The sequence below is a fragment of the Companilactobacillus paralimentarius DSM 13238 = JCM 10415 genome (assembly GCF_001434985.1).
In the GTDB taxonomy this organism is placed as follows: Bacteria; Bacillota; Bacilli; order Lactobacillales; family Lactobacillaceae; genus Companilactobacillus; species Companilactobacillus paralimentarius.
Window position 1 is genome coordinate 1 of the sequence record NZ_AZES01000029.1, and the last position, 111,962, is coordinate 111,962.

Sequence of the window (111,962 nt, forward strand, 5' to 3'; positions counted from 1 at the left end):
AGAATCTCATTCATCAGCTTTTATTTTTTGAGACTTATGTCACAGCCTCTTTTTATGTACTCAATCTCATTCGTTCCTTTCTTTTACTATGTCATTTAGAGTACATAATAAACTACGTAAATAAGGTCATCGATTCGCATACGAATTGATGGCCTTATTTTTTAATCATTTTCAACTTTTAAAACTTTACCACTCTGGGCATTGATTTTTACTTCTTTTTCGTGAGAACCATTTTTAACCTTAACTTCCCAATAGGTAGTTCCTAAATCCTTTTCCAAATTAAACTCAGTACTGTCACCTTTAGCTGCATTTTCAGCTATAGTCGCAGCCTTTTTAACACTAATCAACTTGTTCAAATCTAAGCTCTCATTTTTACGAGTTGTTTCATTCTGATCTTCCTCATCTAATTCCTCTTCAGAATTTTGAATTATCTTCTTATTTTTGGCATTAATTGTAACCTGGTATTCCCTCAGTTCATCAATTCCTTCTACTTTATATACAGGACCTCTAAATGATTTTTCCAATTCCAGAGAAGTGATATCTGTCTTAGGATATTTCTTTTGATAAATGTTTATAGCATCATTGGCGCTAACTTTAATGGTATTTTTCAGTACCTTCTCAGATTTAGTTTTGTTTGATGCGCTATCGGCACCATTCGTAGAACAACCTACAAGTAAAACAAACATGAATATGGCGACAGTAATTGTTAAAAAACGTTTCTTCATCATCGTATCCTCACTTTTTTGATTACTTTGTAAATTAAGTATACTGAATTCATTTCTCTGAGAACAATAAAAAGGAACAAAATTTTTTTATCATTTTGTTCCTTTTTTACTCAATACATTTTAAAAGCCATTTTGTGCTGTCATTTGTTTGAACCATAAGCCGCTCTTTTTAACAGTTCTCTTAAAGTCATTATCCAAATCAACACTATAGAAACCATAGCGATTTCGATAGCCATTTAACCATGACCAACAATCAACAAAGGTCCACATATGGTAACCAAAACAATTACTGCCTGCTTCCATCCCTTTATGCAACTGTTCCAAATGTTCTTTAATGAAATCGATCCGATAATCATCTTCAATCATACCCTGATTATTCTTAAATCTGCTCTCATCCGCGACCCCCATACCATTCTCGCTGACATACCAAGGTATATTCTTATATTGATCACGCATCATGATGGCAATATCATAAAGTGCTTGTGGGTAAATTTCCCAGCCACGATAAGGATTGATTTTCTTATCAGGCCAATCATATGGTGCATATAAATCATCTGGCATTTGGGCTGGATGACTTGGATTAGTTGGTGCTTGAACTCGAGTCGGCTGATAATAATTAATACCGATAAAATCAACTGTGTTTTCATGAATTAGTTTTTTATCACCAGATTCAACAACTGGTAACAATTGGTTATCTTTTAATAAAGCGACTAAATCGTCAGGAACCTTTCCCCAAACTGCTGGATCTAAAAAGCTTCGAGTATTCAATAAATCAGAATTCTTTTTAGCTTGCAAATCCTCAGGATTATCACTACGACTATAAGCCGGCAAAACATTTAAAATAATCCCAATTTTTCCCTTAACTTGACTCTTTCTAAATTCTTGTACAGCCAAAACATGTGCCATCAACGTATGGTATCCCACTTGAATTGCTTTTTTCATGTCAACTATAGCTGGATAATGAAAGCCCAATAGATATCCACACTCTATGTGGACAATTGGTTCATTAAAAGTGGTCCACTTATGAATTAAATCGCCAAATTGTTCAAAAGCAGTTTTAGCATAATAAGCAAAATCAGTGACTGATTCACGATTCTCCCAACCACCTTTTTCCATTAACCACCAAGGCATATCAAAGTGAAATAAATTGATAATTGGTTCAATGCCGTGATCCAACATATCTTGAAAATAATTTCGATAAAATGTCACTGCTTCAGGATTCAATGTCTTGCCATCTGGTAAAAGTCTGGCCCAGGAAATCGATGTACGATATGAATTCATCCCAATTCTCTTCATATTTTTAACATCTTCGGGATACATTTCATAAGTATTAGAAGTATCTTTAGGTCCTTGGTCCTGATTAAATTTTTCAGGGTTCATTTCAAACCACTTATCCCAAGTAGTTGCTGATTTACCATTCAGTAAACTGTGGCCTTCTGTTTGTGGTGCTGAAGCGGCTGCACCCCACAAAAAATCATCTGGAAATTTTATCATTTGCTTTCTCCTAAACATATTTTTTTCGATACTCTTTTGGTGAAATTCCACAAATTGCTTTGAAATTACGATAGAAATAAGCTGTAGTTGTATAGCCAACTCCTTCCGATATATCCGCGATACTCTGTTCTGTTCCCTTTAGAAGTGATTGAGCGCGCTTAATTCGGTAATCATTCAAATACCTAGAAAAACTAATCTTCGTTTCCTTCTTAAATAGCTGCCCCAAATAATCAGGATTCAAATGAAGACAATCTGATACGTAACGTAAGTTCAGATCCTCTTGATAATTTCTTTTCACCAATCCCATAACTTGACGAACATTTTCAGAGTAATCGCGTGACTCCTGTTTATTATCCGACAAATTACTAGTGATTTCTTTCAATAATCTAATGATGTCTTTCAAATTTTCAGAGTTATTGATTCTTGTTACATAATCCTGATAAGTCTTTTCATCAAAACCAACTTGGACATTAACTTCTGAATAGATTAAAAAGGCTATTTGGCGGACATATGAAGGGCTTACACTTTGAGTGGATAATTCATTAAAAATATTAGAAAGCTCCTCTTTCAGCTTTTCATGATCTCCTAAAGCAATTGCCTGTTTCACTTTAATCAAGGATAATTTAAGCAAAGTGGCCTGTTCGAGCCAATCGACACGTAATTTGTTGCTACTAAAATTATTACTCTTTTCATAAAATTTATATATGACCGACAATCTAAGCGCTTGTTCATAACTTTGATTCACGTCGGACAAATCGTAAACCGTTTCACCAACGGTTATAAAAGATTGTCCCGTAATTATCTGACGATCTTCCAACTCTCTAGTAAACTTCAGTAACTTACCACGACCACCGATAAAGCCAATATCAACAATACGATTTTGACTAAATTTTAGATTCTGACCATACTCTTCACAAAGCTGATTGACCTTTTTCTTATCATCAACACGGTTACAGGCAATAACCGTGATACCTTTGGCAATCTCTGTCGGACTAAGTCGTAATTGTTGAATCAAATCTGTGACTTGATTGGAATCAAAGTCATTTTCAAATAACTCTTTTACTTGTAAATTCAAAGATGCTTTCGACGCTTGTTTCAATTCATTTTCGGATTTCAATTTCTGTTTTACCTTTTTCAAAGCTTCGACCAAAGCATCAGGATCGACTGGTTTTAAAATATAATCGATAGCGCCCAATTTTAAACCAGTTCTGACATAATCAAATTCTTGATAACCCGACAAAATCATAAATTCAAAATTATGTCCCTGCTCCTTAGCCATCTTCACGAAATCTAAGCCACTGATTTTAGGCATATTAACATCCGTTATAATCAGATCGACCTCATTAGTTTCCAAATATTCTAACGCCTGCTTAGAATTTCTAGCTGATTTGACTACTTGAAAACCGTATTCGTTCCAATCAATTATTTTTTCCAGTCCTTTTAAAATCATATATTCATCGTCAATAATCATAACTGAGTACATATATTATTCCCCCAAAAAGATTTGCATTTTAACTGTTACACCTTTAAATTGATTATTCATGACAAACATCTTGAAGTTAGTTCCGAATGCCCCTGTCATTCGAGCTTTTACATTCATTAAACCAATCGAACGATCTCCACTAATAGGTTTAACTTCTTGTGAGACCAATTTATCGTTGATAACTTTCAATTGTTCCTCTGTCAAAGGAGTTCCATTATCAGCCACCGATATTTCAACTCGTTCACCATCCTTATCGGCTCGAATATGTACAGCATTGTCAAATCGTTCTAAATCGATTCCGTGCTTAAAATAATTTTCAATTAATGGCTGAATAATAAACTTAGGAACTTTCATACTTTTTAATTCGTCATCCAAATTCAACTGATAACCAATTTGATCCGGAAAACGCATTTGATACAAGTAGATGTACTTTTCAGCAAATTCGAACTCTTTATCCAAAGTTACTGTCGATTCTTGACTAATATTATTTCTCAAGAGACTGGCAAAACTGAATACGACATTGGCTAGCTCTTTTTCGCCTTCATTCAGGGCGTACATACGGATGTACTCCAAGGTGTTGTACAAGAAATGTGGGTTAATTTGTGACTGCAGAGCCTTCATATTGGCATCTTTTTGTTCTAGCTGCAATTGATATATTTGCAAAACATATTGATCAATGGCATTTAACATATCGTTAATTCCTGTTGCTAAAGTATTTAATTCTCCTTCCTCTTCAGGAACCGGCACTCTAGTCTTCAAATTACCATTAGAAATGGCATTTAAAGCATTTGTCATTGATTTCAGATGAATCGTATAGTTGTGAAAAATATATTTTAGACTCCACCATAAAAATGCGTCAATTAGAATAGCTCCCATTAAAAATAGCAATATATTGAAGGCTATCTTTTGATAAACGATTATTTTAGGTACTACTGAAATAATTAAGTCACCATTGCCATTCTTTTGACTTTTAACAAAGTATTTCTTTTCTAAAACACTTAGTAAAATATTATTCTGATTAGGATCTTGAGTTAAAGTTTTAAACGCATCCTCTGACAAATTTGAATTATAAGTATATCTAATCCTACCTACATCTGAAATAACAAAAACTTGCATATCTTGACTATTCGGTGAGTAATTCAACGAATTATTCAATACTCTAGGAGAATAATTAACAATTATTGATCCAAAGGATTGAAAAGTAGCGTCATTTATCAAAGGAATCCCATAATACAATCCCTTAGAAACCAACTTTTTTGAATCAATTATTTTCCCACCAGGGTTTTTTAATGTAACTTCAATTGCCTTGTTCTCTTGATTCAAATTTAGCGTAATTTTATTTGAATCATTATTTTGCATAAATTCTGACAATTGATTAGGCAAATAGTAGAAATCATTTTCATTAGAGTGCTGCTGACTGTATGCCAAGTAATCAGCTGAATCTAATTGAAAAAATTTTTGTAAATTTTTCACTTTAGATGGAGTTTGAATTAAATTTCTTGCTAATTGATTAGCCGCTAATTGTTCAACTCCAACTATATAAGACGTACGATTTACACCTGATTCAATTGTTTGATTGGTATCTTGAAAAATATCTCTAATTTTAAAAATAGACATTATAACCGCAAATAAGGTAATGGTGATCACCATTACCTTAATGTAAAACGTCATTAACTTTTGTAAATTATAGCGATTGCTTAACATTATGCATGACCCCAATTAATTTAATTCTTCAACGTGGCTCTGCCAATTTTTACCCACAAATTGAGTATAAACTACCGTTAAACTAAAAGTTGCAAACAGAATTAGTCCTGAAAATTTATAAGTTATGCCTATAATTACTGCTATTCCAAGAATTTCTTTCATATTATCAAAAAAGTTATAAAAGAAATGTGCACAAGCTAGTTTAAAACTATTGATAAGATTGATCTCAAAACTAACTTTAATATTAAGTACATAAGCATAGATACAAATTGTTGCTAACAAAACAATCGCAATTATAAAATCAGTCACAATGAAAGTCAGACCATGTAATTGAACTGATAGAAACAGACTATAACCCAAAAGAAAAATCACAATTGCAAAACTATAAAATAACTTATTACTCTCGGTAAAGTTTTCTTTAAATAATTTCCATGCTACTTTCCAAGACATCTGTCCGTAATGGAAATCATAATCGTAATATAATTCATTAATTACTAAGAGCGCTGGCCCCACTCCTAAAACTAATCCGCCACACAAACTTAGCCCCCAGAAAAACAAATTCAATTTAATAATCGTATATGCTTTGATAAATATTTGTTGTACTGCACGGGAAATCATATCTCTACCTCTTTCTTTGTAAGAATTGATTAACCCCTAGTACTCAAAGCAGGGTCAAAAAATTGAGTTTAGCACAAAAGGAGGTTAGAGCTGCCTCTCCCTCCTATATGCTGTGGATAAACTGTAAGGAATAATTAAATCGATTTACTAATTCTTACCGTCTTTCAAAAATTCATCATATTGTTTTTGCATTTCCTTTTGTACCTTGTCATATCCAGCTTTCTTAAGTTCCTTGTTCATCTTAGGAATTGTTGTATCTGGATCCGACGTACCGGTTTGTAAACCAGCCATGTATTTATTCATGACATTAGAAATGTTAGTCATTTCTGTCTTAACATTCTTCGTATTGAATTGGAAACCAAGAATAGGTGAATCAATTGATTTATCGATATTATCTTTACGTTCTTGAATCATTTGATCAGTAACATCTGTTGTAGGTGTGATCTTGTTGTTATCACCCGTTTGCCATGGTGCTGAATGGTAATTTTCTTTGTAACCTTTAAGCAATTTGACACGTTTATCATTGTCAACATACTTCCATGCCTTACCTTTTTCACCATAAACCAAACCGTTCAATAGTTCTGGATCACTGTTGATTACACCAAGAACTTTAACTGCTTTAACTTTGTTCTTTGAGTTGTTACTTACAACATAGTTGTACATACCTGCTTGAGCAGTAGTTTTAACAGCAGGACTCATTGGACGTGAAACAATTTGTTGACCTGCAGTTTGTGATAGTTGATGATCACCATAATCGAAAGGTCCTTGTGTTTCTTGACGTGCGAACCATGTGTCACCGCTCAATGGACGATCAGTATTATCTGTAGCCGCATCTTTAGCGATATAACCCTTTTGGTAATAATCATGCATTGTTCTTAATGTTTCTTTATACTTAGCATCATTATATGGGTTAATAATTTTTTTACCTTTATTTACAGCATTTACAGCAAATGGGTAATCTTGGTCAATAACAAAATCTAAGTCTGATCCAATATGGAAAGTAGGACCTGTTGAGAATGTCAAAACCTTCTTATCTGCTGAATGGAACTTAGCAAATGTATCTTCCAAATCTTTATATGAATTTATCTTGCTAACATCTATATTGTATTTATCTAGATATTTCTTATTAAAGGAAACTACTTGTTGTGCATAAACATTTCCGTTAATAGGCATTGTATAAAGCTTTCCATCAACCTTGTTACCTTTAATATAAGCCGGATCCAAATCTTTATATGCAGTTGGAGCGTATTTTGGAAGCAGCTTAGTTAAATCTGTATAGGCTCCTTTTTGAGCATTAACTGCATAGTTATCAGCTTTGGCAATGTCATATTTTTCACCTGATGAAACGATAACCGACATCTTTTGTGTATAATCACCCCAGCCAATATATTGAATCTTGATTTTAGCTTTAGCTTTCTTTTCAAGGATCTTATTAGTCTTAGCAATCAAAGTATCGTAATTCTTTGGTTTGTCACCAATTTGATACATTAATAATGTTGGAACATCACTATTGCTTGCTGATTTTGATCCACAAGCTGTTAATCCAACGGCTGTTACAGCTAACAAAGCTGCACCGATTGAACGTTTAACCCACTTTTTCATAAATGGAACCCCCTATAATAAAATGATAATTCCTAGATTTTTATTCCTTTACACCACCGATAGTTAAACCACGTACGAAGTACTTTTGGAAGAATGGATAGCTACATGCAATTGGTAATGTTGCAATAACAACCATAGCCATTCTGGTTGCTTCCTTTGGAATTGCCATCAAACTACCACCGAATTGGGTACCGGATGAGGCATTCTGTGAAAGCATTTCAATATTGGACTGAATTTTCATTAGTAAGTATTGCAATGGAACTAGATTATCACTTTGGATATATAGCAAAGCGTTAAACCAATCATTCCAGTAACCTAAAGCAGCAAACAAACTAATTGTTGCAATACCGGGAACAGCCAATGGGATGACGATCTGTGTAAAGATTCTCATTTCACTAGCACCATCAATACGAGCTGATTCAATAATTGATTCAGAAACCTGTCGTTTGAAGAACGTTCTCATGACAATAATATTGAAAGGGCTTACAGCCATAGGTAAAATCAATGCCCATAGAGTGTCTTTCAAATGCAACATATTTGTTACAACAATATAATTAGCAACCATACCAGGTGAAAATAGCATTGTTACCAAACAGAAAACTGTAAAAAATCTTCTATATTTGAAACTGCTTCTGGAAATCGCATAGGCATAAGTTGAAGTAAAAGTTGAATTAATTACAGTACCAACAACTGTTACTAAAACTGAAATCCATAATGATCTTAAGAGTTCTCCTCCCATTGTTGCCAAATACTTATAACCGGCAAAACTCCAAACTTTAGGCCAGAGACGATAACCATAAGTTGCTAAGGCATTTTCATCAGTTAAAGAAATAACAATAACGAAGAATAATGGTAGTAAGCAAGATAAAGCAAAGATTCCTACTATTATATTGAAGAACAAGTCCGTTCCTCTACTAAAGGAGTGAACTGTGACACTATCAATTTTTTTCTTCTTTTTCAAAGTTCAATTCTCCTCTCTAGAATAGTGCTGAATCACTGTCTAATCTTCTTACAATTGCGTTTGTGATTAGAAGCAAAATGCAACCAACAACTGATTGATAAAGACTGGCAGCACTTGACATACCAATATCACCAGTTGAAGTTAAACCATTGTAAATATATGTATCTAGAACTGATGTTACGTTATATAGAGCACCTGAATTTTGTGGTACTGTGTAGAACAATCCGAAGTCGGCACGGAAGATATTACCAACAGCCAAAATTGACATTAAAGTCATTAATGGTACTAATTGTGGAATCGTAATATTCTTAATCTGTTGCCATTTATTGGCACCATCAACAGTTGCAGCTTCATAATATGTTGGATCAATACCCATTACAGTAGCGAAGTACAAGATACTGTTATATCCGATTCCCTTCCAAGTACCTATGAATAGCAAGATAAATGGCCAATATTTTGGTTCTGCATACCAATTAATATTGGTATGTAACATTGTATTTAAAAGTCCTTTGTCAGGATTTAAGAATGCCATTACGAAATATCCGATGATAACCCATGATAGGAAATATGGTAAAAGCATTGATGTTTGATAAACTTTAACCAATCTCTTATGACGCAATTCACTCATAACAATCGCGAAGAAAACAGAGATAATCAGGTTCAAAGTAATAAATCCTAAATTGTATAGAAGCGTATTCTTAGTAATCAGCCAAGCAGCATCTGAAGTAAATAGGAACTTGAAGTTTTGAAAACCAACCCACTTACTTTGTGCCAAACTAGCTAAGAATCCATCAGGTGAAAATTGGAATTCCTTAAATGCTACAACGTTAGCAAATACAGGAATATAGAAGAAGAAGATCATCCAAATGGCACCTGGTAATGCGAATAGAAGGAACGGACCATTGTGAACAATGTTATACCAAAGGCCCTCTTTTTTCTTAGCCGCAGCAGCAATTGCTTCAGGACTTTGAGCTACATTATTTTCTTCCATTATTTTCCTCCTCCCTTACATATATTGTTTAATCAACTTACAAGAAGAATTATAGCGCTTACATTATTGCTCAAATAAGTTACAAACTAGAGGTTTTATATACAAATTCTAGTTTTTATACAAAAAGGTCCTTCAAATGATATAACATTTGAAGGACCTTTTAATTAATCATGATAAACTTCTGTATTTATCTTAAAATCATTTTACAACTGTCAACATTTCTTTCAAAAATGGTGCAATACTTTGTGATCCAAATTCAGCTTGCTTAATCTCCTGTAAGTAAGCAAAAGTATGAGTCCGCGATTCTTGATAAGTCTCCTTGGCACTGCTTAAGAATTCTTCTTTCCCCGTATTTAAATAATCACAGATGAATTCTAGTGATTGCATTTGATCAATAGCATTGTCCAACCAAGGTAACATTTCATCACGCAAATTCTTTTGACCATTAACTTTAAAGTACAATGCATCTTGTTTAATCTTAGTAAACTCATGTTTTAAATTATTAATTTCTTTGGGAGATGTTGTTTTTTCATCCATCTCTTCAATAAATTGACGCAATTTTGTATCTAAATTAGGCGACTCCAAATTAAGCTCAGGCATAGCCCCATTGAATTGCATATGTTGTGCTAAATTTTCCAAAGCTTTGGAGCCCTTAGATGATTTAAAGGTCTGATTTTCAACATAATTAAAGGCATTATGCTCAATTTGACTCTCGGTTTTACTATCAGTCCAAATATTCCAAGAATAAGCCGCATTGATAAAGATTGCTGGCTTAGAGGCCTCTGATTGCATCATTGGATTTAACATAATACCATAGATTTTTTTACTATCTGCTTGAGTCTGTAAGTAATGCTTAGCTCCACCCATTATCAAATTATTTCTAGAACCATCATTTACTGGCCAATTGATCCACAGTTGTACCGGACGATATTCTGCACCCTTGACCGTCAAATTATCTTTCAAAACATTCAAAAATTCATCCGAAACGACCCCAAAAGTTTTACCGCCTGTGACTACCATATGAATATTCTTAGGTAAACCGGCATTCAAATCACGTAAATCATAATGTCCGTTATCCTTAGCTCCATCTGAGTAATAGTAATACGGTACAAAAATCATATCAGTTACTAAATCAGGGTAATTTTTTTTACGTTTCTTTAGAAAATTTGACATATCCTTCATCAATTTAATATAGTCATCATCCCCGTGCTTAGGCCAAGGAGCATCATCTGCTAAAATACCAAACTCTCTGACACCAACTAACATTAATTGATCAAATTTTTTCTCAATAATTCTTAAATCACTAATATAATTCCGATCAAATCGGATTGGATCATGCATAAATGGATGAATTGTCCAAACAAATTTGGTTTTAGTCTCATTACCGACTTGAGCCAATTTTTTAATTTCATTTAACCGCTTTTGGGGATAAAGTTCGCGCCATTTTTCATTATGATAAGGATCATCCTTTGGTGCAAAAACATACTGTGTTAACTTCAAATTACTGCCAAATCGCATTAAATTGATTCGATCAGCATCTGACCAAGGATTACCGTAATATCCTTCAATAAAACCACGATTTTTTACGTCTGCATAATCTCGAATTGCCAATTGTTGTACCTTGAGTCCTTGAGATTGTTTTAGAATCTGTCTCAAAGTGGCCAATCCATAGAAAACACCATCGGTATTGTCACCAAATAATTGAACTTTAGATTCAGTGATCATCAATCTATAACCATCATAGTGATGAGATGGATGTTTAGAAATTCGGATAATTATATTGATCATCTCAGCACTAATTTGAGTATTTAATTCAAATCCTATTTGAAATTCTTTAAGTATTCCCAGTACCCTATCTTTAGTATATCGATCCAAATTTTGATCCATTATTAGATTAACTTTAGGCAATAGTGAAACAGTACCTTCGTCGTAGACTATATCCTGTGGAATTGGAAACAATTTATACTTCATATTATTTCTCCCTCAAAAAAAGGTTGACCAAAACATTATGTTTTGCCCAACCTTTGCTTTTTTACTTCAGTAACAAAAAGCATAAAACTAAATCATCACGGTCTTTTAAATCAAAACCGGTCTGTTCATGAAATTTTTCCATTCGATATAATAATGTATTTCGATGTAAAAAGAGCATCTTTGAAGTCTTAGCTAAATTAGAATCACACTTGTATAAAGTATTGATCATCTGCGTAGTTTTGGAGTCAATATCAATTTTGTTTTTCAATGATTTAAACATATCCGTATTTTTCAAATTTTGTTCAATCAGAAAATCCAAAATAACGGTAGATAAATTATTAACTCTTTCTTTCATTTCTAGCGATTTATGAAATAACTGTCGTTCCATGTCAAAAATATTAGGGAGTTTATCATTGACTGGCCAAAATTGACCAACATAAACGTGACTTTTAGTATAGAAATCAGAATCCACTAACTCTATCATTCTTTGGACTTCGAGCTTGTCCATATTTGTATTAGTCTCTTTTTCAATCAATATACCAGTATATTTGTTGATCCAAAAACTATCTACAACGTCATCAAACGTATCTTCAAATACGCTCAACCATTCATTGGCTCGATCATCGGATTCCAACTTCTGTACTTCAAATTGGAGTACTCGAACATTGATTTTTTCGGCAGGAATTTTATCAGTTTCGTGAACTAAGAAGTTCCACCATTGGTTATTAATGGATTTATTATTATTATCTTGACTGACTAGTGATAGGAGGAACTTCTCTCTATTACTTAAATGATCTTTTTTAATTGTTACCCACTGTCCAGATATCAAAAAATTGTAATTATGGGGATCAGAACTAGGTTCTATAACCACTTTGGCATCTGGATACAATTCCAATAATTTAGCAATACTTCCTAGCATACATTTTAACCACCTATTTTAACGGATTGCGTCTGTGGTCTTTTCATCAAAGAAATGTGCTTTGTTCAAATCGAATGTCAAACGAACTTTATCACCTGGTTTGTGATAATCACGGGCATCAACAATAGCAACAAATTCTGTACCATCAACTCTTGAGTAAAGCATTGATGTAGCACCGAGCAATTCAGAAACCACAACTTCACTTTCAACTGTAGCTTCTGGGAATGTCTCTTCCATGGCACCTTCAGCATGAATATCCTCTGGACGAATACCTAAAGTAACATCCTTATCATCATATCCAGCTTCATCAAGAACCTTTGAACGACCTTCTGGAAGCTTCAATGTCAAGCCTTCGCTATCTGTAACAATACCATCTTTGTAATGAACATCAAAGAAGTTCATTGAAGGTGAACCAATAAATCCGGCAACAAACTTGTTCTTAGGTGATTCATAAACTTCTTTAGGAGTACCAATTTGTTGAACTTCACCCATTGACATGACAACAATTCTATCAGCCATTGTCATAGCTTCGGTTTGATCATGAGTAACATAAATTGTTGTTGTATGTAATTCTTGATGCAATCTAGCAATTTCAGCACGCATGCTGACACGAAGTTTAGCATCCAAGTTTGATAGAGGTTCATCCATTAAGAAGATAGGGGCATCACGAACGATAGCTCTTCCCAAAGCAACACGTTGTCTTTGACCACCAGACAAAGCAGCAGGTTTTCTATCTAGATATTCTGTTAGTCCTAGAACCTTAGCAGCGTAGTCAACCTTCTCTTTAATTTTATCTTTGTCATACTTACGTAGTTTCAAACCAAAAGCCATGTTATCAAATACGGTCATATGTGGATACAAAGCATAGTTTTGGAAAACCATCGCAATATTACGATCCTTAGGAGCTGTATCATTTTCATATTTACCATCAATGATTAATTCACCTTTAGTAATATCTTCCAGTCCAGCAATCATACGCAAAGTTGTTGACTTACCACAACCTGAAGGTCCAACAAAAACGATGAATTCCTTATCTTTAATGTGTAAGTCAAAGTCTGAAACAGCGTAATTATTTTCTTCAGCGTTGGCATATCTTTTATAAATGTGATTTAAATCAATCTCTACCATAATTAAAACCTCTCAACCATTAGTTATTAGTTTATCTCTAATTGATATGTCTATTGTATTTTAAAAGCGCTTTCATTAATATTACAAATCAACTAAAATCAATCAGTATTTTTGTACACTTTTACTAAAAACTAAATTTATATGTTCTGATTTCTGCCGGATTCAAGATATTAAGCTTAGCTACTGGGTAATCCTCTTCCAAAAAGTTAACGGTTTTAGCTTGTTTTAGAATACTACTGTCAATTTTCGTTTCATTATTGGTTAAATTATATCCTCTTAAAATATTGCCATCACTCGTTTCGGCTTGTTTCAAACTAGTTACGGCAAAACTATCAGCTTTAAGAGTTAAAAAAGTAGTATCGCATTTCTTAATTCCATTATGAATATCGGTTTGGACACTTTGTACAGAAACTTGATTCGTCTTAGCTTGTTGGTAAGTATGAGTTCGGCTAGCAATTGTATTGTCATGGAAAGCCAAACTATATTCAAATGAGAATTGCCCTAAACATTGAGCATCAGGCGTACCAAAGTAACCCCAATCCCCCATTTCACCCACACAGCGAAGTAAAGTTACGGCAATCGTATTATCTTCAGGCAAAATTTCATACTCATTTAAGCCAAAATTACCAACTGTCATTCCACCATTATCATCGCAAACATTAACAAAGGTCTGTTGATGCTGGGGATTAGTAGGATTCTTCCAAGTATCACTGACATGATTAGGACGTTTAACTGTTTCAAAAATAGAATCAGCTAAATTATAGTTACTCTTCAAGTTGGTCTTAAACAAAACTCTGACACGATGGTCTTTCATTTGATTATTAAAGCTTGTCTTAAATTTCAATTGATCGGCATTCTTAGACAACGTAATCACAGTTGTGAGCGTCAATGGTACCAGTTTTTCAGAACGATTGGCTTTACGGTTCGTTATATCAATTACAGCCTGACGTTCGTATTCAAGACGTTCATCAGCTGATTCTGGAACCATCATTGTCTGTTGCAACTGTACTTTAGCACCCAAAAAGTTGTTTTGTAGAACTTTAACCTCTGCAGTACTATCAGTTGAAAAAATTGTCTTTTTATCCGCTGATTGACGATAAATGTATTCATTACCAATATCGCCGGTATCTTCAAAAACTAATTGATTATCAAATTCACGACCCGTCTTCTTATCAAGAATATTCAAACTTCCGTTACTGTTAATAGAAGCTTTAAGCCAATTATTCTCTAATATTTGTGAATCTTCGTCATAAATTTTGGTTGAATCAACCTTCTCTGACTCTTCGGAACTGGCAAGTGCCAAAGTCTTCCATGAGAAAGCTGACATAGCAGTTAAATCTAATTGGATGGTGACATACAAAGCCATGTATGGAATTCTGAATTTGTTCTTAGGTAAATCGTAACCAAAGCGAACATCTGAACTGACCATCTCAAATGGAATCTTGTTACCTTTAATATCAATAACTTTAAACTTAGGAAGTTCTCTTTGAGCTTTCTTCATTGCTTCATATTGTACGTCAGGTTTGCCATCAGCAAATAAAGCACGTTGCCACTCAATTTCAACCGTCTTCATCTCTGTTTTTTCGTAACCATTAGTATTCACTAAAATAAATGGTTTACTACCTTCTGGAAAGGCCGATGTATTGATTTGATTAGCTAAAGTCTCAATAGCATCTTTAGCTACAAATTCACCAACTTCTCTAGATTTGGCAAAACGAGTCATCATTTCCCGATGTACATCGTCAACTGAACAACCACAAATACTGTCATGAGGGTTATTCTGTAACAACATCTTCCAAGCATATCTCAATTGATCATGTGGATAATCCTTTGTACCATTGTAGGCCATAGTTGCCAACGGTTCGGCAATATTCTCTAGCTCCCTTTCAACTTTAGTATTGTCTTGTTTTAGATAAACACGTGAAGAAGCGGTATTAGCCAAAGTATACCAACCATCTGTTTCCTGACTAGTCAATTCGCCGTCAACTTTGCCAAGATCCTTAGGAATACTTTTAGAAACAGCTTTAAGATAATCATCAAAGTTAGAATGAATAAATTCATAATCAGGATAGAGTTCTTGTGCAACTTTCAAAGCTTCAATTACATTCTTTTGAACCGGCTGGTGATCAACCCCATTCATCATCAAAAGATTGTCAGTTGAAGCATATTTTTCAGCATCAGCTAATTTTTGATCCCAGAATTTTTTAGCTTCTATTTTATCAACGGGAATTTCATTACCATTACTGTACCAATTGGCGAATAGCACGCTTAATACTTTAGAATTATCAGGACCTTGCCACCACATTTCTGAATATTGAGAACTATATTTTTCATTATCAAAGACTTGATTATTTAAACCAGTTGGCTTGACCCCACGACCAAAGGCAGCGTATTTCAAATCAGCTAACTTCAACATTTGTGGAGTTTGTCCCATATTACCAAAAGTATCCGGGAAATATCCTAAATTAACCTGATTCCCCCACTTCTTTGACTCTTGATGACCTATCAACATATCACGTGTATTAGCCTCTGGACTAATTAAAAAATCATCCTGCAAGATATAGAAGGGACCAACACGTAATTTACCTTCGGCCACACGCCTTTCTACTTCGGCACGTCTCTCTGGTCTGACCTTCAAATAATCATCAAGAATAATTGTTTGTCCATCTAAATGAAAACTGTTGAATTCCGGTTCCTTATTAAAAAGATCTAACAGGTCATCCATTAATTTTATTAAACGCATATGGTGTTGTTCATAAGCCATATACCATTCACGATCCCAATGACTATGTGATATTACAAAAACTTTTTTCCTACTCATAATAATTTTCCTATCTATTCTTTAATTTTATAATCAAAATAATCTAAGAATAATTCACAATACATCATGTTTGCCCAAGAGAACCATTCACGTGTAAATTTACTTGGATCATCAACATTAAATCCTTCATGCATCATATTAGTACCGGCTGTTGTGGCAACCATATTATCTAATAAGGTTGCTTTTTTATTCTTATTTGGTTGTGTTAAACCTTGAATTGCTAAGGCAATATGCCAAATATAATGTGCCGGTGTATGTGGACTACCTAAACCTCTGCCATATTTACCTTTAAAGTAATAAGGATTTTCTGGACTTAAAACTGTCTTACGAGTATTCAAGTAAGTTGGATCATCCATAGCTGTGTAATGTAAATATGGTGTACTCAATAGATTAGGTACATTTCCATCATCCATGATCAAGTAGTGACCCAAACCATCAGTTTCATAGGCATAAATGCGCTCACCAGTTTTATTAGTTGTTGTCCCGTATTTTTCAATTCCTGCCTTAACTTCAGACTGAATCTTTTCAGCCTTAGCAACAATCTCTGGATCATTCAAAATACCATTGAATAATTCTTGAATGTAATCAAGAATCAAAACCGCAAACATATTAGCTGGAACCAAATAACCATAAACACAGGCATCATCACTAGGTCTAAAGCCAGACCAAATCATCCCCGTTTCCGCCACCGGTGAACCCAAGCCATTATTAGTTAATGTATCTTCGGGTCTATCTTCATCTCTTTGGAAACAATATTTAGAAGCTGTCGTGTGATGTTGTTCAGTTTCAAAGACTTGCAATAACTTTTTGATGGCACTGACAAAATCATCATCGAATTGGTCAATACGACCCGTATTCTTATACAACAAGTAGGCCAATTGAACTGGGAAACAAAGTGAATCGATCTCAAATTTTCTTTCCCATATCCAAGGTGTCATTTCTGTATGATCCTTATGATGTCCCGCATTATTGGGTTCACTATTAAAAGCATTAGCATACGGATCATGGTTCATATTGAAGAATTGACGTTTAACGACTCCACGGATAAAATCTGATACTTCAGGAATCTTTTGCGCCATAACTAGATATGGTCGAACTTGACAAGTCGAATCCCTCTGCCACATTGCTGGAATATCTCCTGTCAAAATAAAAATGTCATCGTCAGCAATTCTTTTAACTGTTGTCTCTAAAGTATTGGCATAAGTTACATTAAATACCTTGGCCCAATCAGCGTGATCAATGCTGGCTTTTTTAGTAACTTCATCCATAAACTGTTTTATTTCAGGTGAAATTGTTTGTTTAGTCAAAATCAAGTCCTCCAATTGATATATCATTTGCTCCATCAGCATAATGCAAACGTTTACAAAAAACTAGTGTCTTTTTTTAAAAATGTGCTATATTATTAGTCATAGAAAGGAATATTAATATTATGGAACCAAAATACAAATTGATATACCAAACATTAAAAAATGATATTCTAACAGAAAAAATTGCTATTGGTGACAAGTTACCCAGTGAGAACCAATTAGCTCAAGACTACAAAGTTAGTCGCATTACCTCTAAACGTGCATTAACTGAACTGGAAAACGATGGCCTAGTAACTAGAAAAGCCGGTATCGGTACAATTGTTAAAAAGAATAATATCGAAAAAAACGCTAAGTCAGAAATCATTTTCGTAATTCCTTTTGCCAACAATAATGAATTTGGCGATTACACTAGTGGACTATTACAAAAATTAGACGATACAAGTGATTTTCAATTGACGACTATTAACAATAAAATTTTTCGTAATTTACCTATGTCACGTATTAAAGCAGCTAAAGGTATTATCTATTACGTTGAATCTCTTCATCTTGAATTACCAGTAATCACCAAACTTTATCTGAACGACATTCCTATTGTTCTATTAGATAAATCCTTTGAAGATCTCCCAATCTCTTCTGTTACCTCTGACAATTTCTCAGGTGGTTATTTGGCTACAAATGAACTTATTAAAAATGGCCATCACAACATTACCTTTTTGACTAATGAGGCTAATTTGAATGAGGCTTCCGTTCGCTCACGCTACTTTGGGTACCTATCAGCTTTAAAGAAACATCAAATCACACCAGAAATTCTTCACGCTGATTTAGATCAAAATGAGGCCATTGAATATTTAGTACATAATGTTGAAGATAAAAAAATCACTGGCATTGTAGCCGAAAACGATGTTGTTGCAATTAGAGCCATGAATGAACTACGAAATCACAATATTCAAATTCCACAACAATTGTCTCTAGTTGGTTTCGACAATATTCAGGCTTCCAAATTAAGTTATCCAGCTCTTTCGACTATTGACCAAAACTTCGTTGCTTTAGGTGAAAACGCTGCTAGTTTACTGTTAAATTTGATCAATGATCCTGATAAATCAATCATTCAACGGACCACCATTCCTGTAAAAATAATTGAGAGACAATCTATTAATACCTTAGGAGATAAATAAATATGCTAATTAATCAGATTGATACCAGACAAGGAACTGATAGTACTTCTGAATTCTCGCATGGTAATACACTTCCTTACACTGGCGTTCCTTTTGGAATGAATTATTTAATCCCACAAACAACTTTTGATGATACTTCTTGGTCCTTTTCACCTACATCGCACCAATTAGCTGGTATTAAAATTACTCATCAACCAAGTCCTTGGATTGGCGATTTTTCTAGCTTTATTTTGTCAGCTCTGACTGGTGACGTTGAAATCAATAGCAAAACTTTTGATCGAGTCGGATCATACCGTCCTAATGAAGCAACTTTCAATCCTCATTATTTATCTATCTATGACCAAAGATACGAAGTCCAAACCGAAATTACGCCAACAACATATGGTGCTATTTTCAAATACCAATTTAACCGTAATATTCCTAAAATTATTGTGCATATTCCTAAGAATGGTGAATTCATACTTGATGATAATCAAAATGAATTAAAGCTTTTAGTTAGGAATTATGATTCACATTTCAATAGCGACTTTAAGCTTTACGCCGCATTAAAATGTGATAAGGCCATCAAATCTACCTTGACCTTGCATCAAGATGAACCCGAATACGATTCAATGATTCTCTCATTTGCAGATACCAATGAAATCAATGTTAAATTAACAACTTCTTTTATCAGCTTCAATCAGGCTCAAATTACTTTAAACCGACTTTCCAACTTAACTTTTGAGAATGCAAAAAAAACTGCTCAAGAAACATGGCAGTCTTATCTTGATTTAATAATGGTAACTGATCGCGATAAAAAACGTCTTTCAACTTTTTATCATTGCATGTATCGTACTTTTCTCTTTCCACAAAGATGCTATGAATTAGATTCTGACAATCATCCGATTCATTATGATCTATACCATGATACTGTTAAATCTGGGTATCTTTATATGAATAATGGTTTCTGGGATACTAGTAAAACAGTTTATCCCCTATTCGCTATTTTGATTCCTAAGACATACCATCAAATGATGCTTGGTTTTTACAACAGTTACCTAGAAAGTGGTTACTTGCCAAAATGGTTAGCCCCTGATGAACGTGGTATGATGCCTGGAACATTGATTGATGCTGTTATTGCTGATGCTTCCGTCAAAGGTATTTTAAATGAAGATGAAATGAAACAATTTCTCGATGCCATGTTAAAGAGTGCTACTCAAAAAAGTAATGATGAACGTCTAGGTAGATTGGGCATGGATGATTTCAACAAGTATGGTTATCTGCCAGCTGATAAATATCCTGAATCTGTTAACCAAACTCTCGACTACACTTACAGTGATTTTTGTATTTCACAAGTCGCCAGTTTACTACATAAAGATAAACTAGCTAAAAAATATGCCAAATCAGCTTTAAACTATAAAAACATCTTCGATTCTGAAACTGGTTTGATGCGCCCTAAGAATAGTAATGGACAATTCAAAAGTGATTTCGATTCAATTCGTTGGGGTACCGACTATACTGAAGGCAGTTCTTGGCAAAACAGTTTTGCAGTTTATCACGATATTGCTGGTCTTAAAAAACTTTATAGTAAGAAACACACTTTTTTACAAATACTTTTGAATCTCAGTAATCAAAAACCAGCTTTTAATGTTGGGGGGTATGGCTTTCAAATTCATGAAATGACCGAAATGGCAGCTATTGATTTCGGACAAATTGCTATCTCTAATCAGCCCAGTTTTCATTTACCATACCTATTCGAATACACTGACCATCCCGAATATACAGAATTGCTGATCAAACAATTAGCTAATCAATTCAATGATTCAATCGATGGTTTCCCCGGTGATGAAGACAACGGTTCAATGGCGGCCTGGTTTATCTTTGCCTGTCTTGGTTTCTATCCACTTTGTCCTGGTAGTGATGAGTACGTTTTCGGTATTCCTTTATTCGACAAAGTCCAAATCAATCTACCTAATGACAAAAAATTTACCATTAAAACAAATCGTAATTACCCTCAAAATCAATTTGTACAAAACCGTTCACTTAACGGTCAAGAATTAAAACAAAGATTCTTAAAATACAGTCAGATCATTAAGGGAGACAATCTTGAAATCAATCTTTGCCTATTACCGGAAACCAAATATGATGAACAATTACCTTTCTCATTAAGTAAAAAATAACTCAAAAAGACGTTCATATTATCTATCAATATACTTGATAAATATGAACGCCTTTTTATTTGGATTATGTTTATATGCTATCGTTAATTTCCCAGCTAAGAGTTGTCTTGTACGTTCCGGCTTTATTCATTTGAGAATTCATATATAACAAAATCCCTTCGTCTCGGCTCCAACCTTGTGAATTCAAAGTCTCATCATTTTCAGTTTGATAAATCGAAGTCGGATTATTCAACAGGTCATAGAAATTTTTACCATTATAAAATCTTAAATGACCCGACAATACATCAGAATTTTCATTAGTAAATTCGCCTACTTGCTCGACACTCAAAGTTACTGGCTGCTTATTTCTTCTTGTATCCTCAATATCAACGATATTATTAGGTAAATTTAGTTCGTCTTGACGATTCAAAGTTCCTTCAGACATAACAGAATTTAATGTTCCATAGTCAATATCGTTTGCCTTCTTTATTGCTACGGTATCTAAAGTATAGTTGATCACATTTTGATTACCTATCTTCCGATAGGAAACCCCATCATCATCTTTACCACTAACATACGGAATTGAACTGAAACTGTCCTTTTTATCTATGCCTACTACTTCGGTTTCAACGTCAACCGTATGACTTTCATTAATGTCAAAATTCAAATTCGAAACGATCAAATCAGTTGCATCGGTCGTTGAATTTTTCGATAATTCATAATTGTCAGTTTCTACACCATCGATTTTTACTGATTTAACAGTTGTCCCATTTCTCAAAGGCAAAGTGTAAGTAGCATCATTTAAACGTCCACCTGAAGTTTTATTTTCTAAGGTGTCATGATAGATTATCTGATCGCCATTGTTTACACCAAATAACATATTTTCCGTATTTGTACCATCATTATATGTATTATTTTCCATGGTATTGGTAATAGACATGTTAGGTCCGCCTTCTGGTTTAACATGTAAAAAAGCATCATTCGTTGTGTATGAATAAGTTTTACCATTATATTTCACTTGTACAATGGCCAAGAACAAAGTTCCATCATCATTCAACGTCGTCTTAGGAGTTGTATAGGAAAGTGCTTGCGGGTTATCCTTTTGGATTTGTTCACGAGCATGAGTGATTGGATCTTCTTTATACCATTTGATTGTATAATTACTTTCACCCTCTGTATCATCACCTTCGTCTAAATCACCAACATTTCCCTGCAAATCAAAGGTTGCCGTTTGACCAGCCTTAACTGTTTGATCTTCCAAACCACCACCGATGGTAATATCTTTATAGTTGGAAACAGTTGATCCGCTCGGATTATGTAATGTTGCTGTAACTCTAACTACACCAGACAAACGAGAAGTATTAGCATCAATTTCACCTGTTTCACTGTCAATAGTGGCTAAATTATCATTATCAATACTCCAACTAACTGTACCTGTAAAATTAGCAGGATCAGGATGCGCATGTGCTATAGTTTCGGTATTGACGATATCGTTTGAAGAATTATATAAATAGTCGTCATCTGTCGTCACTTTAACACTAGTTGCATCCACTGGTTCAGGGACAGCATTGACAGTCGCTAAATCAGAATATAAATGTGTCGTTGTTCGACCAAGTATTCCCAGAGCCTGCCAATAAACCTCCAATTGATAATACGTTTTACCTTCTTTATCTGGAGTTATGCTCAAAGTTTTCTTATTAGCTGAACTAGACGTATCCTTGCTCCAATTCTTTCCATCAGTAGATTTATACCATTGATATTTCTTAATCGTATAGCCTAGGGCTAGAGTCAAAGTTAATGTTCCTAAAGAACGTGACGCATTACCCGAAATAGTCTTAGTCTGTCCAACCTCTAAATAGGTTTCTTTTGCCGGTTGCAAGCTATAACCATTGGTTAGTCTAATGCCCAAGAACTTACTAGAATTACCACTTGGTTCCTTATAAGGATTTACCTCAGTAGTTTCCTCATCTTGAGCACTAACTTTCTTATAATGTCTATTAAATGACGAGGCCGACAATATGGAAATAAAAACTAATACTAGTAACCAACGTTTTTTTAATTTCCTCATCATGAAACCCCTTTCTATTAATTAGCAATATAATATTATCATATAATTTTTGTATATTAAATCATTTTTGACTATTTTATTTTTGATAATATGGTCTAGATTGGCATTACTTAAAAAGCTTAAAAAAATCTTAAATATCCTTAAGATACCTATATAAAGGAAAATTACCTATTTTTTTAATGTTAGAATTACACTAATTCATGTTAGAAGGGAATTATTATGGGAAAAAAGCAAACAAATCAACACTTTTCCCATAACGGGGAAAGAACTATGGAAAATGACGTACTCTCACCAAAAGTAAAAAAAATAGCTCGCGATGATGTTGAAATTAAGGTTCACTACGTTGATTCCTTAGGTAAAGAAATCTCTAAGCCAGTTACCATAAAGGGACATTATCTAGATAAGTTAGATATTCCTTGGCAAGAAATACCTGGGTATGTTTTGTCATCTGTTACTAACTTCCAACAGACATTTATTCCTAATTCCGATGGAATCTACTTAGTTTATGCTAGTCAACTATCAGCTCCTGTTATTGTTTATCATCGCAATACTGATGGTAATCTAATTGCTGATCCACAATACCTTGAAGGTGAATTGAATCGTCAATTTGATTCACATCCACTTCAAGAAGCTGATCACTTTTTAGTACATTCGCCTAAAGAACCACACGGTCAATTTACTAACAAAGTTCAAGAACAAGAATATGTTTATAATGTTTTGCCAGTTAGAGAATTCAAAATCAAAAAAAATCTCTACATTCGAACTAAAGACAATGTCAATGTCTTCAGTGAGCCAACTAGTAAAGTACCTTTAGACAAACCTTTACCTTTTGGAACAGATTGGAAAGTCTATCGTGCTGTTCAAGAAACATATAATAGTACAATCTGGTACAACTTGGGTGGTAACACTTGGATTCCAAATTCTGAAAGAATCATGACTAGAATTATCCAACAACCAACATCTCAACAAGAAATGTTAAGAAGCCCTCTAAGTGAAACTGCTAGTAACATCAGCTATACTTATTCAGTTATCGACAGTATGAATATTAATCGTTCAGTTAAAATACTCTATTATTCTGATCAGTTTGTCACTGCTTGGAAAACACCCTATGGTGATATGGATAATCAACGTTATCAAGGTGGCCAATTTGTTTTTGTCAAAACGCTTGTCCAATTAGACAATTACAGTGTTTGGGCTCAATTAGACGATGGTTATTATATTGAAAGTAAATATTTAAATCTATAAAACCAAAGAGACAGTTAATTCAAAATTGAATTAGCTGTCTCTTTTATATTCCCAGTTGTTTAATAATTAGGATCATTTAATATTTGATAGTATCTTTGAGCCTCACTCATTAATTCACTATCACTTATACGGAAAACTCCATCAACAATGAATGGTTTAAGAACTTTCATTCTTGTATATTTTGCCGTACGCGTCATAGGAAATAAATATTCATTTATAGTATGGCCCTGTTTTCCACCAACTCGATACTCTTCTTCACTGGCCCCCACTGTTACCGCCAGCATTAATTCCTTACCATCTAAGGCATGACCCTCATGACCGTATGCCCAACCGTGTTCCAAAACCAAATCTTGCCATTTCTTTAACAAAGATGGGCCACTGAACCAGTACATTGGAAATTGCCACACAATTCTATCAGTCTTAGTCAATGCATTCTGTTCAGCTTTAACATCGATATTACCATCAGGATAAAGTGTATAAATATCTCGTACTTCAATATCTGTATCTTTTATTAAAGCTGCATTGGCTCGTGACTCTTTCAAGTTAGGATGAAATAAAAAAATTGTTGTTTTCATATTAATTTGCCTTTTCTATTATTTGATACTGTAAAATTCCGTGGGAAGAAGCCCCTTTATCTTCTAGATAAAATGAAGTATTGAATTGCCATAAATTAGGAACTGTTTTTATATGATTTGTTTTTGCATAATTATGCATACTCACTAATCCTGTCATAATACCTGCATTATTATTTTTCACCTTAATCACAAGATATCTTCCTGATGGTTTTACAAGCTGTGGAAGTGCATACCCATCATCATTGAAACTAGTTTGAATGAAACGGAAACTAGCATTTCTATATTCTTGATGTGAAGATAGATCCAAATTTGTTAAAAAACCACCATTCCCAGAAATCAGTAATTTATTATCCGTCAGTTCTTTACTAAAATTTGTATAATTAATCGCCATTTCTTTTGGAGCACACGCTTCTAACATATCTGAACAAAAAAAGCGTTCCGCATTGCATGCTAATATTTGAGGATGATTAAATGTCAAAAATACCCTTGATTCTTGTAAATCATTAATTCTATTTTGAATTGCGGCAAATGCATTTTGTAGATTTCCTATTTCATCTTTCAATTTACTAGCCGATTCATTTAAGATACCCACAAGTTTTTCTTTATCTTTATCATTCAATAGACTATTTATCTGATTAAGAGAAAGTCCTGATTTTCTTAAAGATGTTATTAGTTCAAACAGATATACTTGATTGTATTCATAATAGCGATAACCATTGGACGCGGTGATTGCAGGCTTAAAAAGGCCTTTTTCATCATAAAAGATTAATGTTCTTCTAGTCGTATGCACCAATTGAGCAAATTCCATTGTTTTTAACATTTGATCTCCTCTCTTTCTATAACACATAGGTTAAACCTTAACGTTACGTTAAGGTCAATAAAATATTTTTTTTATACAAAAAGGTCAGTGTAGAAACCATATTTAAATGGTTATTACACTGACCTTCCTTACTTCTCAAACGTACTAACTTAAATTAATTCTTCAGTTTTATGTTGATTAATAGTTCTTTTCTTCATTTGAATATAAACAAAATTTGTTACCAATCCGACTAAAGCTACCGCAATAGCTACATAGAAAGCTTTAGTAAAATCCCCCTCCATTGTTAGCTACCATATTAACAGCTACTTTAGGTGCAAAGAAAGCAGCCGCAGAATCCCCGACGAACACAATGCTTACCTACCTTTTACAGTATTTTAAGATTCCATATCTTTCAAAGCATTATTTGCAGCAATACGTCCAAATGTAAAAATGTCACTCAATGAATTACCACCAAGACGGTTACCAGCATGAATTCCCCCAGCAACTTCACCAGCGGCATACAAACCGGGAATAATCTTTTCATCTTGGTTAATAACATGAGCATCTGTATCAATCTTCAAACCACCCATTGTGTGGTGAACAGCTGGTTTTCTAGGTGTAGCGTAGAATGGTGCTTTTTCAACTTTCAAATCAAAGGCACTCTTATGGAATTCTGGATCTTCTCCAGCATCAACATAAGAATTGTAATCATTAATAGTCTTAACAAAAGTAGCTGGATCCATGCCCACTTGTTTAGCCAAACCCTCCAAGGTATCATCACGATACAAAGTGCCTTGTTCAACTTGCTTGTCAATTTGAGCTTGGCTTGTATTATAGGCCGTTTCTTTAATTGCGTCGTCAGCAATCAAATAGAACAAACTACCATTATCAATCGCAGCCTTAGTCAATTCATCACGACTACCATATTCGTTAACAAAACGTTTACCTTTTTGATTTACCATCACAAAATTCTGTGGTGGTACTTGTAAACCACTGAAGAGTTCTCCAGTTTCTGGATCAGATACCGGCATCATTTGAGAGAAACCCATGCCAACTAATTCAGCGCCGGCGCTTTGGCCTAAACGAATTCCATCACCAGTAATAGCCGGAGAATTAGTTGTTTTAATATTGTCATCAATATTAGACCAGTAAGTATTGTACTTCTTCAACATCTTCGTATTAGCACCAAAACCACCTGAAGCTAAAACTACTGCCTTTGCATGTACAATAATCTTTTTACCATCAGAACTACGAGCAATGATACCTTTAACTTGACCATCTTCGATAATCAATTCTTTAGCTGCAGTATCTGTCATGATTTGTCCGTCATTACTCTCAAGATACTTCTTCAAAGCTTCAATAAAAGCAAATCCTTGACTACCAAGTGGCTTATGTCCACGTCTCCATAGAGCTCCAACTGGCATTGTCACTTGAGTCTTATCAAATTTAACCCCAATATCTTCAAGCCATTTAACTGACTCTAGGGCATGATCTGTTAATTCTTTTACTAAATCATATTGACCATAAATCTTGTTACCCTGTAGATCAGTTCTCTTTCCACCAAGATAAGTTTGAATACGGTGTAAAAGTTTAGAATCAAAAAGATAAGCTTTCTTATCTTCATTTTCCTTAAGATATTCATTAATTTGTTTCTTCAAGGCTTTAAAATCAGCTAGATATTCGACATCAATCGTTTTTTCATCAATTTCAGAGATTTCTTTTAGCGTGTGACGTTCACCAGTAATCTCTTCAAATTTATTTTGCCATTCTGGATCGGCAGCATTCATTGGTCCACCAGCACGAACAGTGTTTCCACCAATAGCTGGGAATTTTTCAAGGACAATTGCTTTTTTACCTTGCTGAATCGTTCTAGCAGCAGCCGTTAATCCGGCACCACCAGCACCGACGACGACAACATCAGTTTGATATTCAACGACATTTTGTTTATTAGGACCATTTGATTTCTTACGTTTTTTCAAAATATCAGGATTTGCTCCGGCCATTTTGACAGCTTTGGCAACACCATCAACCACTCCACGACTAGTGATAGATGCACCAGAAACAACGTCGACATTTAAAGTCTGTCCATCAATAATTTGTTGAGGGATACGTTTGAAAGCAACATCAGCGATACCTTGAGTTTCACTAGAAGTATCGATATCAATCTTTTCAATACGGTCATCTGACAAAGTAACTTCCATTGGTAAGTCACCATTATGACCAACTGCAGTAACCTTGAAAGTTCCCGGTTCATAAGTAATATCTTCCGGAATATTCATTTGAGCGATAATATCGGAAAATTTCATAAACTTAGCAAAACAACTATCTAAGAAATCAATTGTACGTTGAGATTTCAAATCACCTTTATTGTCAAAAGCATCTTGAGCTTTACCCAACAAAAATTCGGAACCTGGCATGACACTGGCATTAACCCCCGGAGCATCCAGAACTTGACGCAAGTGTAATTGAGCTCTAGACGAACCTTGAATATTGTATGAAGCACCAACAATCATTACTGCTTTACCATCTAGAGGATGTAAATTAAATGATAGCCATTCAATAATGCTTTTCAAAGCGGCCGGAATAGAGTGATTGTGTTCTGGTGTGGCAATAATAACTCCATCACTAGCTTCAATTTTTCGATTGAATTCTTGAATAATCGGACTATCAGATTGATCCTTAGATTCATTGAACATGGGAACATCTTTTAATTCGAGAATTTCAATTTCTGCCTTACTAGCAAAATGCTTCTGCATGAATTGTAAAAGCATTCTGTTATATGACTTTTTGGCATTAGTACCAACAATTCCAATAAATTTCATTTACATATCCTCCCCATTTGCAACTTGTTTCCAAGAAAATTGCTTACTGATCTCAAAGAATTTACTATTAGCCGTCAATTTTTCAGTTAACTTAACGAAAGAAAGAAATTCTGTAAAATCATTATCCAGTTCTTTAGCTTTATCTTCGTAGACCATATTTCCATTATCATCAAAAGCTTCCAAAGCTCTTCCTAACAAATATTCCACATTAGGCATGATTAAAGCTTTAAGTTCCGGTGCTTCAAGGATCTGACGTAAATGAGCTTGAGCACGTGATGTTCCAAGAGCCCCTAACGAAGCTCCGATAATCATAACCGGTTTATTGATCAATGGACGAGTTGTGTAAGATAACCACTCGATGGCATTTTTCAGAACAGCTGGGATAGAATGATCATATTCAGGTGTAGCAAAAATTACACCATCACTAGCTGCAATTTTATCTGACAGCACTTGAACAGCTTGAGGTGCAGTCTTATCCTCCGGTTCATCAAAAACAGGAATCTCATCAATTTCACAAATTTCAATTTCTGCTTGTTCACTATAATGTTGCTTCATATACTGTAATAAACGACGATTGGTTGACTCTGAAGAATTAGTTCCTACGATTCCAACTAATTTCATAACAAATCTCCTCACAATTGTGTAAGGGTACACAATTAACTTTTTTAAATTAAATTATTTAGTAAGTAGTCAGAATGGTACTATTTAATAGTAAAAACTACCCACTAATTTTAGGTTAAATATCTTTTCCTATAAGGTTAGTCTAAGGTATACTTGTGAATTTGTGAAATATTTATTTAATTATTAAGCTATAAGTAAATAGCTATAAGTTAGGAATGACAGTCTATGCCAAAAACTGATTCTCTAAATATGCTCCGTTTTTTGGACACTTTGTTAAAACATGGTAATTATACAAAGGCAGCCAAAGATCTTTATATTTCTCAACCTTACTTAACGCAAACAATTCAAAATGCTGAAAAAGAATTGGGAATTGAAATTATTAATCGTAAATCCTCCCCTTTGCAATTAACCGATGCTGGAAGAATTTACTATCAATATTTGAATTCCCTTGAGACCGAAAAAAGTAACTTTCAAAAACAAATTCTTAAATATTCTTCTCCCAATAAAACAGTCATTCATTTAGGAGTCCTGTCTAGTTTGGGGACTTATTTGTTACCGCTTTTTATGAGAAAATACTTATCCACTCACCCTGAAGTCAAGATTGAACTCCATGAAGATATTCCTGAAACTAATGAGAAAAAACTTTTAAACGGTGAAATTGATTTTCTTCTGGGACAAAACCCAGAAACTATCTCGCCCAGATTAACTGTATACAATCGTGGAACTCACGGTTATTTTGTTATTATTCCTAAGACTTCTCAATTTTTTCAACAAGGAAAGAAATCTTTGGAACCAAATTCAATTTCAATCAAGAACTTATTAAAGGAGAAGCTTGTTTTAACCACCCATGGTTCTGCAATCCGACGCCAAGTTGATTACTTACTGGAAAAATACAAAGTAAATTCAAATATCATTTTGGAAAGTAGCAACATCTTTACCACCGCTAAACTCGCCACCAGCGGTTTGGGAGTGACTCTATTGCCCGAAAGTATTTATATCACTCCTAATAGCGATGAATATAATATCTACCCTCTACCACAAAGTATCATTTCACTTGATTATTTTATTGCCTATCAAGCGGATCGAACTTTGAATCAGGATGAACAAGATTTAGTCGACTCTTTCCTTAATAATATTCAAGAAAGTATCGATCAAGATCCTACATTATTGTAAATAAAAAGATAAAACTCCTTTTTACAGGTTCTTGCTCAAAGTCGGTTAATATTCCCATCTTTTTTAAATTTAAAATATAAAAATAACAGCGTCCATTTAGAATAAGCGTATATTACGTTTCTAAATGGACGCTGTTTTAAATTTTGGAATCATTTGAAATAAACAATAAAGATATTGTTTAATATTTTATCCTCTGACAAATTTTTTCAACAAATTCATCGGCCATACCCTTTAGAAAAACACTATTATAGCTTTCAAAGTATTTGCCAAATTCACTTTTATCTACCGAATATCCTCGATAGTCATTAGCAAGTGTTATTAAAATTGTCTTTTTGGAGTCGGCTTCACGTATCTTTCCACCTAATGCATAAACTAATTCTCCAGGATAAGTAACAATGCGCAATTCAGGAAAGTCATATATATAAGCACTTGTCGTAAAATGCGTATGACCATAATACCTTATATGCTTGTATGTATCTAAAATTCCCTTTTTACTCTTATCTTTTTCGTAATCGTTCTTTATTCTAAGCCATAACTCGTTAGCGGTGGGAGATGTTATTGGATCATAATAACAATTATAATTAACCTCTGTAACATTCATATCAGTCAATTCTTCACTTGTAAAGTCGGTTGTATTCAATGAATTTGTAACTAAGCTAGCAATTCTTTTAACTTCTTCAAAAGTACTTTCTTTTCTTGTAAATCTGGTACTAGTATCACCACAATCTGCTAAGAAAATTATTGGAGTTACCCCCGTTTTTCTCTTATAGTTTTGACGTATTTGTCCAATCAAATCTGAGGTTAAAGCTTTATTGTTAACATTCATAACCGTCGGATGTGTTGCAATTGATAATAACGAATTAACCATTTGTCCATTATTCCAAAATTTCAATTCAATCATTTCATCGTTAAAGGGAGCGCCAGAAACATTACGGTTGCCATAGGCTAAATGATTCACCCTTGAACTGGACATAGTAACAGAAACTTCTTTAATATCATTTATTGCCTTAGCCACTGATTTTACAATTCTATTTGTAATTAACTGCCAATAATTACTATTTATTTCAGGATTATCTATCAACAAATCCGTTACCGTTGGTCCTGAATGAGTATGTATAGCAGCAATAATTATTTGAGAACTATCAATACCGTACATTTCAGTAATCAAACGTTTTATCCTATCAACTCTAAAACCTGGCAACGCGACAATGTCCAAAGAGATAAGTAATAATTTGTATTTATTCTCTATATAAAGAACCGATTCAAATAGATCATCATGAATTGAATCAGAATAACGTGGAGTATATCCTTCCATTTGGACCCCGACGTTCGGTGTTATTTTATTTGTATCATATCCAATATACATAACACGCCTCCTAATATCATTACCCACAGAATAGCACTTTTAAACCACTTTTGATATATTTATCTAAAATTATTTAATTATTGATTTTTATATCAAACAGTATATACTTGGAATCGTAAAGGCTTTCATATTTGCTTAGGAGGAAAAATAATGAAAACGTCTAATGCTTTTTTTGATAACTTTCAAAAAGTAATGAATGACAAAATCGTTCCTGTTGCCAATAAAATTTCTAACCAAAGACATTTAGCAGCATTACGTGATGGTTTGACCAATTTGGTTCCATTCACTGTTATTGGTGGTCTTGCTTTAATGATTGCCAATCCACCTGTAAATACCCAATTAGTTAAACCAACAAATTGGTTCAATGACTTTCTTTTAATGTGGATGCACTGGGCTAAAGCAAATTATGATTTATTAGCTACACCATATAATTTATCTATCGGCATTATTTCTATTTACGTTGTTCTTGGTGTTTCCTATCGTTTAGCACAACACTATAATATGACTGCATTTCCTAATTCCTTAGTCGCACTGATGACTTTCTTTGCAGTTGCTGCTCCACCAACAAGTGTCAAAGGAAAATTAATGATCGATACCACGCAACTAGGTTCAAATACCATGTTTGCGGCTATCATTATTGGCTTGCTTGTTATCGAGATTAACAGAGTATTGATCAAACATAATATAGCAATCAGAATGCCTAAAAGTGTTCCACCAGCTGTAGCAGCACCATTTCAAGTTTTACTACCTTTATTAATCAATTTAATTCTTTTCCTAGGACTTAATAATATAATGAAAGCTACACTGCATACAGGATTAGCCGATGCCATTTTCGTAGTCTTTCAACCATTGATGAAGGCTGGAGCATCACTTATTTCAATGACTATTCTGGTTGAAATAGCTTTGATATTCTGGTTCTTTGGTATTCATGGTGACAATATGATTAGCGCTGTTACAACACCTATTTGGACAGCCGGACTAGTTCAAAACTTACAAGAATATGCGGCTCACAAACCACTAACTAACATTTATGTTGGTAACTTCACCTTTATTTTCGGAGAAGCAATTGTTTACTTTGCCATTATGGTCAGTATGTTAGTCTTTGCTAAATCTCCACAATTAAAATCACTTTCTCATGTTGCTTGGCCAGCCACTCTATTTAATATTAATGAACCTCAGGTTTTCGGTATTCCTACAGTTATGAATCTATTCACATTTATTCCAAGTTTTATCTGTTTATTGATCGATATGCCAATTGCTTATTATGCAACTACTTTGGGCTTAATGAGTAAAACAGCTATGAGTGTCCCTTGGACATTACCAGCTCCACTTTATGCCATCATCTCTACACTTGACTGGAGAGCTGGAGTTGTTTGGTTAGTAATCTTCGCCATTGACTTCGCAATAATTGCTCCATTCATGATTGCTTATGATCGTCAATTAATCAAAGATAATTCACACGAAACTACAACTGGAAAATAACAAAATAATCCTAGTATAAAGCATATCTGCTCATACTAGGATTATTTTGTTAGAATTAAAGAAAAAGAATAGAAGAGAATACTATGAATTTAGAAGAAAGAATTGGAATATATTACACTTCACTAACCAAAAGCGAAAAAAACGTTTATCAAGCAGTTCTTGCCAATCCCAAGGGAATTATTAACAAATCAATTCAAGAAGCCGCCAAAACTTACAATGTATCCTCGGCCTCAATTCAAAGATTCGTAAAAAAAGTCGGCTACCGTGGCTATACTGAATTTCGTTTAGCAGTCGAAGATATTACCAGTTCATCTAAAAGTGATAAGTCATCTGATAAGACCAATCTTTGGAAAATTATGAATGCCTATATTTCAACTTTTCAAACTCTCAAAGATGTCAAAATGGATAAAATTCTCTTTCAATTGGTCAAAGATATTAAAGATTATTCAATCGTTAAGGCTCTGGGGATCGGTAATACTGCTTTATCGGCAGAACAATTGGTTTACTCAATGTACTCTGAAGATAAATTTATTGAAGCCGTTCAAGATAAAATTAAAATTGATTATTTGGAGTCATCTATGGATTCGAATTATTTACTGATTATTTTTTCAGTTACTGGTTCAACTGAAACTTATAAAAAGATAATGACAACTGCCAAAAAGAAAGGCATCAAAACTTACCTAATAACTATGAACCAAGAATCTTCGTTATTGAAGTTAACTAAAAATAAAATTATTTTGCCATCCACCAATATTCAAAATAATGATAATACTCTTTATCGTGTTGATAATCGAACAATTCTTTATAGTTTTGCCGAAGTTATCTCTTATTACTATGCCGTCGCCTTAAATCGATAATTCTCATAGATACTAAATGCTTACAACCTTCAATCTATAAAATATTGCCCAAAGCAAAGATCAATGGAATTGTAACTAAAGATAAAATGGTCGACAAACTCATAGCTGAAATAGCCGGTGCAGTATCATCATGAACCTGCAAAGTAAAGAGCACTACTAGTCCTGCTACTGGACAAGCGGCCATTACGATGGTTGTATAAAAAGCAATACCAGTGACACCAACTAAACGTAAAATAATGATTGCCAAAATTGGGAACAATAAATTTCGGAAAAGAATTGTCAGTCCAATTTCTTTGTTTAACATATCCTTGGTGAACTTAATATTGGCCAAACTATTTCCAATCACAATCATCGACAATGGCGTATTCACTGAGCCGATATCTTTAATGATTTGATTAGGAATACTTGGAATTTGTACTGAAAAAACAAAGAAGATTGCGCCAACGATAATAGCAATAATATTAGGATTTAATAAAACTTGTTTCCAATTAGTTCTTTCAGATGTACCACTGTCATTATTTTTGAATAATGATACTCCTTGCGTCCAACTAAAAATATTAAAAGCCGCCAATGAAACTACCGCAAAAAAAACACCTTTAGAACCAAATAAGGAACTGATCAAGGGAATTCCCATAAATCCGGCATTAGAATAAATACTACCGTATTGAGCAATTCTGCTTAAATTACGATTCTTTAAATGTCCAAAAACCAATTTAGCGATAACGATTTCAACCAAATACAGTAGAATGACTCCCCCAGCTGCCAGCAAAAATTGTTTAATTCGATCATTTGAGTAAGGCTGTTCAAATGCATTAATAATTAAACATGGTGAAACAATATATAATAAAACATTTGTTAAATCATTTGATGTTTGTGCATGCATAAATTTTAATTTATTAATTAAAACCCCTACTAACATTAAACAAAATATCAAAATGATTTGATTAATTAGTTGTCCGATATTCATTATTTTTCCCTCTAGTAATACTTTAACCAAAGTTTCATGCCAAAACAACACAGCAAAGAAGCATCTATTCAAGATACGAATAGATGCTTCTTTATTTTGAATTATTTTCTTCGACGACCAGTGGCTGGATATCCTAATTCTTCACGATACTTTGCTACAGTTCTACGGGCAATCTTTAGGTTGTCCTCTATTAATAAGTTAGAAATTTTTTGATCGCTCAAAGGTTTCTTCTTGTCTTCATTATCTAAAATGTCTTTAATTTTTGCCTTAACTTGATCGACGGATTTATCATCTTCACCTACATTTACTTTGCTTCTACGTGAGAAGAATTTCTTCAATTCGAAAATCCCAAAATCGGTTTGAATATATTTTCCGTTGATAGTTCTACTTACAGTTGATTCACTCAATTGTAATTTTTGAGCAACATCCCTTATCAAAAGTGGCTCTAGCGCATTAGTCTCTTGCATAAAGAACTTATACTGTGCTTTCACAATACATTTACCAATAATGGAAATTGTCTCAATTCGGCGTTGCAAATTATAACTCAATGACTTGTATTGATTATATTTTTCATAAATATATTTTTTAACATCTTCATCAGTAGATTGTGCCAGACGATCATAAGTCTCCTCAGCAAAAACAATCTGTGGTTGACCATATTTAGTCACTGATAAAGTTAATTTATCTTTATTTTTCTTAATTCTCAACTCAGGAACAACATATTGTTCATTTTGAGAAGTATATCTTTGACCCGGATTAGCCGTCAATGATTGAATAAAATCAACGTTTCTTTGTAATTCTTCATTTGACAACTTTAATTTACGTTTTAATTGTTTCCACTCATGTTTAGCCAACATTTCAAAATTATCACTCAACATCGACATGACAGCAGGATTAGCATTATCCGCCTCAGCTTGCAAATACAAACATTCCTGCAAATTTCTAGCACCAATCCCAGGAGGATCAAGTTGATGCAGAAGTGTTTTAGCATCTAGCAACATAATCGGCGTAATATCTTTAAGTTCAGCCATAATTTCCTTATCTGACATTGTTAAATAACCATTAGGATCCAATTGTTCAATTAAATAAACAACTAAATCACGTAATGGTGTCTTACGCATTGTTAGTTGGACTTGATCCAAAAGATACTCAAATAACGACTGTTGATCATCTTTTATTTGATAAGAAGCTTGATTATTATTTTCAACAAAAGGCATATCCAAATCAACATGTACGTCAAAAAGTGGATTTTCCAAACTCTGCTCGTTTAAATATTCAGCTAATTCGATAGCGTCTGATTGTAATACTAAAATTGACTGTCTCATTCCCTGAGTTAGAGACAAACCTTGAACCTGCTTTTGGTTCAAATTCTGCTTTAGTTCCATTAAGTTCACGCTCCTTCCGTTATTTTATTCAAAAATTATTAGAATACTTTTTTAGTCAAATATAATAACTAATATAATGATAGCGCTTTTTTAGATATTTGTATTTACTCAAATCAACTTTATTTTTCCGATTGGCGATTTAAATCAATAAATGAACTTAAACCACTAGTATTCAAACGAATCAACCGATTTCTAAACTCATTTCTATCCAACTGTACCAACCCACTATTGTATAAACGAAATATCATCAAAGTATTACGAATAAAAAAACTAGCACAAATATAAGAGTCTAATTGAGAAGTCCCATATTGTTCTTGAATTGCTTGAGCAAACCCTTCAGCAACTTTAGCCTCAACCTTCCTAGACAAAAAACTATAATCCATTGACGTCATCATAAAAGTATAGAATTCACGCGATTGTTGAAAAAAATCAAATACTCTATCAAAGATATAACCAGGTTTAGCAAGGCTTTCCTTTAATGGTTGCCCAGTAATTAATGTTAGTAATTTATCCGCAATTTCGTCTACAACAGTATTAGAAAAATCGTCAATGGAATCGTAATGTAGATAAAATGTCTTACGATTGATCCCGGCAGTTTCTGTTAATTTTTTAACTGTGATATTGCGATAACTAGTATTCCTGGCGATTTCCCTAAAAGCAGTCTGTAAAACCTGATTAGTTTTCTGTACTCTACGATCAATTTTAACCATTTAATTTCTCCTTTTTAAGATAATACACACATTGTGTATTTATGTTGTGGAAATGATATATGTATATGTTTATTATTTAAGCCACAGTTGAGTATTAATTCATGCCAACTATAACATATTTTCTAAAAGAGGTAAGTCAAATGATTAAAGAGGAATGGAAATATCTGCTAAAACACAAGTTAATGATTATCGTCTTTGCGGTTATGATCTTTATCCCATCCATCTACTCCGTTACTTTTCTTAAGTCCATGTGGGACCCATATGGACAATTAAAAAATTTACCAGTTGCTGTCGTCAACAACGATAAATCTGTAAATTATCAAGGTACAGAACTAAAAGTTGGAAAAGACCTTACTAAAAAGCTCAAAAATTCTAAAAATATGGATTTTCATATACTTGATTCAAAACAACAAGCACAGAAAGGCTTAAGTGATGGCAAATACTACATGGTCATTACCATCCCTAAAAATTTTTCTCAAAACGCTACTACATTATTAAATAAAAAACCTAAAAAAATGGTATTACACTATGAAACTAGTGCCGGACACAATTTCACAGCTTCCAAAATGACCACTTCGGCCGCCCAACAAGCTGCTCAAGGTGTCTCTGAACAAGTGACTAAAACCTATTCAAAGACAATGTTTCAAGCTCTCAAGCAGGTTTCTCAGGGTATGGATAAAGCCGCCAAAGGAAGCCAGAAGTTATCAACCGGTGGACAAAAATTAGAGAATGCCAACTCTGAACTCACAAATGGTCTTAATACTTTAGCTACTAGTTCTTTAACATTCAGTGATGGATCCAACGCTCTCAAACAAGGCTTAAATCAATATATTTCTGGAGTTAATCAAGTCGCATCAGGGAGTCAGACCTTATCTAATGGTATACATCAGTTGAACGATAAATCCTCAACTTTAACCAATGGTGTTAATCGGTTAGCAACTGGTAGCAGTGCTTTAACATCAGGCTTGCAGAATTATACCAACGGCGTAACTAGTTTGAATACTGCTAGCAATAGTTTGCATTCTGGTTCACAGGCCCTAAATAGCGGAACAAATACTTTGACTACAAGCTCTCAAACTTTGAATTCAGGATTAAACCAATTACACTCAGCCAGCCAAGAGTTAACAGATAACTTACAAAAAGTCAGCGACAATCTGGATAGCACTACTCAAGTTGAAGGCTCAATTAAAAATCTCAAAGCCCAACTGGCCAACAATAATAGTCAACAGGCCAGTGCTATTAAGAACGATCTAACTTCTTTACAAGAAGCCATCAAAACTCAAACTGACTCAAATAATCAGACAAGCCAAAAAATTTCTCAAATAGCCGATCAACAGGGACTTTCTGCCACACAAAAATCCGCTATTCTTGATGCAGTAAATTCTTCAAATAATAGTAACTTAAATCAAATTGCTGATACTCTATCCAAAGATTTAACCACCCTTATGACTAGTCAAGAGGATGCCCTATCACAATTAGATAATCTTTCAAATAGCAGTAGTGATTTATCAACCATCATCGCCCAATTAACAGCTGGTTCTCAACAACTTACAACACAGTTGCAAAATGCCTCATCTGGAATGACTCAGTTAAGCAATGGTATCAGCGAATTAAATACTAACACCGCTCAATTAACACATGGTACTGAACAATTGAATGCCGGTATCAGTCAACTAGCAGACAATAGTTCTACTTTAAATACTGGTGCTTCCAGCCTTAATAACGGTATTGATGAACTAAATGGGCAAATGCCAACTTTGAAATCAGGTGTTAACCAATTAGCAACCGGAGCCGACTCCCTCAATTCTGGAATCAATCAATTAGTTACTAATGGTTCAACTCTAACTAACGGTGCTACTCAACTAGCTTCAGGTGCACAGCAAATAAATAATGGTTCTGAAAAATTAGCTGACGGCTCCAGTCAAATGGGCAGTGGCTTACGACAAGTAACTTCGGGTAATAATACTTTAAACAAGGGATTAATCGCCGGAGCTAAAAAATCCAATATCAAGGCAACTAATTTAACTTATGATCAAGTCGCTAAACCAACTACAACTAAACATAAAGAAAGAGATACCGCTCCAAACAACGGTACTGGAATGGCTCCTTATATGTTATCTGTTTCTCTATTCGTTGGTGCTTTAGCTTTCAATTTAATGTTTGATATCTATACACCTAGAAAGTTTCCACGTACAGGTGTTAGTTGGTGGGCAAGCAAAGCTACTATAACTGGTGCTTTCGTTCTTCTAGAAGCAATTGCGGTCTTCTTGTTGCTCAGTGCTATCGACGGCTTAGCTCCAGTTCGTCCTTTTACTACGCTAGTAATGCTTGTTCTAACGGGACTAACTTTTATGTCCATTGTTCATTGGCTCAATCTAGTTCTTGGTAAAGTTGGTTCATTCCTCAGCATGATTCTCCTAGTCTTCCAACTTGGTGGATCTGCCGGAACTTACCCAATTCAATTATCTAATAAATTCTTCGAGTCAATTCATCCTTGGTTGCCAATGTCTTACAGCGTTGATGGCTTAAGACAAACATTAATGATTGGTGATTCCGCCACATCCGATATGCTGACACTTTTGGCAATCACCTTACTATTTTCACTTCTCAGCATTCTTTTCTTTGTCAGAAGAAGAACTCACATCTCCGAAATTGACTACACTAAAGAAGCTGCTGAACATTCAATTGTTTAACTAATTAATAATAAAGTCTTTAAATCAATAGATAAAATGTCTAAAGATTTGAAGACTTTTTTCTTTTTTTTAATAATTGGTATATATAAAATATGCTATTTTATCAGTATAAAATAATAAATGGTCTTATTTTTTTACTATTCTAAAAGTACGATTTATACTCTAGGCGTAAAAAAAGAATGTATCTTAATAATTCAATACAATGGGTTAAATAAAACCGAAAGGAAGTTGACCTATTGCCCTTTTTTACAATAGTTTAAATGAGTTTGTACAGATCAATAATCTAACATACTCTTTCACTGGAGATGTCTAAAATGAAAAAATCACTTCTTTATATAACTTTAATTGGATTGGTTTTAACATTTTTGCTTATCTTTATGCCTAGTGGACAAACAGTAAAAGCTGCAACAACCTCACAAATCGGTTCAACCTCCACCATAACAACTACGAATCCCTCTACTAGCCAATCTAGTGAGACCTCTTCTGATCCACTCATTACTCCCAGATTTATTGAAGGTATCAGTGGATTAAATGGTGAAGATGCTAAAGTGACCGATATGAATGGCAATCTTATTGGACCTAACGATGATTTATATACATGGTTAAACTTCAATGTACACTACGATTGGAGTATTCCTGACGACGTAAAGATCAACGCTGGCGATACAGCTGATTTTGAACTTCCAAACGGAATAGTAGCTTCTGGAAATCTATCATTCCCTATCTACGACTCCAATGGTGTAGAAATCGGTACTGGTCCCATCAAAAATGGTGAAAGTACTGGTACTATCACATTCAACGACGCATTATCTAATACTACTATCAACCGCAAAGGTACATTAAACCTCATTGCTAAGGGTACTGAAACTGGTAATAGTAACGACGGCGAGAATTGGATGTTTAATAAAGTTGGTTGGGTTGCTGGCTATGATCCAAATAACGTTCCTGATGAATTAACCTGGAACATTGCTTTTAATCCCAACGAACATAACCTAAAGAATGTTGTCATCAAAGATACTCTCGGTCCTAACCAAGAGTACATTCCTGGTTCCTTAACTGCTATTGGTGGTTCTTACCAAAATGGCGGTTTCGTCGGCAATGGTCAACAACTATATCCTAATGTAGTCGTTAACGGAAATGTCGTTGAAATTAGCTTCCCTGGTAATGTTACAACAGCTGTTGATATTTACTACAGAGTCAAAGTTAAACCTAATGCTGATGGCACCAACACTTGGACTAATCACGCTACGATGGGATCAAGTGAAGGCGACTACTCTATTGACTCCAATACATCTTGGGGTGGTAGTGGTACTGGTAACGGCGAAGAAGTGGGAACAATTAAACTTACTAAAACTGATGCTATCTCTGGAAAAGTTTTGGCCGGTGCTGAATATGAATTAAAGGATAGCAATGGCAAAGTTCTCATGTCCAACGTTGCAACTGACGAAAATGGTGTTATCTACATTAAAAATTTGAATCTTGGTACATATACCTTAACCGAAATAAAAGCTCCTGATGGCTATGAATTAAATCCAACTCCTATCACAATTACCTTACCTTCTGATGGTTCATTGGATCTAAACATTTCTGAAACTGACGAACCATTCACTGGTAATGTTACATTGACAAAAGTTGATTCAGTCGTTAACAAACTTTTACCAGGCGCCGTATATAATCTATTAGACGCTAACAAAAACGTTATTAACATTGATTTGACAACTAATGAAAGTGGTCAAATCAATGTTACCGGCTTACCAGTCGGAACATACTACTTTGTCGAAACAAAGGCCCCAGAAGGCTATGAATTAAATGAAGAACCAATCGAATTTACTATCACAAAAAATGAAACAACAGATCTTGAAGCTAAGGACGTTGAGACTCCAACAGAACCCGAGAATCCTATTAAGCCTCCAATCATTGTCCCTCCCGTTGAACCCGAAGAACCTGAAAATCCTGAAGAACCTGGCACCACTGTTCCTCCTGTTAAACCTGAAGAGCCTGAAGAACCTGGTACTACTGTTCCTCCCGTTAAACCCGAAGAACCTGAAGAACCCGGTACTACTGTTCCTCCTGTTAAACCCGAAGAACCTGAAGAACCTGGTACTACTGTTCCTCCTGTTAAACCCGAAGAGCCCGGTACTACCGTTCCTCCTGTTAAACCCGAAGAACCCGAAATCCCTGGTGTTACTGTTCCTCCCGTTAAACCTGAAATTCCAGGAACCTCCGAACCATCAACAAAACCAGAAAATCCAGGAGCTATCACTCCTACACCCAATCCTGATGAAGCTCTTCCACCAATCAACACTGACAACGGTGGCAATACTAGTGGAAACACATCTAATGTAACTTCTAACGAATCAGATTCAGCAGCCAGTCAGAAGAAATTCCCTCAAACTGGTAATGCTAGTGGTTTGTTTATGGCAGTTATCGGATCATTCTTAGCTTTGTTCTTAATCTTTAAACACTTAATCAAAAATCTATAACATTTTACACTAAAAAGCATGACTCCAATCATCTGTTGGCGTCATGCTTTTTATTACATACAAAACCCCTTAGATACACAGGTTTTTCAATTAAACCTGCACACCTAAGGGGTCATTTATTCCATATACATTAAATTAAAAATAAAAATATGGTAACTATCAGAAGATCTGCACTTCCACCAAGACTAAGATTGTACTTGTTACAATACTTATTCATCTCATCTAAAATTTTCGTACCTTCAGAATTACTACAGCCATCAACATTTAGAATATTCTGAGCATATTTCTGAATTTCTTTTAATGAATTAAGATCACCACGTTTTACTACATTAGAATCATACGACTTAGAAACAATGACCATCAAAGTATTCAACAACATACTATTAAGATCACGGTCGGCTTGAGATTTTAGATACGGTAAAGAGTTATTAAAAACGGTTGGATAACCATTCTCAGCTTCTCCACGAATACCAGTAACTCCATACTTAAGAAACATCTTTTCCCCATTACTTAAGTTTTTCTTACTATCCAAAGCTTTGAAATCATTTTCAACTAAACCCTGTAGCATCTTTTTTATAGTTAGTTGGATATTATCATAATCGTAACCACACGCTGCCAACATTATACCCAAAGAGAAGATTGCTCCCTTATGAGTATTAATATTGTCTGTAGCCTTAAACATTGCTTCCTCAGCCCTAACGCCAATAGGACGAATCGATTTAAATAGATCACGTAAATCATTACCACGAAAATCAATTCCAGCTTGGGCAAATTCTTCAAAATATGAATGTAACGACACAGCACTATCAATAAAGGTAAAAACATCCATATCCAAATGTGTTGAGTTATCAGTTGGATCCACTAAACCTGGTTTAGGATGAACATTTACCTCATACAATAAAGCTTTCATTGCAGCATCTGCTAAGTATTTACTTGATTTCATAGAAGCTCCATATTTTTATTTATTAACTCATTAATATAATTTTGCATTTCCTTAACACTGTGTTTCCGACTACGAGCACATACCTTGGCAGGTTGATTACACATGATACATTCACGACCTGCTTGATGGAAATCATTTCTACTCAAAGGATGAGGAACTCCCTCATTTTCCGTTAATACATCAATATCAAACAATCTACCTAAATTATCATTGTCCTCAAATTCAATAGCAGTCTGCTTTGAAGTTTCAGCTGATTCATTAAGAATTAGAAAGGCCTCTGGACCAGTTGCAACATCCCATATTAATTGATAATCAACTTTTGATTCTTGTAGAAATCGTTTTAAACCATCACAAAAGACTTGTATTAAGTAAGTATTATTTTTAATTGGACCAGGTATATTTAATTTAGCATTAATTAATGATTGATTACTCTTCAATTTTTTTAAAAGAACGAGCTGCTCTTTTACGCGCATATCTCTACTCTTTAATATTTGGGTTATATCTTGCGATATTCCTTTAGAAAAAATATCAATCATCTTTTTTACTCCTAATCTTTAACTTGATAAACAGTGTCGATCAAACTACCATCTCGATATTCAATCAAAGCAACTGGACGATCAGTGAATTCTAGTTTTTCTGGTTTACCAACAATAGCTTCGGCACGTTTTTGTAACTCTTCGATTGTGTAAACTGGAACACCAGGAACATCCTTTAGAGCCTCGATTAAATCTTTTCTTCTAGGATTAATAGCAATACCTACTTCAGTTACTAATACATCAATACTATCACCAGGTGTAACGACAGTAGTTACGTCTGGCACAACTGTTGCAATTCTACCACGAACTAATGGTGCTGAAATAATAGTTAATTTAGCATTAGCAGCATCTTGATGTCCACCAATAGCACCACGCAATACGCCGTCTGATCCAGTCATAACATTAACATTGAACTTTGTATCAATTTCTAGGGCTGATAGGATACAAACACCCAATTGATTTACAGCAGCGCCCTTATTGTAAGGATCAGCATACCATGAAGAATCAATTTCTTGTTGATTTTCATTATTAGCCATACTTGCAGCGGCACCCTTATCAAAGTCTTGAACATCAAGAATCTTATTAACTAAACCTTCCTCTAGTAAATCAACTGTTGGCTTAGTAATACCACCTAATGCAAATGATGCCTTAATATTCTTATCGATCATTGATTCTCTAAGATAACGGCTAACAGCTAGAGCTGCACCACCAGAACCTGTTTGGAAACTAAATCCATTTTTGAAATATGGAGAATGTGTAATTACTTGATTAACAGTCTTAGCAATCTTCAATTCTTTAGGATCTTTAGTAAATCTTGTAGCACCGGAACCAATCTTTTCAGGATCTCCGACTTTAGATACCTTAACAACGTAATCAACTTGTGTTTGTTTGACACTTGCAGGGGTATTTGGATAAGGCATGATTGTATCAGTTAATAACACTACTTTATCAGCATATTTGGCATCCATGAGTGAATAACCCATTGAACCAAACACAGCATCACCTTTAATAGCATTGGCATTTCCAACTGCATCAGAATTAGGAACACCCAAGAAAGCAACATCTATTTTAATATCACCATTTTCAATTGAACGAGCACGGTTACCATGTGAACGAAGAACAACTGGATCTTTCAAACCACCATGTGAAATGAAATCTCCTAAACTACCACGCATACCTGATGAAGTTATATGTGTAACAGTTCCGGCTTTAATTGCCTTAATTACCATGTCATTCATAACGTTTGTCAATGAACTAGGTGCTAGTGTTAAGTCCTTAAAACCTTCATCAATGATTTCTTGCATAACCATGTTAAAGACAAAGTCACCTTCACGGAAATGATGGTGGAAAGAAATTGTCATTCCATCCTTCAATCCAACTTTGGCGATAACATCTGGAATAGAATCAACTAACTTATCATTTCCCTGCGAAACCTTAACTTTATGTGCCACATAAGTAGTTTCTGGATCACCAATTTCAGTTGTTTCAAATGGTTTATAATTTTTATCTTTTAAAATTTCATCGGGAATTTCACGATTTACTTTATTCAACATAAATATTGCCTTCCTTATCAACTAAGTGTGAAGCCTTGGCTAAGGCCATAGTTCTTTCTGCACGAGCGACAACAGGTTTATCAACCATCTTACCGTGTAATGAAATTACACCTGAGCCCTTCTTATGAGCCTCTTCGATAGCATTTAGAACAGCTTTAGCGTTTCTAATTTCCTTTTCACTTGGAGCATAAATAGCATTTACTAATGGTATCTGTCTTGGGTTAATAACTGATTTACCATCAAATCCTAATTCATGAATAATTTCTACTTCATGATTAAATCCTTCAGTATTATCAACATCAGAATAAACTGTATCAAAGGCTGCAATTCCTGCAGCACGTGCACCGTGAAGAATCATATTACGAGCAAATGATAATTCTGCTCCATCTGGATATCTATGTGTCTTCATATTTGTGACATAATCTTCCGCACCAAGGGCAATACCAATCAAACGATCAGAAGCTTTAGCAATTGCAGGTGCATTCAAAACTCCTTCAGCACTTTCAATAGCAGCCATCATATGTGTACGACCATTTTCAATGCCAAAGAATTTTTCTGCTTCAGCAATAATTTTTTCAGTTTCAACTACATCATCAGGTGTTTCAGTCTTAGGTAAACGAATAACTTCAACTCCAGCTTTTACCATTGCATAGATATCAGCTTTTCCCATGTCTGTATCTAAACCATTAATTCTAACAACAAGTTCAGAATTACCATAATCTACATTCTTTAAGGCTTCAAAAACCAACATTCTAGCAGCATCTTTTTCTGCCAAAGAAACTGAATCTTCCAAATCAAACATTATTGAATCTGCTCCGTAAATACCGGCATCTTTAATCATAGCTGGATTATTGCCAGGAACAAACATCATAGTTCTTCTCAAACGTTCCATTATCCGAGTACCCCCCAATTTTGTTCGTTTTGAGTATCAGTTGCACGTTGAATTGCGGCAATTAATCGAGCTTTAATAGTACAATCCAAAGCACCCTTGTCTACAACATGTACCTTTACATCACTGATATCGTATTTAGCTAATAAATCTGTAACTACCTTTTTAATCTGTTTTCCAAATTGTTTTTCAACTTGTGAATCAAGATCAATACTAATTCCTTTACCCTCAGAAAGAGTAATTTGAACATCACTAGATTCAAGTGTACCTGCTAGTGCCGTATGTTTAATTTCCATTATTAATCCTCCTTAATAAATCCTTTAAATTCATTTTTATAAAATCAAAAGTTGTCTTTGGAACATATTTTCCAATTGTTTCTAAATCAGCTTCCGCAATGGCCTGACGAACCTTTGTGGCACTAATAATGTCATCATCAATTTCTTTACGCTTCAACACTTCTAGTACAATTTCAGGTGCCAAGATTTTTTTCAACGATTGATTATATATTTCAGTTGTAGGTGAATATGGTTCTTCTCCTACAAAACGTTTAGTAATATTTAAAGACTTTGCAATTCTTTTAAAAACTTGAGCATCTAATTCTGTCTGATAGGTGACCACATCACTGCGACTCTTTATAAAATATGATGGGAAAGTTACAAAACTAACCATATAATCACCACCAGTTATGACTACAACATTTTTTAAATCTTTAGTACCTGCTTTAACTAATTCAACACGCTCTGAGGTCTTGAACAAAGAAGCATTTTGGCTAACTACAAAGACATAAACCATATCGCTTTGCTTTGCTGCTTCCTCTACTAAGTACCGATGTCCTAGAGTAAAGGGATTAGCGTTCATAACAATCGCAGAAATATTATTTCCCGATACCTTAGGTAACTCAGAAATGTACTGATCAATTGAGTAGTCTCCAGTTTCTAAAAGTGTTGAAAATCTACTTTTGGCTACCATTTTAAATCCTAAATATTCAAAACTACTTTGATACTGTGTCTTGGTGAAGACAAAAACATGAAATATATTTTGACTAGCCAAGTTACTAATTAAATATGAAACTAATTTATTAAAAACATTACCGCCCTGGTATTCCTGATCAATTGCTAAATACTTCAGAACATTATTAAAATAAGATCCTGTTGCAATCAGCTTATCTTCATCATAAATACCAATTGTCTCTGTAATATCATCTAAGTTCTCAATATACAGTCCCTCATTTTCAATCAACTTTTTCCATTGTTGATAATAATAAGGGTCACTTAAATCCATTTTTATTGTATCCAACATAATCTCCTAAGCGAAAAATCTCATAAGAAAAATTGAAAGTGTTACGGTAATTGCTCCACCCAAACGAACTGCAACTTGAGCGAATGGCATTAAGTTCATACGATCACCAGCCGCTAAGATTGCTAAGGCACCTGTACCACCTTGACCAGAACAACATGATACGGCAATCGCTGTGTCAACTGGATACATACCTAATAATTTAGCACTAAAGAATGCGGCAAGAATAATAGCTGTAACTGTAACAAAAATTGTAAGTAACATTGGTACATTTGTGAATACAGTTACCAATGACTTCCAAGGAGTCATAGCAACACCCACCCCGAATAGTAACAATGGAGAAATACCTTTAACTGTCAAACTGTATAAGGATTTTCCACCTTCTTGTACGGAGTCTGGAATCCAACCTAACATTTTAGCAACCATTACTACGATCAATAATACGATAGGTGCTGGTAAATGAATCACACTGTTGACCCATACACCAAGCATATACAAAGTAATAGCCAAGATACCTGATATCAACATCTTAGTAATATTAGCAGTATCAGATTTTGAAGAAAGACTGCCTAACTCATCAGCACTATCGTCACTTTCAACCAGTCGACCATTTCCGGTCAAACTAGGCTTTTTAACACCAATCTGTCTTAAAATACCGGCTTCGATAACTGCAACAAGACTACCTAACATAACACATGGCAAAATTTGAGCAAAGATATCTTGTTGACCCATTGAAATAATAGCAGCATAACCTAATGACAATGGCAAGGCTCCTTCACCAACACCACCAGCCATAATAGGTGCAACTATGAAGAAATATGATTTATAGGCTGAAAGCCCTAAAAGCATCCCGAAGCCCATACCAACTAGTGGTCCTACAACTTCACAAATCAATAGAACTACGATAATACGCATACTAGCTTGAATCAAAGTCTTTCGATTCATAGCTGAAATACTTCCGACAATTAATAATGCAATAAAGACTGCTAGAAAATTATTGTTATTCATAAAATCAGTTACAATTTTGGTCGTACTATTTGGTAACCAATCCATGTAAACAAGATAAGAAGGTAGAAAAGTAACAACCAATACCTTACCACCCAATGAATTCAAAATCGGAATGTGCTTTCCTATTTCCTCAAGAATAAAAGAGAATAACGTCATAATACCAATGGCACCAATCATGTCATTAGGCATTTGCTTAGTAATTGTTAATAACAAATATGTGACTAATAGCAATAAATACAAAGGCATTGGTACAATTCCAATATTTAATCCCATAAACTTCTGAAAGATATTTTTATGTTGTGCATCATTAGGAATAGAGTTCGTTTCCATCATTATTCACCTTTTTTCACAAAATTTGTTATCGCATCAGATACTGTTTTTACTACGTCATCATCAAAAACACCAGGAATGATTTTTTCAGCCTTAGGTGATTCAATCATTGAAGCTAAACCTTCTGCCACACTAGTTTCTACGTCAGAGCTGAAATGTTTTACATGATTTTCAAGTAAGCCCTTAAATAATCCTGGGAAAGCTAAGATATTATTAACTTGGTTAGGATATTGTGAACTACCTGTAGCTACCACAGCAGCACCAGCTTCTTTAGCGTCAGCTGGATCAATTTCAGGTTTTGGATTAGCTAAGGCGAATACGATTCCCTCATTCATTGATGAAACCATTGCCTTAGTGACTACATTTCCTACTGACAAACCAATAAATGCATCTGCGTCATTCATTGCTTCAGCTAAATTCTTTGCTTCTGTCTTATAGTTGATCTTTTTATATAAATCATATTGATAATCATTTAATGCTGAATCTTTACTGTTGATGACACCCTTTTGATCAACTAAAATAATATTTTTTACACCACTATCAAATAATAATTCGGCTGTTGCTAATCCTGAAGCACCAACTCCATTGACAACTACTTTCATATCCTTCAAATTCTTATGAACAACTTTAGCGGCATTGATCAAACCAGCCAAAACTACAATAGCTGTTCCTTCTTGATCGTCATGATAAACTGGAATGTCAATTTTCTCGGCAAGCTTTTTTTCAATTTCAAAACACTTTGGTGCTGCAATATCTTCCAAATGAATCCCCGCAAAGCTCTTACTTATATTAGCGACTGTTTGAACGAATTCATCGACATCAACTTGGTCCAAGGCCAAAGGTATTGCATCAACATTAGCTAACTTCTTATATAACAAAGCCTTTCCTTCAATAACAGGCAATCCACCTTGAGGACCAATATTTCCTAATCCTAATACCGCTGAACCATCAGTTATAATCGCTACTAATTTCCCACTGACAGTGTATTCAGAAGCAAGACTGTGATCATTAGCAATAAGTTTACTAATTTCAGCAACCCCTGGAGTATATGCTTCACCTAACTCTTCTTTAGTTGAAACTGGTAATTCTCCATCAATTTCAAGAACTCCGGTATGAGCACTATGTAATTTCTTTATTAATTCATTATTCATATGCTGCGTCTCTTTTAAATTTTTAAAAAAATAGCTTATTTCTTAACATTTTTCAATTATCATATTACTCTTCACTTTAAAATATGTAAATGATTTCACAAAAATTAATTTTTTTAAAAATTGCTATTAATTGGTAAGTAAGGTAATTTATATATATCAAAGGAGATTTGATTATGGATCAAGAAAAAGATACTTCACTACTTGTCGATTTAGCCCAGGATTATTATCTTAGACACCTTAATCTAGGCGAAATTGCTAAAAAGTATAATATCAGTCGCTATAAGATTTCAAAATACTTAAATGAAGCTATTGAAAAGAACATCGTTACAATCACTATCAATTCGCCATTTGCTCGAAGTCACGATTTGGAAAACAAATTTAAACAATTCTTCCCTAATCCCAACTTTTACATTTTAAAGAATACAGAAGATATTGCTCACGAAGACGACCGTTTCTATTCTTTTGCAGCTAAATATTTACAAAATTTAATAAAAGGCAAAAAAATCATTGGCCTTACTTGGGGAGACACAATTTATCACGTAATTGATTCATTTCAATCTGTCCCTAAGGAAAACATGGTCTTTACACAATTTGTCGGCGAAAATGGTAAACACAACTCCCTAGCTGGATCAATGCGAATGGTTCAAAAAGTAGCTGTTCGTTATAACGGTACGTATTTAACTATTGATGCTCCATTGTACATAGCTAACAAAGAGGTCAGACGCTTACTTGCCTTGGAACCAGCTATTCAACCAACACTAGCTACTGCTCAACAATTGGACTTAATCTTTACTAGTGTGGGAACGATCGATTCAATTAATAGTGTTAATTCCTGGTACAACTCGGAAGATATTCTTTTTCCAAAAATCAATCCTAATTCAATTGCGGCCTTGGTTTACGGTCGTCCAATTGATAAAGATGGAAACCTATTAATTGATAATGAGCACGATAAAGTATTCGGTATCAGTTTCAAAAAGACTATGGAAGTTCCAACTCGAGTAGCAATCGTAAATGATAAATTTAAGTTCTTAGCTTTAAAAGCTGCTTTGAACGGTAATTACTTTACAGATGTTATTCTCAACGAACCTACAGCTAATAAAGTTCTGGCCGAATTAGAATAGCTAAATAAAGTATGTTTGTGCTTAATTCCCATCTTCCACAAAAATCAGGAATATCTTGGATCGCCATGGGGCGCGACTTGAAGCTAATTATTTTACCTGGAATAAATGTTTTTACTATACAATCTTTCATCTTCAAATCAAAAAGAGTGTTCATATCAACCAAATTTTAATTGGTTAATATGAACACTCTTTTTCTATCTACTGATAATCAATATAAATTAAACAAAGCTTTTAATAAGTTTTGCTACTTTTTCACTACTAGCCTCACAAATAACATCCGTTTTCTTACCAAAATTCAGTAATGACGGCTTACTATTAATCCAAATACTCTGCTGAGCTTCACCTAACATTTCCAAATCATTGCGATCATTACCAAAGGCTACAAATTTATCAACTTGGAGATAATCTAAAGTATAAGCCTTATTAATATTCTGCGATGTAATATCAACGGTTCCCTCACCAGCTAAACCAATAGCATTCAAGGTCGTTTTTTCCTTAATAAGAGTCATCAATGTTTCTTGCAAAGAGTCATCCAAATTAACAAAAATTGTTTTAATCGGTTCAACAATTTCTTCCAGGGTAACTTGTTTAGCTAAATTCTGAGGATCAATCATTTTTTCAATAAAACTTTCTTGAGTAATTCTAGATGAATAGTTCCAACTACCATCAACTATATAATCTAACTGAAATTCATTAATCAAATCTTTTAAGAAGTCATAATATCTAAGGTCTATTTGGGAAATCACTCTAATCTGTTGATCGATTGAAATCATGGCACCATTAGCACCAATTAATTTTTGATCCGTAAAGGTAGGAATCATTGGTAAAAGATCTCTGATCGGACGTGCCGAAGCAAAAATAACTTCATTCCCTGCCGCAATCAAATCGTCAATAGCAGAATTGATTACTGGAGCAATTGTTTCACCATCAAAACTCAAAGTTCCATCAACATCAAAAATATATTTCATTAATTTCTCTCCTGATATTTATTTATCATAAAGCCAAGTACTAATCCAACCAGAGCTGGAATTACCCAGCCCAATCCCAACGAAGCTAGTGGTAAATAACTATTCCAATGTAATACAGTTTGAATAAAACTAGAGCTTTTCAAAGTTTCTGGTAGAGCCTCCACTCCCGCAAATAACGATGGAATAACTGTAAATAATGTTGTCAATCCAAAAATCCATCTCGACTCACCAATCAATGGTGTTAAAACTGCCACAATAATCAAAACAATGGCCAGAGGATATAGGAACATTAAAACGGGTGTCGAATAGTTGATCAATTTTGTTAAGCCAATATTAGCAATCAAAAATGAAATTACACCAACTACAATTAAGGTAATTTGATATTTAAACTTGGGAAACATCTCTTCAGCAGTTTCACCAAAAGCTGTTGTTAAACCAATTGAAGTTTTCAAACAAGCAATAATTGCAATCAAAGCTAACAATAGACTACCAAACGAACCAAAATAATAATTGAAAACTTGTGCTAAAGTTACTCCACCATTAGAAGCTAATGGCAACTTGGCTACACTCATTGTTCCTATTAATGCTAAGAAACCATAAATCACACCCATGATTACCACACTGATAACACCAGATTTGATGGTATCTTTGGCAATCTGACCAGGATGTGTGATTCCTAATGACTTAATCGTATCGATTACCACAACACCAAAAGCTAATGAAGCCAAGGCATCCATCGTATTGTATCCCTCGGTAAATCCAGTCAGAATTGGACTTGTCGCATATTGATTTTGTGGAACAGCTTGCAAATTACCCATTGGTTTTATAAAAGCTGTCACTATCAAGATTCCTAGTAAAACTAGAAAAATTGGCGTTAACCACTTACCAACATAAGTCATCAACTTACTTGGCTTTCTCGATAATAACCATGTTACAACAAAGAAAATGGCTGAAAAGATTAATAATACTAAACTCTGATGTCCTTTATCAACAAAAGGTGCGATTCCTAATTGAAATGAAATTGTCGCTAATCTTGGAATGGCAAACAACGGACCCATTGTCATATAAAGTAGAATTGTAAAAACATAAGCAAACGGGCGATTAACTTTTCCCGCTAAATCAAAGACACTATTACTACCCGTAATTCCCATACTGGCAACTCCTAGAAGTGGTAACCCTACTCCAGTAATCAAAAGTCCAATAATAGCCAGTCCAACATTCTTTCCAGCTTGTTGACCAAGATAGACCGGAAAAATCAGGTTTCCGGCTCCAAAAAATAATCCAAATAACATTGAACCAATAAAGAATAAACTTCTCCAAGTTAATTTTGTTTTCATTTGCTTCACTCTCTTAACTAAACTCATTTAAATATCATAATCAAATCAACGTTTCGACACAACTAATATTTAAATTTTCACAAAAAAAAGACATCCATCAGGATGTCTAAATATACTCACATATCTATTATTTAACAACATATGTATCTTGTACCCATTCGTTAGTAGCAACACGATAGTAAGTGTGACCATTAAGAACTCTTGTTTGATCAGTTTGCCATGGTGTGTTGTTACCTAAAGCACGATTAGTAATTACTGAATATGTACCATCACTTTGTAGAGCAAGCAATTTTACATAAGGACTAGCACTATTTCTAACTGTAATAACGCCCTTTTGGGTATCTTGTGAACCACTGTTTGTTTGAGCAGTACCATCATATTGTGTCAAATTGTATGTTGAGATGATGTTGTTCAATGAAGAAGCATAGTTAGGAGCTGTTGCATATCTACCTTGTAGCCATGCAGTTGCATCCTTATATGAACTTGTGTTTTCTTTCCATGTACCCTTGTAATAGCTAGAATTCCATGAAACACCATTACGAAGTTTGTCACCATTATCTAAGAATGATTCGTAGTAACTAGGATACTTTCTGAAGTTAGCATAAATTGTATACCAACCTTTTGATGCACTGTATTCAGATGTAGGCATTGTTACAAAAGCACCATTATAGTCACCCTTAATACCAAACAAGTTATGACCTTGAGTAGCTAATGTTGAAGCACCCCAACCACTTTCAAGAATGGCTTGTGCCAACATTACTGACGTATATAGGTTATATTTTGAAGCAGCCTTTTGAGCCATAGGAACGGCTTCATTTAAAAAGGCTTGTTGTTGTGAAGATGATAATCCTGAAGCAGCTTGCACGATTGCTGTAGCATTTGATGCTGCATATGATGACTCACTAGCTGCTTGCACGATTGAAGAATTGGCAACAGTTGTATCAGCCTTTTTTACGTCAGAGCCAGCAATGACGTTTTCATCGTTATTTTGTGATTTATTATTTACTTGTTCTGTATTTGTGTCAGATGCTGTAGAATCTGCATCGGTTGTAGCGGCTGATACTACTGAAGGCGTAGCAGTCGCAGCCAATGTTCCAAGTACCAAGGCACTTGTAATTAGATTTTTTTTAGACATAGAATGTTTCCCCTTAATGAATAATCTAGTTATAGATTACTATTTACAAAATTTAGTTTCAATAAAACCCGGATTTTGTAACAAGAATTAAACATTCGAAAATAAATTGTAATTTTTTGTTACTTGACATTAAGAAATTCTTAAGAAATTTAAGATTTTTTTACATCAAATAAACCAATTACATCTTTTCCAAAAGAAATTGGATAACAAATTCCATAAAAATGAAATGTTTAATTGAATAAACCCATTGGTAGCCAAATTAATTTTTAAAAATAGAGAGCATAATCCCCTTTTTTCACGCCATCCGGGCTTTTTTACGCCTCCTTTATATGTGATTTTTTACACTACCATGAAAATTTTACAATAAAAAAAACCGCCCTTCAGCGATTTTCTATAATTTTGAAGTTAACTTAACATTTGGATATTTGTTAGCAAACCAGTTTTCAGCAAATTTATTCTCAAATAAGAACAATGGTTTATCATCCAAATCTTTCACTAACATATTTCTAGTTGATGACATTGAAGCATCTAGTTGTTCAGGATCGACCCAACGGGCAATTCTAGAACCAATTGGTTTCATAACGACATCACAATTATACTCGTTTTTCATTCTAAATTGGAAGACTTCAAATTGAAGTTGTCCAACTGCGCCTAAAATATAGTCATTAGTTGTATATTTCTTGTAAAGTTGAACCGCACCCTCTTGAACCAATTGTTGCATCCCTTTGTGGAATGACTTTTGTTTCATAACATTCTTAGCTTGAACTTCCATAAACATTTCCGGTGTAAATTGAGGTAAATCTTCAAATTGAACTGACTTTTTGCCCTCATAAATCGTATCACCAATTTGGAAATTACCAGTATCATACAAACCAACAATATCACCGGCAACAGCGGTCTTAACTGTTTCTCTTTGATCAGACATGAATTCAGTCGCATTATTCAAACGCATCACTTTGCCTGTACGATTCAAAGTTACATCCATTCCACGGACAAACTCACCTGAACAAATACGTACAAAAGCAATTCTATCACGATGATTAGGATTCATATTGGCTTGAATTTTAAAGACAAAACCAGAGAATGTTGGATCATCAGGCTTTACGACTTCTTCACTATCTTGTTCCTTATGTTCGGCTGGAGCTGGTGCCATATCCAAGAATGTATTCAAGAAAGTCTCCACACCAAAGTTAGTCAAAGCTGAACCGAAGAATACAGGAGTTTGATTACCTGCTAAAACTTTATCCAAATCAAACTTGTTACCAGCTTCTTTAATCAAATCAACTTCACCTAATGCTTGTTCGTAGACACCCTCTTCCTCAATTGGATTAGATTCAGCCAATTGTCCTTTATCATTCAAAGGTAGGAAACGATCATCGCCATCTTTACGGTAAAGTTCCAAACGATTATTACTAATATCGTATAATCCCTTTAATTCCTTACCCATACCGATAGGCCAATTCATAGCACAACCCTCGATATTCAAAAGATCTTCCAATTCAGCAATCAAATCAAGCGGATCACGACCATCACGATCAAGTTTATTCATAAATGTGAAGATAGGAATACCACGTTTTTTAACAACTTTAAATAATTTCTTTGTCTGTGGTTCAATACCCTTGGCAGAATCAATTACCATGACTGCAGCATCAACCGCCATCAATGTACGATAAGTATCTTCAGAGAAATCCTCATGTCCTGGAGTATCCAAAATGTTGATATCCTTATCATGATAATGAAATTGCATAACAGAACTGGTAACAGAAATACCACGTTTCTTTTCAATTTCCATCCAATCACTAGTTGCAAATTGACCAGATTTCTTAGCTTTAACTGTACCAGCAGAACGAATAACTCCACCAAAGTAAAGCATTTGTTCAGTAATAGTTGTTTTACCAGCATCCGGGTGAGAGATGATGGCAAAGGTCCTACGTTTATTTACTTCTTGTTCTAATTGTTTTTGATCCATATTTTATTAACACACAGAATTTCTGTGCACTTTATTCCTCCATACATACTTTGTAACTTAATTCTTCATCGAAAAAAAAGAAATACAGTTAGTATTTCTTTTTGAACATGTTTGAGGTAACTGTCTTTAATTTACTATCTGGTACAGTCACAATAACATTTTCAATTCTTGATCCATTCAATTCACCAGATGTAATTACAGTTCCATCTTTTAATTCGAATGACTTGGGATGTTTAGGATCAGGTATCTCACCAATATTCATAATCAGATAACCTGCAATCGTATCAACATCTTCTACTTGAATCTCTTCTTCAAATAATTCATCAAAATCTTCAATTGTCATTAAACCAATGACAGAAAATTTATTAGCACCCAAACGTTGGAAATTCTTCGTTACAGGATCATATTCATCATCAATTTCCCCAACGATTTCTTCCAAAATATCTTCAATCGTAGCTAAACCGACAATTCCCCCATACTCATCAACCACCATAGCAATTTGAGTTTGTGTACTACGCATTTTTAAAAGCAAGGCGTCAATATTAGTTGCTTCGGGAACAAACAATGGTTCCTTCATAATTGATTTTAAATTGATATTCTCAAAACCAATTTCTCGAGACTTCTTCAACAAATCCTTAATATGAACAATTCCAATAACGTTATCCTTGTCGCCACCATACAACGGAATTCTTGAATATGGTTGTTCTAGAATTGCATCAATATTCTCATCAACAGGATTATTGATGTCGATCATAAAGGTATCCATTCTCGGTGTCATGATTTCTCGTGCTGTCTTATCACCGAAACGAATGATTCCTTGTAACATTTGATATTCATCGGAATTAATTGTTCCACTATTACGTGATTTACGTAAAGTAGCAATCATTTCATTTCTAGAAATAGGATCATCCTTTTGACTGAAATCAATCGGCGTGATCCTCGTCAACATATTAATTGTTTTATCCAACAACCAAACAAATGGACGCAAAATCTTACCAACAAATCTTATAAAAGGTTCAGTAAAACTAGCCACCTCATAAGGTTTTTGTAACGCTATTCTCTTCGGATACAGTTCACCGAAAACTAAGGTAATAAACGATAGAATTATCGTTATAATAATGATTGAAATTTCGTGACTACCTGGAAATTTACCAATCAAAGATTCTACCCTCGTACTTAAAGTAGTTGCCGCACTAGCTGATGACAAGAAGCCTGCTAAGGTAATCGCTACTTGAATCGTAGATAGGAACTTATTGGGATTATTAATCGCCTGTAATATTTTCTGAGCCCGTTTATTTTCACTCTTTGCTTTTTCCTCAACGGACGTCTTATTAACAGAAACTATCGCCATTTCGCCTGCTGCAAAAAAAGCATTTAATAATGTTAAAACTATTATTAAAATCAGCTGCCCGGAAAGCGACGCTCCAGAAGAGTCACCACTCATTTAACTCGCACTCACTTTCATTTGTAAACTTAAACATAAACAAAACAATTATAACAGGTGTTTATGTATTCAACAATAAACCTTTTTCATGTTAAAATAAGAACATTAGTATATAGGGAGTAATCAAAAATGTCTAATAAAAAAATTTCCATCATCTACCTATTTTTCTTCATCATCCCTTATGTTCTCTGTTTGTCGATCATCGGGGTATCATATAACTCATTAGTTCTACACGCTTTGACTTGGAGAATTGTTGTTGGTGGAATTGTGGGAGCTTTTGGTATGTTTGCTGTTAAGGTAATTGCTCAACGTCCTGTTTTGATTATGTACCGTAGCTCAACTAGAAAAATTCTCAAAGATCTCTTACGTTTTTTTGTACTTGAACGTAACAAAGTTGTCATTGGTGCAAATCTTTTTGTTGATTTTTGGCTATCGATGCTAAGCATTTATCTCATTGCTCGTTTTTTACCATTGAGTTTAATCCTTGGTCGTACAATGGGTTGGTTGGTCTTCTTATTGATGATTTCATTGACTTTAGCATCATATTTGGAATTTGAGTCACTTTCAATTTATACAGAAAAAAAGAAATAATCCTTGACTAATTAATTTTTTAATTGTAAATTTGAGTCATCTTAATTGCAGGAGGAATTTGACATGTTGAAATTTAACCAAGAAAACATTAAATCATGTTGTTGTGTAGTAATTGACAAAAATTACTATACTTTTTCGACATGTCTAATACCACTCAATTGATAAACAAGTAGTGCAAACTGTAAATCAAGAGGAGCTGACATTAGTCGGCTCCTCTTTTTGTTTGCCAAACTTAGAAAGGAGATACTTGTGGAACCTATTAGAATTGGAATTTTAAATTTAATGCAAAATAAAATCGAAACCATGAACAATTTTCAGAAGGCTTTAGACCTTGATAACGTCGAATTAACTTTTTACTATTCAGCCACTCGTTACGTTGATCGTGTACTCGATTCCGAAATAACAGATAACATGAAACCTCTAGATTTAGAAGAAGTTAAGGATCTTGATGGTTTTATTATTAGCGGTAGTCCAGTTGAAAAATTAGATTTTCCTCAAGTTTCCTACTTTGATGAAATCAATGATTTGATTGATCAATTAAATCAGACCAATATTCCACAACTTTATGTCTGTTGGGGCGCCATGGCTGCCCTTAATCGTATATATAACATTCAAAAAAAACTTTTACCTCACAAGGTATTCGGAATCTTTCAAAACCAAATTTTAAAGGATTCTAAATATCTTGAAAACATCAGTGACAACTTTCCTGCACCTCACGCTCGTTATGCCGAAATGGATCACGAAGAAATACAGAATAACCCTCACCTATCAGTCAAAGCTATCAGTGAAAATGGTTTACTAACTTTGGCCGAAACCGTCGATAAGAATCAAACTTTTATCTTTTCACATTTGGAATATCAAAGAGATGGTTTAGATAAAGAATATCGTCGTGAATTGGCCAGTTCCAAGGTAAAACATCCACTTCCAGCTTTAAATTACTATTCACCATTAGATAAGAAGCCAACTTTTGCTTGGAAGCAAACACAACTTAACTTTTATCACAATTGGCTTCAATCAGTTTCAGAATATAAATTAACTACTTGTTAAGGAGATTATTATTATGACAAAAATTGCTCAAAATATTACAGAACTTATTGGAAATACACCTATCGTTAAACTAAACAACGTCGTTCCTGAAGATGCCGCTGACGTTTATGTAAAATTAGAGTTCTTCAATCCTGGCAGCTCTATCAAAGATAGAATTGCTCTTTCAATGATTGAAGCTGCTGAAAAGACTGGCAAGATCAAGCCTGGTGATACCTTAGTTGAACCTACTTCTGGTAACACTGGTATCGGTTTATCATTAGTTGCTGCTGCTAAGGGTTACCATTTAATCATTACAATGCCTGAAACAATGAGTATTGAACGTCGTAAGTTAATGCAAGGTTACGGTACTGAATTGATTTTGACACCTGGTAAAGATGGTATGGGCGGTGCTATTAAGAAAGCTACTGACCTATCTAAGGAAAATGGCTACTTTATGCCTATGCAATTCCAAAATCCTGCTAACCCTGCTATTCATGAAGCTACTACTGGTAAGGAAATCGTTGCAGCTTTCGGCGACACTCCAGTTGATGGTTTTGTAGCCGGTGTCGGTACTGGTGGTACTCTTTCTGGCGTTAGTCATGCTCTAACTAAAAAATATCCTAATGTAAAGGTTTGGGCTCTTGAAGCCGCTGAATCTCCCCTGTTAAAGGAAGGAAAAACTGGTGCTCACAAAATTCAAGGTATCAGTGCCGGCTTCATTCCCGATACACTCGATAAGGATGCCTACTCAGATATAATAGAAGTAACTAGTGACCAAGCTATTCAGATGGCACAAGAAGTTAGCCACAAAGAGGGATTTCTACCAGGTATTTCTGCCGGTGCCAATATATATGGAGCCATTCAAATTGCCAAGAAACTTGGTAAGGGTAAAACTGTTGTTACTGTTGCACCCGATAACGGTGAACGATATTTATCAACTGACTTATTTAAATTTTAGAAGTCATATCTTTTTTAAGTATTTTTATTTTATGAGAGAATAGAAAATGGTAATTTTCTATTAGAGGGGGATTTTTTATAATGAAAAAGCGTATAGCTTTAATTTTAACAATGATTGCGGCCTTTGTTTTGGTTCTAACTGGTTGCTCAAACAAGAGTGCTAACAGTGATACTAAAACTGATGGTACTTTAACTATCGGTTTGGAAGGTACTTATGCACCTTATTCATACCGTGATAATGGTAAATTAAAAGGATTCGAAGTTGATCTTGGTAAGGCCATTGCTAAGAAACTTGATCTAAAGGCTAAATTTGTTCCAACAAAATGGGACTCATTAATTGCCGGTTTAAATTCTAATACTTTCGATGTTGTTTTGAACAACGTTGCAAAGAACCCATCACGTGAGAAACACTACATCTTCTCAACACCTTACATTTATTCAAAATCTGTCATTATTACTAAAGATGGCACAGGAATTAATTCTGTAAATGATATTAAAGGTAAGAAGATTTCTGCTGGTACTGGTACTGACAACTATAATCATGCCGAAAAATTTGGTGCTAAAGTTGTTCCTGCAGCCGATTTCCAAACTGACATGTCAATGATCAATCAAGGACGTGTTGCTGGTGCCTTCAATTCTAAGGAAGCCTTCTTATATTGGAAGGAAAGTCATAAGAACACTGATTTGAAATACATTACTATTCCAAATAGCAAACTTGAACCATCAGAAATTGCACCAATTTACAACAAGAAATCAACTCATCTACGTAACCGTGTAAATAAAGCTATCAAAGAACTATATAAAGACGGTACAATGAAGAAGCTTTCTAATAAATACTTCGGTGAAGATATCACCAAAAAATAAACTTTAAAATTATCGAGGGGGTTATAACTTCATGTGGCACACTATCATTACTTCGTTACCGGCAATGATTTCTGCAATGTTGCAGTATACCATTCCGTTGGCCATCATTTCTTTTATCTTTGGCCTGATCTTAGCCGTATTAACAGCTCTAATTAAATTTATCCAACCGAGTGAAAACAAATTAATCAAATATCCTTGGTTAGTACTTCGTGCGATTGCTAACTTCTATGTTTGGTTATTCCGTTCTACTCCACTGTTGGTTCAATTGTTCATTATCTTCTTTGGTCTTCCAAGTGCTGGCGTTCAACTATCACCATTCATTGCTGCCGTAATTGGTTTCTCATTGAATACTGGAGCCTATGCTTCAGAAACGATTCGTTCAGCCTTGTTATCAGTTCCGCAAGATCAATGGGATGCAGCTTTTACATTGAACTTTACGACTAAGCAAACATTAATGAAGATTGTGTTGCCACAAGCTGTTAGAATTGCTCTACCACCACTATCCAATTCATTCATTGGTTTAGTGAAAGATACATCTCTAGCCAGTTCCATTACAATTTTGGAAATGTTCCAAGTCAGTCAACAAATCACTGCTAAAAACTTCCAACCATTATTAATGTACTCATTGGCTGCTTTCTTGTATGCTGTTGTCTGCTCGTTACTTACTCTATTGCAACATTATCTCGAACGGAGAACTTCAAAATACGTTAAAGGAAGTGAAGCTTAATGATTTCATTAAAGAATATTGTTAAAACCTATGGTAAAAAACAAGTCCTTAAAAATCTTAGTGTTGACTTCCCTGATGGTAAAACAACGGTTATTCTGGGACCTTCTGGTTCTGGTAAGTCGACACTACTAAGATCACTTGATCTTTTAGTTCGACCTGAGAGTGGAACCTTAAGTTTCTCTGATCTACAACTCGATTATTCCAAACCTGTTTCTAAAAAGCTCAGTTTTGATGTTCGTAAAAAAACTAGTATGGTTTTTCAAAATTGGAATCTCTTTCCTAATTTGACTGTAATTAAGAACATCACTACTGCTCCTGAAACAGTGCTTGGTAAATCCAAAAAAGAAACTGAAGAACGTGCTCATAAATTACTTGCTCAAGTTGGATTGTCAGAATATGCTGATCGTTATCCTAGCCAACTATCCGGTGGACAACAACAACGTATATCAATTTGCCGTGCTTTAGCAATGGACCCCGAATACATCCTTTTGGATGAACCCACCAGTGCCCTTGATCCAGAATTAGAAACACAAGTTCTTTTGATTTTGGAGGAGCTAAGTAAGATGGGCCAGGCAATGATCATTGTTACTCATAACATGGAGTTTGCTCGTTCAGTCGCTGACAAAATTGTCTTCGTTGAAGATGGCGACATTCTCTTTGACGGTTCTCCGGATGAATTCTTCAATCACCCAACAACAAGAATTAAAGACTTTCTGTCAGGTATCTCATTTAACGAAGAAAAATAGTAATAATCCCTAATAAAAAAGCAGCCAATAAATGGCTGCTTTTTTGCTAGGGATTATTTTACTTGCTCAACAAATTCAAATCTATCATTATCGAAAGTTAATTTAAGTACAGCACAATTATGAAAGCTGATCTTCTTAGCAATCTTTTCCATTGAGAATAATGACTGCATAAACATTAACATCACTGCTCCATGACAAACTACTAATGCATTTTCATCATCAGATACTTGTGACATTGTCTTCTTAAGAGTCTCAACAACACGAGCTTGAAATTCTATAGCTGACTCACCACCAAATTCAACAAAGAAATCACCATAAGAACCGTCAGTATAGTAAGTTTGAGGTAAGAGTGCTTCACTTTCACCTTCAAAAATACCAAAATCCCATTCCTTAACTCCTTTTAAACGTTGATAAGGTTGATCAGTTACTAATTCCAAAGTATCGGAAGCACGTTCTTGTGTTGATGAAAAGCAATGATCAAAGTGCATTTGATGTTCTACAAAAAATTGCTTTGTTGCTTTAGCATCCTCAATTCCCTTAACTGTTAAAGGTGAATCACAGGCTCCCTGTGTTTTTTCTAGTTTATTAAACAGCGTTTGTCCATGACGCATCAAATATAGTGTCTTCATCTCAATTTCTCTCCCAAAATCTGATATACGCCTAGAATACGCGACTTTTACTTTTGAAACTACAAATTTAAGTCGAAAATTAAAATCAATTTACCACATTGATTGTTTTAAGATATTTAAATTCGTTATTCTCAAATTCGAACTTCAAAACAGAACAATTCTTCATTTCTACGTGCTTGACGATTTCCTTCAGTGGAATCCAATTCTTCAAGAATAAATAAATTGAAGCACCATGGCCTACGATTAAGATTTTTTGATTATCTTTACGATTCATAATATCAGTCAAAACTCTTACCATTCGTGCTTGAACGGCATCTGCTGAATCACCACCGTACGGAACAAAAGCATCTCCGACTGAACCAATTTTTGAATCATATTTAGGATTTAGTCGTTGATTCTCACCTTCAAAGACACCAAAATTCCATTCTTTTAATCCCTTCAAACGCTGGTAGGGCTGATTAGTTACTAATTCTAAAGTGTTGGAGGCTCGTTCCTGCGTTGACGAATAGGCGTGGTCAAATTCTATTTGATTATCCTTAAAGTACTGACCAACTCTTTTAGCATCGGCAATGCCCTTTGAGGTCAAAGGCGAATCGCAGACGCCCTGAATCTTACCTAATGCATTAAATTGTGTCTGTCCATGTCGCATTAAATATAAGGTTTTGACCATTCTAATTCACTTCAATCGTTTTCTGATATTTGAAAATACCTTGATCATATTCGAATTCAATTACCGAACAATTAGTAATGTGTGGCAATCGTTCAGTGATCCACTTCAATGTAAACATATGAATAGCTCCACCGTGGCTAACAGCTAAGACGTTTTGACCGTCTGTTGCCTGCTCCATAACATTAGTTAATGTTCGATTGATTCTACTTTGTACTTCATTGGCAGCTTCCCCTTTGTAGGGTACAAAGAAATCACCATATGAACCTATTTTAGGATCAGATTTGGGATTTAATTTTTCACTTTCACCTTCAAAGACACCAAAATTCCATTCTTTTAACCCTTTAAGCCGTTGATACGGTTGATTAGTTACCAATTCTAAGGTATCGGAAGCTCTTTCTTGAGTTGATGAATATGCATGATCAAAAGTTAATTGATGTTCTTTAAAATATTGACCAACCTTTTTAGCATCGGCAATTCCTTTTGGCGTTAATGGAGAATCGCATGCTCCCTGAATTTTATGTAGTTCATTAAATTGAGTTTGTCCATGGCGCATTAAATAAAGTTTTTTTGTCATTCTATTTCTCCTTCAACAGATTAATAAAATTCTTTTGATAAATATTGTCTTTTTGAGTATCAGTAATGTTCATTTCATCAATTGCTTGCATGATTTCTTTGGTTGCTCCATTAGGCATTACGGCAAAAGGCGCATCTGTCCCAAAGACTAAATGTTTTGAACCATAAAAGTCTAGTGCTAATTCTAAAGCCTTAGGATTACCCAGAATTGCTGTATCAACATAAAACTTCTTAAAATCCTCATAATGTTTAGGCAAAGTATATTTAATCCGTCCAGCAAAAAATGGCACCATTGCTCCTGCATGATGAACGATTATCTTTAAATCAGAATACTTTTCGAAATAATCAGCCGAAACAAGTTGGTACATGGCTTGTGTTAATTCATATTCCCAGCTGAAAGTCAGATTGTTATCTGGCTTTCTATCATCAAACACGGGATGTAACCAAATTGGAACATTTAATTTTGCAGCTATTTTAAACACTCCTTCAAATTCTGGGTCAGCAATCGACTTTCCTAAAGCTCTTGTAAAAATTTGAATTCCCACTAAAGATGAATTTTTAGAAACTTCCTGAATGATTCTGATGGTCTCATCCAGATTATTCATAGGTACCATTGCTACAACTGATTCAAAAATATCGGCATTGTCTTTTTGAATCTGTATCATTTCTTCATTGGCATCCCAGCACATTCGAGCAGACTTTTCTCCATCAAAATAATCTTCAGGATTTAAATTAACGTTTGAAATAACCTGTTTAACATTCTGAGGAAAGTCGTGATGACGCAATTTTAAATCTGTTAAAGATGGAATCTGCAAAAAAAGATTGTCCTCAATAATACTGGGGACATCTTTTTTAATACTCTTCAACAGATTGGCTGGCAAAACGTGTGCAAAAACATCTAATTTTTGACTCATAATTTTTTCACCTATCCTATCAATCATTAACGAGTAAAATCATTTTCTTCTTTAGTAAAAGCACCGACTAACTTATGTGGTAAATATGGTGCTTCCATATATCTCACATCTTCATTATCCAATTTAATATTCAAAGCATCAACGGTACTGGCCAAATGATCTGGATTAGTTGCACCAATGATTGGGGCCACAACTTGTTTCTTTTGCAGTAACCAAGCAATGGCAACTTGAGCCATCGTAACATGATGTTTAGTTGCTACTTCCGAAACTCGTTTAACAATTTCCATATCGTTTTGTTCCGCATTATTATATTTACTTTCAGCAACCTTATCAGTCTGAGCACGTTTAGTCTTACCATCCCAAGTTGAACGTGTCAGGTGTCCTGAGGCTAAGGGACTATATGGTGTTATCGCAATATTTTCGTCTTCACAAAGTGGGAGCATCTCACGTTCTTCCTCACGGTATAAGAGGTTCAGGTGATCTTGCATTGAAACAAATTCAGTCCAATTATGTTCTCTAGCAACCGCTTGGGCACGTTCAAATTGCCAAGAATACATGGCTGAAGCTCCAATATATCTAGCTTTTCCTGATTTAACTACATCATGCAAAGCTTCCATAGTTTCTTCAATTGGAGTGTTGTAATCCCAGCGATGAATGATATACAGATCAACATAATCCATATCTAATCGTTTTAAACTTTTATCAATTTGAGTCATGATAGCTTTACGTGATAATCCGTGTTGGTTAGGTTTATCAGATTGGCTGAAGAATACCTTTGTAGCGACTACTACTTCATCACGATTAGCATACTTTTTTAATGCTCTTCCTAAAAACTCTTCACTATCACCGTAAGAATAAATATTGGCCGTATCAAAAAAATTGATTCCCAAATCTAAAGCTTTTTTAACCACTTGTTCACTTTTATCATAGTCAATAGCCCAAGGGAAAACACCTGTTTCTGGGCGTCCAAAGCCCATTGTTCCTAAACAGATCCTTGAAACATCCAATCCTGTATTACCCAGTTTACGATAATCCATTATTGTCTCCTTTACCAAAATTCATTTAATAACTCTTTATTTCATAGGTTTTTCCCATTCTCTGATAGTGCTTACGGCCGTCTTATCTCCAAGTTCATCCAATTGTGTTAACTCTTCTGCACTCAATACTACTTTGGCCGCCTTAGCTGCATCTTCAATATGTTTAACTTTTGTGGCACCAATAATAGGAACCGTTCCCTTATTAACAGCCCAAGCAGTCGCAATTTGAGCAACATCAATATCATGCTTTTGAGCAATTTTACTCATGCCTTTGATCAAATCTTCTAATTCATCAAGTTTGGAATTATATGATTTAGCTCGATCACTACCTGCAGGGAAAGGATGTTGACTATTGTATTTACCCGAAAGTGCTCCTTGTTCCAAGACCATGTACGCAAAGAAAGTAATATCGTTTTTATTACAATAATCAATAATTCCAGAGGTTTCAGAAGTTCGATTCAACAAACTGTAATGATTTTGAACGGCTGAAATCTTTAACCCTTCTTTATTCAAAATTTCATTAGCTTGTTTGATCTCAGCTAAACTATGATTAGAAACACCAATATTTTTAATTTTTCCGCTCTTTGCCAATGGAATAATCTTTTCTGTCCATTTTGAAACATCAGCCGGATTATGAATCCAATAAATATCAATATAGTCAGTATTCAATCTTTTAATACTGCCATCAAACATATTTTCAACTGGTTGATCTGTATTATCAGCTATTTGTGGCGTAAATTTTGTAGATAAAATAATTTTATTACGATCAATATTTTTCACAAATTGACCTAGGACTTCTTCTGAAGCTCCCATTCCATAAACGGCTGCTGTATCCCAAAGATTCAAGCCTAAATTCATAGCCGTTTCAAATACTGGTTTTAGATCTTCCTCAGTTAAACTATTTCCAAAAACTTTATTGCCTTTTGACTTATCTTCTCCCCAAGCCCAAGTTCCTAATGCAATTTTAGGTAAATTATTCATAATTATTTCTCCTTTAATTCTTTCATTTTAAATTTCAAATAATCGATTCTTTCCAATTGTTTCTCTTGTAAATGAATCTGCTGTAATTTTTTTTTACGCTTATTATTTAGCAATGCTATAATCTCTTCTTTAGAATCACTAGTCTCTAATAAAAGATGCATATATTCCTTAACTTCTTCATTATTAAAGCCAACATCATGTAAAGCCATGATTGTACTTAAACGTTCCAGATCCTGATCATCATATTGCCACTCACCCATCACATACTTAACGACATTACACAGACCCCCAGATTCGTATTCATCAAGCACTTCAATTGGAATCCGATATTTTTGGCTAACTTCTTTTTTATTCATAATTAATCTTTCCTACAAAAAAATAGACATCCCTTAACGGAACATCTATATTATCAAACCATTTATGTGAAATGTATAATGCTTATTTTTCATCATCCGAAATACCTTCTAGGTATTTCTTAGTAAAATCAATAAAGGCCAACACATTACGAGCTGCTATCTGATCAGCTTTCCAGGCTAAAACAGAATTATAAGTTAATGCTGGTTTCAGAGGAACAAATTTCATTCCCTTATAATGAGCCTCCAACTTCAGACACAAAACACTACCAAGACCGGCTCGAGCCATAATAACGGCATTATAAAGCAAATTATAATTTGCAGCTATATTAATTTGCTTTAAATCACTCCCAAACCAATGATTCAACTCGCTTTCCATAGGCCGACTATTAGACATAATCAATGTTTGATTTCGCAAGTCTTTTGATTCTACATAATCCAATTGAGCTAAAGGTGAGTCAACTGCTGTCATAACACCCCATTGTTCAGTTGGATGCATTCTAGCAAAATCATATTTCTCAGTACTAACTGGTTCAATCAATAATCCTAGGTCCAATAACCCTTGTTCAATTCCCCATTTAGTATCCTTTGAATTACCACTTTGAATTTTGAAAGTTACTAATGGATATTTTTGCCGAAATGCTGCCATGATTTGAGACAGCTCATTCATACTCTGCAGTTCACCACCACCAATAGCAATTTCTCCAGCAATCTCCCCTTTATCTTTAGTCATTTCTTCTTTAATTTTGTCACTCAGTTGGCGCATCTCTTCAGCTCTGCGTCTTAACAATAGACCGTCCTCAGTCAAAGTTATTTTATGACTTTGACGAACAAACAATTTTGTACCCAATTCTTCTTCCAACGCCGCAATTTGTCTGGAAAGTGTTGGTTGACTGACATGTAATAAATTAGCTGCTCGAGTAATATTTTCTTCACGCGCAATCATCAAAAAATAATTTAAAACACGTAATTCCATTTCTTATTCCCTCCTGAATACTAAAAAAGACCACCTACAGGTGATCTTACTAGGATATAGCAATCCTAATGGTGTGACAGTTCCTCATATCTTTGCATCCAAAGATCAACATAGGCCTGTGAAAATGGGCCTTTTTTCTGATCGATCCAATCAATTAAAACGTCGACATTATAATGTAAAATTGTATCTATTTCGGGTGGATAATTCCACATTTTACTGTGTGCTGCATATTCATCTACATCTAGCAGTCTTTTTTCTCCATCCGGAAAAACTTTAACATCTAAATCATAATCAATATATTTAATAGCTTCTTTATCTAAGGCAAACGGTGTTGCTAGATTGCAATAATAGGACACTCCACTATTCCGAATCATAGTAACAATGTTGAACCAGTACTTTCTATGAAAATAGACTAATGCTGGTTCTCTAGTTACCCAACGACGTCCGTCCGCTTCTGTAACAAGAGTATTCTCATTACAACCGATAATCTCATTCTCACTTGTCTTTAGCACCATTGTTTCACGCCAAGTACGATGTAAATGACCATCATGCTTATAACTCTGGATTGCTACGTAATCCCCTTCTCTAGGAACTTGCATAACTTACCCAGCTTTCTAAACCTAATTCTTATCCAAAAAAAGTATAACAGAGCTGTGAAACGATTGAAAGATAAACAGTTAATTGTTAGCATCCAAAACACGTTTGATTTCATCATAATGATAACCTTTAGTCATTAAATAATTAATCAATTTAGCCTGTGTATCATAACGATGCTGAACTTTTTCAATCATCTTCTTTAATTTATCAAGTTCCTCATCTTCATCAACTTCTAAATCCAATTTTTTAATAGCCTCATTAGTAATCTCACTATTAAAGCCTTTTTGATATAAGCTCTGACGAATTTTCGTCAGCATTTGTTGAAATGAGGCTCGTTTTTGTTTTCGTGCCTGCTTCTTAGCAAACTCTATAGCATTCTCCAATAAAGTATCCTGATCAATATCAAATAAACTATCCTGAATGATATTGTCTGGTACACCTTTTTGAAACAACTTTTGCTCAATTATTTTAGGTCCGTTAGCCGTCATTCGTAATTGATCAGTGATGAAACTCTTAGCATAACTAGCGTCATCCAAATAGTGCAAATTACGCAATTTTTCTAGTGTAAACTCAACAGCATCTTTGTGGTATTCCTTCTTATATAGATACTCTTTAATTTCTTTTTCCGTTCGTAATTGATAGCTTAGATAATTTACTGCATCACCATAAGCCTTATTTACATTTTCTCGATGTTCAATCTCCGCAACTTGTTGATCGGTTAATTCTACGTCCTTCATTAAACGGAATTCGATCAATGTAGTTTCTGCTACAGGAAAAGCATACTTACCATCAAGGTAAATATTGTAACGCCCCTTACGTTTCTGGGCCTGAATTTTCGTAACTTTTGCCAAAATATTATTACCTCACATGTTATACTCAAGTGTAAGTTTATCGCAAAAACATTCAAAGGAAAAATTATGGATACAAATATAACTCAAGAACTAAAAGTTGGTGACAAATTTCCACTGACTATCAAACGAATCGGTATCAACGGCGAAGGCATTGGCTTTTTCAAGCATGTCATCGTTTTCGTACCAAAAGCCGTCCCTGAAGATGTCATCGTCTGTGAAGTCACTGACGTGCACCCTCGTTTTCTCAATGGTCGTATTCACAAAATCAGACAGGCCAGTCGTTTCAGAAATCCTGAAACACCTGCTTTAGCCGATAAAGTTGGTGGTCTAGATTTTGCACACATTAAATATGAAGATCAATTAAAATTTAAGGCTGACATTCTCCGCGAGTCACTCGAAAAATATAAGCCCTACGCATATGAAAAATACAATATTCGCCCAACCGTAGCTTCAGTTCAACAAGAAAAATACCGTAACAAAGCTCAGTTCCCTATCCAAGAAATAGATGGTGAAATTCGCTGTGGCCTTTATAAAACAGGTACACAAGAATTAGTCGATCTAACTGAAATGCCAACGCAAATGGATTTGACTATGTCTGCCATGCGTAAAATTGTTGAAATTATTAAAGATTTGGAAATTCCCGTTTTCAATCCTAAACAAAAATCAGGAATTCTCAGTATGATCGTCATTCGTGAATCAGTTGAATTTAACCAACTTCAAGTTACTTTCATTACTCGTTCACCAAAATTCATCAAAGAACATCAATTAATTGAACGTATTCAAAAAGAAATTCCTGAAGTTAGTTCAATTTCCCAGAATATCAACAAAGAAGACCAAGGTGCTGTTTGGGGTGACGAAACTAAATTACTCTGGGGTGACGAATATCTTCAAGAAGATATCAACGGTTACATCTTTAATTTTTCACCACGTGCCTTTTTACAATTGAACTCACTTCAAACTGATAAATTATATGATTTAGTCAACCAAGCTTTGGAGCCTACTCAAAGAGACATTCTTCTAGATGCATATTGTGGAGTTGGCACAATCGGTATTACTATGTCAGAGACCGTTAAACATATTTACGGAATCGAAATCATTCCCGAAGCTATTGAAGACGCTAAAGCAAATGCCAAGTTAAACGAAGTCGAAAATGCTGACTACTATGTCGGTTCAACTGACAAGATCTATCCAGAGTTATTAAAAGACGGAATCAACGTCAACTCAATCGTCGTAGATCCTCCAAGAACTGGACTTGAAGGTAGTATGATCACGACATTAAATCGAAACCCAGTTGATAAGTTAGTTTACGTCTCATGTAACCCATCAACATTAGCTAAGGATTTAGTAAGATTAGCTGAACGTTACAAAGTCGTTTATCTACAACCAGTAGATATGTTCCCACAAACACCACATGTTGAAACAGTTGTTAAATTAGTAAAAAGATAGAGAACGAAATGGAGGCAGTCATTTCACAAGGATTTGCCTTCGTGTAGCTCTTTTCCACTATTTCACAGAGAAATATGGTTATTAAATATCATCACAAACCAAAATACGTTAAACAGAGTAAAATTAAACTCGATTTAACGTATTTTTTTTATAATAAATTTCAGGAGAGTCCAACATGCCAACAACAGGAATTTTTAGTGTTATAACGGTGGATAAACTAATCCTCTTAGTAAAGTTCCCTTTTGGGACTTACCTGGGGGAACTTTGGAAAAAGGCGAAGATTATCTTACCTGTTTAAAAAGAGAAGCTTTTGAAGAAACTGGATTGCTCGTGACTCCCACTAAAAAAGTTGGAACCTTCTATAACAAACAACAAGATGACCAACAAATAGTTTACTGTAGCCAAATTATCGGAGGAAAAATAATTGAAAGTGGTCCTGAAACAAACGAATTGAAATTCTTTTCAATCTACAAATTACCACTCAATCTCATTCCCCATCGTAGAATGCAGATAAAATTAGCACTCAAAAATTTGCCTCCACTTCAACAAAATATTCGAGACAATTTTCTCATTCAATTATTTAAGTATCAAAAAAAGTCGTAGACCTCACATCTACGACTTTTTTTATGCAGTGGTTTCACCAGTAATCAATTTAACCGGCAAAACATAGTTATCCTCTAAGTGACAATCATGATTATCAACACGTTTTAATAACAAATCGATCATCACCATTACAATATCTGAAATTGGTTGCATAACTGTCGTCAACTCAGGATGGTAAGACTGAATAAAGTTCGTCCCATCATATCCTACTAATTTAACATCTTCAGGGACCCTCATCCCTAAAGCTTTAGCCTGCTGTATAACTAACAGTGCCGTCAAATCATCAGTACAGAAGATTCCATCAACTTTTTGTTTCAATAATAATTCTTTGATTTTCAAGCCTTTAATATTAGGCGTAGCGGAAAAGCTAATTTCCATCACATCAAAATCCAAATCACTCTTTGCTAGTTCATCTTTAAAACCTGTTAATCTCGCATTAGTTGGACTATTAGGATGATTGGCTCCTGTGATAATTTGCAAATTTTTACTACCTGATCTTATTAAGGCCTGAGCAGCAAGTTGACCACCATGATAATTATCAGAACTAACTATTGGAATTTCACCTGACAAATAACGGTCAAACGAGATAATTGGTAATCCCACTTTTTGGTATTCCTCAATACCCAAATTGTGTGAACCCGCAATGATTCCGTCAACTCGATTAGCCATCAACATCCTCAAATAGTCTCGCTCTTTTTCAGCATCACTACCCGCGTTGCAAAGAATGATTCGAAAACCCTTTTTGAACAATTGATCTTCAATTTCTTGAACCATCTGCCCAAAGAAGGGATTACTGACACCAGGTAAAATAACTCCAATTAACTGAGTCTTCTTGCCTTTCAATGATCTCGCCAAACTATTGGGTTGGTAATTGAGCTCTCTCATCGCTTCAAAAACCTTTGTTTTAGTTTTTTCAGACAGTGAACCATAGTTATTAATAACTCGTGAAACTGTTGTCGCTGAAACACCCGCTAATTTTGCAATATCATCTAATGTTGCCATAATCTACCTCATTAATAAATCTTGTCCAAAATAACTTTTTTTACTTCAATATTTTCTGATTCCACAAAGAATTGCTTACCTTGTGGAAAAATTCGACCGGTGATAACTTTTCGTCCACCGTTAACGTATAATTCAAAAACTGTATTATCTAAATACAAATCAGCCTGAATTTCTTTGCCTGCGGTAACTTTAGTACTTCTTGTCGTACCAAAGTCAGTAGCGAAAGGAACCCCAGCATTTGTGCGATCAACTAATATCTTACCATTAGTCGTATCAAGAATAATTTGCAATTCTTCATTAAGTTCCGTCTTAAGTGTTATCGATCCAACCAAGCTTGCTCCCAGTTTGAATGATAACTTGGCTTGAGGCGTAATTTCTTTTGAGTTAAGTGTTTCCTTAACTAACTGATTATTTTCGACTACTGGTATTTGATACAAATGATCATCTTTGATCTTTAATTCTTTGACTAAGCTGAAACAATTAGCCCAACCTTCTTCATCTGAAGGATAAGTAGTATCTGGAAGACCTACCCAGCTCACTGCTAAAGCTCGTCCATCTGGAGCATTGAATCCATGTGTAGCGTAAACATCAAAACCCTCGTCTAAGTTTGCAATTGCACTTGGATTAATAAAACTAAATGTCTCCCAGTCAAAGTCCTCACCGATGACTACAGCGTTGGGATAGACATTCGAGTATTGTAACACATCTTGTTCAATTCCTTGCGGACAAAACATCAAAACAGGACGATTATTAACAAATAGTAAATTGGGACACTCAATCATATAACCACAATCTTTATCAGTAAACTTTAGTTCTGTTTTGTAAGACCAAGGACCAGTAACTTCAGGAGCTTGATATACCAAAACATGACCTGTATCATCAGCTCGACGTCCACCAATCAAGCAATAGTAAGTATCCTCATGCTTAATAATCTGGGGATCACGAAAATGATCCGTATAACCTGGCTTAGGGTTCTCAATCAATGGCGTAGAAATTTTTTTTATCTGATTATCCTTATCCATCCAGGCACCATCTTGTTTGGGATGACGTATCCAATTTTCATCGCGAACATTGCCGGTATACATCATAAATAACTTATCACCGACAGGAATCGCCGAACCTGAGTAAGCACCGTGACTATCTTGAGCATCCCCTGGCAACAAAGCTGGTCCATGATCTTGCCAATGAACTAAATCATCTGAAGTTAAATGAGCCCAACTCTTTAGTCCATGTACAGCACCATAAGGAAATGATTGATAAAATAAGTGCCACTGATTATTAAAATAGGAGAATCCATTAGGATCATTTAAAAGACCAGTTGAAGGTTGAATATGGTATCCCAAACGCCAATGTGATTGATCAATCTTCTGTTTAATATCGATCAACTCTTGTTTTGACCATTCTTGATACGGTTTATACCTTAATGCAGTTGTCCATTTTGTAATCATAATTTTGACTCATACTTTCCTTGATATTGGCTTCATTGTAACTCGGTTTGTTTGATAATGTCAATCGTATAACATTTGTATTTTCCCACTATTATTATATTGTTAATCGCTTTCAAAATAATATTTCGCTTTATAATTGTCAAACGTTTGACATTTTATAAAAACCATGTATTATTAATGTATCGAAACGCTTACATATGTTTTAGGAGGAAATTACTATGAATCATGAACAAGTTGCGGATCGAGTACTTAAATATGTGGGACGTGATAACTTAATTGCGGCAGCTCACTGTGCGACTCGATTAAGATTAGTTGTTAAAGATGAAAAGAAAATCGATCAAAAAGGATTAGACAACGATGACGACGTCAAAGGTACTTTCAGTATCAATGGCCAATATCAAATCATTATTGGACCTGGTGATGTCGACAAAGTTTACGATTTTCTAATTCAAAAGACGGGGCTTAAAACAGTTACCCCCGATGACCTCAAAAATTTAGCCACTAACGGCAAAAAGGCCAATCCAATCATGGCCTTCGTCAAACTTCTTTCTGATATTTTTGTTCCATTGATTCCCGCTCTTGTTGCTGGTGGTCTATTGATGGCATTGAACAACGTTTTAACATCACCCAACCTCTTTGGTGCTCAATCAGTTGTGCAAATGTATCCTGGTATGAAAGGTGTTGCCGAATTAATTAATCTTTTGGCATCAGCCCCATTTACTTTCATGCCCGTACTAATTGGTTTCTCAGCTACTAAACGTTTTGGTGGTAATCCTTACCTTGGTGCTGCTATCGGTATGGCAATGGTTATGCCTGCTTTAGTTAATGGTTATGACGTCGCTAACGTTATGGCTGCTGGTAAGATGACTTACTGGAATGTCTTCGGTTTAAAGGTTGCTCAAGCCGGTTACCAAGGTCAAGTTTTACCTGTTCTAGCCGTTGCTTGGATTCTAGCCACTATTGAAAAATGGCTCCATAAACACATGCCTGCAACTTTAGACTTTATCTTTACACCACTACTTGCTGTAATCGTAACTGGTCTACTAACATTTATTGGTGTTGGCCCTATCATGAGAGTTGTTTCTGATGGTCTAACCAATGGTATCGTCTGGATGTACAATGCAACAGGCTTCGTTGGTACTGCTATCTTTGGTACCTTCTATTCACCTATTGTTATTACTGGACTTCATCAAAGTTTCCCTGCCATTGAAACTCAATTACTAACTAACATTGCTAAAACCGGTGGAGATTTCTTCTTCCCAATCGCCTCTATGGCCAATGCTGCTCAAGGTGCTGCCTGTTTAGCTGTCTTCTTCCTTTCTAAAGATAAGAAGCAAAAGGGTTTAGCATCATCAGCTGGATTATCAGCTCTACTAGGTATTACAGAACCAGCCATCTTCGGTGTTAACTTAAAGTTACGCTACCCATTCATCTGTGCCATGGTTGCTTCCGGAATTGCTTCTATTTTCATTGGTATTTTCCACGTTCTATCTAGTGCTTTAGGTGCTGCTGGTATCATTGGATTTATTTCTTTCCCACCTAAATATTACCTTCCATTCTTCATTAGTATTCTAATCAGTATTGCTTTAGGTTTCACTCTTACATATCTTTACGGAATCAAGTTTGATAAGGTAACAACTGCTAAACCAGTTGAAAAAGCTGATGATAATACTGTTGCTGTGGCTGATGAATTAATTGCTGCGCCTGTATCTGGCGAATTGATTCAGTTAAAAGACGTTAATGATCAAGTTTTCTCCGCCGAAATTATGGGTAAAGGTGCTGCCATCAAGCCTATTGATAACAATGTTTATGCTGTAGCCGATGGAACGGTTACCGTCGCTTATGCCACAAAACATGCTTACGGAGTCAAGACTAACGATGGTGCTGAAGTCCTTATTCATTTAGGAATCGATACCGTTGATCTTAAAGGTCAATATTTCACATCCAATGTCAAACAAGGCGACACCGTTAAAAAAGGTGATTTACTTGGTACCTTCGATATTGAAAAAATTCAGGCTGCTGGTTACGATCCCACAGTTATGATTGTCGTAACCAACACAATGTCCTACGGCGACGTGGATAAATTGAATAAGACAGACGTCAAATCCGGCGATGACATCGTAGCTTTGACAGAACTAGCTTCAAATTATTCTGCTGCCGCAAATGTTTAACCCTTCATGAATCACATAAAAAAATGCCTAAATAGATTAGGCATTTTTTTGTGGCTTTTTAAATTGTGTAAACAACAATGCTACTAAAATGGCTGTAATCAATCCATTGACCAAATATAGTATCCGATAATCGACAACTGCAAAAGCAGAGCTGTAAATCAAGACACCAATTGGATTCAAAATTTGGACCATAGTGTACATCAAAGTATTGACCCGTCCTAAGGCTTTTTCAGGAATAACTTCTTGCACATACGTAAAGACTGGAGGATCAGAAATTGCTCCAACAAAACCAGAAATGAATTCGATCACAACAAAGATTACCAGTGTATATTGTGAGGCAAATTTAATTAAGAAAACTAGTAAAAGAAGTTCAAATACTGATATCCAATAAGTTACCCTTTCAAATTTGAAGACATCCTTAATTTCAACAATCGTAATAACAATTCCGCCTAAGAACACCCCAAATGACAAAATACCTTGAACATTACCACTAACAACAGTTGAGTACTTGAGAATATGAATCAAAACATAAGGAATCCCAATTTGTAGAGAAATGCCAGCTAAATTCAATACCATTGCAATTACAGTCAAAATAATTAATTGTGGTTGACCCTTTAGGACTTTAACTAAATCAGCCTTCTCATCATCACCGGTGGCCGTCTTTTCAACCGTCACTTGATTGAAATGAGTACTCCAAGTAACCAATAGAGTCAGACACTCCGTAAAAATTTCTACCAAAATAATCCACGTGAACGGTACAACTCCAAACAGAAAACCTGCTAAAGGTGCAGCGACAATACTTGCCATAGATACACCCGTTGTCTGAATTGAATTGAGACGCTGAATAGATTTTTTACTAACAATTTGAGGTGTTGAAGATAAGTAAGTAATGGAAAATAATCGGCCAAAAATATTCATGGCACAAACGACCACGATAGCCGTATATAAAATATTGTTTCCCATTGAATACACCAATAAATATAGTAATAACGAAGCTATCAACAATGCTTCAGAAATCAAAGTCAGTCGTTTATGAGAATATTTATCAATTATCTTTCCAATGATAGGTGCCAAAGCTAGTCCAACGATTGGACCAATAAATAAGCTAGTACCATAGCCTAAAGCCGAACCAGTTACTTTCAATAGTTTCAAAGACAATGAGAATGAAAAAATAGTTTCTCCTAAAGCATTGATAACTGAAGTACTTCCAGCCTTGATCAATTGTAGATTATCTTGTTTCATAATAGTCATCCCTAACTTGATTGAACAAGTTATAGCACATAGCAAGATAAAAAAAGCATTCTCCTTTCAAGCGGTCATCTAACTTGCCTATCAGGTAAAAACGTTCTATTGAAGGTTGTAAAAATCTAAGTAATAAATAAGAGTAGCTTCTATTAAGAAATTCAAGACTATATATCTTGAACACCTAATGGAAGCTACTCTTTTAATGTAAAATTTCTATTTAATCATAACTAAAACTGAATAAGAACAACATACTAGTCCAGACCAATCGAACTTGTTGTGGAGGACAGCAGCTAAACACTATTCTTCTCTAGCAACAACAAAATAATTACCTTCAGGATCTTGGAAGTTAAAAGTCAATACACCATTAACTTCAGAAACCTCACCTGCACTCAACAAATCATCATGTAATTCATTGAAACGATTAGAAAAGAACATCAATGATGGTACTGTTTCATCTACTTCTGGTGAATAAATCCTGACATAATCCTTAGGAAAAATCGATAATTCAGTTTCCGCAGAGATTCCTACGATGACATTCTGGTAGCCACCATTTAAAGTCTGACGAGCCACTACTTTGGCTCCAAATTCTTCGACCCAAAATTCTACATTCATATCAACGTCATCAACGTAAAGCATAATTCTAGTTTTCATCCAATAAATCCCTATCCCAGACAACACCCATAGTTTTTTCACCAGTATGTACACTGATAGCTGGTCCTAAATGACTCGTTGAAACCTTGGCATCAGGGAAGTTAGTTTGAAAATCATTACTCCACTTCTCCAACATTTCACGATTATTAGAATCAACTACTGTGATGTGTAACTTCCAATCTGGATGTTCATCTGTATATTTTTGTATCTCTAAGGCAATTACACGGAAAGCTCGATGCATAGTTCTTTCCTTACCAATTGCAAAAATTTTACCATCTTTAAATGTCAATAATGGTTTAACATCCAACAAACTACCAATAATAGCGGAACGATTGCTTAAACGACCAGTACGACTCAAGTGTTTCAAATCGTTAACGGCAAAATAAATATCGGTTGAGTCACGTAGCTCTTTCATTTTGGCAACAATTTTTTCAGGATCTTCTCCCTTTTGAGCCATTGAACCAGCTAACATAACTAAATCAGCTTCAGCAGCACTCGCAGCCATTGAATCAAATGGATAAACTTTAGCCTTATCATAATCTTTTACAAACATACGTAGGTTGTCCATAAATGAAGTAATTCCTAATGATAAGTGAATTGAGATAATTGTGTCATAACCTTCTGATACCAAACGATCATAAGCCTCTTGGATCTGTCCCATCGAAACTTGAGCTGTGGTTGGTAATTCTGGTTCATTACGCAAATAGTCGTAAAACTCTTGATCCGTTAATTCTTCTGTTTCCTTATATTGTTCATTCCCCAAAATAACCGTGATTGGCAAGACGGTGATGTTGTATTGCTTGATTTGCTCAGGTGTTAGGTACGATGCTGTATCAGTTACAACTGCCGTTTTCATATTTTTCCTCTTTTTCAAGTGACTTTGTATCCATGCATATAATAATAACATTTTATTATATTTTTTAAATCTATAGGGTTGTTTTAGTTATTCGAAAGCGCTATCATCTTTGTTAAGTAAACATTTACTAAATGGAGGACCAATCATGAATACTAACGAAATATTACAAGGATTTGCCAATAAATTTAACCAATCAGCTGAAAAATTATTCTTTTCACCTGGTCGTATCAATTTAATTGGTGAACACACTGATTATAATGGAGGAAATGTTTTCCCCTGTGCTATCAGCTTAGGAACATACGCCGCTTATGGCAAACGTGATGACAATACTGTTCAAATGTTTTCCGAGAACTTACCTGACAAAGGTATCATTTCCTTCTCACTTGACGATCTTAAATTTAACAAAGAGGATGATTGGGCCAACTACCCTAAAGGGATGATCTATTTTATTACTAAAACTGGTTATAAATTAGACCATGGTTTCAATCTTTATATCCACGGTAATTTACCTGATGGTGCTGGTTTATCATCTTCCGCCTCGATTGAATTACTAATGGGAACAATCCTCAAAGATGTCTTCTCACTTGATATTAACCAACTTGATTTAGTAAAAATGGGACAAAAAGATGAAAACGACTTTATCGGTGTCAACTCAGGAATTATGGATCAATTTGCTGTCGGTATGGGTAAAGAAAATCAAGCCATCCTACTAGACACTAATACAATGGAATATCATTACGCCCCAGTTGAGTTAGGTAATAACGTTATCGTAATCATGAATACTAACAAACACCGTACTTTAGCCGATTCTAAATACAATGAACGTCGTAGTCAATGTGAAGCGGCTTTGAAACTACTTCAAACTAAATTAGATATTAACTCACTAGGTGAACTATCAATTGATGATTTCGATCGTAACTCATATTTGATCAATGATGATGTTTTAATCCGTCGTGCTCGTCATGCTGTTTTTGAAAATCAAAGAACTCTTAAAGCAATCAATTATCTTAAAGAAAACAATCTTGAAGAATTTGGCAAACTAGTCAATGCTTCTCATATTTCACTACATTACGATTATGAGGTAACTGGTAAAGAACTCGATACCCTAATTGCTACTGCTTGGAAACAAGAAGGTGTGCTCGGAGCCCGCATGGTTGGCGCTGGTTTCGGTGGTTGTGCTATTGCTATTGTTGACAAAGACAAGGTTGATACCTTCAAGGAAAATGTCGGTCAAATTTATCAAAGAGAAATTGGTTATGCTGCCGACTTTTACATTGCTGAAATTGCTGATGGACCTAGAGAAATTGCTATAACAGAGGTGGAAAAATAATGTCCTGTGTCGATAAATTTGTCGATCAAATAATTAAGGCTGACAATGATTACCAAGAAATGGATCGTGTTTACTTATACAATCGTATTTGTGCTTTAGTTGGTGACAATAACCATCTTGAGGCCGATGATACTAAAGAAGCTTTGATTAAAACAGCTATTCAAAATAAAAAGATTGAAGACAGTCAGACGGCTAAGGAAATCCTTAATGATCAATTGATGGACTTCGTTACTCCATTACCTTCACGTGTTAATCACAAATTCTGGAATCTTTATCAAAAGAACCCAACTGATGCTATCAAATATTTCTACCAGATGAGCCAAGACAATGATTACATCAAGGTTAAAGCCATTGCTAAAAATATTTCTTACCAAGTGGCAACTGATTATGGAAACCTCGAGATCACTATTAATCTATCCAAACCTGAAAAAGATCCCAAGGCTATTGCGGCCGCTGGTAAAACTAAACAAACTGGTTATCCTAAATGTCAGCTTTGCCTAGAAAATGAAGGTTACTTGGGACGCTTAGGTTATCCTGCTCGTAGTAATCATCGTGTCATCCGCTTTACACTCGGTGGCGAAACTTGGGGCTTTCAATATTCACCTTATGCCTACTTTAAAGAACATGCTATTTTCTTAAATACAACTCACAAACCAATGATCATCAATCAACATACTTTTAATAATCTAATTGAAATCATCAAGATATTCCCTAATTACTTTGTTGGTAGTAACGCTGATTTACCAATTGTTGGCGGTTCAATGCTTAGTCATGACCATTACCAAGGTGGACGCCATACTTTTCCAATGATGAAGGCTCCCATTGATCGTCAAATTGAAATTGATGTTGATGGTGTCTCCGCAGGAATCGTTAAATGGCCACTTTCCACAATTCGTTTAACAAGTAAAGATCCTGAAGAGCTAGTTAAGGCCGCCACTTTGATTCATCAACATTGGATGAATTATTCAGACGAATCAGTTGATATTAGATCCCATAGTGGCGAAATTCGTCATCATACTGTTACGCCAATTGCCTATCGCCAAGATGAAAACTACGTTATGGATATCGTCTTACGTGACAACCAAACTTCTGCTAAATATCCCGATGGAATTTTCCATCCTCACAAAGATGTTCAACATATCAAGAAAGAAAATATTGGCCTAATTGAAGTTATGGGACGTGCCATCTTACCTGCTCGACTAAAAACTGAGTTAAAAGAAGTTGAACGTTATCTACTAGATCAACCTAACCAAATGGCTCAATATCACAAAACTTGGGCGGACCAATTGAAACAAAAATATGAATTTACAACTGACAATGTGGAAAAGATTGTTGATAAAGAAACAGGTCTGGTCTTTAATCGTGTTCTCGAAGATGCTGGTGTCTTCAAATGGAATACACAAGGACAGGCTGCTTTTGACAAATTCATTCGGAGTCTTCAATAATGGCTACCTTACGTGATATTGCCAAGAAAGCCAGTGTCTCACCAGCCACTGTTTCTCGAGTTTTAAATAATGATTTGACGTTATCAGTCACTGATGAAACTAGAGCTAATATTTTAAAAATTGCGACTGATCTTAATTATAAAAAAGCTAATCATCCCAATAGTCACTATCAAAAACATTTAGCCCTAGTTCAGTGGTATTCTGAATCTAAAGAGCAAGATGATCTCTACTATATGACCGTACGAGAAGGAATTGAACAACAAGCACCCAAGTATGGATTTCAAATCAGCCGTATTTTTCACAACGATATCGAAGAAATCCCTAATGATACTGACGGCATCATTGCCGTAGGTAAATTCAGTCAGGAACAAGTTCAAACTATGACTTTAATTTGTCCAAATATCGTTTTTATTGATGATGATCAATTTAGCAAGGGTTTTGATTCAGTCCTAACCGACTTTAAATATGGAATTGAAAAAGTTGTCAATTACTTTGTTGATCAGAGTATTGAAGACATCGGCTTGATTTATGGTGAGGAAACTTCAACCGATAATCAGAGAACTATCCCTGACTTACGTTTCGATTCTTTCAAGTCAGCTATGGAAAAGCATAATCTGTTCGATCCACAAAATTGTTTTAAAGGTGATTTCACTAAAGACTCCGGTTATCTGCAAATGACAAAGGCCTTGGATAAAGAAAACTTTCCACATGCTTTCTTCATTACCAATGACTTGATGGCTGCCGGCGCATTAAAAACCCTTCAAGAGAACAACATTGCTGTTCCTAAACAAGTTCAACTCTTCAGTTTTGACAATACCGCCCTTTCACGTTACGTCAATCCCGAGTTAAGTTCTGTAGACGTCGCTACTAATCAAATGGGGGCTGCTTCAGTTGATTTAATGCAAGACTTACTAACTAATCAGCAACACGTTGTTAAACGAATTGAACTAGCCACTAAACTCATCTTTAGACAATCCACTTATGCGACAATTGAGGATTTGTAAATAATGTTTTTCTGGAGGTAAAGATGGATTACATTCACGACATTCGCCAAAAAGTTGGTCACGAACCAATTATCTTAAACTTTGCTGGAGGAATTCTAACCAACGATAAAAACGAGGTTCTTTTGCAAAAACGTTCAGGTATGAATAAATGGGAACTTCCCGGTGGTGCCATGGAATACGGTGAAACAGTTGAAGGTACTTGTCGTCGTGAATTTCGAGAAGAAACTGGACTTGAAGTTACACTAAATACATTTTTCGGACTCTCCTCTAATCACATCCAACACTATCCTAATGGCGATGTTAACCAAACCATCGTAACCTTCTTTTTAGTCGACTATTGTAAAGGTGAACTCAACCCTAAGAATGGCGAAACCATAGATTTAAAATATTTCTCTAAAGAAAATTTACCTGAAATATTCAATCGTCAACACACAAGATGTTTGCAGCACTATTTTAAGCACGATTTTCCATACTTCGAATAAGCAAGCAATATAATTGTTAGAGCCTTAACTCCTACCTATAATTGAGACAATTCCATTTAAAGGAGATGCCAATTATGATGGGATTAACTGGTTGCCACTTATTCGGTAACATGAATTTCATGGGTGGAGGATTCCTCTTTTATGGAATCATTACCTTATTGATCTTCATTGCGATTGTTTACTTATTTAATAATCATCAAAACAGTCATCAGCAAAATAGTGCGTTAGACATTTTGAATCGTAAGTACGCTCAAGGAAAAATCTCGGATGCCGACTATGCAAAGCGAAAAGAAAATTTAAAAAATTAAAATAATTATTCAAAAATTAAAGCATCATCTGTTTAGAGACGTTCTAATACGCCTATTCTAAATAGATGATGCTTGTTTTTATTTTTAATTAAAAAAGATAATAAATAGAATGATTGAAGTGAACCCAATGAATTGGAGTTCATTTAATTAAAAAATTCCATTTGGTTATACAGAGTTAAAAATTTCAAAATACTGCAATTTTGCTTGATAATATTAGAAGCAAGCATACAGTCGGTAGTAAAAAATCTGTGGGCCCTCAGTGGTGAAGTTATACTTAGCTTGCGTAGCAAGGTTAGTATAAGACCGAGCTTGGAGATCCATGATTTCGCACAAAGTGCGGAATTATTAGCTCCAAGTCGTGTCCACCACGTTCCAGCGGCCCACAGATTTTTTGCGGACGACGACATATTTCAACTACATTAGTTAGTATTTAGTTACAATCAAATCAGATTTTTGGTGGAGGACAGAACTCTTCCTTATTTCTTCCACAAGAAGTTAATTAAAATCTTATCGACTTGCTTATTTTCATGTAGCTTGCTGTGAGCGGCCATCTTACCAACAATTTTCTTTTCCTGATAAGACTTAGCTCGCCCAGAAACCAAATATCTTAGTGATTGAGATGAAGCGTTAGTCACAGCCCCATCGGAATGAGTTCCATCATTTTTATCGCCAAAAATATTCAATACTCTCGTATTAGTAGGATAAACTTTTCTAAACTTCAATAACTCCTGATAATACTGATTCATAGGCGTAGGTTTACCATTTTTATCTAGACTAATACGTCCAGGTTCATCATCTTCATCAATGATACCGTCAAAGTGACCAGCGATATCAACCACCTTATTAATTTTAGGCAATTTCTTGTTACTGTAATTATCCAAAATATAATAATTGATGGCCATATTTCCCATTGAGTGACCTACTAGATTAACCTTTTTAAATTTATAATCCTTTTGCAAAACCTCAATAACGTTTTTGGCCCATAGTCCAGCTGTATGATAGTTCAGCATCTTATTATCATCATAGTTGACTTCAACAATTGGATTCTTAGCCTTCTTAGGAATAGAACCAATCATTTTAGCGTAGCCGTTGGGACTGACATTGATCCTCACAATTGTTCTTGTGACTCCTGCTTCCTTAGCAGCCTCAGTCATTTGAGTTTCAGCTCGATAACTACTTCCATAACCATGGAAAAAAATAGTTGGAATCGATTCTTGAACGTACTTTTTAGAATTTACTGCCTGTGCATGACAACTATAAGTGAAAAAACTAAAAACCACTAATATCATTGCCATTGCGGCCGAAAAAATAAACCTTTTCTTATTCATAATTTCTCCTCTCGCTTATAACCTATATTGTAGCCATTCTTGCATTAGTCGCGTAAAAAAAACACTTAAACTTGATTGACACTTTCGAAATCATTAATTATGATTAATCTAATCTATTTAATATTATTTTAATTTTAGTAAGGAGATTTTTATTATGGCAAAAGCAGATCCATCAACAATTGATTGGAACAACCTCGGTTTTAATTATATGGACTTACCTTATCGATTCATTGCCCACTATAAGAACGGTGCATGGCAAGATGCTGGCCTAACTGAAGACAGTACACTTCATATTAGTGAAGCTTCTACAGTTTTACACTATGGTCAAGCAGCTTTTGAAGGAATGAAAGCTTATCGCACCCCTGACAATCATATTCAACTATTTAGACCCGATCGCAATGCTAGTCGAATGAAAGAATCGTGTGAAAGATTACTGATGCCTGTCTTTCCAGAAGATAAGTTTGTTGAGGCTGTAAAAGAAGTAGTTAAGGCTAATGCTGATTTTGTTCCTCCTTACGGAACTGGTGCCACACTTTATTTACGTCCTCTAATCATTGGAACTGGTGCCCAAATTGGTGTTCATGCTGCTCCTGAATATATCTTTACTATTTTTGCTATGCCAGTTGGTAATTATTTCAAGGGTGGACTTACTCCCGTTAACTTTACAACATCACAATATGACCGTGCAGCTCACAAGGGTACTGGTCAAAGTAAAGTTGGTGGAAATTACGCTGCCAGTCTCTATCCTGGTGATGAAGCTCATAAAAATGGTTTTGCGGATTGTGTTTACCTTGATCCTATCAATCATGAAAAAATTGAAGAAGTTGGATCAGCCAATTTCTTTGGTATCACAAAGGATAATGTCTTCCTAACTCCTAAATCTCCATCTATTTTACCAAGTATTACTAAATACTCCCTACTCTGGTTAGCCAAGAACCGTTTAGGACTTGGAGCAGAAGAAGGCGACGTCTACATCGACCAATTAGATAGATTCAAAGAAGCTGGCGCTTGTGGTACGGCCGCCGTCATCTCTCCTATTGGTGGTTTGGAACACGAAGGTAATCTGCATGTCTTCTATAGTGAAACAGAAGTTGGACCAATTACCAAGAAATTGTATGAAACTTTAACAGGAATCCAATTTGGAACCATTAAAGCTCCCGAAGGTTGGGTTCAAGTCGTAGAATAGCAAAAAAGCTGTGATTGATGAAGTCACAGCTTTTTTAATGGAATATTGTATGTTTGAGATTCTCAATATTAAAGTGCAGTATCGAAGGGTGAACTGTAACATTAATATTGGAGCAAATTAGTACACTACTGGTAATTGGGGAAAACAGTGTTTTGATAGTACACATGTTACCTTCACTTATTATCCGAGGGTGATAATAAGTCAGAAGTTAGAACAATTATTTTGCTCTTTCGCATGTATCTATATTGTATAGTTAAGCTACCAGTAAGGAATCTACAAATTTATAAAATAGTTTTTCTATTATTGAATTAAAATTCAAGCTAAATAATGGTATATTTTGTATTTTGCAGATAATTTTAAAATTTTACGATGAAAAATTAGCAACATGATAGAATATTACAGAACACACAATATAGAAAGAAGGATTTTTTAATGAAAATATATTTTGCCAATGGTCTCTTTGCTTTAGCTGACCGCATGTTTAATGAAGTCGTAGTTGATAAGATCAGAAAAATGGATTCTAATATTGAAGTTTATCTACCTCAAGAAAATGGTGACATCAATGACAAAATGAATTATGCCGACTCTATCAAAATTGCTCAAGAAGATAATAAAGAATTGTTATCTTCCGACTTAATTGTTGCAATTCTTGATGGTGACACAATGGATGACGGTGTGGCCTCTGAAATCGGTTTGGCATATGGCAAAGAAATTCCCATTATTGGCGTCTATACTGATCTCCGGCAACACGGCGTCGAGAATCCTGAAAAGCTTAAGGCTGTAGGTTCCATCGGTGAGAATCCTTTCGCTTATATCAACAATTACACCATTGGTTTAATCAAAATGAACGGTATAGTTGTAAATAATATTGATAGCATGTTAGCAGAAATTCGCAAATATCTATAATTTTATTGCAATATTTTGATATACAATTGTTTCATTTTAGTTACATTACCTTTACAGTCCAATTATAACTAATTTACAGTTAAGTTATATTCAACATTTGTTGGTCTAGACGTTATATTATTAATTCCGTTGAGAAAATAGTACACATTAAATAAAAACAAACACAGGATTCATTCGGGGGAATTATTTTATAATGAAGATCAAAAATTTTGTAGCATCAGTATTTACCGTAACCACACTCGCATTAATTGGAATCAGTACTCAAACACAAACTGTTAGTGCTGCAACAACAACAGCTAGTGCTAGTGGCGTTGTTTATGTAACTAACGTTAATGGTGCCGGTATTTACACACAATCACAAAATGGTGTTACTAGGGCTAATTCTATGCTTGGTAACAAAACAGCATGGAGAATCGACAAGACTATGAATGTTGATGGAGCTGTTTATTATGAAGTAGGTGCTAACGAATGGATCTCTGCTAATGATACTTCTACAGAAGCACCAGCTGTTTCTCTAAACAAAGATATGTATATCAATGTTGCTGGTGGTGTTAACCTTTATGATGCCCCTAACGGTAATTTTACAGGTAATGTAGCTACTGGACATACTATGGTTCATGTTTATGCAAGTAAAACTGATTCAACTGGTACTACATGGTACGATGTTGGCCGTAGTCAATGGATCAATGGAAAATATATGTCAACTGACAACGTTAAACAAACTCTAACAATGTCAGCTACAGCTTATGATCCCGTTGTTCTTGGTTCAAATATGGGTTACAGCGGTGTTGCTGCCAACTTATCAAAATTCCCTCGTGGAACACATTTAAGAATTACTGCTAATGGCAAGACTTACGATCGTGTAGTTAATGATACTGGTCTCTTCGCTTACAGCAATCCTAATCAACTTGATATTGCCATGCCTAACTCACAAGCATTACAATTTGGACGTCAAAACGTTACAGTTCAAGTTTTAGGTTAATCAGATAAATTTAATTTTGAAGTATCTCCCTTTTGGAGGTACTTTTTTTATTTCACAATTAATCTTTATTAAGATATTGCATTCTTTCATCAAACTTAAAAACTTTCCAAACCACTAATACTAGTCCTATCACAAAAGCTAAGATGGCATAAGGTAACGAAGCTGTTACGACAATATAAGTGGCAATACCCAAAAGAATACTAAAAAAAGTATTGATTAGTTTCTTTAACATAGGTTTATCCTCCCTTTTCAGTTGTTCAAAATCCTACTAAAGAGAATGATTATTCCAAAAACAAAGGCAATAATTGAACTAATAACACCACCTGTAATCCAGATATAAAAATCTAGTAGGATAAAAGCTAAAGTTAAACTTCCACGATATACTTGATCCATTAGTATCAAATCCTTTTTCTGGTTTAAGAGTATTTTATTATCTTGAAGTTAATTGTCCAAGAAATTAGTCCACACAAAAAGCTGAATCCTTATCGATTCAGCTTTTCTCATAATCATTTTTGACAAGTTGTCCATTTAGATAATAAAAAAAGAGCTCTCACTTGTGGAGAGCCCTCTAGTTAGATATAAGTGGTAAGATGATATCTACTGCAGTTTCATCAATATTCAATGAATCTTACTACTTTTAAAACATATCTTACTATCTAAATATGTATTTCTTTTGTTCAACTAATGGATCCTAGCGAACCATGTATTGAGCTTGCGCGACTAACTAATTAGGTCGATCTTATGTTAACTTTTGTCGCTAGTTCCAAGAATGTCCTTAAACTGCACTGACTCTAACTTTCTATTTGCTCTTTACTGATCCTATCTTGTAACAGATAAAACTTTCTAAATCAAAAACTTTTAGGGCTGCAGTTACTGACACTTCATCTTTACCACATCTATAATATAACGCATTTCGTAAACGGTTACAATAAATAACTCTGATTAATTTATAGACACTCCGTCATCGGATTTTGGACATACAAAAAGAGCTCTCACTTGTGGAGAGCTCTCTAGTTAGATATGAGTGGTAAGATGAAATTTACTGCAGTTTCATCAACTTTTATATTGAATCTATTCAAATAAATGAATCTTACTACCTGAAACATATCTTACTATAAATATATTTTGTTCAACTGATGGACCCTAGCGAACCATGTATTGAGCTTGCGCGACTACTTAAAAAGGTCGATCTTATGTTAACTATTGTCGCTAGTTCCAAAAATGCCGTTGAACTGTATTACTCTAATTTTCCTTTGTCTTTGACTAATCCTACCATCTCCTAGAAACGATAAAACTTTCTCATTCAAAATCTTTTAGGGCTACAGTTCCTGACATTTCATCTTTACCACGTCTTTAATATAGCATCTTTAGTAAGCGCTTGCAATGTTTTATTTTAGCTTTTTATAAAGTCGTTCATTTTCTTTAATTTCACTCAAATAGAACTTACTATTGACCGCTTGTGGATCAACAATTGTACCATTCTGATATTCAATTTGATACATTTTTTCATAATCTGCAATACTCATTTTTTGACGATTATCAAGCATTTTTAAGATACTATTTTGATCAATAATCGTATCAAAACCAGCTTGAATTTCACCACTGTATAATTCACCAACAGCACCAGAACCATAACTGAACAATAATAATTCTTCATTGGACTGAGCAGCGTTAGTCAAATATGATAGCAATCCTAGATAAAGTGAACCAGTGTAGAGATTCCCTACTTCACGGCTGAATTTGATACTAGCTTGATAGTGTTCTGTTAATTCAGCGTACTTAGTATCTGGAATCTTACCTTCCAAAGTTCTCAAAGCTTTTGTACCCATCTTTGTATAGGGAATGTGGAACAATAAAGTTGAGAAGTCGTCAATTGTAGCAGAATACTTTTCTTGATATTTTTTCCATAAAGTATTGAAGAAATCGACATAGACCTCATTAGAGAATTTACCACGAGCAAAGGCCGTTTTAGAGAACGTTGGTCGCCAGAAATCACCCACATTACGAGTCATATAAACTGATTTGCGAGTCAACTTCAAAACACGTGGATTTTGGCTAACGATCATTGCCACTGAACCAGCACCTTGTGTTACTTCACCAGGAGTTTTAATACCATAGCGAGCAATATCACTAGCGATTACTAAAGCCTTTTTGTCAGGATTCTGACTAACAAAATCTACAGCCGTTTGTAAACCCGCCGTAGCTCCATAACAAGCCTGTTTAATTTCAAAAGAACGAATATCCTCTGGCAAATCTAACAGATCCATCAAGAAAGCTGCTGATGATTTAGATTCATCGATACTGCTTTCCGTTCCCACAATCAATAGACCTAAAGCCTGTTTATCCTCAGCAGTTAAAATACTATCAGCTGAATTGGCAGCCATAGTTACGGCATCTTCATAAGGTTGTGGAACAGCTTGTTTGTCTTGTCCAATACCAATTGTAAATTTGTTAGGATCAACATTTCTAGCCCTCGCTAATTCAACAATGTCAATATAATTTTTAGGAACATAAACACCAATCTTATCAATACCTATATCCATTATTTACCTCTTAATTTCATTAAAATATTCTTTGCATTTTCAATTGTATAATTTTTTGTTTGATTCATCCGTTTCGAAACTTCTTCGATTTCAAAACCACTGGCACCGGCTGAGACAGCCAATGACTTACTCTGCAAGCCCATGTGACCGGCTTGAATTCCAGTTGTCACTAACGCTCTCAAAGCTGACAAATTATTAGCCAAGCCAACTGCCGCCACGACTGACTGTAATTGCTTGCTATTAGTAATTTTCATAATTGCCAAACTAAGTTGAGCCATCGGCAAAGCACTTATTGCCCCACCAACACTGCCTAATTCGATTGGCATCTTCAGAGTACCCAACAATTGGCCATCTTTGATCCGCCACTCACTGAAAGGTTGGTATTGACCAGATTCAAAAGCAAAGCTGTGCGCTGCAGCCTCTTGAGCACGAAAGTCATTACCTGTGGCTAAGTAAACTGCATCTATACCGTTCATAATACCCTTATTGTGAGTCACGGCTCTCTTGACTGACTGTTTAGCAAAATTGGCCAACTTAACAATTCTAAAGGCCACTTCAGAGCCAGACATAGATTTGGTCTTGAGTTGCTCAAAATCAATTGCTGCTTCTGCAGTTATGACTTGTCCCTGACCACTGTTAGAAAGAATACTACATAAAATATCACCTGAAACCAAACTAGAAATCTTATGAGCCGTTTTTTCTAGAATTGAATTAACCATGTTGGCACCCATCGCGTCAACTGTGTCGATACCAAGTTCGATTTCAAGGAAACCATCGTAACGATTAAATCTCAAAGATACGATACCGCCACCACGTTTGATGAGACTAGGATGAGCTTGTTGAGCACATTCAAATATTTCTGAGTTTTTCTTTTCTAAAGTTTCAATATCTGTCTCTGTCAAATTTTCTAAAACGATTTGACCATAAACTACTCGAGAACTGGGAAAAGTTCTGAAGCCACCACTGTTTTTGATACGTTTAGCAGCATTGGAGGCTGCGGCAATCACTGAAGGTTCTTCAATAACCATTGGTACGAGATAATCTTGACCGTCAACTACAAAATCCGTAGCAAAACCATATGGTAAGCTGAAACTACCAATTTGATTCTCACTCAAACTGTTAGCTAGGTCTAAAGAAATAGTTCGACGACTCTGCAACAATTCAGCCTGTTTGGTTGTTAGATAACCCGTTTGAACCAATAACCTAATTCTTTCTTCATTCGTCATTTCATAGATTTTCATAGCAGTTTAATACCCATAGCCATACCCATACCGCCACCGATACATAATGAGGCTAAGCCTGTTTGCTTTTTTTCTTGTTGCAAAGAATTTATCAAGGTAGCAATCATACGAGCTCCTGTAGCTCCTAATGGATGTCCTAAGGCAATTGCACCTCCGTAAATATTCAAACGACTCATTGGTAAATTCAAATCACGACTGACAGCTACTGCTTGTGAAGCAAAAGCTTCATTAACTTCATATAAGTCAAAATCATCTAAACTAGTCTTGTAACGATCAAAATACTTATTTACAGCATAATATGGAGCGTATCCCATATAATTAGGGTCAATTCCTACTTCTGTATAACCAGTGATTTCGGCCACTGGAGTCAATCCTAATTCAGCTGCACGACTCTGCTTCATCAAAATAACTGCTGCCGCTCCATCATTTATTGGTGAAGAATTTCCTGCTGTAACAGTACCTTGCTTGTCAAATACAGTTCTTAATTGCCCCATTTGTTCCAATGTGGTTGTTGGACGAATTGATTGATCGGTTATTACCTCTTCACCATCAACTTCAATTGGAATAATTTCTTTAGCTAATTTATTCTTCGCTTGATGAGCCTTTTGATGAGAATTGTAGGCAAACTCATCTTGTTGCTCACGACTGATATGAAACTTTTTAGCAACATTTTCGGCCGTTATACCCATCGGCAAATTGTTGAAGGCATCATTTAAACCATCATTAAATAGTGTGTCGGAAAGCTTAGGACTAACTTCCATTTTTCCAGTTCTGGAAGCATAAAAGGGTGCGTTAGACATACTCTCTACTCCGCCAGCTACAACGATTTCCGCATTATTCATAGTAATCGCTGCAATACCTTCATAAATGGCTTTCATCCCTGAACCACAAACTTGATTAACTGTCATGGCCGTTGAATCTACTCGACCACCAACATTCAAACCAATCTGTCTAGCAGTATTTTGCCCCATTCCGGCTTGATACACATTTCCAAAAATGAATTGATCAATCTTTTTAGGGTCAATCTTATTCCTATCCAATAATTTTTGAACTAATTGTGTTCCTAATTGAACTGCCGTTAGATTAGCATATTGACCACGAAACTTACCAATGGCAGTTCTCTTTGCGTCTATAATTACAATTGGATCCATAATTTATTTCCCTTCAAACTTGATAAAATATCGGTTCTTATTGTAGCTATGATTGTATGATTCCAATAGACATTTTTTCTTCAAATCAGAACTCATATTCTTTACTCTCTTGAATAGAGTTAAAAACTATCCAATCACCGTAATTCTAACCGATAATAACAGAAATACAGTCGGTAGTAGAAAATATGTGGGTCCTAAGTGGTGAAATTCTACTTAGCTTGCGAAGCAAGGTTGGTAGAAGACCGAGCTTGAAGATCCATGATTTTTCGCGAAGTGAAAAATTATTAGCTTCAAGTCGTGTCCACCACGTTCCAGTGGCCCACGGATTTTCTACGGACGACGGCATCCTCAAGCCATATCAGTTGATATCGGCCACAACTTAATTCCAGTAAGAACCAAAATATCCTTAAGCTTACATAATAATTTAATTACACAATAAAAACAATTATTTAGTGGAGAATTCTTATGCGTACTATTGATTTAATCTTATTATTAAATGATTTTAAAAAGGACAATCGTATTTTTATTGAAGATAATGGTCAACGCTTAGCTGTTGTTGACATTGAAATAATTGATAACACGGTTGCTTTAAAAACCTCAAAGAACTTGCATGGTCTTAGAAATTGGGAATTCTTAGTACTATTGAATAAAAAAGATTATTATGAATTCCCAATTTTTTATCATAATAAAAACAGCCACAAACAACTCTTCGGTTTCAGAGTCGCTAATGACTGTCTATTACTTGGTTAATTATTTGCTTGATTTCTTGCTAGCAGATTTATCTTCTGCTTGAAGTTTCTTAGCAAGATCCAAGATGTATGGCTTCAATTCACCCTCAACTTCGGGATGAGTCAAACCATATTCAATATTTGTCTTAACATAGCCAAACTTGTTACCAACATCATATCTTTGACCCTTGAATTCATGAGCAAACACACGTTGTGTCTTATTCATACGATCAATTGCATCAGTCAATTGAATTTCGTTACCAGCACCTGGCTTTTGAGTTGCTAGTAAATCAAAGATTTCTGGTGTCAAAAGATAACGTCCAATAATAGCTAAATTACTTGGAGCATCTTCAGTTTTTGGTTTTTCAACGAATTTCTTAACATTATATAGTCCAGGGGCTGTTTCGCCTTCAGGATCAATAACACCATACTTAGAAACATCTCTTTCTGGTACTCGCATAACAGCTAGAGTTGAAGCATGTGTCTTTTCGTAGTCGTTAATCAATTGCTTTGTCAAAGGAACTTTATCCTTCATCAAATCGTCACCTAGCATGACGACAAATGGTTTGTCACCGATAAATGAACGTGCTTGAGAAACAGCATCTCCCAAACCATTTGGATGTGCTTGACGACTATAGTACAAGTTGACACCCAAATTAGTAGTATCTTGAACAACCTTCAACAACTCTGTCTTGTTCTTTGCTTCAAGGTTTTGTTCCAATTCTGGTACAGCATCAAAGTGGTCTTCAATAGAACGCTTATTCTTACCAGTAATAATCAAAATGTCTTCGATACCTGAAGCTTTGGCTTCCTCAACGATAAATTGAATTGTTGGCTTATCAACAATTGGTAACATTTCCTTAGCTAAAGCCTTTGTTGCTGGTAAAAATCTTGTTCCTAATCCTGCTGCTGGTATAATTGCTTTTCTAACTTTCATCAATTATTCTCCTTTTCGTGCGATTTCAGATAACTAGTTAACTTACCAGTATTTCTTCTTAAAAATGGACCGCCATATGCTTCGGCAAAACCAACGTTAACGGCATTCCCAAATAAAAAGATTGTCACTGACATATTCACCCACAGTAAAAACACAATAATGGCACCAATCGCACCGTAATTGTCCCAAGCCGATCCAAAATATTTTAGATAGTATGAAAACAATTGCGATACCCCTAGTAAGCCAATACTAGTAATGATTGAACCAGTTATTACGTAATAAACTTTGAGATGAATATTAGGTAAAAAATAATATAAAGCAAAAACGATCATCAATATTATAACAATAGCAAAGGGCCATTTCCAACGCATAAAGACATCTAAAAGTGTTGACTTTATACGTAGCAATGGAACTAGCCAATTTAAAAATATTTGTCCAAATGTAAACGTTACAATTGCTATCACACCAATCATCAATAACATTAACGTCATCAAAAAGGCCAAAGTACGGCGAATAACATAATTTACAAAAGTTTGTTCCGCAAACAGATTATTAATATCTAGTCCGTAGGCTTCATTCATTGTCATTTGAGCAATGTTTAATCCACGTGAAATTGCCCATAATGATACGACAATACCAACTGACAAGACACCCTTATTAGAATTAGACAAGACTTTTACTATCGTCGGTAAAAAATAGTGATGTAGATCATCAGGTAAAATAAATTCAATATAACTAATAACTGTCGGTTTATCCAAATGTAATAATGGGATTAAATTTCCCACAACAATTACTGCCGGAAACAACGACAACAGAATATAATATGTAATTGCTTTTGAAGCCATGGGAACATTAGAATCACTCATCGCTTGAGCAACATATTTAACAAAACCAACTAACTTCTGTTTTTTAGTTATCGATTGCCGAAACAGCGGTATTCGTTGCTTTTCTTCTTCCATTATTTATCCTCACTATTTTAAAGTAAGTATTTAGCATCATATTCAGGATCTTGAGAAGTCAAGATCTTAGGACCATCTTTAGTAATAGCAATGGTATGTTCATATTGTGCTGAGTCAGTTCCGTCGGCAGAAACAAAGTATTCCCAGCCATCGGCTTTAACAAATTTGTCTTTAATTTCCCATGTTCCAAGGTTAACCATTGGTTCAATGGTAATTGTCATTCCTTCACGCAAACGTAAACCTTGTCCTGGTTCACCGTAGTGAGGAACATTTGGAGCCTCATGCATTGTTGGTTGAATACCATGACCAATCAAGTCACGAACATCTCCCATATGATTTTCATCTTCAACATAATGTTGGATAGCGTAACCAATATCACCAAGACGATTGCCAACTACAGCTTGATCAATTCCCAAGTATAGAGCCTTGTGCGTTACGTCCATTAACTTTTGATCTTCGGCTGATAAATCTCCGACTGCATATGTCCAGCATGAATCACTCTCATATCCATTCAAGTTAACAGTCATATCTACTTTTAGAACGTCACCACTCTTTAAGATAAGGTTCTTACGAGGAATACCGTGGGCGACTTCATCATTAACACAGACACAAGTTGCATATTTGTAACCTTCGAAGCCCTTTTCTGACGGACGGCCACCGTGTGAAACGATATAGTCGTTAGCAAAATTTTCAATTTCCATTGAAGAAATTCCTGGTTTAATAATGTCACGTAAACCAATATGTGTATTAGCAAGCAATTCTCCAGACTTTCTCATTCCTTCGATTTCTCTTGCAGATTTTAATGTAATCACTTTATAACATGTCCCTTCAAAAATATGTTAATTTCATTATAACATTAGAGGGTTTCGGAATTAGATAGCCCGTGATATTAATTTTTGCTATAATGTCTAAAGATTAAATAATGAGGCGACAATTATGACAAAAGTAAAAATTGTTTTTGCTAGCATTACTGGTAATGATGAGGATATTGCTTATGTTCTAACCGAAAAATTCGAGGATTTAGGTTGTGACGTTGATATGAGTGAAGTTTCTCAAACAGATGTAGCTGACTTTGAAGATTCTGACATCTGTATTATCGCTAGTTACACTTATGATCAAGGTGTCGTGCCAGACGAAGCATTGGACTTCTATGATGACATGCAAGACCTTGACTTAAATGGAAAAGTATATGGTGTCTGCGGTTCAGGTGACACTTTCTATGAAGATTTCTGCCGAGCTGTAGAAGAATTTGATAAGGTCTTTCAACAAACCGGTGCTACTCGTGGAGCCGACGCTGTCAAAGTTGAATTAGGACCAGAACAAGAAGATATCGATAACCTCGACAATTTTGCTGAACAAATCTTTAAAAAGGCACAAGAAATGGATCTTTAAACATGAACTTCTTAAAAAAATATCGTAATTTTGGAGTTTACTGCTTCTTTGGTTTTTTAGCATCATTATTGAATATCGGTATCTTCGATTTATCACATAACTATTTCCATATTACTTTATGGGTTGCTAATACTATTGCTTGGTTTATCTCCAATTTTTTTTCATTCTTTGTAACGAAATTATATGTTTTCAAATCTGAAATGGAAAACTTAAAGAAACTATTTAAAGAGGGACTGTTTTTCCTCGTTTCACGTATCTTTTCGCTGATTTTCGATGATATTTTCATGGTCGTGGCTGTTTTCATTTTTCCCTGGAACAACTTGATCATCAAAGCAATTGATCAATTAATCGTTGGGTTATTTAATTACTTCTCATCAAAATTGATTTTCAATTATCAAAATCGCCATTTGATTGAACGTATTAAAAATTTAAAAGAACGTCGAAAGAGTCGAAATGAAATTTAGTTCGGCTCTTTTTGTTCGCCTAAAACTTTTATCTTCCACAAAAACTGAAATTTTAGAATAATATGTATCTTTATTAATCACAATTACAAAAGATATTTTGAATAGCAAAAAAGTGTTCATATAATCCGTAATTAATTAAACGAGATTGATATGAACACTTTTTTTAATCAAGTAATAGAATGACGGGAATTAAGCTCATCCCCACCCTTTATTTAAATTCATCTGGTTTTTCTGTTGTTTGTTTGAAGTAATAACTCATTGCATCCAAAATACGTTCCGAAGCCTTACCATCACCATATGGATTCTTAGCGTTGGCCATGCGATCATATTCAGCATTATCAGTAATCAAACGTGTCATTTCTCTTTCGACTACTTCGGCATCTGTACCCACTAACTTCAATGTTCCAGCTTTAACACCTTCAGGACGTTCAGTTGTGTCACGTAAAACTAGAACTGGCTTTCCTAATGATGGTGCTTCTTCTTGAACACCACCGGAATCAGTCATAATGAAGTAACTTCTTGATGCTAAATTATGGAAATCAACTACATCTAATGGTTCAATCAAATGAATTCTGTCTACTCCACCCAAAATTTCTTTGGCAGTTTGTTGAACAACTGGATTCAAATGTACTGGATAAACTAATTCAATATCGTCATGTTTAGCAACAACTTTACGCATTGCTTTGAAGACTTCTTTCATTGGTTCACCTTGATTTTCACGACGATGCATTGTAATCAAAATCATCTTCTTATCAGGATCGATCACGTCCAAAATATCATGGTGATAATCCTTATGCACGGTACTCTTTAGAGCATCAATAGCTGTATTACCAGTTACAAAGATATTTTCACCATGGTGATTTTCCTTCAATAAATTAGCTTTACTTTCGTCAGTTGGAGCAAAGTATAGATCAGTTAAATCATCAGTCATTTGACGATTCATTTCTTCTGGCCATGGTGAATACTTATTCCAAGTTCTCAAACCAGCTTCAACGTGTCCAATACGTGTTTGATGATAAAAGGCTGATAAAGCAGCACTAAATGTTGTAGTTGTGTCACCGTGAACTAAAACAATATCAGGTTTTTCTTTTTCAATAATACTATCTAATTCCTTTAAAACTAAACCAGTGATACCACTAAGAGTCTGACGTTCCTTCATGATATTTAAGTCATAATCAGGCTTGATCTTAAAAATTTCAAGCACTGAATCTAACATTTCACGATGTTGGGCTGTAACTACTGTCACAGTATCGAAACGATCACTATTTTGTTTTAATTTTAAAACTAAGGGTGCCATTTTAATTGCTTCTGGTCTGGTACCAAAGACCGTCATAACTTTAATTTTATTCAAAATTATCACCTCAATAAATTAACTACAGTATATCAAAGATAACTTTATTAATATAGGTAGACACACTTGTTTGATAAGATGTCGTTTTCTGAAAGTTTTCGCGTATAATATAAGTATTATGATTAATCTTCCAATATTAATAGTCCTCAGTATTTTAACAACTCTGATTGCCTTCTTTATCGTCATGGCAATTTATAATACTCTTATCAAATCTACCAGTAAAAAATATTGGTGGTTCATTTTAATTGGCTTGGTAATCCTTTATATGATAGCGTTTTACATATATTTTCACATCCAATAGTTGGTTTACAGAAATAGTTTGTTAAAAAAAGTATTAATTTCTATCATTTTGAGTTAGAATTATCAATGTATTCGAAAATGAATTTTATGGAGGTTTATCGATGGTTTTAACAAACGGTAACGAAATTTTCAATAACGCCCGTAAAGGCAAGTATGCTGTTGGTGCTTTTAACATCAACGACTTGGAATGGACACGCTCAATTTTGGCTGCTGCCCAAGAAACACAAACACCTATCTTGGTTCAAACATCAATGGGTGCTGCTAAGTACATGGGTGGTTATGAACTATGTCTACACCTTGTACAAGACACAATCAAATCAATGGGTATTACAGTTCCAGTTGTAATGCACTTGGATCATGGTAACTACGAAGCTGCCAAGGAATGTATCGAAGTTGGATATAACTCAGTTATGTTCGATGGTCATGACCTTCCATTCGCAGAAAACCTTGAAAAGACAAAAGAAATTGTTAAGTTAGCTCATGCTAAGAACATGTCTGTTGAAGCTGAAGTTGGTTCAATCGGTGGTACTGAAGATGGTATCGTTGGTTTAGGTGAATTAGCTGATGTTGAAGAAGCTAAGACTCTTGCTGCTACAGGTGTTGATTACCTTGCTGTTGGTATTGGTAACATTCATGGTGTTTACCCTGACAACTGGAAAGGTTTAAGCTTTGACCGTCTTAAGGAATTAGCTGATGTTATCAAGACACCACTTGTTCTTCATGGTGGTTCAGGTATTCCTAAGGAACAAATCATCAAGGCTGTTTCAATGGGTATCTCAAAGGTTAACGTTAATACTGAATTACAACTTTCATTCGCTAAAGCAACACGTGAATACATCGAAGCTAAGAAAGACTTAGATGTTGATGCTAAGGGTTATGACCCACGTAAATTGCTTGCACCTGGTGCTAAAGCTATTACTGATACAACTATCGAACGTATCAAGTGGTTCGGTACACCTTCAATCAAATAATTATTTGATAAATAAAAAACAGAGACTTCGGTCCCTGTTTTTTTGCTCTAAAATTCATTTTTTCTAAAACACATTATAAAAATACCCTATCAGAGATTCCACATATTAAGGACAACTCCGATAGAGTATTTTTGTATAATTATTAGTCTTGCTTATAGTAGGAAACTTTAATCAAATCTAATATCAAGAACATAACAAAACAAATCGAGAAAACAGCCAATACATTCAACACGGCCGTGTGCAACCATAATATACTTATCAAGCTGGATAGAACCAGATTAATAAATATAACGGTCCCTACCGATTTACTTGTTTTAATCGACCAGAAATGGTCCCTCGTTCTTGTTGAAAGAATCATTCCCATAGCAGAATAGATCAGATAAACAAACAATATTCCACTAATTTGGGCATGTGTGAAATTAGTAAATTTAACACTATACCACAACATTAAGAATCCTAATACTAGCCAACCAATCGTATAGATGGCTGAAATTTTAGTTAAATTCTTCAAATTCCACGCTTCTGGTAAGTGATTGATTTTTACTCGGTCAGTTCCCAACGTCAAAGTAACACAATCGTTGAAAATAACTATAAAAACAATGATATTCAACGAAACTGGGAAAAAGTTTGTGAATAAATAACCAATTGTTAACAAAAGTGCCAATTGAGCTGTTCTTGCCAACTTAGTAATTAACCAAGTCATCATTCTTTGATAAACCCGATGACCAGCATTAACTAATTCCATAATTCCCTTCAAAGAAGGTTCAGTTAAAATTATTCTTGCTGCCAATTTAGAAATATCAGTAGCCGTATCGATAGCAATTCCGACGTCTGCTTTCTTTAAAGCAGGTGCATCATTGACGCCATCGCCTGTCATACCTACAACGTACCCTTTATCCTGTAAAGATTTAACAATTTTAAATTTATCCTCTGGATAAACATTAGCAAATCCATCATAGGATAAGGGATCAGACAACGCTTGATCAACTGTTCCAATATGATCGTTTAAACCAACCTTTTCAGCAATTGCCCTGGCGGTAGATACTGTATCACCTGTTAACATTAAAACGGTTATACCCTGTTTCTTTAAAGCTGAAATTTTTTCTGGCATATCAGATTTAATTTGATCTTTGAAAGTCATCAAACCAATAGGTTCCTGATTAACAGCTAAAACCATCACTTGTAATCCTTGTTGTGACAATTTATCAACTTGGATTTTCACCTGATCTTCTAAATTGCTTTTTACAGGTGATCCCAGAAATATTTCGTCACCATTATCAAGAATTGCTTTAGCACCTTTCAATTTTGGATCAAAAGATACCTGCTTTTTCACTCTAACTGAAGCTATTTTATCCGATTTGGCTTTTTGCAAAATTGCCAAATCAAGCGGACTAACACTACTAGGTTTAACAGTCGCCAATGCATATTGGAATAATTTTGTTTTATCCAATCCATTTAAACTTATGATTTCATCGACTTCAGGTTCATTTTTAGTAATTGTTCCAGTCTTATCCATCAACAAGACATTCATTGATCCTGCTTCCTGAATACCAGTCAATCCGCTAACTAGAATACCCTTTTTTGATAAATTTCCGGCTTCCAAAGAATTAGCCACGGCAAAACTCGATGGCATAGAAATTGGAATTGTAGCTACAAATAGAATAACTAGAAATGGCAACAATGAAAGAAATGGCGTGTGTCTGACTAAGGCTGTAATGGTTAAAATAACTGCTAGGACAACATCCAAATAGGCTAAATACTTAACGACCGTAAAAAGTAAATTTTCCAATCTACCTGGAGCTTCATTTGTTCTGACCAACTCAGTGGTTTTACCTAAGCTACTGTGAACACCAGTTTTCTCAACCACTACATCCGCAGTACCTTCAATAACTGTCGAACCAGAATATAATTCATCATCCTTTGCTTTAGTAATAGCCTTTGTTTCACCAGTAATAACTGATTGATTAACTAAAACAACACCTTTGACTATTTTACAATCAGCTGGAATAACTGATCCAACTGATAAATGGATCAAATCACTAGGAACTAATTCTCGACTTGATAATTTTTGCCATTTATCGTCACGTAAAACACTGGTGTATGCAATCAATTTGGTATCTAATTCACCAATTGATTTCGAAGCTCGATTCTCTTGAATAGCCCCATCAATTGCTGAAAACAACAACAAAGCAAAGATGAAAGCGACTTGAATAAAATTACCCAAAATCAGTTCAATCACTAATGCTAATTCAATTACATAAGGAATCGGACCAACCAAACGTTTTAAAATCAAACTGATAAATGATTTTTGAATCTTTGGCGTCTCATTATATCCATATTCTTGTCTGAGTTTTGCAACTTCTGGCGTGGTAAGTCCATATTTTTCTTTCATAATTTATTGATTAGTCAAAGTCAACGTCATTAGGAAAATGAGCTAGATTAGATTCTTTGCCTAATTCTTCCTCAATTCTTAATAATTGATTGTATTTAGCTAGACGTTCACCACGAGCTGGAGCACCTGATTTCAATTGTTCAGCATGCATTGCAACTGTAAAATCAGCCAAGAATGAATCCTCAGTTTCACCGGAACGATGTGACATCATTGTTGTGTAGCCATTCTTTCTAGCAACACGGATAGCCTCCATAGTTTCAGATACTGTACCAATTTGATTCAACTTGATCAAGAAACTATTGGCCATACCTTTCTTGATAGCTTTTCTAAAGAGTGCAGGATTTGTACATACATTATCATCAGTAACGATTTGAACACGATTACCGTTCTTTTGAGTAAATTTAGCAAAATTATCCCAGTCATTTTCACCAAATGGATCTTCCATTGATACAATTGCTGGATATTTATCTAGTAGTCCTTCGTAGTATGTGCCCATTTCTTCAGCACTGCGCTTCTTACCTTCAAATAAGTATGAACCATCGTCTTGAGCAAAACTTGAAGCAGCTGCATCAAAGGCAATACCAATTTCTTCACCAGGAACATAACCGGCATCTTTAATAGCACGATTTAATTCATCAATAGCAGCTTCACTTGATGGAAGATCAGGAGCAAATCCACCTTCATCACCTAAACCTGTTTGATAACCTTCTTTTTCAAGGTTCTTCTTCAATTGATGATAAACGTTAACGATCTTTTCAAAACCATCACGGAAAGTTGTACGTTTAATAGGTGTAATTAAGAACTCTTGCATATCGATTCCATTATCGGCGTGTTCACCACCATTGATAACATTGTGGAAAGTTTGTGGCAATTCAAGATCGACACCACCAAGGTAACGATAAACAGGAATTCCCTCTGCATTAGCTGCAGCACGAACAGTGGCAATTGAAACACCCAAAATAGCATTAGCACCTAATTTAGCCTTATTAGGAGTGCCATCAAGATCGATCATCATTTGATCGATCTGAGCTTGATTGAAAGGATCAGCACCCTTTAATTTATCATTGATCAAAGTATTAACATTATTGACGGCTTTCAAGACTCCTTTACCATCTAATCTGTCACCACCATCACGTAATTCAACAGCTTCATTATCACCAGTTGATTTTCCTGATGGAACACTAGCACGACCTAAAATGCCATTTGAAAGGATAACATCTGCTTCAACTGTTGGATTACCACGTGAATCAAATATTTCCCTAGCCTTAACATTCTCAATTGTTACTTTTGTCATAATAAATACTCCCTTTCTTAATCATAAAAAAAAGACGTCTACTCCACATTAAAAGACCCTCAATAATTTTCCTCAATTATTTACTGGTATTTTAAATAGAGTAGACGTCATCAATTACGATCAAGTAATATTTTTCGGCGAACGTCATCGCCTCTTCGAACGAATTCATAGTATAATACTTTGTTTATTTAAACAAGTATATTCATTCACTTTTATGAGTATTTATTTGCTTGTGAAGCTTTTTGTTTAAACAAAAAATAATTATATTTATCAATTAGACTTTACTGTCCGTAACACTTGGCATAATATTATTTTCTCAATTACGAGCATAGAAATTGTAGAATTCACAAAAACTTGCTATACTTCATTTGTACCATAAAGAAAGCGTTAACATAGAAAGGAGGGACACTTATAGTAACTTTGTTTACAACTAGAATAAGTAGTTTTCAAAGTCCTATCTCGTGCCTCCCATGTAGAAAATCTAATTCTATGCTTAAATACTTATTCTAGTAGTTGATTCCCAAAGTAGGAGCTCACTCAATTCTTCGATTTGCCCAGAATTTAACTCCCAGACCAATTTTGATCTCCTGTTAATTGAATACCCCATCATTCAATGACATATTAATTTTTGTTCCTACTAGAAATCAACTTATATAAAAACAGTCAGGTTCCCCGCCTGGCTGTTTTTTTATATTTTAATTATTGGAACTTTCTCATATTGGAAAATTTTACCTTCAATTGTCATTTCATCACGCCCATTATTTTTTGCTTGATAGAGATATTTATCAACGCGTTTAAAAATATCCTCAAACGAATTATCAGTTTCACGTAACATCGTTACGCCAAAGCATAACGTCACATCTAACTGTGTCTCCTGAATAAACAAAGGCATTCCAATTAAAGTTTGATTGATCCTATTAGCGATTTCCTGAGCTTTTTGTGTATCGGTATTTCTCAATAGAATAACAAATTCTTCACCGCCATAACGAAATAACTGTCCTTGTCTACCATCGACATGTAACTCTCGTTCAACTGTATGTGAGACATGACGCAAAACTTCATCACCAATTTCATGACCATAACGATCATTAAATTCTTTAAAATGGTCAATATCAAACATCATTACCGTTAAAGGAGCTGGATCGTGACTATATTTTTCAAAGACTTCTTTAGAAATTTTATTTAAATTAGCTCGATTTCGTACACCTGTTAGAGCATCGTAATTAACTTTATTCTCCAAATCGTTATATACGTGCATATATGTACTCATCTTTAACTCAATTATACGCACAATAAACATATAGATTTCGAATAGGATCAGCATTCCTATAATATCAACTAATGGAAATTTATAATCGATCCACATAAAAATCCACCAACAAATTCCGAATAAAATTTGGGCCAACAGATATCGATAATTAGAAATTGCTAAAACGTCTTTATGACTGTAAAGATAGTCAATTACAATTATTAGAACGAGATAAGATCCAATAAACAACCATGAATATGGTCCTTGAATTCTCGAAATATCCGACGATGGATGATATAAAAATGGTAGAAAAACATTTAACAAAACAATTAAACGATTATTGAAAATAAACAAGCCGTAGAATAAGATAGTTAATTCAGCATTAGCTAGCAATCCTCCCAACTCGACCTGTGAACCACCCGTTAAACTTTTGAAAACAATAGTGACCAACAATATCATTAAAAAGAGTAGAAACATTTCGGCCATATTATTCCAACCTTCCTAAAGAAGGACGATGCTGCGCTGATCTTTCGTTCCAATACAAATGATATATAAGTAATAATAGTAACCAAACCAATTGTAACTATCCCTGTTGCTAAGGCATTTGCACTGAAACAGATTCTTAAAATCTCTGTTAAATCACCCAAAAGTAACCCCTCGCACATTCATTTATATCTTTCAGTCTAGCATGAATAAAATGTCTATTAAATTGAAAGTATCACATTATGTATATTTGTATATAATTCTCTAAAAAAAAGATTCTCAGATCAGCCAATCCAGTTAAAGTGTGAATGTGCTTAATACATGATTTTGTAAAATAAAAACGACCTCTATTAAGAGATTCAAGTAAAAAATATATCTTGAACACTTAATGGAAGCCGTTTTTTTGATTTAAAGCTTCTATATTCGTAGATTAAAAATAGTTATAACCAAGTTTTAAGAAAGAACCACCAATTTTAATTGGCTGATTTAAACATCTTTTTTCGATTAATTAATTTTAATTCGAATATTTCTAATTATTATCTTCTTTATCAATTGCTTGTTGTGCAACTAAATTAAGATAGTTGAACGGATTGTCATAATTTGGTTGGAACAACATATCAACATAAGCTAAATCATCAATCGTATTTTCATTTTGGATACAAATTGATAAGGCATTTGCTGACTGAGCAACTTCATGTTTACTGAATAACTGTGCACCTAAAACTTTTCGCGTATCTTTATCATAAATTAAATAAATTGTTAACATTTCCGTGGTTGGCATATAATCTGGACGATAATTGTCGTGGTATGTAACACAATCGGCGTTCAGACCATTTGCTAAAGCCTTTTTTAAGGTTAATCCCGTTTCAGCCAAAGTATAGCCAAACAATGCCATTGCTGTGGTAGCTTGTGTTCCCATATATTTGCGAACATTTCCATAAATATTCATTCCAGCCAAAGTACCTTGACGCACAGCACTAGAAGCTAGTGGAATATACTTCATTTCACCTGTTGGATTGAACTTAACAGCACAAGAATCACCAGCGGCAAAAATATCAGGATCTGATGTTTGCATATAATCGTTCACCAAAATGGCTCCATAACCGTCCATTTGAACCTGACCACGCAATAAATCTGTATTAGCAAAAAAGCCTGTGCAGACAATTACTAAATCGGCTTTATAGCTATGACCAGCTTTAGTATTGATAGTTAATTGGTCACCATCTTCAATTTCAGCAACACGTTCACCTAATGCAACCTTAACATCGTGTTCTTTAAGTTTTTCAATGATTGTTTGTGATAGTGGTTCATCGACATAATTATTGAGAATCTGTTCCCTTGATTGAATTAAGGTTACTTCATGAACCGTATTAGCATAACTTTCAGCCAACTCTACTCCAACATATCCTGCTCCAACGATAGCAATACTAGGATAATTCAAAGCTGATTCATAAATTTTCTTGGCTTGATCATAACTCTTACACAACAAAACACGTGGATTATCCATACCACCAATTGGTGGTACGCCAACTTCTGAACCAGTAGTCATAATTAATTTATCATAACTATCTTCAAAAATTTCCTGTGTGTTGAGATCTTGAACTACAATTTTTTTATTTTTTGAATCGATTTTAATAACATTGTGCTTCATATGAACCTTAGCGCCATAACCTTCTAGCGTAGTTGGATCAGCATAAAACATATCCTCTAGTCGATTAACGATTCTTCCTAAATATAATGCTATTCCACATGATAAAAATGCAATATTATCATCACGTTCATATACGGTAACTTCCGTATCTGGATGCTTTTTCAATATTTGTTCCACTGCAGCTGTTCCAGCATGTGTACATCCGACAACGATTACTTTCAACAGTCGGTTCCTCCTCTACAGTACCCAATAAATTATTCTCTCTGCTTTTTAAGCTTCTACGAACACTTGGTTACATTATATCAATCTATTTAATTTTTTATATATTATAAATGGACTTTTTAAATTTCAAATATCGATAAGGCAACACAGATGATTTGTAATATAATAGCAAGTGTATTGACTTTTTTAAAAGCGGTGATAATCAATGGACAAAATTAAATCCTCTAATGATATAAATTCTGATATCTATTATGACAGTGTAGGTATTCGTAAAAAAGTTTTCGTGGATGAGCAAAACGTTCCCACTGAAATTGAAATAGATAAGGACGAAGACAAATGTACCTACTTTGTTCTTTACAGTAATCAACAGGCTGTAGCCACTGCCAGATTTCAAGTTACATCTGACAATGGAATCCATATCCAAAGGGTTGCCGTCTTAAAATCATTTCGTCATCAACATTTAGGATCAGATCTTTTAAAATATATTATTGATTATGCCCAAAAACAAAATTTCGATTACATTATTTTAGGAGCTCAAGATCACGCTCAAGCTTTCTATACACAGCTAGGATTTAAAGTCATTGGCGAGCAGTATAAAGAAGCTGGAATTCTTCACCATGACATGAAACTAAGCTTGTAGTATTATGTGTTTGATACGTTATTCACGTGATTAATCAAGAATCAATTAGGACTAACAAAGGAGTTCATCATGTATAGATACTTTATTCAGCCTCAACTTGACAAGGCGAATAATTCATTAATCGGTTATGAACTATTAATGAAGGAAAAAAAGCCCGAAGGATGGCGTCCACCAGCAAACTTTTCTGATGTTCCTTCACACCTCATGGCTCAAGTTTTAGTTGCCACAACGAAATTATTATCTTTAAAGATTGGTTCCGTTTCAGTAAATATCAATCGTAATCAGTTAATGGATGAGGAAGTTCGCGATGCTATCATCGAAGCTCAAAGAATCTTACGTCCATTAAAACTAGTAGTAGAACTAACCGAAGATACACCAAACAAAGATTGGAGCAATGAAGAATACATTTCTCTGATTAAAGAATTCATTGATTATGGAATGGACTTTAGTCTTGACGACTGTGGAACCGGAACAAATCAAATGGATCAAATCAAAGACATGATTCCTCTAGCATCAGAAATCAAGTTTGCCATCCAAAACTTTGGAGAAAAGTTACGCGATCCAGATATCGAAAACAAAGTTATATATTGGCGTGATATCTGTAAAAAAGAAAATATTCGTTTTATTCTTGAAGGAATAGAAGACGAAAAAGATGATGCCCTAGCTGATAAGTTGGAAATAGATTTACGTCAGGGTTACTATTACGGAAAACCTAGATTGTTGAAATTAAAAGCAGACGACGACGAATTCTAGAGAACGGAACAAGCTTCTTTCCAACATTCCACATAAAATCATAGTTATAAAGCAATAAATTCATGGTTATCAAAATCAGACGACCAAACAATAAAAGGAGATACCAATAAAAATTGGCATCCCCTTTTATTTATTTCAAAAAAATTATTTTGTTTTACGTTCCTTAGCCACAGCCTTTTGAGCAACCAAGTTCAAATAGTTAAACGGATTATCATAATTAGGTTGGAACAACATGTCCATAAAAGCTAAATCATCAATTGTATTCTTATTTTGAATACATACTGACAAAGTATTAGCTGATTGTGCAACTTCATGCTTACTGAACAACTGACCACCTAAGATCAAACGTGTGTCCTTATCATAAACCAATCTTATAGTTAGCATTTCTGTCGTTGGCATGTAATCAGGACGGTAGTAATCATGATATTCAGCTACATCCGCATTTAAACCATGCTCTAAGGCATGTCCTAAGGTCAAACCTGTAGAAGCAATGGTGTAACCAAACAATTCCATAGCTGAAGTTGCTTGTGTACCCATATACTTCTGGATATTACCGAATACGTTGATACCAGCTAAAGCACCTTGTCTAATGGCATTAGTTGCCAACGGCATATAGGCATGTTCATGCGTAGGGTTAAAGTAAACCGTACAAGCATCTCCAGCGGCGTAAATATCAGGATTAGATGTCTGAGTATAGTCATTAATAATGATAGCTCCACGGCGGTCCATATCCACTTGTCCACGAAGTAAATCAGTATTAGCTACAAAACCTGTGCAGACAATTACTAAATCGGCTTTATGGTCCTCTTTGCTTGTTTCAATAACAACATTGTCATCATCATCACGGTTGAAACCAGTGACATTTTCATTCAAATAAACGTCGACATTATGTTCCTTTAACAAGTTAACTATTTTTTCGGACATATCAGGATCAATATAGTGATTTAGAACTTGATCTCTTGACTGAATTAAAGAAACTTCATGATTTGTATTAGCATAACTTTCAGCCAGTTCCACGCCAATATAACCACCACCGACGATGGCAATGTGCTTGTAGTCCTTGGCTGTATCATGAATTGCTCGTGCTTGTGCATAACTCTTACACATCAAAATTCTCGAATCAGAAATTCCCATAATAGGTGGTACTACTACAGTTGAACCAGTAGTCATAATTAACTTGTCGTAAGTATCGTTAATTATTTCATGTGTCTCCATATTTTCACACATCAATGTCTTCTTCTCTGAATCAATCTTTAAGACATCATGCTTCATTCTAATTGTGGCACCAAGTTTTTCCAAATCCTTAGGACTAGCATAGAACATATCCTCGAGATGTTTTACTCTACCACCCAAATACAATGCAATCCCACATGATAGAAATGAGATATTGTCATCACGCTCGTATACGGTAACTTTTGTATCGGGATGTTCTTGAAGAACCTGTTCTACTGCCACTGTACCAGCATGTGTACACCCTACAACTACTACTTTCATTAAATATTCCCCCTCTCATAAATTGAGTTAAATCCATATCAAAAAATGAATAATCAAGCATAACTTTAAAAATATATACCGTTTCATCATCATTATAAACCTATAAAATTATAAATAAATACGTGTATACTGATATGTAATATTGTTTAAACATTAATATCTTATAATACTACAATATGATTTAAGGAGCACCATTTTTATTAAGCATTAAAAATAATTTGGAGGGGATAATTTTGAATATCCTAAAAGGGATCACCAATAACTATATTAATCTCACTTCAATCATTATCACTTTAGTCACAATTGGCTTGATTACCGTTATTACTATTATTGCTTACGGTCTAGAAAGTCATCTTAATGACGATTCACCTTTTTATCTCAAATTTTCTACTCATTTAGTAGAAGGTGCAATTTTAGCAAGTAGTATGATTATTCTTCAACAAACTTTTCATATGTTGAGCAACGGAACTGTTAACAGCGGTTGGTTGTACGCCAATGCTCAATTAACTATTCTGCTTTATGCTATGTATCTTTTACGAAATAAAATAACTCTATTGATTAATTTATTAATGCCCTTTGCTTATCACCAATCTAGTAATATTGAACGATTAGGTAGCAATCGATGGCCCTTTTTTCTTGTTTCATACATTTTTCTAGTGATTATTATCTTTTATATTTATTGGAGAACCGACAGTCTTAAAGATAGTACGATCAAATATCTCATCCTACAAATTCTTTATGGAATTGGCTGGTGGATATTACTCTGGGTCGACCATAGTTTTTCAATATACAACATTCTTAACATGCTAGTGGTCTTCGTTATCTACATGGCTATTATTAGATATGGATGTAAGCTGATTCCTGAGACAACTTTTAAGAGAGGGTATAATGAATAAATC

The 111,962-nt window shown here is 34.8% G+C and carries 98 protein-coding genes, 1 pseudogene and 1 riboswitch; of the genes and pseudogenes, 33 read left to right on the top strand and 66 right to left on the bottom strand.

Features of this window, described 5'->3' with window-relative positions; translation table 11 throughout:
- Nucleotides 1–161: 161 nt before the first annotated feature.
- From FD33_RS03320 to FD33_RS03380, 13 genes are all read right to left on the bottom strand, one after another.
- The gene (locus FD33_RS03320; protein ID WP_034544181.1) at nt 162–728 is read right to left on the bottom strand and encodes a PepSY domain-containing protein; all 567 of its coding nucleotides are present in this window, start codon (nt 726–728) and stop codon (nt 162–164) included.
- Nucleotides 729–845: 117 nt separating this feature from the next.
- Nucleotides 846–2,219, bottom strand: a complete 1,374-nt coding sequence (locus tag FD33_RS03325) for a glycoside hydrolase family 1 protein (protein WP_025085371.1) — start codon at nt 2,217–2,219, stop codon at nt 846–848.
- A gap of 10 nt (nt 2,220–2,229) precedes the next feature.
- A complete protein-coding gene (locus tag FD33_RS03330) occupies nt 2,230–3,702 on the bottom strand; it encodes a response regulator transcription factor (protein ID WP_056955758.1) in 1,473 nt (490 codons plus the stop codon).
- Nucleotides 3,703–3,705: 3 nt separating this feature from the next.
- A complete protein-coding gene (locus FD33_RS03335) occupies nt 3,706–5,319 on the bottom strand; it encodes a sensor histidine kinase (protein WP_159102819.1) in 1,614 nt (537 codons plus the stop codon).
- Nucleotides 5,320–5,421: 102 nt separating this feature from the next.
- A complete protein-coding gene (locus FD33_RS03340) occupies nt 5,422–6,024 on the bottom strand; it encodes a YesL family protein (protein ID WP_025085367.1) in 603 nt (200 codons plus the stop codon).
- 147 nt (nt 6,025–6,171) lie between these two features.
- A complete protein-coding gene (locus FD33_RS03345) occupies nt 6,172–7,626 on the bottom strand; it encodes an ABC transporter substrate-binding protein (protein WP_056955759.1) in 1,455 nt (484 codons plus the stop codon).
- Nucleotides 7,627–7,666: 40 nt separating this feature from the next.
- Nucleotides 7,667–8,587, bottom strand: coding sequence for a carbohydrate ABC transporter permease (locus FD33_RS03350; RefSeq protein ID WP_025085366.1), 921 nt, complete (start codon nt 8,585–8,587; stop codon nt 7,667–7,669).
- A 16-nt stretch (nt 8,588–8,603) separates the two neighbouring features.
- Nucleotides 8,604–9,578, bottom strand: coding sequence for an ABC transporter permease (locus FD33_RS03355; RefSeq protein WP_025085365.1), 975 nt, complete (start codon nt 9,576–9,578; stop codon nt 8,604–8,606).
- A gap of 198 nt (nt 9,579–9,776) precedes the next feature.
- Nucleotides 9,777–11,549, bottom strand: coding sequence for a beta-N-acetylglucosaminidase domain-containing protein (locus FD33_RS03360; protein WP_056955760.1), 1,773 nt, complete (start codon nt 11,547–11,549; stop codon nt 9,777–9,779).
- A 61-nt stretch (nt 11,550–11,610) separates the two neighbouring features.
- Nucleotides 11,611–12,468 (bottom strand): PucR family transcriptional regulator, encoded by an 858-nt coding sequence (locus tag FD33_RS03365; protein ID WP_025085362.1) that lies wholly within the window; start codon nt 12,466–12,468, stop codon nt 11,611–11,613.
- Nucleotides 12,469–12,486: 18 nt separating this feature from the next.
- The gene (locus FD33_RS03370) at nt 12,487–13,596 is read right to left on the bottom strand and encodes an ABC transporter ATP-binding protein (RefSeq protein WP_025085361.1); all 1,110 of its coding nucleotides are present in this window, start codon (nt 13,594–13,596) and stop codon (nt 12,487–12,489) included.
- A 124-nt stretch (nt 13,597–13,720) separates the two neighbouring features.
- Nucleotides 13,721–16,417 carry an alpha-mannosidase gene (locus FD33_RS03375; protein ID WP_025085360.1) on the bottom strand — a complete coding sequence of 899 codons (2,697 nt, stop codon included), beginning with the start codon at nt 16,415–16,417 and terminating at the stop codon, nt 13,721–13,723.
- A gap of 14 nt (nt 16,418–16,431) precedes the next feature.
- Nucleotides 16,432–17,724, bottom strand: a complete 1,293-nt coding sequence (locus FD33_RS03380; protein WP_025085359.1) for a glycoside hydrolase family 125 protein — start codon at nt 17,722–17,724, stop codon at nt 16,432–16,434.
- Between the two features lie 122 nt (nt 17,725–17,846).
- Between FD33_RS03380 and FD33_RS03385 the strand changes: the two genes are divergently transcribed.
- Nucleotides 17,847–18,899: a GntR family transcriptional regulator gene (locus tag FD33_RS03385; protein WP_056955761.1), complete on the top strand. Its 1,053-nt coding sequence runs from the start codon at nt 17,847–17,849 to the stop codon at nt 18,897–18,899.
- 2 nt (nt 18,900–18,901) lie between these two features.
- Nucleotides 18,902–21,058 carry a GH92 family glycosyl hydrolase gene (locus tag FD33_RS03390; RefSeq protein WP_056955762.1) on the top strand — a complete coding sequence of 719 codons (2,157 nt, stop codon included), beginning with the start codon at nt 18,902–18,904 and terminating at the stop codon, nt 21,056–21,058.
- 70 nt (nt 21,059–21,128) lie between these two features.
- Here FD33_RS03390 and FD33_RS03395 read toward each other — a convergent pair whose 3' ends face one another.
- Entirely contained in the window at nt 21,129–23,105 is a 1,977-nt protein-coding gene (locus FD33_RS03395) for a hypothetical protein (protein WP_056955763.1), read from the bottom strand.
- Between the two features lie 219 nt (nt 23,106–23,324).
- Here FD33_RS03395 and FD33_RS03400 point away from each other — a divergent pair, with 219 nt between their 5' ends.
- The gene (locus FD33_RS03400; RefSeq protein ID WP_025084907.1) at nt 23,325–24,350 is read left to right on the top strand and encodes a MucBP domain-containing protein; all 1,026 of its coding nucleotides are present in this window, start codon (nt 23,325–23,327) and stop codon (nt 24,348–24,350) included.
- A gap of 59 nt (nt 24,351–24,409) precedes the next feature.
- On the opposite strand, the gene FD33_RS03405 is transcribed toward FD33_RS03400, so the two are convergent.
- The 5 genes from FD33_RS03405 to FD33_RS03420 form a co-directional block, all read right to left on the bottom strand.
- Nucleotides 24,410–24,925 carry an NAD(P)H-dependent oxidoreductase gene (locus FD33_RS03405; RefSeq protein ID WP_025084906.1) on the bottom strand — a complete coding sequence of 172 codons (516 nt, stop codon included), beginning with the start codon at nt 24,923–24,925 and terminating at the stop codon, nt 24,410–24,412.
- 1 nt (nt 24,926) lies between these two features.
- Nucleotides 24,927–25,745: a MerR family transcriptional regulator gene (locus tag FD33_RS03410; protein WP_025084905.1), complete on the bottom strand. Its 819-nt coding sequence runs from the start codon at nt 25,743–25,745 to the stop codon at nt 24,927–24,929.
- 149 nt (nt 25,746–25,894) lie between these two features.
- Nucleotides 25,895–26,026 carry a hypothetical protein gene (locus tag FD33_RS13015; protein WP_264372418.1) on the bottom strand — a complete coding sequence of 44 codons (132 nt, stop codon included), beginning with the start codon at nt 26,024–26,026 and terminating at the stop codon, nt 25,895–25,897.
- 93 nt (nt 26,027–26,119) lie between these two features.
- The gene (locus tag FD33_RS03415; protein ID WP_025084904.1) at nt 26,120–28,546 is read right to left on the bottom strand and encodes a flavocytochrome c; all 2,427 of its coding nucleotides are present in this window, start codon (nt 28,544–28,546) and stop codon (nt 26,120–26,122) included.
- The gene (locus FD33_RS03420) at nt 28,547–29,167 is read right to left on the bottom strand and encodes an NADPH-dependent FMN reductase (RefSeq protein ID WP_025084903.1); all 621 of its coding nucleotides are present in this window, start codon (nt 29,165–29,167) and stop codon (nt 28,547–28,549) included.
- Between the two features lie 225 nt (nt 29,168–29,392).
- Between FD33_RS03420 and FD33_RS03425 the strand changes: the two genes are divergently transcribed.
- Nucleotides 29,393–30,340, top strand: a complete 948-nt coding sequence (locus FD33_RS03425) for a LysR family transcriptional regulator (protein WP_025084902.1) — start codon at nt 29,393–29,395, stop codon at nt 30,338–30,340.
- A gap of 178 nt (nt 30,341–30,518) precedes the next feature.
- Here FD33_RS03425 and FD33_RS03430 read toward each other — a convergent pair whose 3' ends face one another.
- Nucleotides 30,519–31,706: a neutral/alkaline non-lysosomal ceramidase N-terminal domain-containing protein gene (locus tag FD33_RS03430; protein WP_025084901.1), complete on the bottom strand. Its 1,188-nt coding sequence runs from the start codon at nt 31,704–31,706 to the stop codon at nt 30,519–30,521.
- A 150-nt stretch (nt 31,707–31,856) separates the two neighbouring features.
- Between FD33_RS03430 and FD33_RS03435 the strand changes: the two genes are divergently transcribed.
- Nucleotides 31,857–33,188: a PTS sugar transporter subunit IIC gene (locus FD33_RS03435; RefSeq protein ID WP_025084900.1), complete on the top strand. Its 1,332-nt coding sequence runs from the start codon at nt 31,857–31,859 to the stop codon at nt 33,186–33,188.
- Nucleotides 33,189–33,271: 83 nt separating this feature from the next.
- A complete protein-coding gene (locus FD33_RS03440) occupies nt 33,272–34,045 on the top strand; it encodes a MurR/RpiR family transcriptional regulator (RefSeq protein WP_025084899.1) in 774 nt (257 codons plus the stop codon).
- Nucleotides 34,046–34,079: 34 nt separating this feature from the next.
- Here FD33_RS03440 and FD33_RS03445 read toward each other — a convergent pair whose 3' ends face one another.
- The 3 genes from FD33_RS03445 to FD33_RS03455 all read right to left on the bottom strand — a co-directional run bounded on the left by FD33_RS03445 (nt 34,080) and on the right by FD33_RS03455 (nt 37,107).
- Complete coding sequence (locus FD33_RS03445; RefSeq protein ID WP_025084898.1) at nt 34,080–35,012, bottom strand: AEC family transporter; 933 nt, start codon at nt 35,010–35,012, stop codon at nt 34,080–34,082.
- A 101-nt stretch (nt 35,013–35,113) separates the two neighbouring features.
- Nucleotides 35,114–36,397: an RNA polymerase factor sigma-54 gene (gene rpoN, locus FD33_RS03450; protein WP_034543964.1), complete on the bottom strand. Its 1,284-nt coding sequence runs from the start codon at nt 36,395–36,397 to the stop codon at nt 35,114–35,116.
- 119 nt (nt 36,398–36,516) lie between these two features.
- Nucleotides 36,517–37,107 carry a TetR/AcrR family transcriptional regulator gene (locus tag FD33_RS03455; protein WP_025084897.1) on the bottom strand — a complete coding sequence of 197 codons (591 nt, stop codon included), beginning with the start codon at nt 37,105–37,107 and terminating at the stop codon, nt 36,517–36,519.
- Between the two features lie 140 nt (nt 37,108–37,247).
- Between FD33_RS03455 and FD33_RS03460 the strand changes: the two genes are divergently transcribed.
- Together FD33_RS03460 and FD33_RS03465 are read left to right on the top strand one after the other, a co-directional pair.
- On the top strand, nt 37,248–39,800 hold the full coding sequence (locus tag FD33_RS03460; protein ID WP_025084896.1) for a YhgE/Pip domain-containing protein: 2,553 nt from the start codon (nt 37,248–37,250) through the stop codon (nt 39,798–39,800).
- Between the two features lie 314 nt (nt 39,801–40,114).
- Entirely contained in the window at nt 40,115–42,283 is a 2,169-nt protein-coding gene (locus FD33_RS03465; protein WP_056955764.1) for a SpaA isopeptide-forming pilin-related protein, read from the top strand.
- Between the two features lie 130 nt (nt 42,284–42,413).
- Here the strand turns inward: FD33_RS03465 and citG are convergent, their stop codons facing one another.
- From citG to FD33_RS03505, 8 genes are read right to left on the bottom strand one after another with little or no spacing between them, the layout of a single operon-like run.
- Nucleotides 42,414–43,226, bottom strand: coding sequence for a triphosphoribosyl-dephospho-CoA synthase CitG (citG, locus tag FD33_RS03470; protein ID WP_025084895.1), 813 nt, complete (start codon nt 43,224–43,226; stop codon nt 42,414–42,416).
- A complete protein-coding gene (gene citX, locus FD33_RS03475) occupies nt 43,223–43,762 on the bottom strand; it encodes a citrate lyase holo-[acyl-carrier protein] synthase (protein ID WP_025084894.1) in 540 nt (179 codons plus the stop codon). The genes citG and citX overlap by 4 nt, the downstream gene beginning before the upstream one ends.
- Nucleotides 43,763–43,773: 11 nt before the next feature.
- Nucleotides 43,774–45,315, bottom strand: coding sequence for a citrate lyase subunit alpha (gene citF / locus FD33_RS03480; RefSeq protein WP_025084893.1), 1,542 nt, complete (start codon nt 45,313–45,315; stop codon nt 43,774–43,776).
- A complete protein-coding gene (gene citE / locus FD33_RS03485) occupies nt 45,305–46,207 on the bottom strand; it encodes a citrate (pro-3S)-lyase subunit beta (protein WP_034543961.1) in 903 nt (300 codons plus the stop codon). Before citE ends, citF begins: the two co-directional genes overlap by 11 nt.
- Nucleotides 46,207–46,500, bottom strand: coding sequence for a citrate lyase acyl carrier protein (citD, locus tag FD33_RS03490; protein WP_025084891.1), 294 nt, complete (start codon nt 46,498–46,500; stop codon nt 46,207–46,209). Before citD ends, citE begins: the two co-directional genes overlap by 1 nt.
- Nucleotides 46,490–47,485: a [citrate (pro-3S)-lyase] ligase gene (gene citC / locus FD33_RS03495; RefSeq protein WP_227005264.1), complete on the bottom strand. Its 996-nt coding sequence runs from the start codon at nt 47,483–47,485 to the stop codon at nt 46,490–46,492. Before citC ends, citD begins: the two co-directional genes overlap by 11 nt.
- A gap of 24 nt (nt 47,486–47,509) precedes the next feature.
- On the bottom strand, nt 47,510–48,796 hold the full coding sequence (locus tag FD33_RS03500) for a 2-hydroxycarboxylate transporter family protein (protein WP_373887553.1): 1,287 nt from the start codon (nt 48,794–48,796) through the stop codon (nt 47,510–47,512).
- Between the two features lie 44 nt (nt 48,797–48,840).
- Nucleotides 48,841–49,989: an NAD(P)-dependent malic enzyme gene (locus FD33_RS03505; RefSeq protein WP_025084889.1), complete on the bottom strand. Its 1,149-nt coding sequence runs from the start codon at nt 49,987–49,989 to the stop codon at nt 48,841–48,843.
- 173 nt (nt 49,990–50,162) lie between these two features.
- Here FD33_RS03505 and FD33_RS03510 point away from each other — a divergent pair, with 173 nt between their 5' ends.
- Nucleotides 50,163–51,110 carry a sugar-binding transcriptional regulator gene (locus FD33_RS03510; RefSeq protein WP_025084888.1) on the top strand — a complete coding sequence of 316 codons (948 nt, stop codon included), beginning with the start codon at nt 50,163–50,165 and terminating at the stop codon, nt 51,108–51,110.
- A gap of 218 nt (nt 51,111–51,328) precedes the next feature.
- Here FD33_RS03510 and FD33_RS03515 read toward each other — a convergent pair whose 3' ends face one another.
- From FD33_RS03515 to FD33_RS03535, 5 genes are all read right to left on the bottom strand, one after another.
- A complete protein-coding gene (locus FD33_RS03515) occupies nt 51,329–52,078 on the bottom strand; it encodes an HAD-IIB family hydrolase (RefSeq protein ID WP_056955766.1) in 750 nt (249 codons plus the stop codon).
- A complete protein-coding gene (gene brnQ / locus FD33_RS03520; protein WP_025084887.1) occupies nt 52,078–53,415 on the bottom strand; it encodes a branched-chain amino acid transport system II carrier protein in 1,338 nt (445 codons plus the stop codon). The genes FD33_RS03515 and brnQ overlap by 1 nt, the downstream gene beginning before the upstream one ends.
- 127 nt (nt 53,416–53,542) lie before the next feature.
- A complete protein-coding gene (locus tag FD33_RS13075; RefSeq protein ID WP_025084886.1) occupies nt 53,543–54,550 on the bottom strand; it encodes a glycoside hydrolase family 73 protein in 1,008 nt (335 codons plus the stop codon).
- A 391-nt stretch (nt 54,551–54,941) separates the two neighbouring features.
- A complete protein-coding gene (locus FD33_RS03530; protein ID WP_025084885.1) occupies nt 54,942–56,519 on the bottom strand; it encodes a peptide chain release factor 3 in 1,578 nt (525 codons plus the stop codon).
- 88 nt (nt 56,520–56,607) lie between these two features.
- The gene (locus FD33_RS03535) at nt 56,608–57,963 is read right to left on the bottom strand and encodes a hemolysin family protein (RefSeq protein ID WP_025084884.1); all 1,356 of its coding nucleotides are present in this window, start codon (nt 57,961–57,963) and stop codon (nt 56,608–56,610) included.
- A 129-nt stretch (nt 57,964–58,092) separates the two neighbouring features.
- On the opposite strand from FD33_RS03535, the gene FD33_RS03540 reads away from it, so the two are divergent.
- The 6 genes from FD33_RS03540 to FD33_RS03565 all read left to right on the top strand — a co-directional run bounded on the left by FD33_RS03540 (nt 58,093) and on the right by FD33_RS03565 (nt 62,874).
- Nucleotides 58,093–58,554, top strand: coding sequence for a hypothetical protein (locus FD33_RS03540; protein ID WP_025084883.1), 462 nt, complete (start codon nt 58,093–58,095; stop codon nt 58,552–58,554).
- Nucleotides 58,555–58,803: 249 nt separating this feature from the next.
- On the top strand, nt 58,804–59,601 hold the full coding sequence (locus FD33_RS03545) for a homoserine O-acetyltransferase/O-succinyltransferase family protein (RefSeq protein ID WP_025084882.1): 798 nt from the start codon (nt 58,804–58,806) through the stop codon (nt 59,599–59,601).
- Nucleotides 59,602–59,614: 13 nt separating this feature from the next.
- The gene (gene cysK, locus FD33_RS03550) at nt 59,615–60,538 is read left to right on the top strand and encodes a cysteine synthase A (RefSeq protein WP_056955767.1); all 924 of its coding nucleotides are present in this window, start codon (nt 59,615–59,617) and stop codon (nt 60,536–60,538) included.
- 80 nt (nt 60,539–60,618) lie between these two features.
- Nucleotides 60,619–61,401, top strand: coding sequence for a transporter substrate-binding domain-containing protein (locus FD33_RS03555; RefSeq protein WP_025084708.1), 783 nt, complete (start codon nt 60,619–60,621; stop codon nt 61,399–61,401).
- A 31-nt stretch (nt 61,402–61,432) separates the two neighbouring features.
- Nucleotides 61,433–62,128: an amino acid ABC transporter permease gene (locus FD33_RS03560; RefSeq protein WP_025084707.1), complete on the top strand. Its 696-nt coding sequence runs from the start codon at nt 61,433–61,435 to the stop codon at nt 62,126–62,128.
- Nucleotides 62,128–62,874, top strand: a complete 747-nt coding sequence (locus tag FD33_RS03565) for an amino acid ABC transporter ATP-binding protein (RefSeq protein WP_025084706.1) — start codon at nt 62,128–62,130, stop codon at nt 62,872–62,874. The genes FD33_RS03560 and FD33_RS03565 overlap by 1 nt, the downstream gene beginning before the upstream one ends.
- Nucleotides 62,875–62,927: 53 nt before the next feature.
- On the opposite strand, the gene FD33_RS03570 is transcribed toward FD33_RS03565, so the two are convergent.
- From FD33_RS03570 to recX, 10 genes are all read right to left on the bottom strand, one after another.
- Nucleotides 62,928–63,503, bottom strand: a complete 576-nt coding sequence (locus FD33_RS03570) for a histidine phosphatase family protein (protein WP_025084705.1) — start codon at nt 63,501–63,503, stop codon at nt 62,928–62,930.
- A gap of 85 nt (nt 63,504–63,588) precedes the next feature.
- Nucleotides 63,589–64,173 (bottom strand): histidine phosphatase family protein, encoded by a 585-nt coding sequence (locus FD33_RS03575; RefSeq protein WP_025084704.1) that lies wholly within the window; start codon nt 64,171–64,173, stop codon nt 63,589–63,591.
- Nucleotide 64,174: 1 nt separating this feature from the next.
- A complete protein-coding gene (locus tag FD33_RS03580; protein WP_025084703.1) occupies nt 64,175–64,747 on the bottom strand; it encodes a histidine phosphatase family protein in 573 nt (190 codons plus the stop codon).
- Between the two features lies 1 nt (nt 64,748).
- The gene (locus FD33_RS03585; RefSeq protein WP_025084702.1) at nt 64,749–65,660 is read right to left on the bottom strand and encodes an amidohydrolase family protein; all 912 of its coding nucleotides are present in this window, start codon (nt 65,658–65,660) and stop codon (nt 64,749–64,751) included.
- A gap of 26 nt (nt 65,661–65,686) precedes the next feature.
- Nucleotides 65,687–66,697, bottom strand: coding sequence for an aldo/keto reductase (locus FD33_RS03590; protein WP_056955768.1), 1,011 nt, complete (start codon nt 66,695–66,697; stop codon nt 65,687–65,689).
- Between the two features lie 36 nt (nt 66,698–66,733).
- Nucleotides 66,734–67,678, bottom strand: coding sequence for an aldo/keto reductase (locus FD33_RS03595; RefSeq protein ID WP_056955769.1), 945 nt, complete (start codon nt 67,676–67,678; stop codon nt 66,734–66,736).
- Nucleotides 67,679–67,680: 2 nt separating this feature from the next.
- Nucleotides 67,681–68,034: a MerR family transcriptional regulator gene (locus FD33_RS03600; RefSeq protein WP_025084701.1), complete on the bottom strand. Its 354-nt coding sequence runs from the start codon at nt 68,032–68,034 to the stop codon at nt 67,681–67,683.
- Between the two features lie 82 nt (nt 68,035–68,116).
- Nucleotides 68,117–69,007 (bottom strand): LysR family transcriptional regulator, encoded by an 891-nt coding sequence (locus tag FD33_RS03605; protein ID WP_025084700.1) that lies wholly within the window; start codon nt 69,005–69,007, stop codon nt 68,117–68,119.
- Nucleotides 69,008–69,072: 65 nt separating this feature from the next.
- Nucleotides 69,073–69,606 carry a nucleoside tri-diphosphate phosphatase gene (gene ntdP / locus FD33_RS03610; RefSeq protein WP_025084699.1) on the bottom strand — a complete coding sequence of 178 codons (534 nt, stop codon included), beginning with the start codon at nt 69,604–69,606 and terminating at the stop codon, nt 69,073–69,075.
- A gap of 78 nt (nt 69,607–69,684) precedes the next feature.
- Entirely contained in the window at nt 69,685–70,455 is a 771-nt protein-coding gene (gene recX / locus FD33_RS03615) for a recombination regulator RecX (protein WP_025084698.1), read from the bottom strand.
- A gap of 66 nt (nt 70,456–70,521) precedes the next feature.
- On the opposite strand from recX, the gene rlmD reads away from it, so the two are divergent.
- Both rlmD and FD33_RS03625 read left to right on the top strand, forming a co-directional pair.
- On the top strand, nt 70,522–71,901 hold the full coding sequence (rlmD, locus tag FD33_RS03620; protein ID WP_025084697.1) for a 23S rRNA (uracil(1939)-C(5))-methyltransferase RlmD: 1,380 nt from the start codon (nt 70,522–70,524) through the stop codon (nt 71,899–71,901).
- A gap of 249 nt (nt 71,902–72,150) precedes the next feature.
- A pseudogene (locus FD33_RS03625) lies at nt 72,151–72,504 on the top strand (NUDIX domain-containing protein); the annotation flags it as partial.
- Nucleotides 72,505–72,525: 21 nt separating this feature from the next.
- On the opposite strand, the gene FD33_RS03630 reads toward FD33_RS03625, so the two are convergent.
- Both FD33_RS03630 and FD33_RS03635 read right to left on the bottom strand, forming a co-directional pair.
- Nucleotides 72,526–73,509, bottom strand: coding sequence for a LacI family DNA-binding transcriptional regulator (locus FD33_RS03630; RefSeq protein ID WP_025084696.1), 984 nt, complete (start codon nt 73,507–73,509; stop codon nt 72,526–72,528).
- Nucleotides 73,510–73,517: 8 nt separating this feature from the next.
- Nucleotides 73,518–74,954 (bottom strand): sucrose-6-phosphate hydrolase, encoded by a 1,437-nt coding sequence (locus tag FD33_RS03635; RefSeq protein WP_034543872.1) that lies wholly within the window; start codon nt 74,952–74,954, stop codon nt 73,518–73,520.
- Nucleotides 74,955–75,172: 218 nt separating this feature from the next.
- On the opposite strand from FD33_RS03635, the gene FD33_RS03640 reads away from it, so the two are divergent.
- Complete coding sequence (locus FD33_RS03640; RefSeq protein ID WP_025084694.1) at nt 75,173–77,125, top strand: sucrose-specific PTS transporter subunit IIBC; 1,953 nt, start codon at nt 75,173–75,175, stop codon at nt 77,123–77,125.
- A 36-nt stretch (nt 77,126–77,161) separates the two neighbouring features.
- On the opposite strand, the gene FD33_RS03645 is transcribed toward FD33_RS03640, so the two are convergent.
- From FD33_RS03645 to FD33_RS03655, 3 genes are all read right to left on the bottom strand, one after another.
- Complete coding sequence (locus FD33_RS03645; RefSeq protein WP_056955770.1) at nt 77,162–78,367, bottom strand: MFS transporter; 1,206 nt, start codon at nt 78,365–78,367, stop codon at nt 77,162–77,164.
- A 300-nt stretch (nt 78,368–78,667) separates the two neighbouring features.
- Entirely contained in the window at nt 78,668–79,021 is a 354-nt protein-coding gene (locus FD33_RS03650) for a VOC family protein (RefSeq protein ID WP_025084692.1), read from the bottom strand.
- On the bottom strand, nt 79,011–79,877 hold the full coding sequence (locus FD33_RS03655; RefSeq protein WP_025084691.1) for a DegV family protein: 867 nt from the start codon (nt 79,875–79,877) through the stop codon (nt 79,011–79,013). Before FD33_RS03655 ends, FD33_RS03650 begins: the two co-directional genes overlap by 11 nt.
- Nucleotides 79,878–80,022: 145 nt before the next feature.
- On the opposite strand from FD33_RS03655, the gene FD33_RS03660 reads away from it, so the two are divergent.
- From FD33_RS03660 to FD33_RS03680, 5 genes are all read left to right on the top strand, one after another.
- Entirely contained in the window at nt 80,023–81,207 is a 1,185-nt protein-coding gene (locus FD33_RS03660) for a galactokinase (protein ID WP_056955771.1), read from the top strand.
- Nucleotides 81,207–82,652, top strand: a complete 1,446-nt coding sequence (locus tag FD33_RS03665) for a UDP-glucose--hexose-1-phosphate uridylyltransferase (RefSeq protein ID WP_025084690.1) — start codon at nt 81,207–81,209, stop codon at nt 82,650–82,652. Before FD33_RS03660 ends, FD33_RS03665 begins: the two co-directional genes overlap by 1 nt.
- A complete protein-coding gene (locus tag FD33_RS03670; RefSeq protein WP_025084689.1) occupies nt 82,649–83,656 on the top strand; it encodes a LacI family DNA-binding transcriptional regulator in 1,008 nt (335 codons plus the stop codon). The genes FD33_RS03665 and FD33_RS03670 overlap by 4 nt, the downstream gene beginning before the upstream one ends.
- 23 nt (nt 83,657–83,679) lie before the next feature.
- The gene (locus FD33_RS03675; protein ID WP_034543871.1) at nt 83,680–84,138 is read left to right on the top strand and encodes an NUDIX hydrolase; all 459 of its coding nucleotides are present in this window, start codon (nt 83,680–83,682) and stop codon (nt 84,136–84,138) included.
- 74 nt (nt 84,139–84,212) lie between these two features.
- Nucleotides 84,213–84,446, top strand: a complete 234-nt coding sequence (locus FD33_RS03680; protein ID WP_025084687.1) for an SHOCT domain-containing protein — start codon at nt 84,213–84,215, stop codon at nt 84,444–84,446.
- A 476-nt stretch (nt 84,447–84,922) separates the two neighbouring features.
- On the opposite strand, the gene FD33_RS03685 is transcribed toward FD33_RS03680, so the two are convergent.
- Complete coding sequence (locus FD33_RS03685) at nt 84,923–85,774, bottom strand: alpha/beta hydrolase (protein ID WP_025084686.1); 852 nt, start codon at nt 85,772–85,774, stop codon at nt 84,923–84,925.
- Between the two features lie 154 nt (nt 85,775–85,928).
- On the opposite strand from FD33_RS03685, the gene FD33_RS03690 reads away from it, so the two are divergent.
- From FD33_RS03690 to FD33_RS03700, 3 genes are all read left to right on the top strand, one after another.
- Nucleotides 85,929–86,960, top strand: coding sequence for a branched-chain amino acid aminotransferase (locus FD33_RS03690; protein ID WP_025084685.1), 1,032 nt, complete (start codon nt 85,929–85,931; stop codon nt 86,958–86,960).
- Nucleotides 86,961–87,392: 432 nt separating this feature from the next.
- On the top strand, nt 87,393–87,866 hold the full coding sequence (locus tag FD33_RS03695; RefSeq protein ID WP_025084684.1) for a nucleoside 2-deoxyribosyltransferase: 474 nt from the start codon (nt 87,393–87,395) through the stop codon (nt 87,864–87,866).
- 193 nt (nt 87,867–88,059) lie between these two features.
- A complete protein-coding gene (locus FD33_RS03700) occupies nt 88,060–88,848 on the top strand; it encodes an RlpA-like double-psi beta-barrel domain-containing protein (RefSeq protein ID WP_025084683.1) in 789 nt (262 codons plus the stop codon).
- A gap of 58 nt (nt 88,849–88,906) precedes the next feature.
- On the opposite strand, the gene FD33_RS12610 is transcribed toward FD33_RS03700, so the two are convergent.
- The 5 genes from FD33_RS12610 to FD33_RS03715 form a co-directional block, all read right to left on the bottom strand.
- Complete coding sequence (locus FD33_RS12610; RefSeq protein WP_156407820.1) at nt 88,907–89,080, bottom strand: hypothetical protein; 174 nt, start codon at nt 89,078–89,080, stop codon at nt 88,907–88,909.
- Nucleotides 89,081–89,097: 17 nt separating this feature from the next.
- Entirely contained in the window at nt 89,098–89,241 is a 144-nt protein-coding gene (locus FD33_RS12615) for a hypothetical protein (protein ID WP_156407821.1), read from the bottom strand.
- Nucleotides 89,242–90,236: 995 nt separating this feature from the next.
- The gene (locus FD33_RS03705) at nt 90,237–91,391 is read right to left on the bottom strand and encodes a hydroxymethylglutaryl-CoA synthase (protein WP_025084682.1); all 1,155 of its coding nucleotides are present in this window, start codon (nt 91,389–91,391) and stop codon (nt 90,237–90,239) included.
- The gene (locus FD33_RS03710) at nt 91,391–92,632 is read right to left on the bottom strand and encodes a hydroxymethylglutaryl-CoA reductase, degradative (RefSeq protein ID WP_056955772.1); all 1,242 of its coding nucleotides are present in this window, start codon (nt 92,630–92,632) and stop codon (nt 91,391–91,393) included. Before FD33_RS03710 ends, FD33_RS03705 begins: the two co-directional genes overlap by 1 nt.
- Nucleotides 92,629–93,783: a thiolase family protein gene (locus tag FD33_RS03715; protein WP_025084681.1), complete on the bottom strand. Its 1,155-nt coding sequence runs from the start codon at nt 93,781–93,783 to the stop codon at nt 92,629–92,631. The genes FD33_RS03710 and FD33_RS03715 overlap by 4 nt, the downstream gene beginning before the upstream one ends.
- Before the next feature lie 465 nt (nt 93,784–94,248).
- Between FD33_RS03715 and FD33_RS03720 the strand changes: the two genes are divergently transcribed.
- Nucleotides 94,249–94,533 (top strand): hypothetical protein, encoded by a 285-nt coding sequence (locus FD33_RS03720; RefSeq protein WP_025084680.1) that lies wholly within the window; start codon nt 94,249–94,251, stop codon nt 94,531–94,533.
- On the opposite strand, the gene galU is transcribed toward FD33_RS03720, so the two are convergent.
- Genes galU through map form a run of 3 tightly spaced genes read right to left on the bottom strand, consistent with a single transcriptional unit; the run spans nt 94,534 to nt 97,219 of the window.
- Complete coding sequence (gene galU, locus FD33_RS03725) at nt 94,534–95,448, bottom strand: UTP--glucose-1-phosphate uridylyltransferase GalU (RefSeq protein WP_025084679.1); 915 nt, start codon at nt 95,446–95,448, stop codon at nt 94,534–94,536.
- Nucleotides 95,448–96,407, bottom strand: a complete 960-nt coding sequence (locus tag FD33_RS03730; protein WP_025084678.1) for a YihY/virulence factor BrkB family protein — start codon at nt 96,405–96,407, stop codon at nt 95,448–95,450. Before FD33_RS03730 ends, galU begins: the two co-directional genes overlap by 1 nt.
- 17 nt (nt 96,408–96,424) lie before the next feature.
- On the bottom strand, nt 96,425–97,219 hold the full coding sequence (gene map / locus FD33_RS03735) for a type I methionyl aminopeptidase (protein WP_025084677.1): 795 nt from the start codon (nt 97,217–97,219) through the stop codon (nt 96,425–96,427).
- Nucleotides 97,220–97,343: 124 nt separating this feature from the next.
- On the opposite strand from map, the gene FD33_RS03740 reads away from it, so the two are divergent.
- Nucleotides 97,344–97,799, top strand: a complete 456-nt coding sequence (locus tag FD33_RS03740) for a flavodoxin (RefSeq protein ID WP_025084676.1) — start codon at nt 97,344–97,346, stop codon at nt 97,797–97,799.
- A gap of 2 nt (nt 97,800–97,801) precedes the next feature.
- Nucleotides 97,802–98,263 (top strand): GtrA family protein, encoded by a 462-nt coding sequence (locus FD33_RS03745; RefSeq protein ID WP_025084675.1) that lies wholly within the window; start codon nt 97,802–97,804, stop codon nt 98,261–98,263.
- Nucleotides 98,264–98,471: 208 nt separating this feature from the next.
- On the opposite strand, the gene wecB is transcribed toward FD33_RS03745, so the two are convergent.
- On the bottom strand, nt 98,472–99,614 hold the full coding sequence (wecB, locus tag FD33_RS03750) for a non-hydrolyzing UDP-N-acetylglucosamine 2-epimerase (RefSeq protein WP_025084674.1): 1,143 nt from the start codon (nt 99,612–99,614) through the stop codon (nt 98,472–98,474).
- A 401-nt stretch (nt 99,615–100,015) separates the two neighbouring features.
- Here wecB and fba point away from each other — a divergent pair, with 401 nt between their 5' ends.
- Nucleotides 100,016–100,885, top strand: a complete 870-nt coding sequence (gene fba, locus FD33_RS03755) for a class II fructose-1,6-bisphosphate aldolase (RefSeq protein WP_025084673.1) — start codon at nt 100,016–100,018, stop codon at nt 100,883–100,885.
- Nucleotides 100,886–101,027: 142 nt separating this feature from the next.
- Here the strand turns inward: fba and FD33_RS03760 are convergent, their stop codons facing one another.
- The 4 genes from FD33_RS03760 to FD33_RS03775 form a co-directional block, all read right to left on the bottom strand.
- Nucleotides 101,028–103,277, bottom strand: a complete 2,250-nt coding sequence (locus FD33_RS03760) for an HAD-IC family P-type ATPase (protein ID WP_025084672.1) — start codon at nt 103,275–103,277, stop codon at nt 101,028–101,030.
- Between the two features lie 10 nt (nt 103,278–103,287).
- Nucleotides 103,288–104,571 (bottom strand): phosphopyruvate hydratase, encoded by a 1,284-nt coding sequence (gene eno, locus FD33_RS03765; protein WP_025084671.1) that lies wholly within the window; start codon nt 104,569–104,571, stop codon nt 103,288–103,290.
- A gap of 94 nt (nt 104,572–104,665) precedes the next feature.
- A riboswitch (Fluoride riboswitch) is annotated at nt 104,666–104,732 on the bottom strand.
- A 527-nt stretch (nt 104,733–105,259) separates the two neighbouring features.
- Nucleotides 105,260–106,306 carry a GGDEF domain-containing protein gene (locus FD33_RS03770; protein WP_025084670.1) on the bottom strand — a complete coding sequence of 349 codons (1,047 nt, stop codon included), beginning with the start codon at nt 106,304–106,306 and terminating at the stop codon, nt 105,260–105,262.
- Between the two features lie 526 nt (nt 106,307–106,832).
- Nucleotides 106,833–108,176: an FAD-dependent oxidoreductase gene (locus FD33_RS03775; protein ID WP_025084669.1), complete on the bottom strand. Its 1,344-nt coding sequence runs from the start codon at nt 108,174–108,176 to the stop codon at nt 106,833–106,835.
- Between the two features lie 205 nt (nt 108,177–108,381).
- On the opposite strand from FD33_RS03775, the gene FD33_RS03780 reads away from it, so the two are divergent.
- Together FD33_RS03780 and FD33_RS03785 are read left to right on the top strand one after the other, a co-directional pair.
- Complete coding sequence (locus FD33_RS03780) at nt 108,382–108,816, top strand: GNAT family N-acetyltransferase (protein ID WP_025084668.1); 435 nt, start codon at nt 108,382–108,384, stop codon at nt 108,814–108,816.
- Nucleotides 108,817–108,885: 69 nt separating this feature from the next.
- Nucleotides 108,886–109,569, top strand: a complete 684-nt coding sequence (locus FD33_RS03785) for an EAL domain-containing protein (RefSeq protein WP_025084667.1) — start codon at nt 108,886–108,888, stop codon at nt 109,567–109,569.
- 144 nt (nt 109,570–109,713) lie between these two features.
- Here FD33_RS03785 and FD33_RS03790 read toward each other — a convergent pair whose 3' ends face one another.
- Entirely contained in the window at nt 109,714–111,063 is a 1,350-nt protein-coding gene (locus FD33_RS03790; protein WP_025084666.1) for an FAD-dependent oxidoreductase, read from the bottom strand.
- 233 nt (nt 111,064–111,296) lie between these two features.
- On the opposite strand from FD33_RS03790, the gene FD33_RS03795 reads away from it, so the two are divergent.
- Complete coding sequence (locus FD33_RS03795) at nt 111,297–111,959, top strand: hypothetical protein (RefSeq protein ID WP_056955773.1); 663 nt, start codon at nt 111,297–111,299, stop codon at nt 111,957–111,959.
- Nucleotides 111,960–111,962 lie beyond the last annotated feature (3 nt).

Coding starts and splice junctions, on each gene's coding strand:
- FD33_RS03320 (WP_034544181.1), bottom strand. CDS start 728: ATGATGAAGAAACGTTTTTTAACAATTACTGTCGCCATATTCATGTTT.
- FD33_RS03325 (WP_025085371.1), bottom strand. CDS start 2,219: ATGATAAAATTTCCAGATGATTTTTTGTGGGGTGCAGCCGCTTCAGCA.
- FD33_RS03330 (WP_056955758.1), bottom strand. CDS start 3,702: ATGTACTCAGTTATGATTATTGACGATGAATATATGATTTTAAAAGGA.
- FD33_RS03335 (WP_159102819.1), bottom strand. CDS start 5,319: ATGTCTATTTTTAAAATTAGAGATATTTTTCAAGATACCAATCAAACA.
- FD33_RS03340 (WP_025085367.1), bottom strand. CDS start 6,024: ATGATTTCCCGTGCAGTACAACAAATATTTATCAAAGCATATACGATT.
- FD33_RS03345 (WP_056955759.1), bottom strand. CDS start 7,626: ATGAAAAAGTGGGTTAAACGTTCAATCGGTGCAGCTTTGTTAGCTGTA.
- FD33_RS03355 (WP_025085365.1), bottom strand. CDS start 9,578: ATGGAAGAAAATAATGTAGCTCAAAGTCCTGAAGCAATTGCTGCTGCG.
- FD33_RS03360 (WP_056955760.1), bottom strand. CDS start 11,549: ATGAAGTATAAATTGTTTCCAATTCCACAGGATATAGTCTACGACGAA.
- FD33_RS03365 (WP_025085362.1), bottom strand. CDS start 12,468: ATGCTAGGAAGTATTGCTAAATTATTGGAATTGTATCCAGATGCCAAA.
- FD33_RS03370 (WP_025085361.1), bottom strand. CDS start 13,596: ATGGTAGAGATTGATTTAAATCACATTTATAAAAGATATGCCAACGCT.
- FD33_RS03375 (WP_025085360.1), bottom strand. CDS start 16,417: ATGAGTAGGAAAAAAGTTTTTGTAATATCACATAGTCATTGGGATCGT.
- FD33_RS03385 (WP_056955761.1), top strand. CDS start 17,847: ATGGAACCAAAATACAAATTGATATACCAAACATTAAAAAATGATATT.
- FD33_RS03390 (WP_056955762.1), top strand. CDS start 18,902: ATGCTAATTAATCAGATTGATACCAGACAAGGAACTGATAGTACTTCT.
- FD33_RS03395 (WP_056955763.1), bottom strand. CDS start 23,105: ATGAGGAAATTAAAAAAACGTTGGTTACTAGTATTAGTTTTTATTTCC.
- FD33_RS03400 (WP_025084907.1), top strand. CDS start 23,325: ATGGGAAAAAAGCAAACAAATCAACACTTTTCCCATAACGGGGAAAGA.
- FD33_RS03405 (WP_025084906.1), bottom strand. CDS start 24,925: ATGAAAACAACAATTTTTTTATTTCATCCTAACTTGAAAGAGTCACGA.
- FD33_RS03410 (WP_025084905.1), bottom strand. CDS start 25,745: ATGTTAAAAACAATGGAATTTGCTCAATTGGTGCATACGACTAGAAGA.
- FD33_RS13015 (WP_264372418.1), bottom strand. CDS start 26,026: ATGGAGGGGGATTTTACTAAAGCTTTCTATGTAGCTATTGCGGTAGCT.
- FD33_RS03415 (WP_025084904.1), bottom strand. CDS start 28,546: ATGAAATTTATTGGAATTGTTGGTACTAATGCCAAAAAGTCATATAAC.
- FD33_RS03420 (WP_025084903.1), bottom strand. CDS start 29,167: ATGAAATTAGTTGGAATCGTAGGAACTAATTCTTCAGAGTCAACCAAT.
- FD33_RS03425 (WP_025084902.1), top strand. CDS start 29,393: ATGCCAAAAACTGATTCTCTAAATATGCTCCGTTTTTTGGACACTTTG.
- FD33_RS03430 (WP_025084901.1), bottom strand. CDS start 31,706: ATGTATATTGGATATGATACAAATAAAATAACACCGAACGTCGGGGTC.
- FD33_RS03435 (WP_025084900.1), top strand. CDS start 31,857: ATGAAAACGTCTAATGCTTTTTTTGATAACTTTCAAAAAGTAATGAAT.
- FD33_RS03440 (WP_025084899.1), top strand. CDS start 33,272: ATGAATTTAGAAGAAAGAATTGGAATATATTACACTTCACTAACCAAA.
- FD33_RS03445 (WP_025084898.1), bottom strand. CDS start 35,012: ATGAATATCGGACAACTAATTAATCAAATCATTTTGATATTTTGTTTA.
- rpoN (WP_034543964.1), bottom strand. CDS start 36,397: ATGGAACTAAAGCAGAATTTGAACCAAAAGCAGGTTCAAGGTTTGTCT.
- FD33_RS03455 (WP_025084897.1), bottom strand. CDS start 37,107: ATGGTTAAAATTGATCGTAGAGTACAGAAAACTAATCAGGTTTTACAG.
- FD33_RS03460 (WP_025084896.1), top strand. CDS start 37,248: ATGATTAAAGAGGAATGGAAATATCTGCTAAAACACAAGTTAATGATT.
- FD33_RS03465 (WP_056955764.1), top strand. CDS start 40,115: ATGAAAAAATCACTTCTTTATATAACTTTAATTGGATTGGTTTTAACA.
- citG (WP_025084895.1), bottom strand. CDS start 43,226: ATGAAATCAAGTAAATACTTAGCAGATGCTGCAATGAAAGCTTTATTG.
- citX (WP_025084894.1), bottom strand. CDS start 43,762: ATGATTGATATTTTTTCTAAAGGAATATCGCAAGATATAACCCAAATA.
- citF (WP_025084893.1), bottom strand. CDS start 45,315: ATGTTGAATAAAGTAAATCGTGAAATTCCCGATGAAATTTTAAAAGAT.
- citE (WP_034543961.1), bottom strand. CDS start 46,207: ATGGAACGTTTGAGAAGAACTATGATGTTTGTTCCTGGCAATAATCCA.
- citD (WP_025084891.1), bottom strand. CDS start 46,500: ATGGAAATTAAACATACGGCACTAGCAGGTACACTTGAATCTAGTGAT.
- citC (WP_227005264.1), bottom strand. CDS start 47,485: ATGGATTTAAGTGACCCTTATTATTATCAACAATGGAAAAAGTTGATT.
- FD33_RS03505 (WP_025084889.1), bottom strand. CDS start 49,989: ATGAATAATGAATTAATAAAGAAATTACATAGTGCTCATACCGGAGTT.
- FD33_RS03510 (WP_025084888.1), top strand. CDS start 50,163: ATGGATCAAGAAAAAGATACTTCACTACTTGTCGATTTAGCCCAGGAT.
- FD33_RS03515 (WP_056955766.1), bottom strand. CDS start 52,078: ATGAAATATATTTTTGATGTTGATGGAACTTTGAGTTTTGATGGTGAA.
- brnQ (WP_025084887.1), bottom strand. CDS start 53,415: ATGAAAACAAAATTAACTTGGAGAAGTTTATTCTTTATTGGTTCAATG.
- FD33_RS13075 (WP_025084886.1), bottom strand. CDS start 54,550: ATGTCTAAAAAAAATCTAATTACAAGTGCCTTGGTACTTGGAACATTG.
- FD33_RS03530 (WP_025084885.1), bottom strand. CDS start 56,519: ATGGATCAAAAACAATTAGAACAAGAAGTAAATAAACGTAGGACCTTT.
- FD33_RS03535 (WP_025084884.1), bottom strand. CDS start 57,963: ATGAGTGGTGACTCTTCTGGAGCGTCGCTTTCCGGGCAGCTGATTTTA.
- FD33_RS03540 (WP_025084883.1), top strand. CDS start 58,093: ATGTCTAATAAAAAAATTTCCATCATCTACCTATTTTTCTTCATCATC.
- cysK (WP_056955767.1), top strand. CDS start 59,615: ATGACAAAAATTGCTCAAAATATTACAGAACTTATTGGAAATACACCT.
- FD33_RS03555 (WP_025084708.1), top strand. CDS start 60,619: ATGAAAAAGCGTATAGCTTTAATTTTAACAATGATTGCGGCCTTTGTT.
- FD33_RS03560 (WP_025084707.1), top strand. CDS start 61,433: ATGTGGCACACTATCATTACTTCGTTACCGGCAATGATTTCTGCAATG.
- FD33_RS03565 (WP_025084706.1), top strand. CDS start 62,128: ATGATTTCATTAAAGAATATTGTTAAAACCTATGGTAAAAAACAAGTC.
- FD33_RS03570 (WP_025084705.1), bottom strand. CDS start 63,503: ATGAAGACACTATATTTGATGCGTCATGGACAAACGCTGTTTAATAAA.
- FD33_RS03575 (WP_025084704.1), bottom strand. CDS start 64,173: ATGGTCAAAACCTTATATTTAATGCGACATGGACAGACACAATTTAAT.
- FD33_RS03580 (WP_025084703.1), bottom strand. CDS start 64,747: ATGACAAAAAAACTTTATTTAATGCGCCATGGACAAACTCAATTTAAT.
- FD33_RS03585 (WP_025084702.1), bottom strand. CDS start 65,660: ATGAGTCAAAAATTAGATGTTTTTGCACACGTTTTGCCAGCCAATCTG.
- FD33_RS03590 (WP_056955768.1), bottom strand. CDS start 66,697: ATGGATTATCGTAAACTGGGTAATACAGGATTGGATGTTTCAAGGATC.
- FD33_RS03595 (WP_056955769.1), bottom strand. CDS start 67,678: ATGAATAATTTACCTAAAATTGCATTAGGAACTTGGGCTTGGGGAGAA.
- FD33_RS03600 (WP_025084701.1), bottom strand. CDS start 68,034: ATGAATAAAAAAGAAGTTAGCCAAAAATATCGGATTCCAATTGAAGTG.
- FD33_RS03605 (WP_025084700.1), bottom strand. CDS start 69,007: ATGGAATTACGTGTTTTAAATTATTTTTTGATGATTGCGCGTGAAGAA.
- ntdP (WP_025084699.1), bottom strand. CDS start 69,606: ATGCAAGTTCCTAGAGAAGGGGATTACGTAGCAATCCAGAGTTATAAG.
- rlmD (WP_025084697.1), top strand. CDS start 70,522: ATGGATACAAATATAACTCAAGAACTAAAAGTTGGTGACAAATTTCCA.
- FD33_RS03635 (WP_034543872.1), bottom strand. CDS start 74,954: ATGATTACAAAATGGACAACTGCATTAAGGTATAAACCGTATCAAGAA.
- FD33_RS03640 (WP_025084694.1), top strand. CDS start 75,173: ATGAATCATGAACAAGTTGCGGATCGAGTACTTAAATATGTGGGACGT.
- FD33_RS03645 (WP_056955770.1), bottom strand. CDS start 78,367: ATGAAACAAGATAATCTACAATTGATCAAGGCTGGAAGTACTTCAGTT.
- FD33_RS03650 (WP_025084692.1), bottom strand. CDS start 79,021: ATGAAAACTAGAATTATGCTTTACGTTGATGACGTTGATATGAATGTA.
- FD33_RS03655 (WP_025084691.1), bottom strand. CDS start 79,877: ATGAAAACGGCAGTTGTAACTGATACAGCATCGTACCTAACACCTGAG.
- FD33_RS03660 (WP_056955771.1), top strand. CDS start 80,023: ATGAATACTAACGAAATATTACAAGGATTTGCCAATAAATTTAACCAA.
- FD33_RS03665 (WP_025084690.1), top strand. CDS start 81,207: ATGTCCTGTGTCGATAAATTTGTCGATCAAATAATTAAGGCTGACAAT.
- FD33_RS03675 (WP_034543871.1), top strand. CDS start 83,680: ATGGATTACATTCACGACATTCGCCAAAAAGTTGGTCACGAACCAATT.
- FD33_RS03680 (WP_025084687.1), top strand. CDS start 84,213: ATGATGGGATTAACTGGTTGCCACTTATTCGGTAACATGAATTTCATG.
- FD33_RS03685 (WP_025084686.1), bottom strand. CDS start 85,774: ATGAATAAGAAAAGGTTTATTTTTTCGGCCGCAATGGCAATGATATTA.
- FD33_RS03690 (WP_025084685.1), top strand. CDS start 85,929: ATGGCAAAAGCAGATCCATCAACAATTGATTGGAACAACCTCGGTTTT.
- FD33_RS03695 (WP_025084684.1), top strand. CDS start 87,393: ATGAAAATATATTTTGCCAATGGTCTCTTTGCTTTAGCTGACCGCATG.
- FD33_RS03700 (WP_025084683.1), top strand. CDS start 88,060: ATGAAGATCAAAAATTTTGTAGCATCAGTATTTACCGTAACCACACTC.
- FD33_RS12610 (WP_156407820.1), bottom strand. CDS start 89,080: ATGTTAAAGAAACTAATCAATACTTTTTTTAGTATTCTTTTGGGTATT.
- FD33_RS12615 (WP_156407821.1), bottom strand. CDS start 89,241: ATGGATCAAGTATATCGTGGAAGTTTAACTTTAGCTTTTATCCTACTA.
- FD33_RS03705 (WP_025084682.1), bottom strand. CDS start 91,391: ATGGATATAGGTATTGATAAGATTGGTGTTTATGTTCCTAAAAATTAT.
- FD33_RS03710 (WP_056955772.1), bottom strand. CDS start 92,632: ATGAAAATCTATGAAATGACGAATGAAGAAAGAATTAGGTTATTGGTT.
- FD33_RS03715 (WP_025084681.1), bottom strand. CDS start 93,783: ATGGATCCAATTGTAATTATAGACGCAAAGAGAACTGCCATTGGTAAG.
- FD33_RS03720 (WP_025084680.1), top strand. CDS start 94,249: ATGCGTACTATTGATTTAATCTTATTATTAAATGATTTTAAAAAGGAC.
- galU (WP_025084679.1), bottom strand. CDS start 95,448: ATGAAAGTTAGAAAAGCAATTATACCAGCAGCAGGATTAGGAACAAGA.
- FD33_RS03730 (WP_025084678.1), bottom strand. CDS start 96,407: ATGGAAGAAGAAAAGCAACGAATACCGCTGTTTCGGCAATCGATAACT.
- FD33_RS03740 (WP_025084676.1), top strand. CDS start 97,344: ATGACAAAAGTAAAAATTGTTTTTGCTAGCATTACTGGTAATGATGAG.
- FD33_RS03745 (WP_025084675.1), top strand. CDS start 97,802: ATGAACTTCTTAAAAAAATATCGTAATTTTGGAGTTTACTGCTTCTTT.
- fba (WP_025084673.1), top strand. CDS start 100,016: ATGGTTTTAACAAACGGTAACGAAATTTTCAATAACGCCCGTAAAGGC.
- FD33_RS03760 (WP_025084672.1), bottom strand. CDS start 103,277: ATGAAAGAAAAATATGGACTTACCACGCCAGAAGTTGCAAAACTCAGA.
- eno (WP_025084671.1), bottom strand. CDS start 104,571: ATGACAAAAGTAACAATTGAGAATGTTAAGGCTAGGGAAATATTTGAT.
- FD33_RS03770 (WP_025084670.1), bottom strand. CDS start 106,306: ATGGCCGAAATGTTTCTACTCTTTTTAATGATATTGTTGGTCACTATT.
- FD33_RS03780 (WP_025084668.1), top strand. CDS start 108,382: ATGGACAAAATTAAATCCTCTAATGATATAAATTCTGATATCTATTAT.
- FD33_RS03785 (WP_025084667.1), top strand. CDS start 108,886: ATGTATAGATACTTTATTCAGCCTCAACTTGACAAGGCGAATAATTCA.
- FD33_RS03790 (WP_025084666.1), bottom strand. CDS start 111,063: ATGAAAGTAGTAGTTGTAGGGTGTACACATGCTGGTACAGTGGCAGTA.